A 111242-nucleotide genomic window follows, 5' to 3' on the forward strand; every position below is an offset into this window, starting at 1 on the left:
AGGGCGTCGTGGCGAACCTGATCGGCAAGCTCGAATTCTTCAACCCGATCGCCTCGGTGAAGGACCGTATCGGTGTGGCGATGATCGAGGGCCTCGAAGCGCAAGGCAAGATCACCCCCGGCAAGACGGTGCTGATCGAGCCGACCTCCGGCAATACCGGCATCGCGCTCGCCTTTGCCGCCGCCGCCAAGGGTTATCGGCTGATCCTCACCATGCCGGAAACGATGTCGGTCGAGCGCCGCAAGATGCTGGCGCTGCTCGGCGCCGAACTGGTGCTGACCGAGGGACCGAAGGGCATGAAGGGCGCCATCGCCAAGGCTGAGGAACTGGCGTCGTCGCTGCCCGATGCCGTCATCCCGCAACAGTTCGAAAATCCGGCCAATCCCGAGATCCACCGCAAGACGACGGCCGAGGAAATCTGGAACGATACCGACGGCACGGTCGACATCGTCGTCTCCGGCATCGGCACCGGCGGCACGATCACCGGCGTCGGCCAGGTGCTGAAGAGCCGCAAGCCCGAGATCAAGATCATCGCCGTCGAGCCGGCCGATTCACCGATCCTGTCGGGCGGCAATCCCGGCCCGCACAAAATCCAGGGCATCGGCGCCGGCTTCGCGCCGAAGATCCTCGATACCGGCATCTATGACGAGGTCGTCACCGTGACCAATGACGAAGCCTTCGAACAGGCGCGCCTCGTCGCAAGGCTCGAAGGCGTCCCGGTCGGAATCTCCTCAGGTGCGGCACTGACGGCGGCGATCAAGGTTGGCGTCCGTCCCGAGAACGCCGGCAAGAACATCGTCATCATCATCCCCTCCTTCGCCGAGCGTTATCTCTCGACGGCACTGTTCGAGGGGCTGGGGAGCTGAGGTAGGGTTTCGGCCAGGCTTTTCCGGTCACTCATCTTCGCAGGATATCGGGTCCGCTTCGGCGCTCCGTGAGCTGCTGATAAAGTCGGCCCACTCCTCTTTCGTCATGCTCGGGCTTGTCCCGAGCATCTGCAGCCAGTTGATATGCAGCAGATCCTCGGCACAAGGCCGAGGATGACGCCGAGTAAAGAACGAGGTTGTCAACGAACTGCCGGAGCGCCTTCGGCGCCGTCCATTACGTTGGCCCTCTGGGGGCGTCTGTGTTCCTATCGTAATGGCATCAAGACCACGGTGAGACGTCATGCAGGGGATCGAGTTATCACGCGGTTTCTATACCGATATCGTTCGGCCCTGGCTGAGCGAGGCTGCGCCGGAACTCCGCTATTCCGCAGCGCTGATCGGCTATGGCTCGGAGCTACTCGGTTTTGACGACGACGTTTCCAAGGACCACAACTGGGGGCCGCGCGTCCACATCTTCCTAAGCCGGGATGACTTCAACAATTGCGCACCGCGACTGGTCGATGAATTTTCCAAAGTCGCACCGGCTCACTATCTTGGCGAGCCGATCGGCTGGCGCAGCCGACCACATCCGCCGGCAAATGGCGCCGAGACAATCGGAGCGCTCGAACACGGGCTGGAGTTTCATACGCTCAAAGCACTGTTGGAAGGCCACTTCGCGGTTCGATCAGTGAAAAACCTCAACGCTCTTCAATGGCTGGGCTTTGCAGAGCAAAAGCTTCTCGCCTTTACATCAGGTGCGGTCTTTCATGATGACGATAGCCGCTTGAGCCAGGCCCGTGATCGCCTGGGGTATTTCCCAGATGATGTGTGGCTCTACAAGATTGCGTGTCAGTGGCGGCGCATCGCCGAAGAGCAGGCATTTGTCGGTCGCGCAGGACAAGTCGGAGACGACCTGGGTTCGCGGATCATCGCCGCGCGGCTGGTGCGGGACGTAATGAGAATGGGGTTTCTGCTCGAGCGACGGTACGCCCCCTATTCAAAGTGGCTCGGCAGCAGCTTTGCCAGGCTCCCCATCGCAGAGCCCCTCTCGCCTCACCTGCAGCGGGCCTTACTTTCGGGTGAATGGACGGAGCGAGAGGACGCACTCGCTTCGGCTTACCTGGAACTGGCGCACAGGCAAAATGCGATCGGCATCGCCCCCTTCGAGCCGATCGTGGGTCCATACCATGACCGGCCATTTACGACCATCAATGCTGGCGATGCGGTCGAGGCCACACATTCGGCGATCGCGGATGCGTGGATCAAACAGTTGCCGATTGTCGGCTCTTTGGATCAGGTCAGCGACCTTACGCCCCTGCTTGAGGACGCTAAGCTCTCTCAAAGAATGATGAACCAATTGAGCTGATCGCTCTGTTTCGCGTCTCTCACGCCGCAGCCGTCAGGCGTTCACCCGCGATGCGGTAGGAGATCGCTTCAGCGAGATGGATGCGGCCAACGGTCGGTTTGCCGTCGAGATCGGCGAGCGTGCGGGCGACCTTGAGGACGCGGTGGTAGCCGCGGGCGGAGAATTTCATTTTTTCGGCGGCGTCGCGCAACAGCTGCAGGCCGCTGGCGTCGGGCTCGGCCAGTTTCTCGATCATCGCGGTGGAGCAGCGGGCATTGGTGCCGATGCCTTTTGCCCCGGCCGCCTCGAAGCGCTGCTGCTGGATTTCGCGGGCGCGGGCGACGCGGCGGGCGACGTCGGCGCTGGCCTCGGCCGCCATCGGCCGGATCAGATCGGCGGCGGAGACGGCCGGTACGTCGATGCGGATATCGATGCGGTCCATCAGCGGGCCGGAGATGCGGGCCTGGTAATCGCTCATGCAGCGCGGGCCGCGGGCGCAGCTATGGCCGGGTTCGCCGGCCATGCCGCAGCGGCAAGGGTTCATCGCCGCGATCAGCTGGAATTTCGCCGGATAGGAAACGCGGTGATTGGCACGGGCAATGACGCATTCGCCGCCTTCGAGCGGCTGGCGCAGCGCATCCAGCGCCTGCGGCGTGAATTCGGGAAACTCGTCGAGAAACAGCACGCCGTGATGGGCAAGCGAGGCTTCGCCGGGACGGGCGCGCAGGCCGCCGCCGACGAGGGCTGCCATGGTGGCGGAATGATGCGGGGTGCGGAAGGGCCGGCGATCGGAAAGCTTGCCGCCGGAGAGCTGGCCGGCGATCGAATGGACCATCGAGACTTCCAGCAGCTCGGCGGCCGACAGCGGCGGCAGGATCGACGGCAGCCTGGCCGCCAGCATCGACTTGCCGGAACCGGGAGGGCCGACCATCAAGAGATTATGGCCGCCGGCGGCGGCCACCTCGAGCGCGCGCTTGGCGCTTTCCTGGCCCTTGATCTCGGCAAGATCCGGCAGGTTGGCGGCATTGGCGCGGATCGACGGCTCCGGCCGCGACAGCACCTGCGTGCCGCGGAAATGATTGGCAAGGGCAATCAGGCTGCGGGGTGCGAGGATGTCGACATCGGCGCCGGCCCAGGCGGCTTCGGCGCCACTTTCGGCCGGGCAGATCAGCCCCTTACCGAGCGCATTGGCGCCGATCGCGGCCGGCAGCGCGCCTGCAATGGCGGCGATCGTGCCATCGAGGTTGAGCTCGCCGACGACGACAAAATCCGACAGCGCATCGGCGGGAATGGCGCCGAGGGCAGCCATCAAAGCGAGTGCGATCGGCAGATCGAAATGCGAGCCTTCCTTCGGCAGATCGGCAGGCGCCAGATTGACGGTCACCCGCTTTCCCGGCAGCGCCAGGCCGGAGGCATGAAGGGCTGCCTGCACGCGCTCACGGCTTTCGGCCACCGCCTTGTCGGGCAGGCCGACGATCTGCATACCGATCTTGCCGGGAGCGACCATGACCTGGACCTCGACCGGCACACCTTCGATGCCCTGAAATGCCACCGTACTGACACGCGCAACCATATGCCCATCCCTTGCCCGCAAACTCTTATAGCGCCTGCAACCCTTCAGGGCCAGCGGTTGCAATCTGGCACGGAAGCAGGAATAAAACAAGAACAATCAAGGAACGCAGTCAGATGTACATTGTGCCCGGGGTTGTACCCGGTCATAGCAGGCGCGTGGGGTTACCAGGCGAGATCAGCCGCGCTTGCGCTCGATCGCGTCCCAGAGCAAGCTCGCAATATCGGCGCCGCCGAACTTCCTGACCTCGCGGATGCCTGTCGGCGAGGTGACGTTGATCTCGGTCATGTAATCGCCGATCACATCGATGCCGACGAGCAGGAAGCCGCGTTCTCTGAGCGCCGGGCCGATGCGGGCGCAGATTTCGCTTTCGCGCGGCGTCAGTTCGGTCGCCTCGGCGCGGCCGCCGACATGCATGTTGGAACGGCTGTCGTGTTCGGCCGGAACGCGGTTGATGGCGCCGGCAAATTCGCCATCGACCAGGATGATGCGTTTGTCGCCCTTGCGCACGTCGGGCAGGTATTGCTGGGCGATGAAGGGCTCGCGGAACAGCTGGCCGAACATTTCGAGCAGCGAGGAGAGGTTGCGGTCGTCGCGGGTCGAATGGAAGACGCCGGCGCCGCCATTGCCGTAGAGCGGCTTGAGGATGATGTCGCCCATCTCGTCGCGGAAGCGGCGGATCTCGGCGGGGTCCTTGGTGATCAGCGTCTTCGGCATCAGGTCGGCAAATTCGGTGACGAAGATCTTCTCCGGCGAATTGCGCACCCAGGCCGGATCGTTGACAACAAGCGTCTTCGGATGGATGCGCTCGAGCAGATGCGTCGAGGTGATATAGGCCATGTCGAAGGGCGGATCCTGGCGCAGCAGCACGACATCCATGGTCGAGAGGTCGACGCGCTCGGGCGTGCCAAGTTCGAAGTGATCACCCTTGACGTCGCGCAGCAGCATCGGCTCGACGCTGGCAAAGAGCTTGCCGTCGCGGAAGCTCAGGCGGTCGGGGGTGTAATGGAACAGCCGGTAGCCGCGGGCCTGGGCTTCCAGGCTCATGGCGAAGGTGGAATCACCTGCGATATTGATGCCTTCGACATGGTCCATCTGGACCGCTACATTGGTGATCTTGGCCATTTCCGTCCCTTCCTGACTGCCGGACAGATGTAGGTCGGCCAGGGCTCAAACGCAACGGCCAATCAAGGGCCTAGCACTCCTGACTAGAGCGCTTCAGCTTTTCACGGAAACGCAGAACCGCTCTAACTTTTTGTTTTACACAATTCCCGGCAAAAGCGCTTCGCGCTTTGCCTGGGAAAACCGCTTCGCACTTTTCCTGGAATTGCTCTAACGCGTCTCAAGGATCCGCATCAGCCGGCCGCGATAGCTGTCGAGAATGACGGCGAGCACGATGACGGCGCCGATGACGATCGGCTTGATGTTGTCGTCGGCGCCCAAGAGCTGCAATCCGGTCGACAGCACCTGCAGAATGCAGGCGCCGACCAGCGTGCCGACGATCGAGCCCTTGCCGCCCGAGAGGCTGGTGCCGCCGATGATGACGGCGGCGATGGCATTCAGCTCATAGCCGATGCCGGCAACCGGGCTGCCGACATTGAGACGGAGCAGATAGACCATGGCGGCGATGCCGGCGGTCAGCCCGGAGATGGTGAAGACCGCGATCTTGTATCGTTTCGGCTGATGCCCGGACAGCCGGACAGCCTCTTCATTGGTGCCGATCGCAAAGACGAAACGGCCGAAGACGGTGTAGCGCAGCACGAACCAGCCGATCAGGACGACGACGATCGCAATCAGGAAGATCGACGGAAAGATGCCCCAGAAGATCAGGTTGCCGAAATCGACGAAAGGCTGCGGCAGGCCTGTGATCGTCGAATTGTCGCTGACGACGCGGGCCAGGCCGCTGGCGACGTTCAGCATGCCGAGGGTGACGATGAAGGACGGAAGCTTCCATTTCTCGCAGATCCAGCCGTTGACCGCGCCAAGGATGGCGCCGGTGCCCATCGAGGCCAGACAGGCGAGAATGATCGCCTGCCATGGCGAAAACGCCGGATTGATCATGATCGTCGCACCGATGACGGTGCAAAGGGCAAGCAGCGAGCCGACGGAGAGATCGATGCCGCCGACGAGGATGACGAAGGTCATGCCCGCAGCCAGCACGGTGTTGATGGCGATCTGCACGAAGATCTTCAGAAAATTCTCCGGCGTCGCGAAATAGGGCGCCGTCGCCGAGAAAAACGCCAGGATCAGAATGAGGGCGATGGCGACGCCCGCTTCCTTCATCGAGATCCGGAGCAGCTTGTCCCAGACGCTCGTCTCTTTCGCCCCAGTTTTCGCCTCGGTCTGTTTTTCAATGTTGGCGGACACGGCTGTACTCCTTGTAGGCGAGCGAAAGGATCCTGCTTTCGTCAAATTGTTCCCGGGCTATTTCACCTGATATCTTGCCGTCGGAAAAGACGATGATGCGATGGCAGATGCCCATCAGCTCCGGCAGATCCGAAGAGACGACCAGGACACCTTTGCCTTCGGCCGCGAATTTCCACAGAAGCTCATAAATCTCGGCCTTGGCGCCGACGTCGATGCCGCGGGTCGGCTCATCGAAAATCAGCACTTTGGGGCCGCGGAACAGCCATTTGGCGATGACGACCTTCTGCTGATTGCCGCCGGAAAAGGTCCGGACGGCCTGATGGATGGACGGGGTCTTGATCCTGAGCTCGCGTACGAGGCGCTGCGCGTGATCATTCTCGGCCTTCCCGATGATCAGGCCGTTGCGGGAGATCTTGTCGAGAGCGGTGATGGTGGCGTTTTCGGCGCAGCTCATGTCGAGCATCAGGCCCTGCATCTTGCGGTCTTCGGTCGCCAGGCACAGCCCGGCGGCAACCGCATCCTTGGGCGAATTGATCTCGACCGGTTCTCCGTTCAGGCGGATCTCGCCTGATGCCTTGACATCGGCGCCGAACAGGGCGCGAACCGCCTCGGTGCGTCCGCTGCCGACGAGGCCGGCAATGCCGACAATCTCTCCCTTTGCCACGGAAAAGGACAGTTCCGGACTATGGCGCGTCACCTTGAGGCCGGAAACGCCGAGCGCCTCGCCTGAAACGGTGCTGTCGCCTTTAAAAATGCCGTGATCGGAAAGCTTGCGCCCGACCATCAGTTCGACGATCTCAGGGATGCCGAGTCCTGCGAGCGGCCGGGTGATCACGTGCTGGCCGTCGCGCAGCACCGTCACATCGTCGCCGACCTCGAAGATCTCCTCCAGCCGGTGCGAGATGTAGAGGGTGGTGACGCCACGCTGCTTCAGGCGCTTCAGAATTTCAAAGAGGCGATCGACTTCCTTGGAGGTCAGCGTCGCCGTCGGTTCGTCGAGAACGAGAAGCTTGCTTTCGTAGCAAAGCGCCTTGGCGATCTCGACCAGCTGCAGCTGCGCGACGCTGAGGCGGCTGGCGAGTGTCGTCGGGGCGACGTCGAGGCCGACCTCATCCAGCAGTTCCGCCGCTCTGGCGTTCATCGCCTTGTAGTTCACCAGGCCGTATCGGCGCGGCAGATGCTCGAACAGCAGGTTTTCAGCAACCGTCAGGTTGGACAGCGGGTGCAGCTCCTGGTGAATGACCCGGATGCCCGCCCTGAACGCCTCCAGCGGCGAGGACGGATGATAAGGCTTGCCGTCAAACAGGATATGGCCCTCATCCGGCCTGAAGACGCCGCCGAGCAGATTGATCAGGGTCGATTTTCCGGCGCCGTTCTCGCCAAGGAGAACGTGCCCCTTGCCACGGCCGATCCGCATGGAGACATCCTTGAGCGCCACGACGCCGGGGAAGCGCTTGCCGATCCCCTCCAGCCTCAGAATGTCGTCATCTGCTGTGTCTGACACGGCGACCTCATGCATGGTCTCTTCAATCCCCCGCGCAACACGCATCGGAGAGGCCCGAAACGAGCCTCACCCGGAGCGATCAACGCGTCAATCGATTGGTGGCGATGGCGTCGGCCGACAGCCGGCGCCACGTTTGCTTTGGAGCCGGCAATCCGACTATTTCAGATCGGCTGCCGTGACCAGCTTGACGTCGGTCTTGACCCAGCCGGTGAATTTTTCGCCGGCCAGTTCGCGCATGCCATAGTCGATGCCCATGACCGCCATCTGCGCGCCATACTGCTCGACTGTCGCAAGCATCTTGCCGTCCTTGATCAGCGGCTGCACCGGCGGGATGTTGTCGAAGCCGACAACCTTGATCTTGCCGGCCTGGCCGGCCGCGTCGAGAGCCTTGACGACGCCGAGAGCCATGGAGTCGTTGGCGGCCATCACACCTTGAATATCCTTATACTTCGTCAGGAAATTCGTCATGACGGTGTTGGCTTCTTCCGTCTCCCAATGGGCGGTCTTGCTGTCGAGAAGCTCGAGCTTGCCAGACTTGACGGAATCCACGAAGCCTTCCTTGCGCTCCTTGGCATTGTCGGCCTCGGGGTTGCCCTCGAGGATGACGACCTTGGCGCCGGGGCCCAGATCCTTGGCAAGCGCATCGCCTGCAAGCTTTGCCCCTTCCTTGTTGTCAGGCCCGAAGAAAGCCAGATCGATCCCGGCCTTCTTCTTGGCATCGGCATCGAGCGGCACATCGATGTTGATGACCTTGACGCCGGCCTTCACGGCCTTTGCCAGCGGCGTCGCCATCGCCTTGGAATCAGCGGGTGCTACGACGATGATATCGTATTTCTGGGTGACGAAGTTTTCGACGGCATCGACCTGCGAGGCGAAATCGCGCTCGTCCTTCATGCCGACGGCCTTGAAGTCGAACTTGTCCTTGTTCTCGGCCGCATATTTGTCGGCGCCGGCCTTCATCTGCTTGAAGAACTCATTGGACAAGGATTTCATGATCAGGCCGACCTTCGGCTTGTCGGCCGCGAAGGCAGGCGACACGCCGCAGGACAGCGCCAGCACCAATGTGCCGGCAAGCCCGAGCTTCAAGGCCGCACGGCGCGGCGCACTGATCATGACGGATTCACGCTTAGAATTGGACATTTTTTCCTCCCGAACGGCTCTGGGCTCAGCTCCATCTGAGTTGCCCGCGGCAATGAACCGTTTCCAACGACATCTGGGTAGCACGCCCTCCAAAATTGTCAAGCGGCCGAAAAGTCGACCGGGCGATATGCTGGATCGCTATATCGGACACGTATTGACATGCGCGCGATGAACCGTTTCCATAGAACGCCTTGCGGAACTTTGCATGCAAGTTCAGCCGTCGAAATCGCCACCTCTTTGACTAGGGAGCTGAAGACCATTAGTTGAAAGCCTCGATCCGGCCTCCCTGGGCGTTTTTCGAAGGCGAAGATGAAGGACCACTGTTTCTGTGATGTCAAAGGTCGGGATTAGGGACGTTGCCAAGCTTGCGGGAGTTTCAACCGGCACCGTTTCCAGGGTTTTGAACGATCATCCCTCGGTGACGAAGGAATTGCGGGCGCGCGTCGGAGGGATCATCAAAGACCTCGGCTATACGCCCGACCCGTCGGCCAGAAGCATGCGCAGCAAGGTCAGCCGGCTGATCGGCATCGTCATTCCGGATCTGACCAATCCGTTCTTTGCCGAGCTTGTCCAATCGGCGGAACAGGCCGCGGCCAATCACGGCTACAACATCATCGTCATGACGTCCTTCGATCATGCGGCCAAGGAGGCCGACCGCATCAGTCAGCTGACGAGCCGGAAGGTCGACGGCATCATGCTCGTTCCCAGCAATGATTTCCATCGGATCAAGCTGCCGAAGGGCGTGCCGATCGTCGTCGTCGACCGCCTGATGCCGGGATATTCCGGCATTGCCGCCGATCACCGCAACGGCGTTCGTCTTGGCGTCGAGCATCTTCTGAAGCTCGGCCATCGCCGCATCGGCTTCATCTCGGGGCCTGGGCACTCCGTCCCCGCCAATGATCGCCTCAGGGGCTATCTCGACGCAATGGAACAGGCGGGGGAACAGGCGGGGGAGCAAACGGATGGCGGCACGAAAACGGCCGGGCCACCACTAATTGCCGAGGCGGCTTTCGACTATGAGAGCGGCCGCTCGGCGGGAAATTACCTTCTGGCCCGCGCCCGCAACGAGCGGCCGACGGCGATCTTTGCAAGCTCGGACCAGCAGGCGATCGGCTGCATGCGGGCAGCCCACGATCTCGGTATCCCGGTCCCTGCCGCTCTTTCGATCGTCGGCTTCGACGGTATCCCGCTCGCCAGCATGACGACGCCGCGGCTGACGACGGTGAAGCAGCCGATCCAAGACATGGCCGCAGCCGCCGTCGCCGTTCTCTTGAACAAGCAGACTGCGCCCGAGCTCGACAATCCGATCCTGTTTGCCTGCGAGGTTTTAAAAGGCGAAACGACCGCCCCGCCCCAGCCGGATTAGCGTGTGACCTTGAAAATCGAAGTCGCTCATCAGGCGGCGATGCCCTGGTTGCCGCCATTGCGCAGCATGTTGCGCAGGCGGTAGGCGATCGCCAAGGGTTTCGGGAAGGGCTTGCGGAGGAAAGCGACCTTGCGGACGTAATTGTCGACCCGCCAGCTCGCCCAGGTGCCACCGGCGAAAAAGGCGACGTCGCCGGCGCTGAGTGTGCGCTCGGTGCCGTCCTCGGCAGTGATATGGACCTCGCCTTCGAGGATCATCACGGTCTCGTCCCAGCCGAAATACCAGCGGAATTCGCCCGCCGTGCAATCCCAGATCGCCGTCAGCGACGCCTCGTCATGGCCGCGCGAATGTTCGGCGGTGCGCGCCTGCGGATTGCCGCTGACGATCCAGTCCGGATTGATCGGCGAGGATTTCAGCGGCAGCAGGTCGCTTGCATGGGCGATGAAGGATTTCCCGGCCGGCTTCGCCACGGCATAAGGCACCGAGCGCGCGGCCATGGCGACCGCACTTGCAAGCATCAGCTTCCAGGCCATGAAACAATCCCCAATTGTTATCCCTGCCGAGGGGATAGCAGAGAGTCGTAAGAAGCTGGTTCACGCGGGGACTAAAATTTTAACGATCCCGAAGACCGATGGGTCGAAAGAGGTCAGAAAGCATCGATAAAATGCCGCGGCAGCCGGCCGGGCATGACCGCCACGATATCATAGCGCTGGGACAGGCGGGCCTGATCGGCCTGGCGCGCAAGCCAGAGATCGCTTGCCGCCCGTATCCGTTTCTGGGCGAAGACGGAGACGGCGTCGACGGCCGCAGCCTCGCCATGGCGGGCCTTGACCTCGACGAAGACGGCGAGATCGCCCTTGCGGGCAATGATATCGATCTCGCCGAGCCGGGTGCGGTGGCGCAGCGCCAGGATGCGGTAGCCCTTCAGCATGAGGAAGACGGCCGCGACATATTCCGACATGCGGCCGCGGCGCAACGCCTTCCTCCTGATGGCGGTGAGGTCGCTATCGGCCATCGGCGCCCTTCAATTCCAGCAGGCGCTGATAGAGCACCTTGCGCGGCAGGCCGGTGAGGCGGGCGGCTTCCGTCGCCGCCTTGGCCGTCGGCATTGATTTCGACAGATCCGCCAGCACGGCTTCGACATCGGCCTCATCAGCCTCGACAGGCTCCGGCGGACCGATGACGAGGACGATCTCGCCCTTGACGTTTTCCACCTGCTGATAATGGGCGGCGAGGTCGGCAAGCGTGCCGCGGCGGAACTCCTCGTAGGTCTTGGTCAGCTCGCGGCAGACGGAGGCCGGCCGCGTTGCTCCGAGCACATCGGCGGCGGCGAGAAGCGTCGCACCGATGCGATGCGGCGATTCAAAGAAGATCAGCGTCGCCGGGGCTGCGGCCAATTCACCGAGACGGTCGCGGCGGGCCTTGTCCTTGACCGGCAGGAAACCGGCGAAAAGAAAGGCATCGTTCGGCAGGCCGGAGCCGACCAGGGCTGCGAGCGGCGCCGAGGCGCCGGGAATGGGAATGACGCGGTAACCCGCCGCAATCGCCTGCTGCGCCAGCCGATAACCGGGATCGGAAACCAGCGGTGTGCCGGCATCGGACACCAACGCCACCGAACGGCCGGCTTCGAGCGCCTGCAGCAATCGCGGACCGGCCTCGTCGGCATTGTACTCGTGATACGAAAAGGGACGGTTCTGGATGCCGTAGCGGTCGAGCAGCACGCGGGTGACACGGGTATCCTCGCAGGCGAGCACATCGGCGCCGGCCAGCGTTTCCAGCGCGCGCAGCGTGATGTCGCCGAGATTGCCGATCGGGGTGGCGACGAGATAAAGCGCCGGCTCCAGCGGCCGGGCCGGCACCGTTGCATTGTGCAGGCGGAAGCTTCGCCGGGTGGCTGCTTCCGCTGTCGTTTCCTCATTCATGCCATTTGCTTTCGTCCCGCCGTCATCGAACTCTTATGGGCGAGCGGCAGCGCTTCGGCAAGGGTTCGGATTTCTGTGAGCATTGCTCCGGAAAACCTGAAATGCAGGCGCTTGGCCGTGCATGCCTCTTGCAAAGCAATGCTGAAGTCTGCCATTTTGCCGGTCCACTCCCCCGGTCTCAGGGCCGGGACAGCATTCTTCGGGTGCTCGATGCGCCCGGACAGTCACGGTCGAAAGCGGTAGCATCCCATGCGTATTACTATTGAGCGGTCAAACCTGTTGAAATCGCTGAACCACGTCCACCGCGTGGTCGAACGTCGCAACACGATCCCGATCCTGTCCAACGTATTGCTCAAGGCCGACGGCCAGAATCTCGACATGAAGGCGACCGACCTCGACCTCGAAATCACCGAGGCGACGCCTGCCAGCGTCGAGCAGCCCGGCGCCACCACCGTTCCGGCCCATCTTCTCTACGATATCGTCCGCAAACTTTCCGACGGCTCAGAAGTGCTGCTGGCCACCAGCACCGACGGCGGCTCGATGACCGTGCAGTCCGGCCGATCGAAATTCTCGCTGCAGTGCCTGCCGGAATCCGACTTCCCGGATCTGACCGCCGGCACCTTCACCCATAGCTTCAAGCTGAAGGCGACCGATCTGAAGATGCTGATCGACCGCACCCAGTTTGCGATCTCGACGGAAGAGACGCGTTATTATCTGAACGGCATCTTCTTCCACACGATCGAGAGCAAGGGCGAACTGAAGCTCAGGGCGGTCGCCACCGACGGCCACCGGCTGGCGCGCGCCGATGTCGACGCGCCCTCGGGCTCGGAAGGCATGCCCGGCATCATCATTCCGCGCAAGACGGTCGGCGAACTGCAGAAGCTGGTCGACAATCCCGATTCTGTCGTGACCGTCGAGGTCTCCGACGCCAAGATCCGCCTGACGATCGGCTCGATCGTCATGACCTCGAAACTGATCGACGGCACCTTCCCGGATTACCAGCGCGTCATCCCCACAGGCAACGACAAGGAAATGCGCGTCGACTGCACGAGCTTCGCCCAGGCCGTCGACCGTGTCTCCACAATTTCCTCGGAACGCGGCCGCGCCGTGAAGCTGGCGCTGTCCGAGGGGCAGCTGATGCTGACCGTCAACAATCCCGATTCCGGCAGTGCGACCGAGGAAGTCGCCGTCGGCTACGACACAGACGCGATGGAAATCGGCTTCAACGCCAAATATCTGCTCGACATCACCGCTCAGCTTTCCGGCGAGGAAGCGATCTTCCTGCTGGCCGATGCCGGCTCGCCGACGCTGATCCGCGACACGGCGGGCGACGACGCGCTCTACGTGCTGATGCCGATGCGCGTCTGACGGGAACGAAGCCTGCTTGCCTCCGTTTTTACCCTGTGAAGGCGGAGGATCCCTGATGAAGAAGACTGGAACGGTACGCATCGGCATATCCGGCTGGACCTATGCACCCTGGCGCGGCCAATTCTACCCGAAGGACCTGCCGCAGAAGCAGGAGCTTTCCTACGCCGCCCGGCACTTCCCATCGATCGAGATCAACGGCACATTCTACAGCCTGCAGCGTTCCGAAAGCTTCGGCCGCTGGCGCGATGAAACGCCCGACGATTTCGTCTTTGCGGTCAAGGGCCCGCGCTTCATCACCCATATGCTGCGGCTGCGCGATATCGAGACGGCGCTTGCCAATTTCCTTGCCTCCGGCCTGTTGCGGCTTGGCCCCAAGCTCGGGCCGATCCTCTGGCAATTTCCGCCGAACATGGCCTTCGACCCCGTTCTTTTCGAAAACTTCCTGGCGCTCTTGCCGCAGGACCGCGATGCGGCGACAGCACTTGCCAAGCGGCATGACGGGCATGTCAAGGGACGCGCCTGGCTTCGAAGCGATGGCGACCAGCCGATCCGTCATGCGTTCGAAATCCGCCACGACAGCTTCCGTTCTCCGGGCTTCATCGAGATGCTCCGGCGCCACAAGGTCGCCCTCGTCTGCGCCGATACCGTGGCGTGGCCGCTGTTGATGGATATCACCGCCGATTTCGTCTATTGCCGCCTGCATGGCTCCGAGCAGCTATATGTCAGCGGCTACGAGGATGAGGCCCTCGACCTCTGGGCGGAGCGGATCCGTTCCTGGGCAACCGGCGGAGAGCCGGAGAATGCGCCGCGGGTACTGGCGCCGCTCAAAGCGCCAGCCAAGGGCCGCGACGTCTATCTTTATTTCGACAATACCGACAAGAAACTGCGCGCCCCTGTCGATGCCGATCACTTAAGCGAAAGACTGGCCGATCTCATGCCGCGCTCCCGCCGGAAAGCCGCATGAACTGTTGATGCCGATGTCCTTGTTGCGAAAATCCTTGTCCCGGGAGCGACAAGCGGCATATTAAGTCATTCGATCAACATGCAGATGGGTGGAGAAGAATGCGCTTACGGGTCAAGGTAAAAGAACGGCTGGGCAAGAAGTTCGACGACGAGATTCGCTTCTTCCGGGGCATGATGCAGGGTCCGAAGACGGTCGGCTCGATCGTGCCGACCTCCTCGATCACCGCCAAGCGCATGGCAAGCGTCATCGACATCAATTCCGGGCTGCCGGTGCTCGAACTCGGACCGGGCACGGGCGCCATCACCAAGGCCATTCTCGGCCGCGGTGTCCGGCCGGAAAATCTGGTCGCGATCGAATATTCGACGGATTTCCATCAACATCTGCTGCGGACCTATCCCGGCGTGCACTTCATCAACGGCGACGCCTTCGATCTCCAGACCACGCTCGGCGATTACGGCGACCGGACGTTCGATTGCGTCATCTCCTGCATTCCGCTGCTGAACTTCCCGATGGCAATGCGGGTCTCGCTGCTCGAAAGCCTGCTCGACCGCCTGCCTCCCGGACGGCCGGTGGTGCAGATTTCCTACGGCGCGATCTCGCCGATCGCCGCCAACGCCGATCGTTACAGCATTCATCATTTTGATTTCGTCGTGCGCAATATTCCTCCGGCCCAACTCTGGATCTACCGGCGAGGATAAATGTTCGGACTTTATATCACCCACCCCCAGGTCAAAATCGACCCGCAGGTTCCCGTTCCCCAGTGGGGCCTCTCCGACATCGGCGCCGAGCGTGCCCGCAAGGCTGCATCGAGCGATTGGGCGAAACGGCTGACCCGCATCATCTCCAGCGACGAGACGAAAGCGATCGAAACGGCGGAAATCCTGGCCGAAGCTGCCGGCGTGACAATCGAGATCGTGCATGGCACGCATGAGAACGATCGCTCTGCCACGGGCTTCCTGCCGCCGGACAAGTTCGAAGAGGCCGCCAACTGGTTCTTTGCTCACCCACAGGAGAGCTTCAGGGGCTGGGAGCGCGCCGCCGATGCGCAGGCCCGCATCGTCGAGGCCGTCAACACCGTCCTTGCCACGCATGATGCGACAGCGCCGATCGCCTTTGTCGGCCATGGCGGCGTCGGCACGCTGCTCAAATGCCATCTGGCGGGCAGGCCGATCGGCCGCGACCGCGACCAGCCGGGCGGCGGCGGCAATCTCTATGCTTTCGGTCTTGCGGATCGCCGCTTATCATGCGACTGGACGCCCATCGAAGACTGGCGGGGGTGACTTCACATGGACGCACGCGAGCGGTTGATCGTCGGCCTGGATGTTCCAACGGTCGGCGAGGCGGAGAAACTGGTTTCCACGCTCGGCGACGACATCCTCTTCTATAAGATCGGCTATCAACTGGCCTTTGCCGGCGGCCTCGAATTTGCCCGCGATCTCTCTGCCAGCGGCAAGAAGATCTTTCTCGACATGAAACTGCTCGACATTGACAACACGGTTGCTTCAGGGGTCGAAAACATCGCCAAGATGGGCATGTCGATGCTGACGCTGCACGCCTATCCCAAGGCGATGAAGGCGGCGGTCGAAGCCGCGGCCGGCTCCGGCCTCTGCCTGCTCGGGGTCACCGTGCTGACCTCGATGGATGCCGACGACCTTGCCGAGGCCGGCTACAGCCAGGATCCGCACAGCCTGGTGCTGCGCCGCGCCGGACAGGCGCGCGCCGCCGGCATGGGCGGTATCGTCTGTTCGGCGGCGGAAGCGGCCGAGGTGCGCGAGATCGTCGGGCCTGATATGGCGATCGTCACCCCCGGCATTCGCCCGACCGGCAGCGACCACGGCGACCAGAAGCGGGTGATGACGCCTTTCGACGCGCTGAAGGCGGGGGCGACACATCTCGTCGTTGCCCGGCCGATCGTCAGAGCGCCCGATCCGAGAGATGCCGCCCGCGCGGTGCTCAACGAAATGGTGGGCGCGCTCTGGCCGGCCAACCGCTGAATTCAAAATGCAAAGGGAGAAGACCATGGCCAAGGGATATTGGATCGCCCGCGTCGACGTGCGCGATGCCGAGCGCTACAAGGATTACGTGGCGGCGGCCAAGCCGGCCTTCGAAAAATACGGCGCGAATTTTCTGGCGCGCGGCGGCGCTTTCACCGAACTGGAAGGCAAGGCGCGCGCCCGCAACGTCGTGATCGAATTCCCCTCGATGCGGCATGCGGTCGACTGCTATCATTCGCCGGAATACCAGATCGCCGCGAAAATCCGCCAGGAAGCGGCGGATGCGGAAATGGTCGTCGTCGAAGGCGTCTGAACGGTCCCGCATCCCCAGAAACTGACGGCGCGATGGGCCTTCCCGTCGCGTCGGGATTGGGCTAAGACGAGTGCCGAACAGCATCCCGCAAAGCCTTTCGAGGAGCCTGCCATGACCCTTGCCAACCTGCCGCCACTCGTCACCGTGTTCGGAGGGTCCGGCTTCGTCGGCAGGCACGTGGTTCGGGCGCTGGCCAAACGCGGCTACAACATCCGTGTCGCGGTGCGCCGTCCCGATCTCGCCGGCTTCCTGCAGCCGCTCGGCAATGTCGGCCAGATCTCCTTCGTGCAGGCGAACCTGCGCTATCGCAACTCGATCGACCGCGCCGTCGATGGTGCAAGCCATGTCGTCAACTGCGTCGGCATTCTGCATGAGACGGGCCGTAACACTTTCGACGCCGTACAGGAATTCGGCGCCCGCGCGGTGGCCGAAGCGGCGCGCAACGCCGGCGCGACGCTCACCCATATTTCAGCGATCGGCGCCGACGCCAAATCCGCTTCGGACTATGGCCGCACCAAGGGCCGCGCCGAAACCGCCATCCTCACCATCAAGTCCGATGCGGTGATCTTCCGTCCGTCGATCGTCTTCGGGCCGGAGGACAGCTTCTTCAACAAGTTTGCCGACATGGCCCGCATGTCGCCGATCCTGCCGCTTGTCGGCGGCGGCAAGACGAAATTCCAGCCCGTTTATGTCGAGGATATCGCCGAGGCCGTCGCCCGCGCCGTCGACGGCAAGGTCACCGGCGGCAAGGTCTATGAGCTTGGCGGCCCTGAGGTGCTGAGCTTCCGCGAATGTCTCGAGATGATGCTGAAGGTGACGTGCCGCAAGAACCCGCTGGTCTCCCTGCCCTTCGGCGTCGCTTCGCTGATCGGCAGCATCGCCTCGCTGGTCCCCTTCATCACGCCGCCGATCACGCCGGATCAGGTGCGCATGCTGAAGCGCGACAATATCGTCTCCGCAGAAGCCGAAGCGGAAGGCCGCACGCTGAAGGGCCTCGGCATCACGCCGACCATGCCGGCATCGGTGCTCGGCTCTTATCTCGTGCACTATCGCCCGCACGGCCAGTACACCGGCACCGGCAAGGCCGCCTGAACAATTTCGAGCTTGGAAACAACGCCGCTCGCGTAAAACGCGGACGGCGTTTTCGTTAGAGCATTTCCGTTTTTCTTCGAATTACGAAAATGCTCTATCTCTTTCTTTTCACGCAATTCCCGGCAAAGCGTTTCACGCTTTGCCTCGCAAAACCGCTGCACACTTTTGCTGGAATTGCTTTAGCCGTCTCAAGCAAAGCCGGCGCAAGTTTGAAATGTTGTTGTGCCGCTCGCATCAAGTGCAGTTGCATAAAAGACGCATCGGAAAATTTGTGGAATTAACGCCAAATTTAGCAGGAACATTTATTGCTATTTGCCATTCCACTGACTACCAAACCCGCGCGTCTTCCAACGGACTCAACGCTTGGGATCGCGTGCGGCAATCACTGTGAAAGGCATTTCTCGATGGGCAAGTCAATCGCGCTCCTTTTTGCGTGTGCGGCGCTAATTATCCTGGCAGGCTCTTTCGTTGCGCCAGGTTCTGTCGCGGCGGTCAAGGGTGACTGCTCGCCGGCCTACGGCGTCGATCCTTGCTCGACGGCTTCGATCAGCCATTGACGACAGGCCAGCCTTTTGCGCCGCCATTCTCATCAAAGACAAGCAGTCAATCCGAGCGCCTGAATCAGGGCGCTTCACAAGGAGTGTTCCGTTTTGGAGTGCTCAGTCTTGCCGGCTTTAAAAGCAGCAGCGACGCGTATTCTCTTAATATCACCCATCTGAAAGACCGGCGCCTCACCGGTCGTCGGGCTTCTGTTTTCGAAGCCCGACAGGGCATTTGCATTCGCGCCTGGGAGCTGCGCGAATGCAAATACGGTAGGGATGTCTCAGGCGATCAGGCCGGTCGCGGCCATGCCGAGCAGCAAGACGCCGAGAATGATGCGGTAGATGGCAAACAGCGTGAACCGGTTGCTTCTGATATAGGCGAGCAGCCATTTGACCGCGACGAAAGCGACGATCGTCGACACGACGAAGGCGATGCCGAGCGCAGTCCAATCCTCGTTTGCCGCGCCGCCATCCTTGAAGGTTTTCAGCAATTCATAGCCGCTTGCGGCATACATTGTGGGAATGCCGACGAGAAAGGCGAATTCGGTCGCCGCGGCGCGGTTGCCGGTGCCGGCGAGCATGGCGACGAAGATCGTGGCGCCGGAGCGCGACGTTCCCGGGAAGATGCCGGCAACGATCTGGGCGATACCGACCAGAATGGCGACGAGCCAGGTGATCTCCTTGTGGGGGGCCTTCCGTGCCGCAGCCCATTCGGCAAAGATCATCCAGATACCGCCGATGATCAGCGCCCAGGCGATCGGCGTCGCCGTCTCCGGCAATTCAAAACCGAGCTTCTTGACGACGAGCCCGAGGATTGCGGTGATGAGAAAGGCGACGATCAGCTTGGCTGCATAATCGCGGTTGGCCGGATCGCGCCAGCCGAGCACCAGATCCAGCAGACGACGCCAGTAGATGATGGTGACGGCGAGGATGGCGCCGGCCTGAATGACGATGTTGAACATATCAGACCGATGTCCGAGCCATTGCTCGGCAATGATCAGGTGGCCGGTGCTCGAGATCGGCAGAAATTCGGTGATCCCCTCTATGACACCGAGAATTGCAGCATTTATATAATCCATACATTGTCTCCGGTTTAAAGTGCGGCCGGGCCTGAGCGCTTGGGTCGATCAGGCTGCCGCTTCCATTCGTTCGTTAGACCGTGTTTCGCCATCGTCAGATGGGGTAAAATCCGATTCGCTTGTATTGGCGGGGCCAAGCTCCTATAGCTTCAACCAATGAGTCATGACTAGGGCGCTATAATCGAGCTGCCACACAGTCCTGTAACAGCAATCACAAAGCCCGAGTATCGATGCCCACGCTTTATCATCATCCCATGTCATCCGCATCTCGCTTCGTCCGGCTGATCCTGGCGGAATACGGCTATCAGGCGGATCTGATCGAGGAGCAGACATGGGAAAAGCGCCGGGATTTCCTGGCGCTCAATCCGGCCGGCACATTGCCGGTCTATGTCGACGACAGCATGCGGGCGCTCTGCGGCGCCACCGTCATTTCCGAATATCTGGACGAGACGCACGGCGTGTTGAAGCGCGACCGGCGGCTGCTCGCCGAAGACCCTTTCCAGCGGGCGGAAATCCGCCGGCTGAGCGAATGGTTCATGCAGAAGATGGAAAACGACGTGACCAAGCCGCTCGCCCGCGAGCGTGTCTACAAGTTGCAGATGACCGCCGATCAGGGCGGCGGAGCGCCGGATTCGAAGATCTTGCGCACGGCGCGCGCGAATATCCGCCAGCATATGCGTTATCTCACCTGGCTTGCCGGCTCACGGCAGTGGCTGGCGGGCGAGCGGATGAGCTATGCCGATCTTGCCGCCGCCGCCTCGATCTCGATCCTCGATTATCTCGGCGAGATCGAATGGGCGGATGCGCCGGTCGTCAAGGACTGGTACCAGCGGCTGAAGTCGCGGCCCTCCTTCCGGCCGATGCTGACCGAGCGGGTGCGCGGCCTGACGCCGGTTTCACACTATGCCGATCTGGATTTCTGACGAGGGCTCTCCATGCCCGAAGCCGATGACAAAGAGCGCCGCCGCCGCGACAATTTGACCGCGTTCGTGCGGGCAGAATCTGCCGCCAAGGGCTTCGATCTCTGTCGCATCACCCGTCCGGATGCGATCCCTGAAGCAAAAGAGCGTCTCGGCCAGTTCATCGATGCCGGGCGCCACGGGACGATGGACTGGATGGCGGAGACGCGCGAGCGGCGCGGCGATCCGCTCACACTCTGGAGCGAGGTGCGCTCCGTCGTCGTCTTCGGCCTGAATTACGCCCCGGAGGAAGATCCGCGCGGCATTCTCGACAAGCCTGATAAAGCCGCGATCTCGGTCTATGCCCGTAACCGCGATTACCACGACGTGATCAAGGGCCGGCTGAAGGAGATCGCCACGCGTTTTGCGGCGCGGGCGGGCGCCGATGTGAAGGTGTTCGTCGATACCGCGCCTGTGATGGAAAAGCCGCTGGCGGCGGCGGCCGGCCTGGGCTGGCAGGGCAAACACACCAATCTCGTCAGCCGCACCCACGGGTCATGGCTGTTTCTCGGCACGATGTTCACCACCGCCGACCTTGCCGTCGACACAGCCGAGAGCGATCATTGCGGCTCGTGCCGCGCCTGCCTCGACGCCTGCCCGACGGCCGCCTTTCCGGCGCCGTACCAGATCGATGCGCGGCGCTGCATCTCCTATCTCACCATCGAGCACAAGGGGCCGATCGATGCCGATCTGCGCGTGCTGATCGGCAACCGCATCTATGGCTGCGACGACTGTCTTGCCGCCTGCCCCTGGAACAAGTTCGCAAGCGCCGCTTCCGAGATGAAGCTTCAGGCGCGGGAAGAGCTGAAGGAACCGTCGATCGCCTTTCTGCTGACGCTTGACGATGCCGCCTTCCGCACCTTCTTCAGCGGCTCGCCGGTGAAACGAATCGGCCGCGACCGCTTTATCCGTAACGTGCTGATCGCCGCCGGCAATTCCGGCGAGACGGCGCTGATCGGGCAATGTCGCGCGCTCGCCGACGATGTCTCGCCTGTCGTCCGCGGCATGGCGGTATGGGCGCTTTCGCGGCTGATGGAGGCTGGCGAATTTTCAGCCTTTGCCGCACAAAGGACGGATGAGCGCGATGACGAGGTGCTGAACGAATGGCGGCTGGCAGGAGTGGGCTGATGCATGTGATGATCTTTGGCTGCGGTTATTCCGGCACGGCGATCGCCAAGGCCTTATCAGGAGACGGCGTGCGCGTTTCCGGCACCACGCGTTCGCAGGACAAGATGAAAGCGCTCGACCAGAACGGCATCGACGCTTTTCTTTTCGACGGTGAGACCATGGAAGAGGGGCTGCGCCGGGCTTTGGAAAGCGTCACCCATCTCGTGCAGTCGATCGCGCCTGGAAACGCCGATCCGCTGCTGCGGCTGCTCGGCGAAGACGGCGCAAGCCTGCTGCCGAGCCTCGAATGGATCGGTTATCTCTCCACCGTCGGCGTCTATGGCGATCATAAGGGCGCCTGGATCAATGAGGAGACGCCGTGCGTGCCGGTGTCCGGGCGCTCGAAGGAGCGGCTCGAGGCGGAAGCGGGCTGGCTGGCTATGGGTGAGACGTGTTCTGTGCCAGCGGCAGTGCTTCGCCTTTCCGGCATTTACGGGCCGGGACGCAATGCCTTCTGCAATCTGGAAAAGGGCACGGCGCGGCGCCTGATCAAGAAGGACCAGGTGTTCAACCGCATCCGCGTCGAGGACATCGGCGCGGCGACCCGCTTCCTGTCGGAGCGTGGCCTTGGCGGCATCTATAATGTCACCGACGACCGGCCCGGTCCGCCGCAGGACGTGATCGTCGAGGCAGCCCGGCTGATGGGCGTCGAACCGCCGCCGGAGCAGGCGTTTGAGACCGCCGAGCTGACGCCGATGGCGCGCTCTTTCTACGGTGAGAACAAACGGGTTTCGAATGCAAAACTCAAGGTGGCCGGCTTCGAATTCGCCTTCCCCGACTATCCGATGTCGCTTGCGCAATTGTGGCAGGACGGACGCTGGCGCGGTTAGATCTGGGCCGCGGCCTGTGACCAGGGTTATCACCCAAAATGAGTAGGAAATTCCTACTTTCCGCATTGAGCAGAACAATTCTCGCCGCATATTATGGTTAACAGCCTTTGAATTTGCTCAAATGTGGCAGCAAATATGGCGAAAGCAGAAAAAAAATTTCGTGATTTTTGTGATGGCCATGGAGTTTAAAACTTCATGGAAAAATCATTTGAATTTTAGCTGATTTCATTGCGTTTTTTCCACATCCCGCCATGCGTGGCCAATTCTCATAATTTATCAATGGCATCACAAATATTGCATGCTGTAATATTCCGTGATCGCACGCGGCACTTTTTCGCCACTTTTTAACAGATTTAAGCCCCGCCGCCTGCAAGGGCGTGAGTTCAATAGTTGAGGGATACTCTGTTTTGAAGAAAATACGTCGTTCTATTATCGCTGCCGCAACTATTGCAGCCTGCTCTTCCTTGCTTCCGGCGGAGAGTTTTGCTGGAAATGGATGTGGCGGTGCTTCATGGTACGCACTTCACTCCAAAACTGCTTCCGGGGAACGTATGAACCCTGCCGTCTTGACTGCCGCACATCGGTCGCTCGCCTTCGGCACCAAGGTCAAGGTCACCAACCGCAACAATGGCCGCACCGTCGTCGTTCGCATCAACGATCGCGGCCCGTTCATCCGCGGCCGGGTACTCGACCTGTCGCGGGCCGCCGCGCAGAATATCGGCATGGTGAGCTCCGGCACGGCGAAGGTTGCTATCAGGTGATCAGCTAAGCCCAGGGCTTACGACCGGCTGCGCCGTCAGCGGCGCTTGCTCTTGCCGTCAATCGCGGGTACCACGCGCTTGAGACTTGTGAACAATCCGCCCCGTGCCTGTCGCGGCTGACCGGATCCTTCGCAGGCACGGCAACAGGAGATTTGTGAATGCGTCTGGGCGGCCGCCTCGAAGGGGCGATTTCTGTGCTCGCGGACATCGACGCCCGCAAGCGGCCCGTCGCCGACGCGCTGAAGGACTGGGGCCTTGCGCATCGTTTTGCCGGCTCCGGCGATCGCGCCGCGATCGGCAACATCGTCTATGACGCCCTGCGCATGCGGCTCTCCCATGCCTGGCTGATGGATGACGACAGCGCTGCAGCCATCGCCCATGCCGTCATGTTCCGCCAATGGGGTTTCACCCCTGACAGCCTTGCCGCCGAACTGGCGGATGACAAGTTTGCGCCGGCGCCTCTTTCGGCCGAGGCCGTCTCGGCCTATGAAAGCCGCTCGCTTGACGATGCGCCGCCGCATATAAGCGGCGATATTCCCGAATGGGTCCAATCCTCCTTCGAACGGGCCTTCGGTGCCGGCTGGCTTGCCGAGGCACAGGCGCTCGCCGCCCGCCCGACGCTCGATCTGCGGGCCAACAGCCTCAAGGCGTCCCGTGACAAGGTCGTCAAGGCGCTCGAGAGAGCCGGCGCGCATGCAGCCAGGATCGCCCGCCACGGCATCCGGATTGACGCCGGCGAAGGCGCCTCGCGTCTTCCTAACGTGACAGCCGAGCTTTCGTTCCAGAAAGGCTGGTTCGAAGTTCAGGACGAGGGATCGCAGATCGTCGCCGATCTCGTGCTGGCGAGCGATGGCGAACAGGTTCTCGACTATTGCGCCGGCGGCGGCGGCAAGACGCTCGCCATGGCGGCGGCCATGCAGAACAAGGGACAGGTCCACGCCTACGACGCCGACCGCAAACGGCTGGCGCCGATCATCGAGCGGCTGAAGCGGGCGGGCACGCGCAATGTCCAGGTGCATGACGACGCCAAGGCGCTCTCCGGCCTTGCCGGACGCTGCGATAAGGTGCTGGTCGACGCGCCCTGCACCGGCACCGGCACATGGCGCCGCCGCCCCGATACGAAATGGCGGCTGACGGCCAAGAACCTCGACGAGCGCACCGCCCAGCAGCAGGACGCGCTGGCGCAGGCGAGCGGCTTCGTCAAACCAGGCGGCGAACTGATCTACGTCACCTGCTCGGTATTGCCTCAGGAGAACGAGGAACAGGTGCGCCGCTTCACGGCCGACAATCCCGATTTTCAGATCGTCAGCGCCCTGCCTGCCTGGGATCAGCTGTTCGGAAAAGACGGCCCGCGTCCGCATTCTTCCGACGGCCTGACGGTGACGCTGACGCCGGCCTCCACCGATACGGACGGCTTCTTCTTCTGCCGCATGCAGCGCAAGGGCTGACGCGGCCGGGAAATGGATGCCGCGGCGGAATGACGCTGCGCAGCACGGCGAAGCGGTCCGATTGCTGTCGATTTCACCTAAATGCCGTTCAAAAAGGACCGGTTAGCAGCGCCTGTCCATTCTTAAAATCATTCCAAACTAGAGTGTTTGACACCAGTTTGCTTTTGCGCGAAGAGACGGGGCCCGATTAGACGGAAAATCCGTCACAGGAGAGGATCATGAAGCTCAACACATTCCGCGCAGCCGTGCTGGCGATTGCCCCCGCCGCCCTGCTCGCCCTTCCCGCGCATGCCGAGACCGATGCTGCCGCCGTAGTGAAACACTATGCCGACGTGGCGCATGCGAAATACGAAGACTCGCTGACGACGGCCAAGACGCTCGACGCTGCTATCGACGCCTTCCTGAAGGCGCCTGATGACGCGACGCTGAAAGCCGCCAGGGAGGCCTGGATCAAGGCGCGTGTTCCCTACCAGCAGACGGAAGTCTATCGTTTCGGCAACCCGATCGTCGACGACTGGGAAGGCAAGGTCAATGCCTGGCCGCTCGATGAAGGCCTGATCGACTATGTCGACACCTCCTACGGTACCGAGAGCGACGAGAATTCGCTCTATGTGGCCAATGTCATCGCCAACAAGACGATCAAGATCGACGGCAAGGATGTCGACGCCTCGAAGCTGACGCCGGAATTCCTCTCGGGCACGCTCGCCGAGGCCGGTGGCATCGAAGCCAATGTCGCGACCGGCTATCACGCTATCGAATTCCTGCTCTGGGGCCAGGATCTGAACGGCACGGGACCCGGCGCCGGCGACCGCCCGGCCACCGATTACGATCTCAAGAATTGCACGCACGGCAATTGCGACCGCCGCGCCGAATATCTGAAGTCGGCCTCCGCCCTGCTCGTCTCCGACCTGCAGGAAATGACCGACAACTGGAAGCCGGACGGTGCGGCGACGAAGAACGTCGAAGCCGATCCGAAGGCCGGCCTGGTGGCGATCCTGACAGGCATGGGTTCGCTGTCCTACGGCGAGCTTGCCGGCGAGCGCATGAAGCTCGGCCTGCTGCTGCACGATCCGGAAGAAGAGCATGATTGCTTCTCCGACAATACCTACAACTCGCATCTCAACGACGCGATCGGCATCGCCGCCGCCTATACCGGCAACTACACCCGCGTCGACGGCACCAAGCTCAGCGGCCCGTCGCTGCACGATCTGGTCGCCGCCAAGGACAAGGCGCTCGATGCCGAGATGGAAGGCAAGCTCAACAAGACGCTCGATGCGATGAACGCCATGGCAAAGCGCGGCGAGACGGTCGAGAAGTACGACCAGATGATCGGCGAAGGCAACAAGGAAGGCAACGCCGTCGTCCAGGCCGCCATCGACGGGCTGATCGACCAGACGAAATCGGTGCAGCGCGTTATTGCCGCACTCGATCTCGGTACGGTTCAGCTTGAAGGTTCCGACAGCTTGGATAATCCTAACGCCGTCTTCAAATAAGCAAAAAGGCGGGCCGCCCCATCGGAGCGGCCCGGACCCTGAAATGCCATCTATTGCCTCCCTCATTCCTGTGCTCGTCACAGGAATCCAGTCACGGCGCGTCGGCGCCGTGAATGACTCGGTCAAAGGGGAGTCTTCCGCGCCCAAGGACTTGGGCGCACTGGATTCCTGTGACGAGCACAGGAATGAGGAAGCTGAGAGGCAAGCGCGCGCCGGCACCGTTGAGTTTGCCGCTTGGAATCATCGCCTCTTCTCAAAACTTCGCCTATCCCTCCGCATAGCCGCCGTCGCGGCCCTTACAGGAGCGCCCGCAGCCATCGCCGCCGGTTTCGATCTGCCGGTGAAACGCACCGACCTTTCCGCGGCCGATCTGCAACGCGTCGCCGACGTCACCCGGCCGACAGCGGATTTTTCCAAAGCCGAACAATACGAAGCGATGCAGGCGGGTGCGACCACCTCGATCGACCCTGTCACCGAAGACAGCTTCTCGCATATTTCGGCCAATATCCCCTTCGAGGAAGAGCAGAATTTCAAGCTCGGCAACGCGCTGTTCCGCAAGCTCTGGGTGTCCGCGCCCTCCTCGACGCAGGCTTCCGATGGTCTCGGGCCGCTGTTCAACGCCCGCTCCTGCATGAGTTGCCATGTCAATGACGGCCGCGGCAAACCGCCGGAAAGAGGCCCGAGCGCCACCTCGATGTTGCTGCGGCTTTCCCGCACGGCCACGAGGCCGGAGGAGGAAAAGGCGATTGCCGCAGCCGATGTCGTCAATTTTCCGGATCTGGTCTATGGCCACCAGCTGCAGGATCTTGCCGTTCCCGGCCTTGCCGCCGAGGGAAAGATGGCGATCAGCTACCAGGAAGAACCGGTGACGCTGAGCGACGGCGAGATCGTGTCGCTGCGCCGGCCGAGTTATGCGGTTGTCAATCCCGCCTATGGGCCGCTCGATCCCGCAACGACGATTTCGCCGCGCGTCGCCTCGGCGATGATCGGCCTCGGGCTGATCGAGGCCGTTCCCGAAGCCGATATCCTGGCTCATGCCGATCCGGACGATGCCGACGGCGACGGCATCTCGGGCAAGGCTGCGATCGTCCGCGATCATCTGAGCGGCAAGATTGCGCTCGGCCGGTTCGGCTGGAAAGCGCAGAACGCCACGGTGCGCGACCAGAGTGCCGATGCCTTCGCCAACGATATCGGCATTTCGACACCCGATCAGCCGAAGGCGCAGGGCGATTGCACCACGGCGGAAGAAAAGTGCCTTGCTATGCCGACCGGCGTGCAGAAACGGCTGGGCAAAGAAGAGGCGCCGGGTTCCATTCTCGACCTCGTCACCTTCTATTCCTCAAATCTCGCGGTCCCGGCGCGCCGCAAGGCGAGCTTTCCCGAGACGCTGCAGGGCAAGCGGATCTTCTACGAAAGCGGCTGCATTTCGTGCCATATGCCGAAGTTCGTCACCCGCCGGGATACATCAGACAAGGCGCAATCCTTCCAGCTGATCTGGCCCTATTCCGACGTCCTTCTGCACGATATGGGCGACGGCCTTGCCGACGGGCAGCAGGTCGGCCTTGCAAGCGGACGTGAATGGCGCACGCCGCCGCTATGGGGTATAGGACTGACCCGGACTGTCAGCGGACACAGCTTTTTCCTGCATGACGGCCGTGCGCGTGATCTCACCGAGGCGATCCTGTGGCATGGCGGCGAAGCTGAAAAGGCCCGCAACGCTTTTTCCTCCCTGTCGAAAGACGACAGGGCGGCCCTGATTACATTCCTGGAGTCACTTTGATGCGCCTACGGCACCCCCTGCTCTGCCTCATTCTGCTCGGCCTCGCCACGTCAGCGGCCGCCCAGACCGCCGCTCCTCCGGCAGGGTTGAACGAGGATGCCGTTCCCGCCGTCATGCAGCGCGCCGTCGACGAGGTGATCCGCCCCGGTTATCGCAACATGCAGCAATCGTCTGCCCGGCTGACGACGGCGATGAAGGATCTTTGCGCCGACGGCACGCAGCAGACGCTCGACAAAGCGAAATCCGCCTTCGACGATACGATCCGCTACTGGTCGATCATCGAGATCGTACAAACCGGACCCGTCATCCAGGACAATCTCTTCGAACACATCCTGTTTTATCCCGACCGCAAGGGTGTCGGCCTGAAGCAGGTGCAGGCGCTGATCGCCAAGGCCGACCCGAAAGATGCGACGGTCGATGCGATCGCCGGCAAGAGCGTCGCTTTGCAAGGCCTGACGGCGCTGGAATATGTGCTTTACGGCAACGGTTCCGACGATCTCGTCAAGCAGAAGGGCGGCTTCCGCTGCCTTTACGGCCAGGCGGTCGCCGGCAATATCCAGCGTGAGGCCGGCGAAGTCGTCGCTGCCTGGGAAAAACCCGATGGGGTGCAGGCAAGCTGGAAACATCCAGGCCCGCAAAGCAACGATTTCATGGACAACAAGGAAGCCGTGACTGCGCTCCTCGGCATTCTCGTCCACGGCGCCGAAAATGTCCGCGACCAGCGGCTGGAGCAATTCTACAAGGGTAAGGATACCGCGCCGCGTCCGCGTATGGCGATCTACTGGCGCTCCAAAAATACCTGGAAATCGATAGCCGCCAACATCGACGGCCTGCGCACGCTCTGGCAGAAGGCCGGCATGGCCGAGCTTCTGCCGCCGGACAAACAGCCGATCGCCGCTTCGATCGACGAGGATTTCAAATCGCTGCTCGACAGTGTGCCGAAGCTCAACCCCGACATCGAGGCCGCGACAAGCGATGCGGAGAAGGCCAAGCTCGATGCGCTGCTTGCCGAGAGCCGCGACCTGATCACCCGGATCAGCGACGAATATGGCGCAGCAATCGGCCTTTCGGCCGGCTTTTCCTTTTCGGATGGAGACTGAAACGATGATGCGAAGTGCCGCAATCGACCGACGCAGCTTCGTCAAGGCAGCCGGGATCGGTTTCCTTGCGGCCTTGACGCCGAGGTCGCTGATGGCCCTGGAGCAGGCCGATGCGGTCTATGCTTCGGGCATTCGTGCTGCCGACGGCTCCTATGCCGTCGCGACCGTGACGGAGCGCGGCGAGGTCATCGATCAGGTGGCGCTGCCGGCCCGGGCTCACGGCATGGCCTTCAGCGCCACCACCGGCAAGACCGTCGCCTTCGCCCGCCGGCCCGGCACCTATGCGATGATTTTCGATGGCCGGAATAGGGGCGAACCGATCATCATCAGCTCCAGGGAAGACCGGCATTTCTACGGCCACGGCGCCTTCTCTCCCGATGGTCGTCTGCTCTACGCCAGCGAGAACGATTTCGACGGCAATCGCGGCATGATCGGGCTCTACGACACCACCGACCGCTTCACCCGCATCGGCGAATTCGAAACCTACGGCATCGGTCCGCACGACATGACGGTTTCCGACGACGGCCGCCTTCTGATCGTCGCCAATGGCGGCATCGAGACGCATCCGGATTTCGGCCGCACCAAGCTCAATCTCGGGGCGATGCAGCCGTCGCTTGTTCTGATCGATGCGGCGACCGGGGCGCTGATCGAAAAACATGTGCTGCCGGCGCAATGGGCACAACTCTCCACCCGCCACGTCGATCTCGACGATCAGGGCCGCATCTGGTTCGCCTGCCAGTACGAAGGCCACCGTAACGACCTGCCGCCGCTTGTCGGCCATTTCGCCAAGGGCGAGGATCTGTCCTTCATCGACCTGCCGGAGGAGACGACGCACAGGCTTGCCAACTACGTCGGCGCAATCGCCGTCAACCGCAGCGAGGGCCTGGTCGGCGTGACGTCGCCGAAAGGCGGTGCCTCGGTGACCATCGACGCAAGGTCGGGCAAGGTGCTGGCTGAGACGAGCATTGCGGATGCCGCGGGCATCGCGCCGGCAAGAAGCGGCTTTGCTGTCTCCTCCTATGATGGCGATTTCCTGTCGACCCGCAGCGATGTCGCCTGGGATCAGCATATCGTGCGGATCTCTTAGAGCATGACGTCGTCCGAAAACCGCTCACACTTTTCGGCGTCATGTCTAGCGGGCGCGCGCGTAGGCCTTCTGCTCGGCACTGACGCTCGATGCGGCGGCCCTCGCCGCCTCATGCAGCCATTCGGGGCCTCTGGCCTGCAAGTCCCGCAGGATCACTGCCGCCGCCGCTGCATCGTCGGAATGGCAATTGGCGATCTCGAAGCCCATCAGCTCGAGCATCGTCGGCGAAAGCAGGACCTCCGGGTGCTTGTCGATCTCGATCTTGCGGCTGTTCGGCGAAAGTCTGCGCACGAGAATACGGCCGGAGACGCCATAATGGGGATCGGCGGAGCGCGCCCGTCCACCGGCGATTGCGCCCGTGTGGATCGCCAGGTCTTGCGGCCGGTGGCGAAGCGACCAGGCCGACGGCACCAGCGCCTTTGCCTCGCGCAGCACCGGCCCGCCCTGCCATTCGGCGTAAGCGACGAAACGCGGCCGGCCGAGACTGCCGGTGCCGCCGCTGCGCGGCTTCGGCACTGGGGCTCCCGAGCCGGGCGGCAGTGCATCTGCGAGCGCCTTGATATAGGCTGATGGGGCCGGCTTGCTGCCGGCAGGCAGCATTTCATATTTCTCCCAGAATTCCCGACGTTCGGAATTCGGCAGCATCAGCGCCTTGCGCAGCCATTTGTGATCGCGTTCGAGGATAACGGGCAGCGGATTTTCAAGGCCCCTGCGATAACCGGCAAGGATCAGTTCGCCGATCATCCGAATCGAGGGGCCGTCACCATTCCGCGCCAGGATGGCGCTTGCCGCAAGGCGAACGAGATCCAGCGCATAAGGCATCACTGCTGCGTCGTCGAAATCATTGACGCCCCAGACGAGCCGGCCCTCGGCATCGCGCCAGGTGCCGAAATTCTCCAGATGCGTATCGCCGATCGCCAGCACCTCCGGCGCGCGGCCGAGTTCCGGGCAGATATCGAGGATGATTTCGCACCAGCGCCAATAGGTGGCGCGCAGGAAAACAAAATCGTCGCTTCGCATCTTCTCGTGCTTCTCGCGGAGATCGCCCCTGACAAGATCGGCCCCGAGTTCGCCGGCCAGCCAGTCCTCGAAATTCTGCACCGATTGCGATATCGTTGTCATGCGCCGGCGCTCCCTCATTTCCAGACCTGACGCGGAGAATACCCGCTGGACGCGAAGCTGCAATCGTCTTCGCACCGGCTTGCACGGCGGCAGAAAGTCGAAAGGTGGCCTCGGCGACACGGTGCGAGCTTTCCGCCGCGGTCCGGACCGATTTCAGCAATGTGCAGCTTGTCGAATCCGGCCCGCCATGCCACTTTCGCCGCTGCAAGAGGGGCAGATATGAGCGAGACTGACAGGGGCGATTTCCGCGCGCGAATTCGCCGCAATTTTGCGCGGCAGGCGGCGATGGAGACGATCGGCGCGGAGCTGACGCGTGTCGAGCACGGTGTCGTCGAGATCGAGCTTCCCTTCGACGTCAAACTGACACAGCAGCACGGCATCCTGCATGCGGGCATCATTTCCGCCGCGCTCGATTCGGCCTGCGGTTTTGCCGCCTACAGCGTCATCGACCCCGAAGCCTCCATCCTGACGATCGAGTTCAAGGTCAATCTCATGTCGCCAGGGCGTGGCGATCGTTTCCTGTTTCGCGGGGAAATCACCAAACCCGGCTCTACCATCATCGTCGCCGACGGGCGAGGCTACGCGATCAGCGACGGGCCGGCCAAACTCATCGCCTCCATGACCGGAACGATGATGGTGATCCGCGGCAGGGAAGGAATTACGGGATGAAGTTCGAACTGAAATCGGTCGCGGGGAAATCCATCCTTTTCGTCATGGCGGCCGAGGCCGAATACGGTCCCTTCCTGCGGTCACGCATCGAACCTTTGATGACCGGCGTCGGCCCTGTGGAGGCAGCGGTTGCGCTGACCAAGACGCTGGCGCGGCTCGATGCCGCCGACGACCTGCCCGATCTCGTCGTTTCGCTCGGCTCGGCCGGCTCGGCGAAACTGGAGCAGACCGAAATCTATCAGGTGACCTCGGTTTCCTACCGCGATATGGACGCCTCGCCGCTCGGCTTCGAAAAGGGCAAGACACCTTTTCTCGACTTGCCGGCGGTGCTCGAGCTGCCGCTGCGCATTCCCGGCATTCCGGAAGCAAGCCTTTCCACCGGCGGCAACGTCATCTCAGGGGCGGCCTATAGCAATATCGACGCCGACATGGTCGACATGGAGACCTTTGCGGTGCTGCGCGCCTGCCAGGGCTACAAGCTGCCGCTGATCGGCCTTCGCGGCATTTCCGACGGCGCGGTCGAGCTGCAGCATATTTCCGGCTGGACCGAATATCTGCATATCGTCGACCGCAAGCTCTCCTACGGCGTCGACAGCCTGTTCACGGCACTGGAGGATGGGGTTTTCTGGTTCTGAACTCAGAAACGTTGCGCGTCTCAAAGGACGCGCGGGGGACAATCGGAACAATAAAAACCTGATGCCGCCGATTTCCCGGATTGCCAGGCGAAGCGCTTTTCATTAAAGCCTCGCCATGACCCAGACAGCACATCCCGACTCCGTTCTCATCGTCGATTTCGGCAGCCAGGTGACCCAGCTCATCGCACGGCGCGTGCGCGAGGCCGGCGTCTATTGCGAGATCGTTCCCTTCCAATCGGCCGAAGAGGGCTTCAAGCGCCTGCAGCCGAAAGCCGTGATCCTGTCCGGCAGCCCGGCTTCGACGGTGGACGAGGGATCGCCGCGAGCGCCACAGATTATCTTCGACAGCGGCCTGCCGGTCTTCGGCATCTGCTACGGCCAGCAGACGATGTGCATGCAGCTCGGCGGCAAGGTCGAAAGCGGCCATCACCGCGAATTCGGCCGCGCCTTCCTCGAGGTCGACAAGGATTGCCAGCTGTTCGAGGGCCTCTGGTCCTCCGGCTCGCGTCATCAGGTCTGGATGAGCCATGGCGACCGCGTCACGGCACTACCTGAAGGGTTCGAGGTGGTCGCCACCTCCTCCAACGCGCCCTACGCCTTCATCGCCGACGAGAAGCGCAAATATTACGGCGTGCAGTTCCATCCCGAGGTCGTGCATACGCCCGACGGCGCCAAGCTGATCGGCAACTTCATTCATAACATTGCCGGCATCAAGGGCGACTGGTCGATGTCGGCCTATCGCCAGAAGGCGGTCGACGAAATCCGCAAGCAGGTGGGCGACAAGCGCGTCATCTGCGCGCTTTCGGGCGGCGTCGACAGCTCTGTTGCAGCCCTCCTGATCCACGAGGCGGTCGGCGACCAGCTGACCTGCATCCTCGTCGACCACGGGCTGATGCGCAAGGACGAGGCGGCCAATGTCGTCGCCATGTTCCGCGAGCACTACAATCTGCATCTGTTGCACGTCGATGCCGCCGACCGTTTCATCGGCGAGCTCGAAGGCGTCAGTGACCCGGAAACCAAGCGCAAGATCATCGGCCGGCTCTTCATCGAGGCCTTCGAGGAAGAAGCCAAGAAGCTCGGCGGCGCCGATTTCCTCGGCCAGGGCACGCTCTATCCCGACGTCATCGAAAGCGTTTCCTTCACCGGCGGCCCGTCGGTGACGATCAAATCGCACCACAATGTCGGCGGCCTGCCGGAGCGCATGAAGATGCAGCTCGTGGAACCCTTGCGCGAGCTCTTCAAGGACGAGGTGCGCGCGCTCGGCCGCGAGCTCGGCCTGCCCGACAGCTTCATCGGCCGCCACCCCTTCCCAGGCCCCGGCCTTGCCATCCGCTGCCCCGGCGGCATCACCCGCGAAAAGCTGGAGATCCTGCGCGAGGCCGATGCGATCTATCTCGACGAAATCCGCAAGGCCGGCCTCTACGACGCCATCTGGCAGGCCTTCGCCGTGCTGCTGCCGGTCCAGACCGTCGGTGTCATGGGCGACGGGCGCACCTATGAATTCGTCTGCGCCCTGCGCGCCGTCACATCAGTCGACGGCATGACGGCGGACTTCTACCACTACGACATGGAATTCCTCGGCCGCGCCGCGACCCGCATTATCAACGAGGTGCGTGGCATCAACCGCGTGGTCTACGACGTGACGTCGAAGCCGCCGGGCACGATCGAGTGGGAGTGAAGGGGAGTCCTATCGCAGAGGACACTCGAGCGAATCCCATGCCATCGATAGCAGTCGATAGATTCTAGGCGACCCGCAGATCGGCCGCTTGCGGGCGTCTCCCCGCTCTTCCAACGCGCCCATACGCCGTCAGGCCCACCCCAAACCTTCGCGACTTTGTGGCCTTCAAATATTCGGTCGCGCGCTGCTCGAAGAAGTTGACGCGCGCGACCAGTTCTCGGCATCGATCACACGGTCATCGATCGATCACTGCTCCTTCTTGAACAAATCCTGGAAGATGAGCTGGCCCCAAGTGCGGCCGCGTGCGTGCACCAGCGCGCCACCCTCGGTGAGCTTTCCCAGTTTGACGGGTGCGAACCCGAGTTGTTTGGCCAAAGCCGCCACCGGAGCGATCGCGTCCTCGTCGTCGCTCGACAGAAAGACGACCCGGTGCCCGCCCTCGACGATCGGATCGGCAGCCAGGGTGGCGGCAATCAGGTGATTGAAACCCTTCACGAGCTTGGCGCCGGTGAACGCCTTCGCGACGAAGGCGGAGGACGGCAGGCCGTCCAGCTCTTCGGGAGGGAGGGGAAACGAGTTCGTCGCGTCGATGACTGTCTTGCCTTCCCAACTCGGCAGGGCGTTGGCAACCTCGCGATGCTCCCCGAACGGGACCGCCAAGATGATTGTGTCGGCCTCGAGTGCATCCCGCAGGGTCCAATCGCCCGAGCCTGCGGCGCCAACGCCTCGGGCGGCCGGCGGCTCGCGACGGTCACGTCGATGTTTTTACGGGCGAAGGCGTGGGCGAGGGCCTGGCCTATCTTACCGAATCCTACAATCGCGTAGCTCATAATGCTTCTCCAATCCGTGTTGGTTTTGATCCCCGGCCTTCAACGGCGCTGGGTTATCTGTTCTGTCGTGTGGCGACCTTCGCGAGATCTTCGAACCGCCAGCCCAAGCGATGCGCGTCATCGGTTCGAATTCCTGAATTGACGCGTAGATGTCCTGCCGTGAACGACTTCCGAGCGGCCGGACGGTCAGCCGCTTCCCGCGATCCGGCGCGAATTCAGATGGCCGAGAAGCCGCCGTCGACAGACAACTCCACCCCATTCACGAAGCTCGAATCGTCTGAAGCAAGAAACAGCGCGACCGCCGCAATTTCCTCAGGACGACCCATTTTTCCCCGCGGGATCAGAGATTCGAACATCCGCTTCGCCTCCTCGGTGAGAACTTGGTCCTGCATCGGTGTGGCGATCGGCCCCGGGCTCAGCACGTTCACCCGGATATTCCTGCCCTTGAGTTCGTTGAGCCAAGTGCGTGCGAATGAGCGCAACGCCGCCTTGCTCGCCGCATACACGCCGTAACCAGGAAAACCTTTCACCGAAGCAACTGACCCGGTCATGAAGATCGATCCGCCATCGTTGAACAGCGGCAGCGCCTTTTGAACCGTGAACAGCGTGCCGCGCGTATTCAGGCCGAAGGTCGCATCGAAATGCTGCTCGGTAATCTCGCCCAGTGGGACGGCTTCGCCCGTGCCGGCGCTCGCATACAGGACGTCAATCTTGCCCTTTTCCCGCTTGACTGTATCGAACAAGCGGTCGAGGTCTTCGAGATTGGACGCGTCGCCGCGCACGCCGGTCACGTTCCGGCCGATCAGCTTGACGGCCTCGTCCAGCGCCTCCTGTCTCCGGCCCGTGATGAAAACATAGGCGCCTTCTTCAACGAACCGCTTGGCGCTCGCCAGCGCCATGCCGCTCGATCCACCCGTGATGACTGCAACCTTACCCTCAAGCTTTCCCATGACTTCTCCTTCCAGGCTCCGCCTGTGATCGTTCGGGGACGTCCCCGAGACCCTCAAAATAGGTCCGCCGGAGTCAGGCGTTGAGTGCGGAAGTACGCACATCGGTGGTGCAAAATCGATCCGGCTGCACTGACGTCAGCCGCGACGATCGGTGTCCGCCGTTCGGAATTGGGCCGCTCTCGTCGGCATAGGCTATGATGACAGCCCGTGCTGCTGTACGGATGCGTTAGATACGGGCTTTGGAAGGCGCACCGCGCGGTGCCGGATTGCACCATGATCGACTGGCACCATGATCGACTGGGATGACATTCGCTACTTTCTTGCCGTCGCGCGCGGAGGCTCAGTGCGGGCTGCCGCCAAGCGCCTCGGGGTGAATCACTCGACCGTGCTGCGACGCATCGCGCAGCTCGAGGAACGCCTCGGGGCGCAGATGTTCGAAAAGCTGCCTTCGGGCTACCGCCTGACGGCTGCGGGCGAGGAGGTCCTCGAGCTCGCGAACCAGATGGAAGCGTCGTCGCATTTGTTGGAGACGCGCGTCTTCGGTCGCGACCAGCGCGCGCGCGGGCTTTTGCGGGTGACTCTTCCACCGTTCCTTGCCACACACCTGCTGATGCCGGATCTCGCCGACTTCGCGCGTCTGCATCCTGATATCGAGATGGAAATCTTGTCGACCGGCGAGGTGGCGAATCTGACCAACCGAGAGGCCGACGTGGCGATCCGCATTGTCGCCGACCGCAAGACCCTGCCGCTCAATCTTCACGGACTGAAGGGACCGGAGCTGTTCAGCGGCGTCTACATGTCTCGCGATCGACTAGCCGCGTGGCGTGCCGGCGCGCCTGATCCCATCCGGTGGATCGCCATAGACAATCATGGACTCCCGGTCTGGGCGCGCGAGGGAGAGGTTCACACCACGGGAGTTCCGTTCAGGACCCCGGACGCCGAGACGCAGATCGTTGCAGCACAGCAAGGGATCGGGATGACGAAACTGCCCTGCTTCGTCGGCGATGCCGACGCTCTATTGGTGAGGGTGCCGGGCACCGACCTGCCCATGCATGGGACGCTCTGGCTTCTCACACAGGGGGAGACACGCAAGACGAAGCGCGTGCGGCTCTTCACGGAGTTCGTATCCCGCAGGCTCGCGGCGTACGCTCCGCTTCTCGCGGGGCTGTCCATGTCGCGCGACTGACGGCCCGGCAGGTCGGCGAACCTGAACAGTCACGATCCACAGATGGTGGTCAACAATCGACGGCTCTGACGAAGGCCGGCAAAGCTTTCTGCGTCGGCCGGCCTGGAGTAGACAGCGGCCTGTCCGCTTCCCGTTATCAGAATGGACAGGCCGCCGTCAGAGGGCGCTATTTCAGCGGCAGAAACAGCTCCGCCACCGCCTCATGCTCCGCCACCTCCGGGAAGAAGCTCAGCCGCTGGCAATAGATCGGGAAATCGCGTACTTCCTCGCCGCTGGCTGGAAGCCAGTCGCGGTAGAGGTAGAGCGCGGCGGGCTCCAGATTGTCGGTGTTGCCGACGACGCGCAGCACTGCGCAGCGTCCGCCGGGGATCTCGCCGGCTTTGATCTCCTCGCCGTTCGCCGCAATCGGCTGGTCGTCCCGACACAAAGGTCGACGCTGTAATCGGCGGGCGAGACAGGACGCCGCTCGGAACGCCAGACATTGAAGGTCGGACTTGTCCGGGGGGCAGGCCAACGGCCGTGCGCCAGGCGATGAACCGTCGGATGGTGGCGCCGAGCGTCGCCGGGTCGCCCCGATGCTCCATGATCGCCACCGGCGTGGGGGGCACAGCGCGGATCGTCACGTCGTCGGTGGTGAAAGTTCTCTGCATGAGTTTGCTCCTGGCGTTGTCGAGAGGCCCGAAGGCCGCAAGCCACGGCTCCCAGTCGGGAGACTTCCGGAACGACGAAGGCGATTGCCCGAACCGTTGCCGAAAGGCGCGGGCGAAGGCATCCGGTGCGTTGTAACCGGCATCCATCGCAATCTCGGTGACGCTTTGGGCGTCCCTATAGGCCAGCCGGTGCGAAGCGCGCTTCAGACGGGCAAGCTTGACATAGCGATGCACGGACAATCCGAAGGTCGCCGTAAACTGCCGGTGGAAATGAAACTTCGAAAAGGCCGCGACACCGCTCACCGTTTCCAGGTCCAGATCAGCGTCAAGATGCCGGTCGATATAGTCCAGCACCCGCCCCATCCGGGCCTGATAGTTTTGAACTGCCGCCTTCATCGTCCCTCCTCCGTGGCGGCTCCATCTAGCCGCTGACGGCCATAAGGTGCTCGACCGATCTTGCGGTTTGGCATGGATCCGCGAAAACTTCCAACCACCGCCTGCAGGCAAGTCTTATTCAGGGCACGCAGCAAAAATGATCGCGACTTGTCGGACCTTGTCGATCATGGCCCGTCCTTGGGCCATGATCGCCACGAGGAGGAAACCGTGAGAGAGCTGATCTTGAAGATCTCCATATCGATCGACGGTTTCGTCAGTGACCTCGACGGCCGAAACAGATGGATGTTCGGCGCCGATCAGCAGGCAAAGGCCTGGGCCGTACAGTATATCTGGAACGCCAGCCTGCACATTATGGGCAGCCACAGTTTCCATGACATGGCCGCATGGTGGCCTGCTTCCACCGACCAGTTCGCACCGCCGATGAACCGGATTCCGAAGGCCGTCTTCTCACGACAGAGGCCCGATATCCTGAGGAAGGGGAACACGACTGCGGCGCTGATGAGGCGCGCGCCAAGGCGGGGACCACACAATCCGCAGAACCACAGGCCGGCGCAGAGAGCTGGGCGGGGGCCCATGTGGCGAGCGGCGACCTGGCGGAGGAAATCGCCAAGTTGAAAGCCCAGGAGGGCAAGCCGATCATCGCCCATGGCGGCGTGCGCTTTGCCCGCAGTCTCGTCGCCCTGGGGCTGGTCGACCAGTTCGCCCTCATCGTGGCCCCGGTGGCGCTGGGCAAAGGCCTGCCGCTGTTTTCCGAGCTCGCCGGGCCGATGCCGCTGAAACTGATAAGCTCGAAGGCCTTTCCGGGGGGCGCGGTGGCGCAGATCTATCGGCCGGCGTGAGAGGTCGCCGCACCAAGCCGCGGCACCCTCTGATACTGCTAATCCTAAGGCGCGCTGCTCCTTGCATGCATCTCACCCCGGAATGCCCGCCTCGAGCGGCGATGATCATGTCGAGCCCACACGATCAGCGGTTCCGCCGTCACCAGCCGGCTAGCCGGAGCATCTTGCGATCCTCGCATCGGACTGCTACTCGCATTTAAGTCTTAGAGGAGAATGCCTTTGTTTGCCGTCGCAACGATCCAGAACTCACCGGCTGTGGCGGTAGGGATAAAGGCGCTCGGCATCGTGACCGAGAGCTGATCCTCGTTCTACCGCTCGGCCTTCGCGCGCCCCATGCTGGCGCATGTCTAATGTCGAGAAGACTATGATCATCGAACTAATCACTCGTGACTTCGAAGCGCTGCTGAAAGGCATCGCGCCCCTCCATCTGCGCCTTGTCGAAGACAGCGCCCTTGCGCCTCCCGAGATATTGCAGATGTTGAGCCGGCTCGCGGCTGACATCGGCGCTGTATTTTCGCCGTCGGCCTGGATGATCGTCGAGGATGGCGAGATCGTCGGCCTCTGCTCCATCGTTCGAGTTCCACAAGATGGAAACATCCATATCGGCTATGGGGTCGCACCGTCCCGCCAGGGTCTTGGATACACCACGCGGACGATAGGGCAGTTGCTGGAGTGGGGGCGGAACGATCCTCGCGTGGCGCTGATCTCCGCGGAGACCGGGTTGGAGAACATCGCGTCACAGCGTGTCCTCGAGCGCAATGGTTTCACCCGCGCCGGCGAGCGGGTCGATGCCGAAGACGGCCCGTTGATATGCTGGGAAGCAGCGACGGCCTAAGTTGCCGGCCGGATAAACCCGCAGAGGAACGACCGGCCGCGGTCCAGTCACCTCGGCCGGCCGTTGTCATGCAAGGATGAGCGCGGCTTCAGCGGCCGTAGGTGACCTCGACGGAGGCCTTGTCGAGCGTATTTGCCCTGACATAGAAGCCCACCATGGCGGCCGGCGCCGTATCGGGAAGCGGGAGCTTGTCGACCGAGAGCGCATAGACGGTGAACTGGTAGTGATGCGGCTTGTCGCCGGCCGGCGGGCATGCGCCGCCATATCCTGAGGTACCGAAGTCCGTGTGACCTTCGACAGTGCCGGCGGGAAGCTTTTTGTCACCGCTGGCGCCGGTGGCGATCTTCGCGGTATCGGCGGGAATGTTGAACACCGACCAATGCCACCAGCCCGAGCCGGTCGGGGCATCCGGATCGTAAGCCATGACGGCGAAGCTCTTGGTTCCCTCGGGAGCGCCCGACCAGGTCAGTTCCGGCGAAATGTTCTTGCCCGAGCAGCCGAAGCTGTTGAAGACCTGCGCATCGGCCATCGTCTTGCCGGCGGCCAGATCCTTCGAGGTGAGCTTCATTTCGGCCTGGGCGGCCGTCGCGCCGAAGACCGAGACGGCGAGAAGTGCTGCAGTGATGAGACGCATTCTGTTTTCCTGCGGTTGATGATGCAGGAGAACTATCGTCAGCGCGGGAGCATATCTGCCCCGGTCTGCTCAACTTCTGTCCCGATCCGCTCAAAACGCTCGGAGCCGCCCCGCACATGGCGCGGATTGACGCCAAACCGCTCCTTGAAGCGCGCGGCAAATTGAGACGGTGAATCGTAGCCGACCTCAAGCGCAACCTGCGCCATCGGCAGTGTCGTCGTCTGGATGAGCCCCAGGGCGCAGTTCATCCGTGTATCGCTCAGGATCTCGCTGAAGCCGGTATTCTCGGCGGCCAGCTTGCGCCTCAAGGTCGCTTCACTCATGTTGAACGCGCGCGCCGCCTGCCCCAGCGTCCAATCAAAGGCGGTATCGCTTTCGATCATCCGCCGCAGCCGGTCCTCAAGCCGAGGGCTTTGGCATTGGCCGAGCACCGCGCCGCAAAGCGCGAACCAGGTGATCAGCTCCATCAAACGAGCCTTGGCAATGGCGCGGGGAAGCCGCGCCAGATTGCCAGGCTGACAGCAATAATCAAACAATGCCGCGGCTTCCTCCGGCAGCCCCGAAGTGCTTGCCGGGACAGGTCTCGACGGAACGGCGATCGATTCCATCCTGCTATAGGCATCCTCGAAAAGCTGTCGCGGAACAGGCAGCGCCAGAGTCTGATACTTCTGCGGCGCCTTGGGAATGTTCTCCATCGTCAGGGGGCGATAGTCGGGCAGCAAGCCAAAGGCGCCCGCTTCGAGGCGCAAAGCCTTGTCATCCGCCATGACGATCTTCGTTCCCGATTGCACCTGGATCAACAGGGGGCTGGTATTGACGAGACGATAAAAACAGGCGCGCCCGCCCTGGCGGATCAAGGCTCTGGTCGGAACGGGAAAGGCGTCGTCGAGCATATGTTCTCCGGCAATGGGATAGAGCGGCGACCGGCAGAGCATGAAGACGACCGCTGATCCGCGAGGCTCGGGAATACCAAAACCCGGTGCCATGGGCAATCTTCAGCCACAGGCTACTGACTCCGTCTCCCGCCTGTCGGACGGCTGCCCTCTGGCACCCGCGATAGCTCTTGAATAACAAGATCGGCGCGACTATCTTACTTTCGTCTTACCAAGGGAGGCAAGAGATGACGCGTGCTGAAAGCCTCATTACCACCGTCTCCACGAAGGGGCAGGTCATTCTTCCCAAGGCCGTGCGCCAACGGCGAGCATGGGAGGCTGGAACGCGCTTGATTGTCGAAGAGACCGCGGAAGGGGTGTTGCTGAAGCAGGCCCCTGCCTTTGCGCCGACAGAACCAGGCGATGTTTTCGGCATGCTTCCCTTCAGTGGCGAGCCCAAAACTCTGGATGATATGGAAGCCGGCCTGTTGGCCGAGGCCCGCCGCCGTCATGATCGCGATTGATACCAATCTCGTCGTCCGATATCTGACGGGCGATCATCCGGAACAATCTGTCCGCGCCCGTGAACTCATTGACGAGCAGGCCATTTTTGTTGCCGTGACCGTCGTGCTGGAAGCCGAATGGGTGCTGCGCAGCGTCTACGGCTACAGCAGTTCAGAGGTCGCGCGTGCCCTTCGCGCCTTCGGCGGGTTGTCCACGGTGACGATCGAGGACTCGGCAATCGTTGCTCTTGCTTTCGATCTCGCCGAGAACGGAATGGATTTTGCCGATGCTTTGCACCTTGCCAAAGCGGCCCATTGCGAAGCGTTCGTCACCTTTGACCGCAAATTCCTAAAAGCAGCCCGAGCGGTGGGCTTCGAGACCGTGCGGGAAGCCTGAGGGCGTGGAAACTACCGCCTATGGGAACGACTGATATAATCGACCAATGCGCGCAGCTTCAGCGGCTGTCTCTGGCGCCTGGGATAGTAGAGATAGAAGCCCGGGAAGGGCGGGCAAAAGTCCTCCAGCAGCGGCACGAGTTCGCCGCGTTCGATATAGGGCTGGAAGGTTTCCACCATGCCGAAGGTGATGCCGGCTCCGGCACAGGCCATGCGGATCATCATGCCCATGTCGTTGGTCGTCACGGCCGGGTCGACCGCAACATCGAAGTCACGGTCATTCTCGGTGAACTCCCAGCGATAGGGCGCCGTATCCGGGCGTGGCCGCCATCCGATGCAGGCGTGATCCTGCAGTTCGCGGGGATGGCGGGGATGGCCGCGGCGCTCGAGATAGCTGGGGGATGCTGCCGCGCATTGCCGCTGCTCTTCCGAGACCGATATCGCGATCATGTCCTGTTCGATCACTTCGCCGAGCCGCACGCCGGCGTCGAAGCCCGCCTCGACGATATCGAATTCGGCATCGGTGATGGTGATATCGAGTTTGATGTCAGGGCAGGCCTGCATGAAGCCGGCCAGCAACGTGCCGGACAGGAAGCTCTCGGCGATCGAGGACACGGTGATCCTGAGCCAGCCGCTTGGGCGCGCCTGCATTTCCCGGACCGTCTGCATCGCATCCTTGACCTGGCGGACCGATGGACGAACCGCCTCGAAGAACACTTCGCCGGCTTCGGTCAGGCTGACGCTACGTGTCGTGCGCTGGACCAGGGCGATGCCGACCCGATCCTCCAGGCGCTGCAGGGCCTGACTGACGGCGGAGCGGGTGACGCCGAGCCGCTCGCCGGCAAGCCGGAAGTTCCGCGCCTCCGCCACCGCAAGAAAGACTGAAATACCTTCGAGATCGTCGACCATTGGTTAGCGTTTCTAACCAAGGCATCTCGGATTGGCAACTTAATCGCCGGATATGGGCGCGCTATCTTTCAAGCCGAGGTCAAGCAAGCTTCGAAAGGAAGGGCGATGCGCAACATTTCCAACAGTCCTGTTCTGCATTTTTTCGCCGCAACCACCTTGGCCGGCACGGCGATCAGTTTGTCCACCGCCGATGCCGTGAACGGCCGAGACTCTCAGCAGCAACGAACAAGCGAGCACAGAATGCAGCAGCATCCCCATGTCGGTATGTGGGTGACGGATGACGGCCGCGTCCGCCACGAACTTCTGCCCAATGGCCGTTACGACGAGGCCCGCGGAAACCGGGAAAGCGCCTATCGAGGACGTTACGAAGTCACCGGCAGGCATATCGAATACTGGGACGACACCGGCTTTACGGCCGACGGCGATTTCGTCGACGACAATACCCTCCATCATGGCGGCATGGTGCTCCGGCGCAAATGACGTGCCGCCAGAAAGGCAACTTCACATAGGAGAAGGCCGCGTTGCCGGCCGGAAAGGAGGACGATCATGTCTTCCCCAACACCCATCTGGTTCATAACAGGCGCATCATCCGGCCTCGGCCGGGCACTCGCCAAAGCGGTTCTCGCCCGCGGCTGGCGCGCCGCCATGACGGCGCGCAGGCCCGAGGCCCTCAGGGATCTCGCAGCAGAGCATGGCAACCGGGCGCTTGCCCTCGCCCTCGATGTGACGGACAGCAACTCCGTCACTCGTGCGGTTGGTGACGCCGAAACGCATTTCGGCGCGATCGATGTCCTCGTCAACAATGCCGGCTATGGCTATCTCTCGGCGATCGAAGAGGGCGACGATGCCGAGATGCGCGCCCAGTTCGAGACCAATGTCTTCGGGTTGATCGATGTCACCAAGCAGGTTCTGCCGGGTATGCGCTCGCGCCGGAAAGGACATATCTTCAACGTCTCCTCGCTCGGCGGGCTCGTCGCCTTTGCCGCAACCGGCTACTACCACGCGACCAAGTTTGCCGTCGAAGGACTGTCGGAGTCGCTTTCGCATGAGGTCAAGCCGCTTGGCATCGATGTGACCATCCTCGAGCCCGGCGCGTTCCGCACGGATTGGGCCGGCCGGTCGATGGTCGAATCCGACACTGTTATCGCAGACTACGCCGAAACCGCAGGCAAGCGGCGCCAGGCTACCCGCTCGGTCTCCGGCAAGCAGCCGGGTGATCCCACGCGCGCCGCAGCGGCAATCCTATCGGCGTTCGAGGCGGACGAGCCGCCGCTGCGCCTGCTGCTCGGTGCCCCCGCCCTGAAGATCGCCCGCGAGCGGCTCGATGCGCTGCGCGCCAATTTCGACGCCTGGGCGGAGACGACGCTGAGCACCGACTTCCCAAGCTGAGTGCCACGAAAACCCCGGCCGCATCGCTAGGCGAGCGGCGTGCAAATGGAGCGTGAAATGTCTGATATCGACGGAAAAGTCATTGCCATCACCGGGGCCAGCAGCGGCATCGGCGAGGCTGCGGCCAAGGTGCTGGCTGCGGCCGGCGCGCATATCGTGATCGGCGCGCGCCGTACCGAGCGCCTGGAGGAACTCGCCGGCGAAATCACTACAAAGGGCGGGACGGTGCGCCTGCGCAGGCTTGACGTTACCGACCGGTTGGACGTGGAAGCCTTCGCCGGCTTTGCCAGGTCCGAACTCGGACGGCTGGATGTGATCGTCAACAATGCCGGCATCATGCCGCTCTCGCCGCTCGAAGCCCTCAAGGTCGATGAGTGGGACAGGATAGTCGACGTCAACATTAAGGGCGTTCTCTACGGCATCGCCGCAGCGCTGCCGATCATGAAGGCGCAGGGATCGGGGCAGATCATCAACCTGTCTTCGATCGGCGGTCACAGCGTCTCGCCGACGGCTGCCGTCTATTGCGCGACGAAATTCGCTGTGCGGGCGATCTCGGACGGATTGCGACAGGAGACCGATCGCATCCGGGTGACCGTCATCTCCCCCGGCACGACGACATCGGAACTGGCCGAGACGATCACCGATCCGACGGCGCGGGATGCGATGAAGGCTTTCAGGGCGATCACGATCAGCCCCGAGGCGATCGCCAATTCCATCCTCTACGCCATCAGCCAGCCTGACGACGTCGATGTCAGCGAGATCGTCATCCGGCCGACAGCCAGCCCCTATTGATCCGCTGAGATCGCTGCCAAAGCAATTCCAGCAAAAGTGCAGAGCGGTTTTGCCAGGCAAAGCGTGAAGCGATTTTGCCGGAAATTGCGAAAAACGAAAAGCCTCCGCCGCCTAAAAACCCAGCGACTGCTGGGCAGGCGGCGGCGGTGCAAGATTGACGCCTTCGAGCTCCAGCATGCGGGCCTTCGATGTCGAACCGCCGGGAGCGGAGAAGCCACCGATCTTGCCGCCGGCGGCCAGCACCCGGTGGCAGGGAATGATCAGAGCTACGGGATTCTTGGCCATCGCCTGGCCGACGTCGCGGGCGGCTTCCGGTCCGACGCCGAGCTCCTTGGCCAGCGCGCCGTAGGTGGTGGTGCGGCCCCAGCCGACACGGCGTGCCGCCGCATAAATATCCCTGAAGAAGGCATCCTGACCGGCAAGATCGAGTTCGACGCCGGAAAAATCCGTTTCCTCGCCCTGGAAATAGCGCTTCACGGCGGCGACCGTCTCCAGTACAGCAGGCGTCGGCGTGCTGGGTTCGGCATCCGGCAGGCGGCGCAACAGCAGCCGTTCGGTCGCCTCCGCTGATTTGGTCGGCAGCTGGAAGCGGGCGATGCCGGCGTCGCTCCAGGCGATACCGCAGAAGCCGCCTGAAGTTTCGAAGATGAGATAGTGGTGCTTAGTCTCAGCCATGACACAGCCTCCGCGTTTTCGAATACCACAAAATCGTACGGGGCGGCCGCTGTTTCAACCCGTTTCTTGCGCGCGCCGGGCTTTCAGCAGATATCGCGATGCGCCCCTGAAATGTCGGTCGAACGTACACTTGATCCGGACCTGGGGGACGATTCGGATGATTTGGCGCCGAACATATCAAGAGATTATGTTCTCTTTTTGTTCTTGATATTGCCTTCTTTCAGAGTATCCTGCGTCGCGTTTCGAAAACGACGAGGCGGGTCATGACGACCTGAAATTCTATGAACCAAATGCCCCTCGACTTCGGAGAAGCCAAACATGGACGTGGACGGCCAAGCAAACGTCATAGCACTGGACACGGGCTTTTCTTCGCCATTTGTCCTCCCGATGCCGTCGAGCAACAAGCCGCCTCGATTGCCGACGATTATCGTAAAGCCTTCTCACTCTCCGGCAAACCGCGCCTGACCACGCTGCATGTGACAATCACCTCTGTTGGAGAATATAAGCAATTGCCGGAGGACATCGTTTTCGCTGCGCGGCGGGCTGCCGCCACGGCCGAAAGCGCGCCGATCGCAATTGATTTCGACCACATCATGAGCTTCAGGCAGTCGGAGGCGCTGGTAGTTTACGGCGAAGGCGGGCTAAAAGCGCTGACGCGCCTGCATGTCCAACTCGGCATCAGCATGCACAATCTCGGATTGCCGCACAATATCAAGCGCAATTTCACGCCACACATGACGCTGCTTTACGACCCGAAGATCGTACCAACGGCAGCTCTCAACAAACCGGTTTCGTGGACGGCGTCCGAATTCCTGCTCATCGAGAGCCTGCTCGGAGAAACCGAACATCGGATTGTCGATCGCTGGCCGCTGCTCGGTTGAGACAGGCTGATGCCCCTAGCCGCGCTTGCGCTTGCGCAGCGTCTGCGCCTAAAGCTGGTTCAAGCGTTGCACACGGGGAGCGGAATCAGCATGGATGTTTCAGAGATCATCATCCCGGGAGATACGCCGGGAACGGAATGGCGGCTGCCGGTGCTGCGCTTTAAGGGCGGCGATCCGAAGGCGCCGAGGACCTATATCCAGGCGGCCCTGCATGCCGGCGAGCTGCCGGGAACGGTGCTGCTGCATTTCCTCTGCGAGCGACTGCGGCAGGCGGAAAGTGAAGGCGGGATCGCCGGCGATATCGCCATTGTGCCGCAAGCCAATCCTATCGGTGCGGCGCAATCCCATTTCGGCGAATTGCAGGGCCGTTTCGACCTGGGCTCACGCACCAACTTCAACCGGGATTTCCCGCTGATCTCCCTTGTCGATCGGGCGACACTGATCGAAGGCCTAGACGATTACCCGGCTACCGACAGATTGAAGCGACAGCTGCTGCATATGGCGCTGGGCGCCGATTTGGTGCTCGACCTGCATTGCGACGACGAATCCCTGCAATACGCCTATATCGACGAGGCCTTCTGGCCGGAGGCGGCCGATCTTGCCGCCGCGCTCGACATGGAGGCGGTGCTGCTTTCGGATGGCGAAAGCTCGGCCTTCGAGGAGGCTGTCGGTTTCGCATGGAAGTATCAGGTTCCGGGCGAACGCCAGTCCCGACTGCCCGGCAAACTGTCCGTCACCGTCGAGCTGCGCGGCAAGCGTGACGTCGATCCGGTGCTGGCGAAAAAGGATGCGGACGGGCTCTGGCGTTTCCTGGCAGCGCGGGGGATCGTCGGCGAGGAGAAGGTGCCGCTGGCCGCGTTTTCCGGCCCGGCCGTGCCGCTCGACAATGTCGAGATTGTTCGCGCCCCCGAAGGCGGCGCCGTGCTCTTCCACCGCAATATCGGTGAGAGAATTGCCGAAGGCGATCTGCTGGTGACGATCGTCACCCGGCCCGGGCAGCCGGGCGGCGGCATCGACGTGCATGCCCCGCAGGACGGGCTGATCCTGACCCGAACCTCCGACCGACTGGTGCGGCGGCGCGGCGACCTGATGAAGATCGCCTGCGACAGCCCCAGCAACGTCTCGCGCAAGGCCGGCGCACTGGAGAATTGAGCGGCCAGTTTGCTTGCGGATAAAACGCCGAGCGGCGTTTGCGCAGGCCTTCGTGCATGGTATCTCGCTGTCATCACAGGGAGATCGATCGGGCATGGCCGTCACCATCTATGGCATCAAGAATTGCGACACGATGAAGAAGGCCCGCAGCTGGCTGGAAGAACATAGCGTCGCCTATGAGTTTCACGATTACAAGGCGCTCGGCATCGACCGCGCCCATCTCGAGACCTGGATCGACCAGGCCGGCCTCGATACGGTGCTCAACCGCGCCGGCACCACTTTCCGCAAATTGCCCGATGCCGAGCGGGAGAACCTGACCCGGGAAAAAGCGATCGCCCTGATGCTCGACCAGCCGTCGATGATCAAGCGGCCGGTACTGGAGGCGAAGGGTAAGCTGCTGATTGGCTTCAAGCCGGAGATTTACGCCGGTACGTTCGGCGGCTGAGGGACAGGCGAGCTCACGAGGGGAAGAGATGTCCAAGACGACGCGCGCGACACAGCTTCTTTCGCAGGCAGGCATCACCTTTACGGCCCATGCCTATGACTACGACCCCAATGCCGAGCGCGTCGGGCTGCAGGCGGCCGAGGCGCTCGGCGAGGCGCCGCATCGGGTGCTGAAGACGCTGATGGCGGAGGTGGACGGCAAGCCGGTCTGCGTCGTCGTGCCGTCGGATCGCGAAGTCAGCATGAAGAAGCTTGCCAGCGCCTTTCACGGCAAATCGGCCAACATGATGAAGCCCGCCGATGCCGAGCGGCTGACGGGTTATCATGTCGGCGGCATCAGCCCGTTCGGCCAGAGGAAGACCGTGCCGACGGCGATCGAACAAGCCGCCCTTGCCGAACCGCTGGTCTATATCAATGGCGGGCAGCGCGGGCTGCAGGTGCGGCTCGATCCGAAGGATGCGTTGACGGTGCTGAAAGCTATTGCTTCGCCGCTGATTGCCTGATCGGAGCAGGATGCCGAAAACGGCAAGCGGTTTCGGCATTATGCCCCTACTATAAGAAGCGGTCGAGCAGGCCAGCGATCGCCTTCGCCTCGCCGTCGGCAAGCTTGCAGCCGATATGGGTCTCGATCGATCCGACATAGACGATCCACATGCGCTCGCGAAGCTTTCGGCCGGCATCGGTGACCACCACCCAGCGGCCGCGTCCATCTTCTGCGAAGACCTCGCGCCGGACCAGGCCCTCTTTTTCCAGCCGATCGATCAGCCGGGACAGATTATACTGCGTCAGCAAGGTCCGCTCCTCGATCTCGTAGGGGCGCAGCCTGCCGTCTTCGGAGCGCGCCAATTCCCACAGCACGTCGTACCAGGCAAGCGGCGGCAGGCCTGCCGCTTTCAGCTCAGCTTCGATCGCGCCGAGCAAGCGCTCGCGGGCGCGCATGATGCTCGTCCAGGCAGAGATGACAGCTTCGCTTGGTTTCAGTGTTTTTTCTGACATAGATGCAAATACATTTATCTTGAACGGCGCCGCAAGCGCCATTATATGCATTTGCAACTACCATCGCCAAGGAGACTGCTATGAGCAAGCTTACCCTCGTCAGCCATCACCTCTGCCCCTATGTGCAGCGCGCCGCGATCGCGCTGCACGAAAAGGGTGTGGCCTTCGAGCGCGTCAACATCGATCTTGCCGACAAGCCGGACTGGTTCCTGAAGATCTCGCCGCTCGGCAAGGTGCCGCTGCTCAGGATCGAGGAGGAGGATGGCAGCGAGGCCGTGCTGTTCGAAAGCAGCGTCATCTGCGAATATCTGGAGGAAACGCAGCCGGGTGTTGCCCTGCATCCCGAAGACGCGCTGATGCGTGCCCGCCATCGCGGCTGGATGGAATTCGGCTCGTCCGTGCTTTCCGATCTCTGGGGTTATGAAACGGCTGAGGAAGCGGTGCAGCTAGAGACCAAACGCAAGGCGCTCATCGCCAAATTCGCGACACTCGAAGGCGTGCTGACGGACGGGCCTTATTTCGCCGGCAGCGGTTTCAGCCTGGTCGACGCCGTCTTCGCGCCGGTCTTTCGTTATTTCGATCTCTTCGACACGCTCGGCGACAGCGGCATCTTTGAAGGGCTCGAGCGGGTGAAGCGCTGGCGCCAGGCACTGTCCGAACGGACAAGCGTCAAGGCCGCCGTCGGCGAAGACTACCCGCAACGGCTGATCGAATTCCTCGAAAAACATAACTCGATCCTGCTCAGGCTGCCTGTCGCCGCCTGAAGCGCGCGTCAGCGGCCGGCATCCATCCGGGCGCTGGCAATTCGGCGGCGATACACTTCATTTTCGCCGCAAACGGGTCTAAGTCTTCCAGCCTAACCGTGAATGACAGAAGGCAGGTTGAACCATGACTTTCATGCCCCAGAGCCAGAACACCGTTGATCCCGTCAAGCTGGAAAAGCTTGCGGAAGTCGCCGTCAAGGTCGGGCTGCAGCTGCAGAAGGGTCAGGATCTTGTAATTACGTCGCCCGTCGTGGCGCTGCCGCTGGTGCGCCTGATCACCAAGCACGCCTATCAGGCCGGCGCCGGGCTGGTGACGACCTTCTATTCCGACGAGGAAACGACGCTGGCGCGCTACCAGCATGGCAGCGACGAAAGTTTCGACCGCGCCTCCGGCTGGCTCTATGAGGGCATGGCCAAGGCCTATGCCAACGGGGCGGCCCGTCTTGCAATTGCCGGCGACAATCCGCTGCTGCTTGCCGAGCAGGATGCCGGCAAGGTCGGCCGCGCCAATCGCGCCAACTCCACCGCCTACAAGCCGGCGCTGGAAAAGATCTCGAATTTCGACATCAACTGGAACATCGTCTCCTATCCCAACCCATCCTGGGCCAAGGTGGTCTTCCCCGACGATCCGGAACCGATCGCGATTGCCAAGCTCGCCAAGGCGATCTTTGCCGCCTCGCGCGTCGATCTGGACGATCCCGTCGCCGCCTGGGCCGAGCACAATGCCAATCTTGCCAAGCGCTCCGCCTGGCTGAACGGCGAGCGTTTCGCCTCGCTGCATTTCAGGGGACCCGGCACCGATCTGACGGTCGGCCTTGCTGACGGGCATGAGTGGCACGGTGGCGCTTCCACCGCCAAGAACGGCATTACCTGCAATCCGAACATTCCGACCGAGGAAGTCTTCACCACGCCGCATGCGCTGCGCGTCGAAGGCCATGTGTCGAGCACCAAGCCGCTTTCGCACCAGGGCACGCTGATCGACAATATCCAGGTGCGCTTCGAGGGCGGACGCATCGTCGAGGCGAAGGCGTCGCGCGGCGAAGAGGTGTTGAACAAGGTGCTCGATACCGACGAGGGCGCGCGCCGGCTGGGCGAAGTGGCGCTGGTGCCGCATTCCTCACCGATTTCGGCGAGCGGCATCCTGTTCTACAACACGTTGTTCGACGAAAACGCCTCGTGCCACATCGCGCTCGGCCAGTGCTATTCCAAGTGCTTCCTTGACGGCGCGACGCTGAGCCAGGAGCAGATCAAGGCGCAGGGCGGCAATTCCAGCCTGATCCATATCGACTGGATGATCGGCTCCGACAAGGTCGATATCGACGGTATCAAGCCGGATGGCTCGCGGGTTCCGGTGATGCGGCAGGGCGAGTGGGCCTGACACCGTCCGTCTTCGGCATCATCGTGCGCTGACTGAGCCAGACACTGACCAGCACCATGGCGAAACCGGCAAGCTGCGCCGGCGTCAGGCTTTGGCCGAGCGCCAGCCAGCCGAGCAGGGTCGCGACGACGGGGCTCAAGAAGCCGAGTGATGCCGCGGCCGACGGTTCGATGCGAGACAGACCGCGGAACCACAGCAGATAGGTGAAGGCCGCGCCGATGAGGCCGAGCCAGGCAATGCCCAGGATATTGGCTGCCGTCGGCACGGGAAGTGCCGGCTCCAGCAGCAAGGCGACGGGGACCAGCAGGATGCCGCCTGCAGTCAATTGCCAAGACGTGAAGGTCAGGCTGGAGACCGGCGGTTGCCAATGGCGGGTCAGCACCGTGCCGAAGGCCATGGAGACGGCGCCGGCAAGACCGGCGGCGACGCCGACAGGATCGAGCACCGCATTCGGCGACAAGACCAGTAGCGCCACGCCTGATATCCCGATCAGGCCGGCGATGACGGCGAGAAAGCGGATCGGTTTGCCGAGGAAGAGGCGCGCGAGCGCAATGACGATCAGCGGCTGCACGGCGCCGACCGTGGCCGCCACGCCGCCCGGCAGGCGATAGGCCGAAACGAAGAGCATCGCCCAGAAGAACGAGAAGTTCAGCGCACCGAGAATGAAGGCGCGGCCCCACCAGACGCCCGTCGGCAGCTTCCGGACAATCAGCAAGAGGAGCAGGCCGGCCGGCAGCGCACGCAGCATGGCGACCGTGAGCGGATAGCCCTGCGGCAGGAAGGAGGTCGTGACGAAATAGGTACTGCCCCAGATGGCGGGAGCGATAGCGGTCGCCAATACATCGGCGAAATAGCGGGAATTTGTCTTCATATCAAGAATCTCTATTTCAAGATAAATTCAGCATAGCGCATTTTATCTTGACGTCAAGATATCTACTGCTATCGATGTGGGATGGCAGAAGAGAAGCAAGATCACGTCGACAGGATCCTGGCGCAATGGCGGCGCGAGCGGCCGGATCTCGACGTCGAACCGATGGGCATCCTCGGACGCCTGAAGCGCCTCGGCACCCATCTCGGTCGCGAAGTCGAAGCCGTGCTGGTGCAGCACGGGCTGTCCACCTCGGCCTTCGACGTGCTGGCCACACTTCGCCGCTCCGGCAACCCTTACCGGCTTTCGCCGGGCGAGTTGCTGGAGATGACCATGGTGAGCTCCGGCACCATGACAAATCGGATCGACCAGTTGGAGAAGGCCGGCTTCGTCGAACGCATCCTCAATCCGGGAGACCGACGCAGCGTGCTGATCGCGCTGACGGACAAGGGATTTGCGACCGTCGAAGAGGCGGTCGGCGCCCATGTCGCCAACCAGCAGCAGCTGACGCGCAATCTGACAGCCGAAGACAAGGCCGAGTTCGACCGGCTGCTCAAGAAATTCCTGTCGGATTTCGAATAGTAAGAGCCTTTCCTGGTCAGATTGCAGCATTCTGCCGGAGCAGGTTTTCGTCAGGGCAAAGGCGATTGGCGAAGGGCATACCCCTTGGTACGTCCGAGCCGATCGCCTTTGATCCTGGCTAGAGATGCCCGGCCCACCGGCCGCACCGCTTCGCCATGGCGAAGCGACAAGTGCGTCCGGCGATTCTAAAGTCTTGCAGATTTGCCTGGCAAATCTGCGGGAGGGTTGGCTGAAACGGGCCGGCTGATCGACCGGCCGGCTTGGCCGTAGAACTGGGCTACGACGCGCGCCGGCCGGTCGACCATCCGACTCCGTTTGAGCCAACAGAATGCTGCAATCTGACCAGGAAAGGCTCTAGACGGCGGCGAGCACCTTGCGGACGCGTTCCAGATGCGCCTTGCGCCTGGCTTCCGTCGCACGGTCCATGTCGTGCAGGCTCAGCATGCGGAAGACGAGCTTCTTCGAGCAGAAAGCGGCAATGCCGCGCTTCAGCAGGCGGCGAACCGGATTGCCCATATAAAAATGCACCAGCCACCAGGGCGAGCCGGTCGTCGTCAGCGCATAGAGCAGCCGGATATGGGTGAGCTGAGGCACGATGCGGCCGCCAGCGACATCATGGGTGAAGGCGACGCCGGGGGCGAAGACACGATCGAAGAAGCCCTTCAGGATGGCCGGAAAATTGAACCACCACTGCGGAAAGACGAGAATAAGTCCATCGGCCGCTTTCAACCGGCCAACGATATCGGCCACGGCCGAGGCATCGTAGGGCACATCGAAATAACCGCGACGCTCGGCCTTGGACAGGCGCGGATCGAAATCCTCGGCATAGAGATCCAGCAGATCGACGACATGGCCGGAAGCTTCCAGCGCCTCACGGGCTGCCTGCGCTACCGAGGCGGCAAAACTTTCCGGCAGCGGATGGGCAAGCACCAGCAGGATCCGCATCGTCAGAACAGGCTTCCCTGTTTCGTTGGGTCTGCGGGTTTTGTGTTGCGCTTCCTGGCGCCGACGGGCGGTGCGCCACCTTCCGTGGTCATGGCGCCGACGCGACCGTCGGCGAATTCGATGGCGATGCCCATGCCGGCGGAGAGTGCTGAAGCCTGCGAGACCGGCCTGTCATCCTCGTCGCGAATGACGGCGTAGCCGCGCTTCAGCACATTCTTGTAGGACAGCGACTGCAGCACGCGGTCCTGCGCGGACAGCTCGGCGCGGGCGCGGGTCAATTGGTGGCGGATCGCCGTATCGGCATGGCGCGAAAGATTGCCGAGCCGCTCGCGGCCGCGATCGGTCTGGGTCTTCAGCCGGCCGGGCAGCGAGGTCAGGATTGCTTCGGCGCGACCGATGCGAGACTTCGAACGATCAAGCAGGCGCTCGACGGTGCGTTCGGCCCGCGCCATGCGCTCGTTCAGAAGCTGGCGCCGCTCGGCGATGCGATTGGAGAGCACATCAGGGCGCAGATGCGCGGCGGCGCGCTCGAAGCCGCGGCGCTTGTTGATGGTGTTGAGTTCCAGCCCGCGGCCGAGGCCGGCGGCCGCCTCATCGAAACGGCGGCGCGGCAGGGCGAGAAGCTGATCGAGCGACGGCAAGGCCCGCATCAAAGCACGGACGGATTGGCGGCGCTGATCCATCTGCCGGTTCATGCAGCCCTGCAGCCGCGCGGCAAGAGCGGCGGCCTGCGCTTCGAGCTCCGCCTTGACCGGCACCGCCATTTCCGCAGCCCCGGTCGGCGTCGGCGCGCGGACATCGGCGGCATAATCGATCAGTGTCCAGTCGGTTTCGTGTCCGACGGCCGAGATCAGCGGTATCCGGCTTTCTGCCGCAGCACGCACGACGATTTCGTCGTTGAAGCTCCAGAGATCTTCCAGGCTACCGCCGCCGCGCGCGACGATCAGCACATCCGGGCGCGGGATGGCGCCTGAAGGTTCCAGTGCGTTGAAGCCGCGGATGGCGTTCGCCACTTCCTCACCGGATCCCTCGCCCTGAACCTTCACCGGCCAGACAAGGACATGCACGGGAAAACGATCGGAGATACGGTGAAGGATATCGCGGATGACGGCGCCGGTCGGCGAGGTGACGACGCCGATCACGCTGGGCATGAAGGGCAGCCGTTTCTTGCGGGCGGCATCGAACAGGCCCTCGGCGGAAAGCTTGCGCTTGCGCTCCTCGATCAGCGCCATCAGCGCGCCGGCGCCGGCCGGCTCCAGCGTCTCGATGACAATCTGATATTTGGAAGAGCCGGGAAAGGTGGTGACCTTGCCGGTGGCGATGACCTCCATGCCCTCTTCCGGACGGAACTTCAGCCGCGAGAAGGTGCCCTTCCAGATGACCGCGTCGATGCGGGCGCGATCGTCCTTCAGCGCGAAATAGGCATGGCCCGAGGAGTGCGGCCCACGATAGCCCGATATTTCGCCGCGCACGCGAACCTGGTCGAACGCGGTTTCGACGGTGCGCTTGATCGAGCCGGAAAGCTCCGAAACCGAATATTCGGCAAGGTTGGTCGGCGAATCGCTGTCGAAGACGTTGCTCATCCCTTCTTTCTAGCGCATCGGCAGCAAACGGGAAGCTCGGCATCGATGCAGAGGCCGTTTTCCCGGCTATTGAAATCAGCAACGGGCCGACGTCGTCGTCGCGCCATTTAGCTCGGCCGGCTTGGCGACCGACAGCGAAATCACTTAAATTCGTTTGGTTGCGGAACTGATAGTTACAATTCGCGTTTTACACGAAAGGGATTGCTAACCACCGCAATACAAAGGCTTTTCTGCCAAGATGGCCGGTAAACCTTTGTTAGTTGGCGCTTCCTATGCTTCCCCTCGTTATCTCTGGGAAGGTGCTGAAAATGATTATTCTCACAGCAGCAGCATTGGGCATCAGCGCCGGGCAAATGCGCTCGGCCGCCGTGATCGCGTTGGTCGCCGCGCTGATCGGAATGACATTCGCGGTGGCGGCAATCACCTCGCCCGGACCGGTGTCGATCCTGGCATTCGTCTATGCCGTCCTCGGCTATAATGCCGGCCTCATGCTCTTCGTTCTCGGGCTCTATGCCAATACGCGTCTTCACCGCGCGACGCGCGTTTCTCACTAAAGCATTTCCAACAGCCGACGACGTCAATTCGCCGCCGGCCGATAGCGAAAGAACTGAACGCCCGTGCCCGCCGTCTTCGGAAGCGGCTCCAGATAGGGCGGGATATTGCCCTTGCCGAGTTCGGCATAAAGGCCATCCGGCTTCAGCTTAGCGATCTCACGCGTCTGCAGGTCGCCGGCGCAGAACCCAAGCACCGTCACCCCAGCCCCCTTCAGGAAGGCTTCCGCCTCTTGCGGCTCGGCCAAGCCAATATGCAGCTCCGTCAGCATGCCGCCCTGATTGCGATGATAGGGGGCCGAGAGAACCCGGTTCTGCGTGAAGCGGAGGATCGGGACACCCATTTCCGACGGCGCGGAGACCAGCTCGGCCGGAAGCCCGGCGAGCGGCGCCAGTGCCTCTTCCGATGTGCAGGAAATCTTCTTTGCCGGCTCCGCCGCTTTCTTCTGCGCAGCATTCTCCATCTGCATTGAAATAAGTCCGCCGCCGACGACCCAGGCGGCCGGAACGCTTGCGAGCACGGTCACGATATAGATGAAGGCGGCGGCGACATTCTCGCTGTCGCCATTGGAGATCCGCTTGATATCGATGATCAGCAGGGCGAGCGGCAGGATGGAGATGAGGTTCGAAAAAGTGGAGCCGCGCACCTGGACCAGCGCGATGGCCCAGCTCGTCGTCAGCAGCAAGAGCAGGACCAGATGGATTTGCGCGCGGTCACGCTGAATGACGCGGAAGATGCAGACGGCAATACCGAACAGGCCGGCCGCATAGAAGCCGCCGATCGAGAAGGGGTCGGTGCGCCCGAGAATGAAAACCGACTGCGCTTCCGAAACATTCCTCAGCCAGAGCTCGACCAGCATCGGATCGAGACTGGCCAGCGGATCGCTCAGGCATTGTGGTGCGATGACGATCGCCGAACCGAAAACCCCGGCGCCGACGACGGCGAGCGCTGCAAAGCGCAAGAGGCGGGTCAGGCGGCTCGCAAAGACCGCCGAAAACAACAGCAACCCGCCGCCGATCGCCGCCAGGCTGTAATAGCCGAGCGAGAGATTGTCGCAGGTGACCGTCGAATAGAGCCGGGGCGGCACCGTAGCGAAGAAGAGGATGCTGATCGCAATCGCCAGCGCCAGTCCGAAGGCTTTCGCGGCAGCGGCGAAATTCTCACCTTCCCATGCCCAGAGCAAAGCGACGGTCAGGCAGACGGCGGCGACGAAGGGTGTCGTCTCGGCGCCGATGGCGACGGCGACGGCCGCCGCGATGCCGGCGACCGCATAGCTCCACCCGCGACGCTGCGGATCCAGCAGCATCGCTACCATCATTGCGACCAGCGCCAGCTGCGCATTGTGATGATCGATGGCGCCGGGCGCGAAACGGTTGCCGGTGTAGATGGCAAGGCCGGTCATGCCGAGGCTGATGTGCATACCGGCAACGCCGCCGATGCGCCGGCCGGCAACGGCCATGGCGAGCATGGTGGGCAGGATGAGCGAAACCGGCCAGACGCCGAGCGCCAGCGCTTCGGCCGTCTCGCGGGATGCAAACAGGCCGAAGAACCGGATCAGCGAGGCGATCGGCAGGTCGATCAGCCGTGACCAATGCATCAGCGTGCCGCCGGGGAGGCCGAGACGGTATTGCATCAGATCGAACCAGCCCTGCCCGGCGAGAAAATCGCGAACTTCGACGAGGCGCATTCCATCGTCATTGTCGGGACCGACGTAGTCGGTGGCACCGGAAAGCTTGGTGACGAGGATGACGGCAGCAAAAATGACGCTATAGGCGATGACAACCGGCCAGAGACGCGTCAGCAGGCCGCGTACCCCGCCGCCTGGCGCGTCGGTCAGGGATGATGCATGGGTGATCGGCTGCACAGCGTTCATCGTGGTTAGCGGTTCGTTTCCTGATGACGCAAGCTTAACCGTCGCCGATCAAGAAAGAGTAAAGCCGTTGCAACAGCCGCCGATTTTGCCTGCGTCATAGGGTCTTATTAACGGCGAGTGATTTAGGCTGAGCACGGCTTCTGTGTAACGAGTAAAGTCATGGCCCGATCGCGTACCGACAATCTGAACATTGCCGTCCTGCTTCCCTGTTATAACGAAGCCGCGACGATCGGCCCTGTCGTCCAGGGCTTCCGGGCGACGCTGCCGGATGCAGTGATCCACGTCTACGACAACAATTCCACCGACGGCACCGCGCTGCAGGCGATGCTTGCCGGCGCGCATGTCGTGCGCGAGCGGCGCCAGGGCAAGGGCCATGTCGTGCGCCGCATGTTCGCCGACATCGAGGCCGACATCTACATCATCGCCGACGGCGACGGGACCTATGCAGCTGAAGATGCCGAAGAACTGGTCCGCACGCTGCTGACGGAGCGCGCCGACATGGTTGTGGGTACAAGGCGAGGCGTGCATGACGATGCCGGCCGTCAGGGCCATGCGCTCGGCAACCGGCTATTCAACCTGCTCTATCGGACGATCTTCGGCCCTGATTTCACCGATATCTTTTCCGGCTACCGCGCTTTTTCGCGCCGCTTCGTCAAGAGCTTCCCGGCGGTATCCGGCGGCTTCGAGATCGAAACCGAAATGTCCGTGCATGCCTCCCGGCTGAAGCTGCCGGTCAGCGAGCTGGAACTCGACTACGGCCGCCGGCCGGAAGGTTCGCATTCCAAGCTTTCGACCTTCCGCGACGGGGCCAGGATCCTCTGGATGTTCGCGATGCTGATGAAGGAAACCCGGCCCTTCGCCTTCTTCAGCACGATCAGCGCCAGCTTCATGCTGGCGAGCCTCGGCTTCATGGCGCCGGTGCTGGCGGAATATTTCGAGACGGGCCTGGTCAGCCGGATGCCGACCTGGGTGCTGTCGATGGCGCTGATGATGATTTCCTTCATGCTGTTCACCGCCGGCGTTATCCTGGATTCGGTTGCACGCGCCCGCGCCGAACAGCTTCGTATCCATTATATGAGCCTGGAGACGCCGAGCGCGATGAAGGCGCTGAGCGACACAGGGCCGATATCGCGCGTCGGCCGCGGCAAGGCGGATGCGGCATGAGAAAACTCATCCGCTTCGCGATCGCCGGCGGCATCGGTTTCCTCGTCGATGCCGGCATCCTGTCGGCGCTTCTCAACCTGACGCCGCTCGGGCCATTTCTGGCGCGGCTCATCGCCATCGCCTTCGCGATGGCGGCGACCTGGGCTTTCAACCGGAGCTTCACCTTCGATCGCTCCGGCCGTTCGCTGGCCGCCGAAGGTTTCCGCTACGGCTCGGTCGGGGTGACGGCGGCGCTGGTCAATTACGGGCTCTATTCCGCGCTTCTGCTATCTCTGCCATCCCTTCAGCCGCTTGCGGCCATGGTGATCGCCAGCGTCGCCTCGATGGTCTTCAGCTTTTTCGGCTATTCGCGCTTCGTCTTCCGCGCCGAGTGATTGGAGCGCCGCACGTCCAAAAGGACGCGCAAAGGACGCTCTAACACTTTAAATTGGCGCATAATCCTTTCCGAAAATCGATCCCGAGTTTCGGGGTTATGCGCTAGACCGCCTCCCAGCCGTCCTTCTCGCTGGCCCGGTAGATCGCGTCGATCACCTTCTGGTTCAGCTTCGAATTTTCGAGCGTGACGATCTCTTCCTTGCCGTCCTTCACCGCCCGGGCGAAGGCCTCGACCTCACGCCTGTACTGGCGGCTGTCCTGGAAGCGGAAGATGCGCGATTCATTGTGGCTGCGATCGGCAAGCTCGATCTCCTCCGGCCCCCAGCGATTGGCGTTGAACGGCGACTTGACCTCGATATAGCCGTCGCTGCCGTGGAACACCATGACCTGGCGATTGGCCATCTGCGTCGAGATATAGAAGCTCAGCTCGAAATCGCCGAAATCGGCCTTGACGCTCGAATAGATATCCGTGCCGAAATCCGGATCGCGCTCGGTGATCGCCTGGATCCAGAGCGGCTCCTTGCCGGTGGAAAAACGGGTGCTCATGACGGGGTAAACCCCGATATCGGGAAGGCCGCCGCCGCCGAGCTCGGGAATGTTGCGCATGTTGGCGGCGTCGCGGTTGAAATAGGTGAAGGCGCCCTGCACATGCCGGAGCGCACCGATCGCCCCCTCGTCGATCAGTGCGCGCACCTTCTGCCAAACCGGGGAATAGGTGATCATATAGGCTTCGGTGACCACCACGCGGTTACGGTCGCGGGCGGCAATCACCTCGTCGATATCGCCTGATTTCAAGGCGAGCGGTTTTTCGCAGAGCACGTGCTTGCCGGCATCGGCTGCCTTGATCGACCATTCGATATGCTGGGCGGTCGGCAGCGGGATATAGACGGCATCGATGACGTCGGAGGCCAGCATCTCCTCGTAGGAACCGAAGGCATGCGGCACCGAGAAACGGTCGGCCATCTCCCTTGCGCGGGTGAGATCACGGCTGGCAATCGCCGTGACAACGCAATTTTCCGCATCCTGGATCGCGGGAACGACATTGTCGCGGCCGATCTTCGCCGTTGAAATGATACCGAAACGCAGCATGATCCAAGCCTCCCCAAACTGATGTCCGCGAACCATATTCAGGCCGCCGCTGCGGCGCAATGGCGCCACCCGAAATCACGGAAGTTTGGTTTCCCTCACGCGCCGATCGCGCTAAGTCTACATGAGGGCGGCGTTCTGCCGTATCCGCGATTTCAATCAATTTACGATTTTGGAGAGCGTCATGGAAATGCGCCGGCTCGGAAAAACAGGTCTTCCGATCGCGCCGATCGTCATCGGCGGCAATGTCTTCGGCTGGACGGCCGACGAGAAAACATCCTTCGCCATTCTCGACGCCTTCTTCGATGCCGGCCTGAACACGATCGATACGGCGGATGTCTATTCGGCATGGGTTCCCGGCAACAAGGGCGGCGATTCCGAGGAGATCATCGGGCGCTGGCTGAAACAGGCCAGAGTTTCCCGCGACAAGGCCGTCATCGTCACCAAGGTCGGCTCGGACATGGGACAGGGAAAGACGCTGAAGGCGAGCTATATCCTGAAGGCGGTCGAGGATTCGCTGCGCCGGCTGCAGACCGATTATATCGACCTCTATCTCTCGCATTGGCCGGATGCCGATACGCCGCACGAGGAAACGCTTTGCGCCTATGCCAAGCTGAAGCAGCAGGGCAAGATTCGCGCCATCGGCTGCTCGAACTATGATGCTGACCTCCTCCAGGCCACGTTCGACGCCGCCGAAAAGGCCGGTCTGCCGCGTTACGACGTGCTGCAGCCGGAATATAATCTCTATGCGCGTGCAAGCTTCGAAGGGCCTCTCGCCGAGCTCTGCGTTACCCAGGATATCGGCGTCATCACCTATTTCAGCCTCGCCGCCGGCTTCCTCACCGGCAAATACCGCAGCAAGACCGATACTGAAGGCCGCGCACGTGAGGGCCGGGTTTCACAATATCTCGACGACAAGGGCCTGCGCATTCTGGCCGCGCTCGACAAGGTCTCGGCCGAAACCGGCGCCAAGCCCGCGGAAATTTCGCTCGCCTGGCTTCTGCGCAAGAAGGGCGTCACGGCGCCGATCGCCAGCGCCACCAGCCTTTCGCAGCTTGAAAGCTTGGTGAAATCGGCGACACTGGCGCTTTCCGATGAGGCGGTGGCGCTGCTCGACGAAGCCGGCGCCTGAAAAGGAACACCCATGACCGTGACGATCCGCGATGCCCGCCCCGAGGACGAAGCGCGCTGGCGCGAACTCTGGGCGGCCTATCTCGCCTTTTACGAGGTCACGGTCGATGCCGATATCACCGATTCCACATGGCGCCGGGTCTTCGATCCGGCCTCGGCGATTTCAATGCGCATCGCCGAAGTCGACGGCCGGGTGATGGGTTTTGCGCTCTATCTGACCCATGAGGGTACGTGGATCCGCAGCAGGGACTGCTATCTCGAAGACCTGTTCGTCGATGCCGATGCGCGCGGCAAGGGCGTCGGGCGGGCACTGATCGATGATCTCATCGCCATCTGCAAAGCCAAAGGCTGGTCGCGGCTCTATTGGCATACGAGCGAAGAAAACAAGACCGCCCGGGCGCTCTACGACAGCATGTCGAAAGCGACGGCCACATCCGCTACCGCATCAGTTTCTGAGCGGGGGAAAGCCTTCATAGAAAGCGGCGTGATCGCCTTCCCAATTGGCCATGCCCGGTTTGGTCAAGATGCCGCGTGGCCTGACATAACTCTGGATCACCCGCTTCGGCCGTTCGTGCCACTGGATATTGAAAGCCCAGAGCTTCGGGAAGAAGCAGAGCGAGGCGTAAGGCAGGTGGTCGTGAATCCACCAGGCGAGCCGCTGCCAGTCGCTTTCATCGCTGAAATGGTCGAGCATCCATGGCACGGCAATGCAGACCGCGGCGCCCATGCAGCCGTCAAAATCCCTCATATCCCAGATGTGATGCGCTGATGTGGCGGCATTGGTCGAGCAGTTCAGATTGTTCTCGTTGCCGAACCTGTTCACCCCAGGCGAACGATAGCCGGAACGGATATGCAGGCGCCCGAACGTCGCCTGCAGCGGCTCCAGCAACTCCTTGCAGAGTCTCCTGCCCGCCTCGACCGCCAGATCGGGATCTTCGGGGATATTGGGGATGCGGTAGAAATCGGCGATCTCGGAATGCAGGAAATCACGGAGGAAGAAATTCTGCGACAACCTTACGCGGCCAAGATCCTCCAGCCCCTTCATCGAATTCGGCTTTCGCATGACTTTATCTTCCTCCTTTATCGATGGCCGGAATCATCACCCGGCGCAGATTTCCCGTCCACCCGAAATCGATCGGGAACAATTAGCGCGATCCTCGCTTCTTAGTGTGTCGCCGCATTCGCGGCCTTTCCCAGAACAAGGATCGAGAAAATGGCCAAGGAAAAGACGTTGGAAGATCTATTCCACGACACACTCAAGGACATCTACTTTGCCGAACGGCAGATCTTACGCGCGCTGCCGAAGATGGCGCGCGCCGCCCAGTCCTCCGAACTCAAGGCGGGCTTCGAAAAGCACCGCGAGGAAACCGAAGCTCAGGTCGAGCGCCTGCAGCAGGTTTTCGAACTGATCGGCAAACGTGCCCAGGGCAAGACCTGCGAGGCAATCCAGGGCATTCTGGCCGAGGGCGAGGAAATCATGGAAGAATTCAAGGGCACGTCAGCCCTCGATGCCGGTCTGATCTCGGCTGCCCAGGCGGTCGAACACTACGAAATCGCCCGCTACGGCACGCTGAAGACCTGGGCCGCGACACTCGGCCTCAAGGATGCCGTCCGCCTGCTCGACCAGACGCTGCAGGAAGAAACGGCGACCGACAAGACATTGTCCCAGCTGGCCACGACAGCGGCAAACCAGAAGGCCAAGGCTGCCTGACGGAGAACGGGCGGCGGTTTCAGTCCTGGCGGCCGCCCGTATCCTTTTCGACATATCTGAAAAAATCGATGAAGGCGCGCAGCGCCGGCCGCATCTGGCGCCGGGTGGGATAATAGAGAAACGGCCCGGAATAGGGCGCGCACCAATCTTCCAGCACCCGCACCAGCCTGCCGGCCGCGAGTTCGGCATGCACCCGCATATCGAAGAGATAGGCAAGGCCGGCGCCGTTCAGCGCTGCCAGCAGAGCCAGCCTGTCTTCGCTGACGATCAGCGGCCCGTCGACTGCAACGACCAGTTCCTGGCCGTCCTTTTCGAATTCCCAGCGATAGATCGAGCCATTGGTGAAACGCCGCTTGATGCAACGGTGATGGACAAGATCACGGGGGTGCTGCGGTTTCGGATAGCGCTCGAAATATTCGGGCGACGCGGCGATCACCGTCGTCAGATTGGGCGAGAACCTGACCGCGATCATATCGGCCTCCAGGCTCTCCTCCAGCCTTAGGCCGGCGTCGAATCCTTCCCTAACGATATCGGTGAAGCCGTCCTCATTGGCGATCTCCAAGGTGATATCGGGATAAAGGTTGAGAAAGTCGCCGAGGCGCGGGGCAAGCAGCAGGTCGGAGGCAAAGCGCGGCGCAGTGATGCGCAGATTGCCGGCGGGCTTGCCGCGGGTATCGCGGACCGCCTCCAGGGCAATATCGATCTCTTCGAGTGCCGGCCGCAGTCTTTCGAGAAGCAGGCGCCCCTCCTCGGTCGGCGCGACGCTACGGGTGGTGCGGGCCAGAAGCCTGACACCCAGGCTGTCCTCCAGGCTCGAGATCGCATGGCTGATGGCCGAGGGCGCGACGAGGAGTTCCTTCGCCGCAGCCCGGAAGCTGCGATGCTCCGAGACGGCGGCGAGAACGGCGAGTTGCGAGAGCTGTGTTCTGTTCATTGATCGAAATGATAGAACAGCCTGTTAGAAACTGCATGTATTTTCTGATCGATGCGCCCGGAATATGGTCTGCCTCGTACCGCAACCGATCAAGCGGTTCACAATCAGCTCAAAAGGAGCGCATCATGAAAACCCGGAAACTCGGAAACGATTTGACCGTCTCTGCCGTCGGGCTCGGCTGCATGGGCATGAGCTTTGCCTATGGCGCCAGCGACGAGGCGGAATCGATCCGGACGCTGCATCGCGCCGTCGATCTCGGCGTCACCTTCTTCGATACCGCCGAAGTCTATGGCCCCTTCACCAACGAGGTTCTTCTCGGCAAAGCGCTGAAGCCGGTCCGCGACCGCGTGGTGATCGCCACCAAATTCGGCTTCAAGATCGATGCCAGCAAGCCGGGCGCCGCCGCCATCGCCGGCGTCGACAGCCGGCCAGAGCATGTGCGTGATGTCGCCGAGGCCTCGCTGAAGCGCCTCGGCATCGAGACCATCGACCTCCTCTACCAGCACCGGGTCGATCCGAATGTGCCGATCGAAGAGACGGTCGGCGTCATGGCGGAACTGGTCAGGGAAGGCAAGGTCCGTGCCCTCGGACTTTCGGAAGCCGGCAGCGCCACCATTCGCCGCGCCCATGCGGTCCATCCGATCGCGGCGCTGCAGAGCGAATATTCCCTCTGGACGCGCGATCCCGAAGAGGAGGTGCTTGCCACCTGCCGCGAACTCGGCATCGGCTTCGTGCCCTACAGCCCGCTCGGCCGGGGTTTCCTGACCGGGGCGATCCGCAAGCCGGAGGATCTTGCCGCCGATGATTTCCGCCGGCAGGTGCCGCGTTTCCAGGCGGAGAACTTCGACGCCAATGCCGCCCTCGTCGCGACGCTCGAGCGGCTTGCCGCCGAGAAGGGCGTGACGGCCGCGCAGCTGGCGCTGGCCTGGGTGTTGAGCCAGGGCGAGAACATCGTGCCGATCCCCGGCGCCCGCAAGCTTCATCATCTCGAACAGAACGCCGCGGCTGCCGATATCGCGCTGAGCCCGGCGGAACTCGGAAGGCTTGAAGAGATCATTCCGGTCGGGCAGGTTGCCGGCAAACGTTACTCGGATGCCTCGCTTGCGATGACGAACCTTTGAGACACGAAAAAGCCCGGCCTGATGCAACCGGCCGGGCTTGCCTTCGCATCCGGCGAAACTATCTATCGCCATCTCGGAGAACGGGATGACAATATGTCGGACAGGCAGGCAGTCGAACAGACGGTTCATCTCTATGTCGAAGGCATGGCCTTCGGCAATGAGGCGGCCTTGAAAAAGGCCTTTCACCCGAAAAGCTCTATCATCGGCCATTACGAGAATGCGGTGGAATGGCTGACGCGGGACGAGTTCATCGCCGCGATCCTGCAGGAGGAGCCGGCGCCGCCCGGCACGCAGCCCTACATGGACATTCAGAGTGTCGATGTTGAGGGCGATGCGGCAAGCGTCAAGGTCACCGACGACTTTGCCGGCATGCGCTTTACCGATTATCTCTCGCTGCTGAAGATCGACGGCCGCTGGACGATCGTCAGCAAACTCTACCATCTGCATCTGTAAAAAGACCGGCCGCTTTTTCGCGACCGGTCCATTGTCTTGTCGAAGGCGGGGGAGCTCAGCTTCTGAGGACGCCGCCGGTGAATTTTGTGACGCTGGCGACGATCTTCTGCGTCAGCGCCTCGAAATCCTCATCCGTCAGCGTGCGCTCGACCGGCTGGATCTGCACCTCGATCGCCACCGACTTTTTGCCCTGGCCGACCGATGCGCCCTCGAAGATGTCGAAGACATTGACGCCGGTCACCAGCTTGCGGTCGGCGCCGGTTGCCGCCTTGACGATGGCGCCTGATTCAACCGTCTTGTCGACGACGAAGGCGAAGTCACGTCGCACCATTTGGAAGGGCGACAGCTCGAGCGCCGGCTTGGTGCGCGTCGCCTTGCGCTTGGCATCCGGCATGGCGTCGACATAGACCTCGAAGCCGCAGAGCGCGCCGGAGACATCGAGCGCTTCCAGCGTCAGCGGATGGAATTCGCCGAAATAGCCGAGCACGACCTTCGGCCCCATCTTGATCGTGCCGGAGCGGCCGGGATGATACCATTCCGGTCCGCCCTGCTCGATCTGGATATTGCCCATCGGCAGGCCGCAGGCTTCGATGACGGCGAGCGCATCGGCCTTGGCGTCGAAGACGTCGACCGGCTTGCCGCCGCCCTTGGCGGGATTCGACCAGGCGCGACCGGCGCCCGCAAGCGAGGCCGTACCGCGGCGGATGCCGCCGGCGACGCGACGCTGACCCTCCGGCCTGTCGTTCTCATAGGTGCCCGAGACCTCGAAGATGGCGACGTCGGCATAACCCTTGTCGGCGTTGCGCTGGGCTGCGGTCAACAGGCCCGGCAGCAGCGAGGGGCGCATATCCGACATTTCGGCGGCGATCGGGTTGGCAAGCTTGAGGGCCGGCGAACCGCCGCCGAACAGCTTTGCATGATCTTCCGGAATGAAGGACCAGGTGACGGCTTCGAGCATGCCGCGCGAAGCAAGCGCCCGCTTGGCGAGGCGGGTGCGGATCTGCAGCGTCGTCAGGATCTTGCCGTTGACGGCAGCGTGGCTTTCGAGCGGCGCCGGCTTGATATTGTCGACGCCGTGGATGCGCATGACCTCCTCGACGAGATCGGCCTTGCCGTCGACATCGGGACGCCAGGAGGGAACGGCGACCAAAACACGCTCGCCGGAACCGGAGACCGTGAAGCCGAGGCGCGTCAGAATCGTATCGCTTTCCTCATTCGAGACGTCGAGGCCCGTCAGGCGCTTGACCTCGGAATAGGGGAAATCGACGATCTTCGGGTCGTACCCCTTGTAGCCGACGACCTCAGCCCTGGCAGCCGTGCCGCCGCAAAGCTCCAGCACCAGTTCCGTCGTACGTTCGAGGCCGGGAACCATATAGTCCGGATCGACGCCGCGCTCGAAGCGGTAGCGGGCATCGGTGATGATGCCGAGGCTGCGGCCTGATTTGGCGATGTTCATCGGGTCCCAGAGGGCGGATTCGATCAGCACGTCGACGGTGTTCTCGTCGCAGCCGGAGTGTTCGCCGCCCATGATGCCGCCGATCGATTCGATGCCGTCTTCATCGGAGATGACGACGTTGTTCGGCGAGAGCTTGTATTCGCGCTGGTCGAGCGCCAGCACCGTCTCGCCTTCGGCGGCGCGGCGCACTGTCAGATTGCCCTTGATCTTGGCCGCGTCGAAGACGTGAATCGGCCGGCCCTGATCGAAGGTCATGTAATTGGTGACATCGACCAGCGCATTGATCGGGCGCAGGCCGATGGCGATCAGCCGCTGCTGCATCCAGCGCGGGCTGGGGCCGTTCCTGACGCCGCGCACGAGGCGCAGCGCAAAGCCCGGGCAGAGTTTTTGATCGTCGAGATCGAGCGTCAGCTTCACCGGAGTCTCGCCTTCGACCGCGAAGGACGGTGCCGGCCGCGTCTTCAACGTGCCGAGGCCGGAAGCGGCGAGATCGCGGGCGATGCCGTGGATCGAGGTGCAATCCGGCCGGTTGGGCGTCAGGTTGATCTCGATGACCGGGTCATCGAGGTGAGCGTAGGTCGCGTAGCTCGTGCCGACAGGCGCATCATCCGGCAGGTCGATGATGCCGTCGTGACTGTCGGAAATCTGCAGCTCCTTTTCAGAGCACATCATGCCCCGGCTTTCGACGCCGCGGATATTGCCGATGGCAAGCGTCACGTCGATGCCGGGAACATAGGTTCCGGGCGCCGCGAAGGCGCCGACGAGGCCGGCCCGCGCATTCGGGGCGCCGCAGACGACCTGGACCGGCGCACCGGCACCGGTATCGACCATCAGCACCTTCAGGCGATCGGCCTGGGGATGCTTTTCCGCCGAGACCACTCTGGCGATGACGAAGGGCTTGAACGCCGCCTTGTCGTCGACATCCTCGACCTCCAGCCCGATCTGGGTGAGGCGCGTGCAGATTTCATCGAGGCCGGCATCCGTTTCCAGATGCTCTTTCAGCCAGGAGAGCGTGAATTTCATCGTCCCAATTCTCCGTTCAAACGCTGAGGCCGCCGAACAGCGTCGGCATGTCGAGCGGGCGGAAGCCGTAATGCGTCATCCAGCGGACGTCGGCGTTGAAGAAGTCGCGCAGGTCGGGCATGCCGTATTTCAGCATGGCGATGCGGTCGAGCCCCATGCCCCAGGCAAAACCCTGATATTCGTCCGGATCGAGGCCGCCGTAGCGCAGCACGTTCGGATGAACCATGCCGCAGCCGAGGATCTCCATCCAGTCGGTGCCTTCGCCGAACTTGACGATCGGGCCGGAGCGGTCGCACTGGATATCGACCTCGAACGAGGGCTCGGTGAAGGGGAAGAAGGACGGACGGAACCGCATCGTCACGCTGTCGACTTCGAAGAAGGTCTTGCAGAATTCCTCGAGCACCCAGCGGATGTTGGCGACATTGGCCTTCTTGTCGATGACCAGGCCCTCGACCTGATGGAACATCGGCGAATGCGTGGCGTCGCTGTCCTGGCGGTAGGTCTTGCCGGGAATGATGATGCGGATCGGCGGTTTCTGCGTCTCCATGGTGCGGATCTGCACCGGCGAGGTATGGGTGCGCAGCACCTTGCGCTCGCCATTCTCATCCGGATTGAAGAAGAAGGTGTCGTGCATCTCGCGGGCAGGATGGCCTTCCGGGAAATTCAGCGCGGTGAAATTGTAATAATCCGTCTCGACGTCGGGACCTTCGGCGATCGAGAAGCCCATGTCGGCAAAGATCGCGGTGATCTCATCGACGATCTGGCTGATCGGATGGATGCGGCCGCGCTCGGCCGGCGACGAGCGCACCGGCAGGCTGACATCGACGGTCTCGGCCTTCAGGCGAGCGTTGACCGCCGCCATTTTCAGCACCGACTTGCGTTCAGCGATGGCGTCCGTCACCTCGTTCTTCAGGGCGTTGATTGCCGCGCCGCGGGTCTGGCGTTCCTCTGGCGTCATGGCGCCCAGCGTCTTCAGGAGTTCGGAGACCGAGCCCTTCTTGCCGAGCGCGGAAACGCGCACAGCTTCGAGCGCGGGCTCATCACCAGCGGCGGCAATTTCGGCAAGCAAAGGCGATTTAAGCTGGTCGATATCTGACATTGTCTTCTTTCCGTCCAGATAAGGCGGCGTTCGAAAGGCAGGCTGGAGAGGCCGGCGCAAGGAGTACAGAGAAAGAAAAACCCGCGCTAGCCCAAACCAGCGCGGGTTTCCCAAATCATAAATTCAAAGCTTGGGAAGCGCTGGTTACTTGACCGCGCCTTCAAACTCGTTCGCCGTGCCGGCTTCCTTGAGGTACTCAAGAGCCTTCTTGGCAGCATTGACCAGCGCGCCGAATGCTTCCGGCTCGTGGATCGCCATGTCGGAAAGAACCTTGCGGTCGACTTCGATGCCAGCCTTGTTCAGGCCGTCGATGAAGCGGCCGTAGGTCAGGCCGAATTCGCGGACAGCAGCGTTGATACGCTGGATCCAGAGCGCACGGAAGTTGCGCTTGTTGACCTTGCGGTCGCGGTAGGCGTACTGCTTCGAACGATCGACGGCAGCCTTGGCGGTACGGATGGTGTTCTTGCGGCGGCCGTAAAAGCCCTTGGCGGCCTTCAGAACCTTCTTATGCTTGGCATGGGCAGCGACGCCCCTTTTTACACGTGCCATATCATGATCTCCTTAAATCTAGCGTTCGCGGACGAGTCTCAGAGACCGTTCGGCAGGTAATTCTTGATAACCTTGCGGCCATCCGGTTCTGCGAGAACCATGGTGCCACGTGCATCGCGAATGAACTTGTTGGTACGCTTGATCATGCCATGGCGCTTGCCGGCAGCGGCAGCCTTGACCTTGCCGGTCGCGGTGATCTTGAACCGCTTCTTGGCAGAGGACTTCGTCTTCATCTTGGGCATTTTGCTACTCCTTCTGTCCTCCCTGCGCGCTTTATCAAAAAAGCCCTCTCGCGAAGTCCGGTTCTCCGGCCGTCGCAACAAGGTGCGGGAGCGTTTGTTGTTGATCTGCGGCTTCGGCGACGAACCGTTCCGCAAGCATTCGAAACTGCCACGGCATGCCCTGCCGGTCAGTTCGGACGCGCGCTTATAACCGCAGCGTCCTGAAAGTGCAACGGGGCGGCGGAGGAATCTTCGCCGTCCGAAAATACAAGGCGGGAAACACATGAGCCCAAAGCACAAAAGCCGCCCTTGCGGACGGCCTTGGGGCGAAAAAGTGCCTGGCGCTTACTTCGGCGCCAGCACCATCATCATCTGGCGGCCTTCGAGCTTGGGTTCGGCTTCGACCTTGGCGAACTCGGTCGTATCGGCCTTGACCTGCTGCAGAAGCTTCATGCCGAGTTCCTGGTGGGCCATTTCACGGCCGCGGAACTTCAGCGTCACCTTGACCTTGTCGCCTTCGTCGAAGAAGCGACCCATCGCCTTCATCTTCACCTCATAATCATGGGTGTCGATGTTCGGGCGCATCTTGATTTCTTTGACTTCGACGATCTTCTGCTTCTTGCGCGCTTCGGCGGCCTTCTTCTGGTTGGCATATTTCAGCTTGCCCAGATCGAGGATCTTGCACACAGGCGGTTCGACATTGGGGGAAATTTCGACGAGATCGAGGCCGGCTTCTTCCGCCATTCTCAAGGCCTGGTCGGTAGGCACGATGCCCATATTCTCGCCGTCAGCCCCGATCAGCTGAACTTTGGGAATGCGGATTTCACGGTTCGAGCGCGGTCCGTCCTTCACGGGCGCGTCGGTTTTAAAAGGTCTGCGAATGGTCGTATTCTCCTCGCGTTGTTTTCGGAACGTTGCAGCCTCGCGCTCCCAATCAGGGTGCACAAACGTGTCGCGTCATCGCTGCAACGGAGTCAATATCATCCTTTAACGGAAAAATCACCCGCTGTCAGCCTGCCAAGAATCTGTTTTATAGGCCAAAATAATAGGAGTTTCGCCGATGTTCGAACAGATGCCCAATGCCCAGCCGCAGTTCCTGACGGTCGGCGAAGGCGAGGCGGCGCGTGAGATCGCCATCCTCGTCCGCCCGGCGCAGGCCGGCAACGACGCACCGGCGCTCGTCTGGTTATCCGGCTATCGCTCCGACATGAGCGGCACCAAGGCCGTGGAACTCGATGGGCTGGCGGCGGAACTTGGGCTCGCCTGCATCCGCCTCGACTATTCCGGCCACGGGCTTTCCGGCGGCAGCTTCGGCGACGGCACCATCTCGCGCTGGCTGGAGGAGGCGCTGGCCGTCATCCGCCATGTCGCGCCCGACCGGGTGATCCTCGTCGGCTCCTCGATGGGCGGCTGGATCGCGCTCAGGCTGGCGCAGGAACTTGCGCGGCAGGGCGGCCCGAAGCTAGAAGGGCCAAAGCTCGCAGGAATGGTGCTCATCGCACCCGCACCGGATTTTACCTCCGAGTTGATCGAGCCGAACCTCAAGGCCAAGGAGCGCAAATCGCTTGCCGAGCGCGGCTATTTCGAAGAGCGTTCGCAATATAGCCCTGAACCCAACATCTATACCCGGGCGCTGATCGAGGATGGCCGGCAAAACCGGGTGCTCGACGGCATCATCGAAACGGGCTGCCCCGTGCATATCCTCCAGGGCATGAAAGACGCCGACGTGCCGCATGCGCATGCGATGAAACTCGTCGAGCATCTTCCCGCCGACGACGTGGTGCTGACCTTCATCCGCGACGGCGACCACCGCCTTTCCCGCCCCGGCGATATCGCGCTTCTCATCAGCGCCGTCAAAGGCATCATCCGTTCATCGACAGATATAACGATGCCCGCCTGAAGAGTACCGACCCAGAATACGTCCCCAGGCTTGTTGCATTTTAACCATGTCGGCGAGTCGCAAGGTCCTACCAAGAAGTAACGATTGACTCTTCTCGACCCTCTCCATTAACACTTTGTTAATAAATAAGGGGCGATGCGAGGAAAGAGCGGGCGTGCGGATCAAGGGTATTTTTGTGGCCATGATGGCCATGTTTGCGATGGCGACGGCCGCCATACCGGCCCCCAGCAGAAATGCTTCCATGGTGACAGGCAATGCCACCTCACAGCCGATCGGCCACTATGATTTCTGTCAGATCCACCGCAGTGAGTGCGGTGCAAACCGCAATTCCGGCCCGGTTGTCATGACCGCCGCAAAGTGGTCGATGGTGCGTGCGGTCAACGCCACGGTCAACCGCACGATCACGCCGATGACCGACAAGGAAATCTACGGCAAGGACGAGGTCTGGGCCTATCCGACCACCGCCGGCGACTGCGAGGATTTCGCGCTGTTGAAGCGCCGCATGCTGATCCAGCGCGGCTTTTCGGCTGCCGATCTGCTGATGACCGTCGTGCGCAAGCCGGATGGCGAAGGCCATGCCGTGCTGACGCTGCGCACCGCCGAGGGCGATTTCGTGCTCGACAACCTCGCCTCCGAGGTCAAGCCGTGGTTCGGCACGCCCTACTCCTTCGTCAAGCGCCAGTCGAGCTACAATTCCGGCCGCTGGGTCACCATCGAGAACGGCCGCGACGTTCTGGTCGGCGCGCTGCGGTAAGGGTTACGACGGGGAATGTGGGAAAAGGCCGGCGATTTGCCGGCCTTTTCGTTTGGGAGTTGGCGTCACCTCTCCTCCCTTCAAGCGACGAGGGGAGCGAATGCACTGAGCGCAGGCGAAGGGCAAGAATGCCGGCACACCCATCTCATCCTGAGGTGCCCCGAAGGGGCGTCGAAGGACGGGGCTAACCACCGGCCTCGGCAAGTGCGGAAACCTCTGCGGCATTCGGCCAGCCGCCCTCGTCCTTCGAGGACCTTTGCCGGGTGCCTCAGGATGAGGGCTGATCGTAGTGTGTGGGTCTGAGATGAGGCTTCGGTGTGCCGCGCCGTCTCCCGGCCCTTCGCTTTGGGCTCAGGGCGTTCGTCGCTGCAATCGATTCGCTGGATCGATTGCTCGGCTTCGCCGACCGCTCCTCACCCATTCCCAATCAATATCCCGGCGCCGAGCACCAGACCGCCGCCCAACACCACCTGGAAGGCGGCGCGCAGGAACGGGGTTTCCATGTAGCGGTTCTGGATGAAGGCGATGGCCCAGAGTTCGAAGAAGACGATGACGGCGGCGGTGATCGTTGCCGTCCAGAAATGCGGGATCAGATAGGGCAGCGCGTGGCCGAGACCGCCGAGCGCCGTCATGATGCCGCAGGCAAGGCCGCGCTTGACCGGCGAACCCCGGCCGGAGATCTTGCCGTCGTCATGGGCGGCTTCGGTGAAGCCCATCGAGATGCCGGCGCCGACGGAGGCCGACAGGCCGACGAGGAAGGTCTGCCAGGTATCCTGCGTGGCGAAGGCGGCGGCGAAGATCGGCGCCAGCGTCGAGACCGAGCCGTCCATCAGCCCGGCAAGGCCCGGCTGCACATAGGTCAGCACGAATTGCCGATGCACCGCCTCGTTCTCGTCGCGCTTGACATCCTCGGGCGTGTGTTTGTCGCCCAGCATGCGGGCGATGTCCTCATGCCCCTGTTCGGCAAGGGCGAGATCGCCGAGAAGTTCGCGCGTCGAGGCGTCCGAGGTGCGTTTTGCCGCCTCGACATAGAAACGGTAGGCCTGCTCCTCCATGGCTTCGGTCTCCTGCCGCATCGCGTCCAGCGACAGGTTTGCCCGGAGCCAGTCGGGCTTGCGCTCGTAAAAGCCTTGCACATGCTCGCGCCGGATCAGCGGAATGCGCTCGCCGAAACGCTGGCGATGGATTTCGAGCAGCGACTTGCGATGCGTGTCCTCGACCTCGGCCATATCCTCAAAGACTTTGGCAGAGGCCGGAAATTCGCGGCGCAGCCTGTCGGCATAGGCGAGATAGATGCGGGCATCGTCCTCCTCGGAGGCGATCGCCAAAGCGAGGATCTCCTGCTCGGACAGCGACTCAAACGATCGTTTCGAGGATCTGAAAAACCGCGCCAGCATGATCTTCTCCAAATTTTAGAATTATTCTAAATCTAAAGACGCAGGCGTTGGCGGTCAAGGGCATCGGGGCGATTCAAAGTGCTACAGCGTCCTTTGCGCGTCTCGAAAAGACGCGCGGCGCTGCAGGCGGCTGACAGATTGCCGCAAGCGGCCACGGACGACTTTGGCTCGTGGCGATAAACACCTATATGAGGGCTGCCGCATCACGCGGCGCCGGGGTTTTGGAATGGACAATGACATTCAGGGCCGCCCTGCCCATGTCGCGGCGATCCGCGAAAGGGCGGAGGCCGAAATGCGGGACATGGGCGTCGACGCGGCCTTCATCGACAGGCTGGTCGAGACCTTTTACGCCCGTGTGCTGGCGCATCCCGATCTCGGCCCGGTGTTCGACGCCAGGCTTTCCGGCCGCTGGCCGGAGCATATGGCGAAGATGAAAAGCTTCTGGTCGGCGGTCGCCTTCCGCAGCGGCGCCTATGGCGGCAAGCCGGTGCAGGCGCATACCGGTGTCCAGAAGTTGACGCCGGATCTCTTTCCCAAATGGCTGTCGCTGTTTGCCGCAACGCTCGACGATGTCGCTCCCTCGCCGGAGGCCAAGGCCTGGTTCATGGCGACGGCGGAACGGATCGCCAGGAGCCTGACGCTGTCGCTGTTCTACAATCCGGCGCTCGACGATCCGATGAAAAAGACGAGCTGATCTTTTATTGCCTTGCAGAAAATGTGGCGCCGGCGCTTGCGGCGACGACCAAGGCCGTTCCGGCCATCTGCAGAAGCGTCATCGGCTGGGCCAGGATGACGAAACCCGCGAGTGCGGCGATCGCCGGCTCGAGGCTCATGAGAATACCGAAGGAGGTTGTCGGCATCCGCCGCAAGGCGATCAGCTCCAGGGTGTAGGGCAGCAGCGGCACCAGAATGGCAAGGCCCGCCATTTCAATCAGGCCGTAGGCATCGAGCGCCGGCACGGCACCGGCAAAGCCGAAGGGTGTCGCGACCAGTGCGGCAACCATCAGCGACATGGAAAGCCCTTCCAGCCCCTTGAAGCTCGCACCGATCTTTTTCGTCAGGACGATATAGATCGCCCAACCGGTTCCCGCGCCGAGCGCAAAGACAATACCCTCGATATTGCCGACCCAGCCTTCGCCGTCATGCGCAAGAGCCAGAACGCCAAGCCCGGCAAGCAAGGGCCAGATCAGACGCCGGCCGAGGCCGTAGCCGATGGTCGCCACGGACAGCGGACCGAGAAAATCGATCGCCACGGCGAGACCGAGCGGAATGCGCTCGATCGCCGCGAAGAAACTCATGGTCATCAGCGCCGTCGTCGTGCCGAGAACCAGAGCGCTCGTCCATTGCGCCCTGGTGTAGCTGACGATGCGCGGCCGCACGAAGATGGCGAGAATGGTGGCCGCAAAGGCAAGCCGCAGCCAGGAGGCGCCGGCCGGTCCATATGTGGCGATGGCCGAGGAGGACAATGCCGCGCCGAACTGGATCGACGACATGGACATGAGGCACATCAGCGCGCCGGCCGCCACGCCGCCCGAAGACGACGCCATACCTGGCTGCGCGATCACGGCTGCACCATCCGTCCCGGTCTCGATAGTCTTGATGTCCATGTGGCCCCCGATCCTGGCGCGGTTCTAAGCCGAAGAGGGCGGAGAACCAAATTCAAACTTTTCATGCCGGGATCAAGAGCGCTGATGCTGGGAAATGCCAGGGATCGGCCGGCGGCAGGGGATCGAGTTCACGCCTTGGCCAGGCGATCGCCGATGCAATATCAGAGACGGCCGGCAAGGATGACCTCTTCGGCATCTTCGAAGCTCATCTCGAAGACCTTCCTGCCGATGTCGAAGCTGAAGCCATTGCGGGCAAAAGCCGAAAGCTCCTTGGCCTTCCGCTTGTCGTCAAGTTCGACCCGGCGGAAAGGGCCGAAGGCGCGCTTGCGGGCGAATATCGCTGCAGCATAGAGATCGTCAGCCTCGCCGAGCGCCGCCTCGACCTTGTCGCTGGAGACGCCCTTGGCTGTCAGCTTCTGGGCGATAGCACGCTTCGATTTGCCGCCGCGCACGGCAGAACGCGCGCTGATCTCGGCATAGGCGCTATCGTCGAGCACCTTGTTGTCATAGGCAAATTTGACGGCGAAATCGGCAACGGCCTTGAGTTGTGCCACGCTGATATCTTCGAATTTCTCCTTCGCCTTGCGGGTAATCGCGTCAAAGAGCTGCTTTTCCGTCATCATCCGCCGCTCGAGCCGATAGATGGCGGAGTTGCGCGCCCAGCTCAGCATGCGGGGCGTCGGAATGTCGGATGGAACGATCTCGTCGGTTATCGGCAGCAATCAGGCTTCCAGCCCCTTGAGGACATTGGCGACATTGAGCCCGATTTCCGGTACCCCGTAGCCGCCTTCCATGCAGGCCAGCACCGGCAAGCCGGCGGAAGCGATCATCGTGCCCATGCGGGTGAAGTCTTCCGATTTCAGCTGGAAGAAGGAAATCGGATCGCGCTCGAAGGTATCGACGCCAAGCGCCACGACGATTGCCTCGGCGCCGAAGTCTTTGATCCGGGCGAGCGCATCGGCAAGCGCCGACGACCAGACGTCCCAGGGCGTATGGGGCGGCATCGGATAGTTGCGGTTGGCGCCGGCGCCCTCTCCTTCGCCCTCCTCGTCGGCATGGCCGAGGAAATAGGGAAAGGCGTGCATGGGATCGCCATGCAGCGAGGCGGTGAAGACATCGCCTCTGTGATAGAAGAGATCCTGCGTCCCGTTGCCGTGATGGAAGTCGACATCGAGCACGGCGACCTTGGCCGCACCGCGGTCGAGCAACCGCTGTGCGGCGACACCCGAATTGTTGATGAAGCAGTAGCCGCCGAAGAGATCGATGCCGGCATGGTGGCCGGGCGGGCGGCAGAGCGAAAAGGCGAAACGATTGCCCGCAGCCAGCCAGTCGGCACCCGTCACCGCGCAGCGCATCGAGGCGATCGCCGCCGCGTAGGAGCCCTTGGTGATCGAGGTATCGGCGGCATTGGCATAATGGCCGATCGCGCCGACGATATTGTCGGGCAGGCGCTGGCTGGTGCGGCGGACCGGGAAGGAATTGGCGATCGCCTCACCGGTGAAGCCGGCGGCCACCCAGCGATCCCAGACGGTGGCGAGAAAATCCAGATAGGCGGGATCATGCACCTTTCGCGCCGTTTCCAGCCCGTGCGCATCGGGCGCCACCACGTCGGCAAAACCCGCCTCCTTGACCGCCGCCAGGATCCATTCGGCCCGGAACGGCGCCTCGAAGGGCGTCACCAGTTGGCCGGCGTGGAGCTCTGTTTTGGCATCGCGCAGCTTGTGATCTTCGGAATAGATGACGCGCATTTCAGATTCGTCCTCGATTGAAGGTCAGACTTACATGGATCTGCCGCGACAAAAAAGCCGGTGCGGCGCCCTTGATCGCCAAGCAGGATGACTGCACCTTCGCGATGTTTTGAGACCGAAGGAAATTTCCGCATGAAAGTGCTGATGGTCGATGTCGACGGCGTGCTCATTCATGGTCGGCCAGTGGACGGCCTGCCGCTCTTCACGTTTCTGGAACGCGATCTTGGACTTAACCTCGGACTGCTGCAGCGGGAGTTCTTCCAGACGCACTGGGGCGAAATCATCGTCGGCCGCGAGGCGTTGGAGCCGAGGCTCACCCAGGTGCTGGCAAAAATCGCCCCTCATCTCAGCGCTGCGACGCTGATCGATTACTGGTTCGAGAACGATTCCCGCCTCGACCCCAATCTCTTGGAAGAGCTCGCCGCCCTCAGGCAAAGCGGTGTCACCCTCTTTTTGGCGACCAACCAGGAGCATCGGCGGGCGCGCTATCTGATGGATCAGGTCGGCCTTGGCGCGCATTTCGACGACATCCTCTATTCCGCAGCACTCGGGCACCGCAAACCTTCGCCGGATTTTTTCCGGCTGGCAACCGAGCGGGCCGGCGTGCTGCCCGGCGAAATCGGCTTCATCGACGATATGGCGGAAAATGTCGAAGCGGCGCGGCAGTTCGGCTGGAATGCCGCGCGTTGGACGGCGGGCGCCACACTTGGCAGCGCGCTGCCTTTTTTCGCCAGACTGGCATGAGCGAGGCCGGGGCAATCAGCCGAGCCGCTTGTAGAACAGGGTGGTATCGCAGAAGCCGCCTTGCGGCCACAGCGCATAATCCGGGATGATACCGACACGCTGCCAGCCCAGGCGCGGATAGATCGCTTCGGCATCGCTGCCGGTTGCCGTGTCGAGCACCAGCAGGGTCTTGCCGCATCTCATCGCCTCGCGTTCGGCCGCCTCCATCAGCAGCCGGGCGAGGCCGCGCCCGCGGGCAGAGCGATGCACCAGCAGTTTCTTCAGATCGCCGCGATGCGGCTGGTTCGGCATCTGCGCGGCACCTACCTGCACCGTGCCGACGATCCGGCCCTCCAGTTCGGCGACCAGCAGCAGGTTGCCACCTGTCGCAATGGCATCGGCGACTTCAAGCCAATATCGCTCGGCATCTTCCGGCCCATAGGGCTGCATGAAGCCGACGGAGGCGCCGCCCGCGACGCAATCGGCCAGCACCTCTGCAAGAGCCGGAATGGCGGCGCGCGCCTCTTCGGCGGAAAGGGTGTGAATGTCCGGCATGTTGTTCTCCTGAAATGAAGCTGTCATCGGCCGCCGCGATCGAGCACGACGCAATAGCGCGCCGGCGCGTTGCCGGGATTGTGGAAGACATGGCCCTCGCCGACCGGCATGAAGAGGCAATCGCCCGGGCGCAGCCGGTAAACGGTCTCGCCCACCGTCATCTCCAGCTCGCCGTCGAACAGCCAGATATGCTGCGTCATGCCGTGGGAGGCTGCATGCGGGGGGAAGCTGACGCGGGCGCCGGCGGGGAATTCGACCTCGACGATATCGACATCGGAGGTGGTGCCGGGCGCCGAGACCGAGCGCCTGAGATAACCGGTTTCCGGATCGCGCCAGACCTGCTGCTCCTGCCGACGGGCAAGCGGCGAGGCCTGCTCTGTCTCCTCCGCGAAGAAGGCCGACAGCGACAGGCCGAGGGCTGCGCAGATCCTTGCCAGCAGCGAGGCGGTCGGGCTCGCCTCCGCCCGCTCGATGCGCGAGATCATCGCCCGGCTGACGCCGGAGGCTACGGCAAGATCATCCAGCGTCAGCCCTTTTTGGAGCCGCAGCGTGCGGATGCGAATGCCGATCGCCTGTTCGAGCTGCTGTTCCATCTGTCATTCTTGATTCCACTATAAGAGAAATACATTATCCGATGATGGAATCAACCACCTTTTGAGTTGACGGACCAGCCTTGCTTTCGCCGCCGTGGCGTCGATATATGACAGCGCAAATCGAGGATGGGAGACAATGATGGATGCCAGCACGCAGAGCACGGAACAGACGGGAAGCTTCACCGCTGCCGCCTGGGACAGGATCGCTCCCATCATGGCTGAAATCGAGGCTTTGCCGCTGCTGCAGCGCCTTTCGGACGGCACGCTGCCGCCCGAGGTTTTCCGGCACTATATCCTGCAGGACGCGCTCTACCTGAAGCATTATGCGCGATGCCTCGCCATCGTCGCGGCCAAGGCGCCCGACAATGCGCAAGTGCTGCGCTTCCTCGGTTCGGCGCAGAAGGCGATCACCGTCGAGCAGGGCCTGCATGCCGGCTTCCTCACCCAGTTCGGCATCACCTCGGCGGATGTCAACGCAGCCGAGCCTTCGCCTGCCGGCTTTGCCTATACGAACTTCCTGCTCGCCACCGCCTATCACAGCTCCTATGCGGTGGCGCTATCGGCCATCCTCCCCTGCTTCTGGATCTACTGGCACGTCGGCGAAGCGATCAAGAACCGGCCTGCTATCGAGGGCAATGCCTTCCAGGCCTGGATCAACACCTACGGCGATCCGCAATTTGCCGCCGGCGCCCGCGAAGTGATCACGCTGACCGACATCGCCGCCCGCGCCGCCTCGCCGACGGAGCGCGCCGAGATGATGAATGTTTTCGTGCGCGCCTCCCAATATGAATGGATGTTCTGGGATTCGGCCTGGCGGCTGGAGACGTGGCCGGTCTGATACGGGCCGACCGGCCCGCAAAATAGCGTAAACAGCGGGATAATTACCGCTTTGCGGCAGGGGGCGGCGCTGCTATATGGCGCGCATGAGCACCAATTCCACCACTCCGCTGTCCCATATCCGCAACTTTTCGATCGTGGCCCATATCGACCACGGCAAATCGACGCTGGCCGACCGGCTGATCCAGACGACGGGCGGCCTTGCCGAGCGCGAAATGTCCGAGCAGGTGCTCGACAATATGGATATCGAGCGCGAGCGCGGCATCACCATCAAGGCCCAGACCGTGCGCCTGCATTACCAGGCGAACAACGGCGAGAAATACATTCTCAACCTGATCGACACGCCCGGCCACGTCGACTTCGCCTATGAAGTCTCCCGGTCGCTGTCGGCCTGCGAAGGCTCGCTGCTCGTCGTCGACGCCTCGCAGGGCGTGGAAGCGCAGACGCTCGCCAACGTCTATCAGGCGATCGACAACAACCACGAGATCGTCACCGTCCTCAACAAAATCGACCTGCCGGCCGCCGAACCCGACCGCATCAAGGAACAGATCGAGGAAGTGATCGGCATCGACGCCTCCGAAGCTGTTCTGATTTCGGCCAAGACCGGACTCGGCATTCCCGATGTGCTGGAAGCGATCGTCCACAAGCTGCCGGCGCCGAAGAGCCCCGGCGGCGACAAGGCGCCGCTGAAGGCGCTGCTGGTCGACAGCTGGTACGACACCTATCTCGGCGTCATGGTTCTGGTGCGCGTCATCGACGGCGTGCTGACCAAGGGCCAGACGATCCGCATGATGGGCACGGATGCGAAATACCAGGTGGAGCGCGTCGGCGTGCTGACGCCGAAGATGGTCAATGTCGACAGCCTCGGCCCCGGCGAGATCGGCTTCATCACCGCCTCGATCAAGGAAGTGGCCGATACCCGCGTCGGCGACACGATCACCGAGGACAAGCGGCCGACGGCCCAGGCGCTGCCGGGCTTCAAGCCGGCGCAGCCGGTGGTGTTCTGCGGCCTCTTCCCGGTCGATGCCGCCGATTTCGAAGATCTGCGCGCCGCCATGGGCAAGCTTCGCCTCAACGACGCCTCCTTCTCCTTCGAAATGGAATCATCAGCCGCCCTCGGCTTCGGCTTCCGCTGTGGCTTCCTCGGCCTGCTGCATCTCGAAATCATCCAGGAACGGCTGGAGCGCGAGTTCGATCTCGACCTCATCGCCACCGCACCCTCGGTCGTCTACAAGATGTACATGACCGACGGCACGGAGCGCGAGCTGCACAATCCGGCCGACATGCCCGATGTCGTCAAGATCTCCGAAATCCACGAGCCGTGGATTCGCGCGACGATCCTGACGCCCGACGATTATCTCGGCGGCATCCTGAAGCTCTGCCAGGACCGGCGCGGCATCCAGATCGAACTCACCTATGTCGGCACGCGCGCGATGCTGACCTACGACCTGCCGCTCAACGAAGTCGTGTTCGATTTCTACGACCGGCTGAAGTCGATCTCGAAGGGCTATGCCTCTTTCGACTACACGCTCACCGACCACCGCGAGGGCAACCTCGTGAAGATGTCGATCCTCGTCAATGGCGAGCCGGTCGACGCGTTGTCGATGATGGTGCACCGGACGGCCGCCGAAAAGCGCGGCCGCGACATGTGCGAAAAGCTCAAGGAGCTGATCCCGAAGCATATGTTCAAGATCCCGATCCAGGCGGCGATCGGCGGCAACGTCATCGCCCGCGAGACGATCTCGGCGCTGCGCAAGGACGTGACCGCGAAATGCTACGGCGGCGACGCCACCCGCAAGCGCAAGCTGCTCGACAAGCAGAAGGCCGGCAAGAAGCGCATGCGCCAGTTCGGCAAGGTCGAGATTCCGCAGGAAGCGTTTATTGCGGCGCTGAAGATGGGCGACGAGTAAGGTTCCGCGGAGCTTTTTTTGAGGAGGAGGCATAAGCGCCTCCTCTTTTTTTTGCGCAATTTGGTACAAAACAAGATCAAAAATATGGTTAACGAATCATTGCCAAGAAGATTCGGATTCCATATAATTGGCCAATGTCGAAGAAACGCTTAAGCTTAGATGGTTAACGGACGCACATCGGAGACGGACCTGATCAATCCAGCAATTGCATTAATTGCCAGGTATGGCGACGAAGAGAATGGTCTGGAAATTGCTGTGTTGGCTAAGAAGCTCCGAGAGATCATTCGACCAACAGCTGCTGATTTAATGCCTCTCAAAGGCAGAAGTGATGACAGACTGAGTCAAGTGATACGCAATCTAGTCAGCCATAGAGCATTGGAAAAAAGAGGGCTTGCCACCTACCGCAAAGGGGAAGCTCTCACTAGGGGAAGCTACGTGCTCACCGACCTTGGAAAAGCATCTGTAAAAGAGTCGTGGGCGCGCAGGCTGAGGTGAAGGAAAGAATGATATGAGTGCAATTTTCAGAAGAGACCTAGCCGGCCACACCAATGAGCACCGTCGCGGTCGGCAGTAACAAAAAGGGCCACAAGACATCCCGAGTACCAGTCGGCATGAAATGTGACCCGTGGTGTCAGCGGACAAGCCCGAATCCGTTGGACGGATGAACTGGGAATGCCGATCTCTGAACCTTTGACCAATTCAGAATCGCATTTCCCGGTCTCCGTTTCAAGAGGGCAACGTATTGAAACGAAAGGATCGTTCACTGAAGGATAACGAGAGGCCGAGCTATGTGCTCACCTTCGATGATGTAATCGAAATTTGGCTCCGTAGGTAGAATGGTGAATTTCAAAACGGGATAACCGCGAGCTATGACGTCAATCCCGGTCGAGCGGCATGTCGCTTTCAAGATTACAAGTACTATACTAGCGCAGGTGCGCTGGCATTTGCTGCGGAGATTCCGCGATGAAAGATGAAAGCCGAGCAACTGGAAAGCCTGGATCGGCTGCTGGCGTAAATACCCATTCCAAGCTCGAAGAGAGCGGCAAAGCCCAGCCTCTCGATCAAAAAACAAGTGATGATGAAACGCTGCCTCGCGAAGAACGCGAAAGGCTTTGGCGAATTGAAAACGCCGAGGCGATCGCAGAGCAAAATGAGTATGTCGCGAAGCATGGTTTGCCATTTGCGAAATACAGGCAGGTTTGATTCATCCCCTGCCCATATATTCCTTCACCAGCCCCTGATAGGCGTCCATCTCCGGCAGCGCGGCGTAGCTATGCACCGCACCGGTCTCGGCGAAGGACAGCTTCTCGCTCGTCCATGTTTCGATGAAGGGGGTGAACCAGCTGGGATCATCCAGCATGGTTGCGCGCAGATTGACGAACCAGTCCATGCCTTCCGGCCGGGTGAACATCCAGCTCATGCAATGCGGGCAGAAATAATGCTTGGTGACGCCGTGCAGGCCGCCGATGACCGGCTCACCTTTGGTGACCTCGAAGCCTTCGCTGGGGATCGCGGCACTCAGCGAATAAGCACTCGCGGTCATCCTCTGGCACCCCGTGCAATGGCAGGCCATGGTCAGCAGCGGCGCAGCGCTGATCTTCAGCCGCACCCGGCCGCAACGGCAGCCACCTTGCATGGGTAAGTTCAGCTCGCTCATGATTTTCCTCCCGTTTTGCCTTCTCATCTAGCGGAATGATCGCCACTGTCGAGGTGGCGGGATAGCGCCGCGCTTATCGGATGCGGGCCGGATTGCCGACCACGGTTGCGCCGGCCGGCACGTCCTTCGTCACCACCGCGCCGGCGCCGACGATGGCGCCCTGCCCGATCGTGACACCGCCGCGGATGATGGCGCTGCCGCCAACCCAGACGTCGTTGCCGATAACGACCGGCCGGGCGGTCTCGATGCCCTGGCTGCGAAGGGCTGCATCCTTGTGATGCTCGGCGCAATAGATCTGCACGCCGGGGCCGAACATGCTGCGGTCGCCGATGGTCACCCGGCCGGAATCGAGAATGGTGCAACCGGCATTGAAATAGACGCGGTCGCCGAGAACGATATTAATGCCGTAGGAGCAGTGAAACGGCGCCTCAATGAAGACATTGGCCGCCGCCTGGGCAAAGAGCGCCCTCAGAGCCGGCGCCATCGCGCCGCGCTCGTCCGGCGGCAGCGTGTTGTGCGCATGGACGGCCCGGCGCGCCTGCCGGCGCAAGAGGTCGAGCTCGTCATCGAGGCAGCAATACCATTCGCCCGCGGCCATCTTCTCGCGTTCGCTTGCCGGCATCGCTTGGCCTCTCACGCCGAGGCCTGCGACAGTATCACGATCTCTTGCCGTTCGATCAGGCTGACCCATGCCCGCGCGATGGCAAGACCGGCGGCATTGGCAGCATCGCCATGCCTGGCCGCCAGCTCGGCGTGGTTTTCCAGCCAGCCGGGGGCGATGCGCGTGATCGTTTCGGGGAAATCGGTCTTCCACTCCTCGACGACACCTGTGTCGGCCTCGAAATGAAACTGGGTGCCGTAGACGGCGCGGCCGATGCGGAAGGCCTGGTTCTCGGCCACGGGGCTCGTGGCGAGACGGACGGCGCCCTCCGGCAGGGTAAAGGTATCGGCATGCCATTCGAAGATGGTGAATTCGCCGCCGAGCGCCGACAGCAGCGGATCTATCCTGCCCTCGGTGGTGACGCCGATCCTGTGCCAGCCGAACTCGCGGGCGGCGCCCAGCAGATTGTCGGCGCCATAGGCGCGGGCAAGGATCTGGCTGCCGAGGCAGATGCCGAGCACGGCCTTGCCGGCATCGCCGAAACGGCGCGCAAGCCGGGCGAGATCCGGCAGGTAGGGATGCGCCTCGTCATCCAGCGCGCTCTGCTCGCCGCCGAGGACGACGAGCGCGTCATGGTCCGACATATTTTGCGGCAGGATGCCGTCTTGCCACACGCGAAACCACTCGATCTCAGCTCCCGCCTCGTCGAGCGCCCTGGCAAGCGCGCCGAGACCGGTATTGCGCATATTTTCGACGACGGCGACTCGCATAGGCTTTTCCCGACTGATGACGACAGGAGGAGACCATGCCGGACCGCGGCGCGCAAGACGCTTGTGCGGGGCCGATTGCGTGGGTCTGCAACAGGGCTTAAACCAGTCAGAACGAAAGGAAATCGCCATGACCGAAAAAGCCCGCGTCACGATCCTCTACTGCACCCAGTGCAACTGGCTGCTGCGCGCTGCCTGGATGGCGCAGGAGCTGCTGCACACCTTTTCCGACAGTCTCGGCGAAGTGGCGCTGATCCCCGGCACCGGCGGCAATTTCGAGATCCGCGTCAACGGCGATCTCATCTGGGAGCGCAAACGCGACGGAGGCTTTCCCGGGCCGAAGGAGCTGAAACAAAAGGTTCGCGATATCGTCGAGCCCGGCCGCGATCTCGGCCATGTCGACCGCGCCTCGCTCGAAAGCTGACCGCAGCGGTCTCAGCGATAGGGCGAGCGGCAGACCCTGTAGACGCCTTCATAGGTGAGGAAGTGATCCGTCCTCGGATTGTAGGAGCGGTATTCGTTGGTGCACCAGGCGATATGCTTGTTCGGATCCTGCGGCTGCACGCGGCGCACCGGCGGCGGATCATAGGTCAGCTGCGGCCGTCCGGCCGCCCCTGGCTGATAATAGGTCGGCCCCGTCGCACCGCGCGGCCGGTAGTTCGGCTGGATATAGGCGGGGCGATGCCATTGCTGTGGCCCGAAACCGAAGCAGCCGCGAAAATCGCAAAGCCTCGATCCGGTGTTGAGCGGCCCGACCCCCGGCTTGCCCAGCTTCAGCGAATCGGCAGCCGCCATGGCGGGCGCGAGACCGGCCAAAAGACCGGCGAGCAGAAGGGCGCGAGAGACGGGCATGACGCATTCCTTTCGATATTTCCTCTATATAGGGCGTGCCGACCGGAGCGCTATGCCTGGCCTTCGGCCGCTCCCGCGCAGGCGACCGGCTGCTTTTTCGTCAACTGTCAGAAAAACTTCAAAAACCCAGTTGACAGTCAGAAGCCGCCCCCTTACATCGCTCTCCGTCGCCCAGATGGCGGAATTGGTAGACGCGCCAGCTTCAGGTGCTGGTACCCGAAAGGGTGTGGAGGTTCGAGTCCTCTTCTGGGCACCATTCCCGTTTCAGGCCGTCCTAGACGGTCCGGAAACAACCCAAAGAAGCCCGGTTTACCGGGTTTTTTTATTGCCCGATGTCGAAATGACATTCCACTCCATCCAGACGCTTTGTTGATAGCATCGAAGCGGTCCGTCGATGCCGGCATCAAAATGCCACAGCGCCTCAAGCGAACGGGGTCGCCGCCCTTTTCACGCGGCCATATGGGGAGTCGCCGTCCTGCTGTCGGGAATCACGGTTAGAACCCCCAGACCGGCTTCTCTGGCGGCGCTGAGGAGCAATTCCCGGAGTTCGTCCATTCCGATCTGGCCGATGATGGCATCGGCGCAAGCCTTGACCGCGACGACATATTCTTCTCCGTCTTCAAACGGCCAGTCCACCATCAGCACTTCGGCGGCGTCGCGGAGCGTCCTGACGATCCTGCGCTTGTGCCGGCCGCCGAGAAAGAGAACAAGAGGCGCAAAATCCGCCGATGTGTTCCATTGCATGGCACTTTCTCCCCAAAGGTTGGAATATTAGTAACAATGCAAGAAGCATGCCGTCAACCGGCGGGGCGCCTTCCAGAGGTTTCGATCTACTTTCCGGAATCACCGTCAGAGGGCTCACACACGCCGGCTTTGGCTTCACGGCCAGGACATACTATAAGGGGTGAAAAGGCTTCAACTGATTCGAGACTTGATTTTCTCAAGCCTTGGCGGAAATCGTTGACGCCATCTCTTCTACCCACCGAGATCAAGGTGGTTCGTGAAGAGGCCTGGCGATGGGTGTCAGAGCTTTGCACATGTGTGAAACACGCTAAGAGCAACTCCAGAGCCAAGTCTCGATGGCATCATCCACTGCAAATTCAACCCGATTGATGGACTCCGTTTCATCTTATAGCGATCACATCCTATTTAACTGTGACGACGGAACGAGCGTCTCCACTTCGAGCCTGCTTGATTTCAGCGAGCGGTCAGCCTTTCAGGAGACGCGCCGGCGGCTGGTCTTTTGCATGTGTGAGAACGAGCCGGGCGGATTGCTGGGTTATCTCAGCCTGCTCAGGGTCGATGCTGTTCCGCTGATGCTGGGCACGGGTTTGCCGGTGGCGCAGTTTCAGAATCTGATGACGGCCTATCGCCCTGGTTTTGCATGGCTTCCGGAAAAGCGGGTGGGCGAATTCGGCGAGGGCCGTGTGCTGCTCTCCCATATGGGATACAGCCTTGTCGCCGCCGAAAGCGATGAAGCCTATCCGATCGACGATTCGCTTGCACTTCTGCTGAGCACCTCGGGGAGCACCGGAACGCCGAAGTTCGTACGTCTTTCGCACGACAATATCATCGCCAATGCCGAGGCGATCGGGACGTATCTGAGCCTGACCTCCGACGAGCGGCCGATCACGACGCTGCCGCCGAGTTATTCCTATGGGCTATCAATCATCCATAGCCATATCCTGGCGGAAGCCACGATTGCGCTGACCAACAAGACCTTCTTCGACCGGGGCTTTTGGGATTTTCTGAAGTCTTCGAAGGCCACCAGTTTCGGCGGCGTTCCCTATCATTACGAGATGCTGAAGAAGCTGCGCTTTGCCTCCATGGATCTGCCGACTCTGCGGAGCCTGACGCAGGCTGGCGCGCGGATGGAGCCAGAGCTGACGCGGGAGTTTGCCGAGCTTTGCCGGAGCAAGGGCATTCGCTATTTCAGCATGTATGGGCAGACCGAAGCGACCGCGCGGATGTCCTATCTCTCCCCCGACAAGACGATCGAGAAGGCCGGCAGTATCGGCCAGCCGATTCCCGGTGGCGCCTTCTGGCTGGAAGACGAGCACAGGCGAGAGATACACGGCGATGATGCGGCCGGCGAACTCGTCTATCGCGGCGGCAATGTCTCTCTTGGATACGCCGAAGGCTATCAGGATCTCGCGCTTGGCGACGAGCGCGGCGGCGTGCTGCGGACGGGGGATATCGCCAGGCGCGATGCCGATGGCGATTATTATATCGTCGGCCGGCTGAAGCGTTTTCTCAAGATGTTCGGCCATCGCATCAACCTGCAGGATGTCGAGGCGCAATTGCTGGCGGCGGGCCACAGCGTCATCTGCGCCGGGCAAGACGACCGGCTGGAGGTCTATGTCCCTCAAGGCTCGGGCGAGGCCGGCAAGCTCATCAAGACCAAACTCGTTTCGGATTTGAAAATCAGCCCGAAGGCGATCAATGTCTACGCCATCGCCGAGCTACCGCGGAATGATTCCGGCAAAATCCAATACAATCAGCTGAAACTCCTTGCAGGGGATGCCCTCGCATGACCGCATTTGATACCTCTCCCTGGCTCGACCGCGAGCCCTATTCGATGAACGCCGCGGAAAAATCCAGCGCGCTGACGCAGGCGATGCGCGATCTGACCCGGTGGCACCGCGATCATTGCGTGGAATATAGCCGCATTCTCGACCTCGTCACCGATGGCCAAGCGCCGGTGGACGGTCTGGAAGACGTTCCCTTCATTCCGGTCCGGCTGTTCAAGGAGCTGGATCTGATGAGCATCGAGAAGGACCGGGTGTTCAAGACGATGACCTCGTCGGGTACCAGCGGCCAGCAGGTGTCGCGCATCTATCTCGACAAGGAAACGGCAGCACTTCAGAGCAAGATCCTCGCCCGGCTGATGGGCGACGTGCTGGGCAAGAAGCGGCTGCCGATGCTGGTGATCGATTCGCCGAGCGTGCTGCGCAACCGCAACGCCTTCTCGGCGCGAGGTGCCGGCATTCTCGGTTTTTCTTTCTTCGGGCAGGATGTCACCTACGCGCTCGACGACGAGATGAAGCTCGATATCCCTGCCATCGAGGCCTGCCTCGAACGGCATCCGGACCAGCCGATCTTCCTGTTCGGCTTCACCTTCATGATCTGGCAGCATTTCTACGCGCCGCTCAAGGCGATGGGCAAACGCCTGCCGATCGACAACGGCATTCTGCTGCATGGCGGCGGCTGGAAGAAGCTGCAAGACCAGGCTGTTGGCAACCCCGAATTCCGGGCGGCGATGGCCGAATGCGCCGGTATTAACCGCGTCGTAAATTATTACGGCATGGTCGAACAGACCGGCTCTATCTTCATGGAATGCGAAGAGGGCCATCTCCATGCGCCGATCTATGCCGATGTCATTATTCGCGATCCCACGAATTTCCGGGCGCTCGAAGCCGGAAAGACCGGGCTGATCGAGGTCATGTCGCTCATCCCGCGCAGCTATCCGGGACATGCGCTTCTGACCGAGGATATCGGCCGGATCGAAGGCGAAGACGATTGCCCCTGCGGGCGGCATGGCAAATATTTCTCGGTGGCCGGACGCGTCTCCAAGGCCGAAGTCAGAGGCTGCAGCGATACCTATGAAGCAAATTCCTGAACTGCCCGTCACACTTAGCGTCGGCGGCCCGCTGAACACGCTGGAATGCAGGCCACTGCCGCCTTACTCCGCGCAGGCGGTGGAGTTTCTGACGGCGCTTTCGAAGGCGCTGCTGGCACTGCCGGCCGCACGCCAGTATCCTGACATCGCCGCCTTCGGCTATTGGTGCCGGTCCGCGAACCTCGCCAAGTTGTCGCGCGACTTCGGCACGGAATATCCGCGCCTCGGCCGCGGCCTCGTGCTGCACATTGCGCCCGCCAACGTGCCGGTCAATTTCGCCTTTTCCTTCGCTTTCGGGCTGCTGGCCGGCAATGGCAACATCGTGCGCATTCCGGAACGGGACTTTCCGCAAGTCGAGGTCATCTGCGACGAGATCGCCAGGCTTTTCGCCCTGCCTGCACATAGCCGGCTGGCGGCGATGAACCGGCTCGTGAAATATCCGCGCGACGACGAGATCACCGGTGCGCTTTCGGTTCACTGCCAGGCGCGGATGCTGTGGGGCGGCGATGCGACCGTCGCGCATTTGCGCAAACTGCCCGCCCATCCCCGCAGCGTCGACATCGCCTTTGCCGACCGCTATTCCTTTTGCCTGATGCAGGCCGAAGCGGTGCTTGGCGCCGATGAGCAAGCGATCGTGGAGCTCGCCAGAGGTTTCTTCAACGACGTGTTTCTTCTCGACCAGAATGCTTGCTCCTCTCCGCATCTGGTGATGTGGCAGGGCAATGAGGAACAGGCGAAGCGAGCACAGGACCGCTTCTGGCCGGAGATGGCAGCGCATCTCGAGCAGCGTTATGAGATCGCGCCGATCCATGCCGTCGACAAATTCGTCAATCTTTGCCGGACGGCGAATACGCTGCCGCAGGCAAGTGGCAGCACGCGGCACGACAATCTGATCTATCGCGTCAGCCTGAATGCGTTGCCCGCCGATATCGAACGGCACCGCGGCCAGTATGGTTTCTTCTACGAATACGCGACGGAGAATCTTAGCTGTCTCGCCGAGATCGTCGGCGAACGGTATCAGACACTGACCTGCTTCGGCATCGACCGTGATTCGCTGGTGCAGTTCATCATCGACGAGGGACTGACGGGTATCGACCGCGTCGTGCCGGTCGGCAAGGCGCTCGACATGGGCGCCATCTGGGACGGCTACAATCTCGTGCAGGAGCTTTCGCGGATCGTCAGTACAGCCTAGCGCAAGGACGGCGCGGCATTGTCGGTGTTCATGTTCAGATGCAGATGCTGCGATTTGGACGTTTTGAGATACGAGTGAGGACATCAGACAATGAGCAACCGCGAGAAATACCAGACCGCTTTCACCGAGACCTTCATGCTTGACGCCAAGGACCTGACGAACCTGCGCTACCAGGAAGCCGCGGCCTGGGACAGCGTCGGCCACATGGCGCTGATGGCCGCGCTCGAAGAGGCGTTCGGTATCGAAATGGACATCGACGACATCATCGAATTCTCTAGTTTCGAAAGAGGGCAAGAGATTCTCGCCAAATACGATGTGAGCATCGAGCAGGCCGCATGAGCGACGCAACGAACGCCATGGCTTTCGATATCAATGGCATCATCAGCCATCAGAGAAATCGATATCCCGTTTTGCTGATCGATCGCGTCACCGCGGTCGATCCCGGCAAGAGCGCCTCCGCGGTGAAGTGCTTTACCTATAATGAATGGTTTTTCCCCGGCCATTTCGACGACGAGCCGAATGTGCCGGGTTTCATTCAGATCGAATCATTGACGCAGACCTTCATCATGACCTTCCTCTGCATAGAGGAATATAAGGGCATGAAGACCAATTTCGTCTCGCTCAACAATGTGAAGTTCAAGCGCAAGGTCGTTCCGGGCGACGTGCTGAAGATCGACGCCGTGCTCAACTCGTTCAAGCGCGGCATCGCCATCGGCTCAGTCCAGAGCAGCGTCAACGGCGAAGCCGCCTGCAGCGGCGATTTCATCGTGGCCGTTCCCGCCATCCTGGACCGCTTCAAGCCGAAAACCTCTTGAGATAGACGAGAGCCATGAGAGTTGCCGACTACATAATGCAGCGTCTCGCTGAGACCGGGATCGGACATGTCTTCCTGGTCACCGGACGCGGCGCGCTGTTCCTGACCGATGCTCTGGCAAAACATACCGAGCTGAAGGCGATATCCGTCCATCATGAACAGTCGGCTTCCTTCGCGGCCGCAGCCTATGCCCACCAGACCGGCGGGTTCGGCGCGTGCCTCGTCTCCACCGGCTGCGCCTCGACCAACACGATAACAGGCGTGCTGTCGGCCTGGCAGGACGGCATTCCCTGCATCTTCATCTCCGGCCAGAACACGCTGAAGGAAACCAGTCGCTATACCGGCATTCCACTGCGCACCTATGGCCAGCAGGAAGCCGATATCATCTCGATCGTGCAGCCGATCACCAAATATGCCAGGATGATCACGGCAGCCGAAGAGATCGTCGAAGCCATGGACATGGCGCTGACGCTCGCGAATTCCGGCCGCAAAGGTCCCGTCTGGATCGACGTGCCGCTCGATCTGCAGAGCGCCCAGATTGATCCCGAAACGATCGCGCGGCCGGAAGCGGCGCCGGTGCTGCCGACGGCAGGACAGGAAGATATTGCCAGCGTCATCGAAGCGCTGTCGGCGGCAAAACGTCCGGTCGTGCTGATCGGCAGCGGCCTGCGCTCCAGCGGCGCCGAGGCGGCCTTCCGGCAGTTCGTCGAGCGCTGGAACATTCCGGTGACCTTCGCCGCCTCCGCTCCCGACGTCTATGGCAGCGCCAATCCCTTGTCGATCGGTTCGGTCGGTTCAATGGGATGTTCGCGCGCCGGCAATTTCGCGCTGCAGAATGCCGATCTGTTGCTGGTTCTCGGCTGCCGCCTGACATCGCTGACGACAGGGCCGGATTTCTGCAAATTCGCCCGGGCGGCGAAAACCATTATCGTCGATATCGACAAGGTCGAGCACAGCAAGGAAATGGTCAGGATCGACCAGTTCATCCATGCCGAACTCGCCGACTTCCTCGAACGGATCAATGCGGCCGACAGCAAGCCGGCAGCGGCCGAGTGGATGGCCAAGTGCCAGCACTGGAAGGTGATCTTCTCCGGTGTCGAGCCTGCCTTCCGCCATGCGGAGAAGGTCGATCTCTACGAATTGGCCGAGTGCCTGACCGAGCTGATGCCGCCGTCGTCGACGCTGGTGACCGATTCGGGATTGAATGAGGTCATCCTACCGACAAACATCAGGTTCTCCGACGGCATGACCGCGGTGCATCCAGCCATGCAAGGCGCAATGGGCTTTGCCCTGCCTGCATCGATCGGCGCCTATCATGCCAAACCGCAGCCGGTTATCGCCGTCATCGGCGACGGCTCGATCATGATGAACCTGCAGGAGCTGGAGACGATCCGCTACCACAACCTGCCGATCAAGATCATCGTCATCAACAACAACGTCTATTCCATCATCCGCAGGCGACAGCAGGAGCTGTTCAGAAAGCGCGTCATCGGCACCGACCCCGCCAATGGCGTCAGTGCGCCCGATTTCTCGAAGGTCGCAGACTGCTTCGGTCTGGATTATATCAGGATCGAGAGCCCGGACCAGTTGCGCAGCGGCGTCGCCGATCTCTTAAGCCGCGAGCGGCCGGTGCTGTGCGAAATCATGGGCCGCGAGGATCAGGAATATATCGAGCTGGGGCAGACACGCAGCGAGATCGACCGGCGTTTCGTGCGCCGTCCGCTGGAGGATCAGGCCCCGTTCCTCGACCGCGATCTTTTCCGTTCGGAAATGATCATCGAGCCCATCGACCAATAGGCAAGCACATCATGGCAACTGTTACACTCCGCAACGGCCGGCTGATCGGTGACTACCTCGCGCCTTATATCATCGCCGAGCTGAACACGAGCCACTTCGGCGACGTCACCACGGCAAGATCGATGATCGACCAGGCGAAAGAGGCCGGCTGCGATTGCGTGAAATTTCAGTCGTGGAGCACCGAGTCCCTTTATTCCGCCGGGTATTATCGGGAGAACGCGATCGCCAAGCGGATCGTCGACAAGTTCTCGCTTGCCGATACGAAGCTCGAAGAGCTTGCGGCCTATTGCCGGAAAGTCGGCATCGATTTCGCCTCGACGCCCTATTCCCGCAACGAGGCCGAGTTCCTGGTCAAGGTCTGCAAAGTTCCCTTCATCAAGATCGCCTCGATGGAGCTGAACAACCTGCCGTATCTTCGCTATCTTGGCGATCTCGGCGCGCCGCTCGTGCTCTCGACCGGCATGGGCACGCTGGAGGAGATCATCAGCGCCGTCGACGCCATCGAGCAGACCGGCAACCGGCAGATCATCATCCTGCATTGCACCTCCGTCTATCCGGCGCCGCCTGCAACCATCCGCCTTCAGAACATCGCCGGCCTGCGCAGCGAATTCCCGGCCTATCCGATCGGCTATTCCGACCACAGTATCGGCATCGAGATCCCCGCCGCATCGATCGCGCTCGGCGCCTGCGTCATCGAAAAGCACTTCACCCTCGACAGCTCGCGCATCGGCATGGACAATCAGATGGCGACCGAACCCGATGAGATGAAGGCGATGATTGCGGCCTGCCACAAGGTGCATGCGGCGCTTGGCGGCACGGGACGGATCCTCGACCCCTCCGAGCGGGACCAGATCCCAAAGATGCGCCGCAGCGTCATCTCGGCCCGCACCTTGAAGGCGGGCAGCAGCATCGAAGCGGACGATCTAGACGCGAAGCGGCCGGGAACGGGCATTGCGCCGACCGAGATCGATACCGTCATCGGCAAGCGGCTGAAAGTCGACATCGACGCCGACGAGATAATCCTGCCGGAACACTTCGAGTGACGGGGAACGCCGAGCCGATGAACCCGATACAGCAATATATCCACGACATCGTCCACGATAAGGCTTCGGCGATCATCGATCTCGTCGATGAGAACGGCGCGCCGATCGGAAAACTGGTTCCGTTGACCGTCAGGCATCTCGACGACGACGTCATCCTCGGCAAGCTGACCGATTGGCGCAACGCCAATATGAGTTTTTTCCTGACGCATTTTACCGCGACGATCGAGCGGACGCGAAGCTGGCTTGCCAATGTCGTCTTCAAGAACCCGACGCAGTTGATGTTCCTGATCTATGCGTCCGACCAGTTGATCGGCCATTTCGGCTTCAAGGACCTGACGGATGATGACGTGCTACTCGACAATGCCATGCGCGGCGAGCGCGGCGGACATCCGAAACTGCTTCAGGTCGCCGGCCGGGCGCTGATCGACTGGCTGTTCGAAAAGACCGATGTCGAGACGATCTACGGCTATGTGCTGACGACGAATGCCTCGGCGATCATGCTCAACCGGGCAATGGGCTTCGGCCTCTGGGAAAAATACCCCCTCAACAAATCGGTCAAGAACGGCGAAGCGCGTTGGGACATGGGGAAAAAGGGCGAAGGCAGCAATGATAATTCATACTGCTATCGCGTAGAGGTCGTGAGAAGCGGCGCCTGATACGGTGGGCGAAGGGACATGCCTCAATTTCCTCTTCTCCCCTCGGGGAGAAGGGATTTGGGGCAGCCATCGGCGCGCACCAGACCGCACTCTTGCAAAAATCCGCACACCGCTTCCGGCGCTGCAAGCCTCGCACAAGAACGAAATCGGATACCGGGACAAGGATGAACATACGGCCGTTCCGCCTGTCGAGAGCCCGGACGGCTCTGAGGGTGGTCGGGAAACTTGACTAGACACTCTGGAGTTCGCTTGGGATGAAAGTCGTAATTCTCGCCGGTGGCCTTGGCTCGCGCCTTGCCGAGGAAACCAGTATCCGCCCCAAGCCTCTGGTCGAAATCGGCGGCATGCCGATCCTCTGGCACATCATGAACATCTATGCCCATCACGGGCTCGATGATTTCATCATCTGCGCCGGCTACAAGGGCTATATGATCAAGGAATATTTCGTAAACCTTGTTCTCCACCATAGCGACATCACCGTCGACCTCGGCGCCAACAGCATCAACTATCACGGCGGCAAACGACCGAACTGGCGCGTGACCGTGGTCGATACCGGCATTCATTCGATGACCGGCGGCCGCATCGGCCGCGTTCGCGACCATCTGACACCCGGCGAACCCTTCTGCATGACCTATGGCGACGGCGTCGGCGATATCGACATTGCCGCCGAAGTCGCCTTCCATCGCAGCCATGGCCTGAAGGCGACGATGTGCGCGGTCACTCCGCCCGGCCGTTACGGCGCCACGAATATCGAGGGACAATACATCACCTCGTTCATCGAAAAGCCGAGGGGCGACGGCCAGCGCATCAATGGCGGCTTCTTCGTGCTCGACCCGTCGGTGGTCGATCTCATCCCGGGCGACGACACGATCTGGGAAGGTGGGCCGCTGGAGTGGCTCGCCGCCAACAACCAGCTCGCCGCCTTCAAGCATGACGGCTTCTGGCAGCCGATGGATACGCTTCGCGAGCGCAACCACCTGGAAGAACTCTGGAATTCCGGAAAGGCGCCGTGGAAACTATGGGCCTGACGGACTTCTGGAACGGGCGGCGGGTTTTCCTGACCGGACATACCGGCTTCAAGGGATCGTGGCTTTCCCTGTGGCTGGAGCGGCTCGGCGCTGAGGTTTCCGCGGTGTCGCTGGTGCCCGAGACCGAACCATCGCTCTACCGCAAGCTCGCTCCCTGGGACGATCGCGGCCATCACATCGTCGATATCCGCGACGCCGAGGCGCTTCTCAATCTCTCCAGGCGTTTCGAGCCGGAGATCGTCATCCATATGGCGGCGCAGGCGCTGGTGCGGCGCTCCTACGAGAACCCGGCCGAGACCTTTTCGACCAACGTCATGGGAACGGCAAATGTTCTCGACGCAGTCAGACAGACGCCCTCGGTCAAGACCGTGCTGGTCATCACCTCGGACAAGGTCTACGCCAACAACGGCAGCGGCATACCCTTCGTCGAGACCGATACGCTCGGCGGCAAAGATCCCTACAGCAATTCCAAGGCCTGCACCGAACTCGTGTGCCAGAGTTACCGTGACAGCTTCTTCAAACGCCGCGATCTCAAGCTCGCCACGGTCCGCGCCGGCAATGTCATCGGCGGCGGCGACTGGTCGAAGGACCGGCTGATCCCGGATTTCATCCGCGCCTTCGAAGGCGGAGAGCCGATCATGCTGCGCTATCCCGCGGCGATCCGCCCCTGGCAGCATGTGCTGGAGCCGCTTGGCGGTTATCTCAGCTTCGCAGAAGTGCTGACGCAGCAACGCGGCAGGGATCTGCCGGATGCGCTGAATTTCGGTCCGCATCCCGAAAGCTTCGCCACCGTTTCCGAACTCGCCGAGGCGCTCGGACGGGCGCATCGCGTCGAAGACGTGTGGCGGCTTGCGCCGGGCGAACATCTACCCGAAGCGCCGGCGCTGACGCTGAGCTCAGCCTTGGCGCTAGACACCATCGGCTGGCGCCCGCGCCTCAGCCTGCAACAGACCATCGACTGGACTGCCGCCTGGTACAAGGCCAACCGTGAGGGCGAAGACATGCGCGCCTTCTCGCTCGGCCAGATCGCGGCATATGAGGAAGCAGTATCATGACAGCGCACAATTGCCGGTTTTGCGATGCCCCGCTGAAGCATCGCTTCGTCGACCTCGGCTCGACGCCGCTCGCCAACGCATATCTGACGGAAGAGCAGCTCAAGCAGGCGGAGCCATCCTATCCGCTGCGCGCCTTCGTCTGCTCGCAGTGCTGGCTGGTGCAGGCCGATGCCTTCGTTCCGCCGGAAGACATCTTCAGCCACTATGCCTATTTCTCCTCCTACAGCGACAGCTGGGTGGAGCATGCCCGCCAGTTCACCATCATGGTGCGTCAGCGTTTCGGCCTCGACTCCACATCACAGGTGATCGAGGTGGCGAGCAATGACGGCTATCTGCTGAAGCATTTCGTCGAGGCGGGCGTGCCGGTGCTCGGCATAGAGCCGGCCGAAAACGTCGCCGAGGTCGCGCGCGGCATCGGCGTGCCGACAGAGGCGCGTTTCTTCGGCAAGGCGACGGCTGAGGATCTCGTTTCGCGCGGCCACGCAGCAGACATCGTCATCGGCAACAACGTGCTTGCCCACGTGCCCGATATTAACGACTTCGTCGGCGGGCTTTCGGCGGTGCTGAAGCCGGACGGAGTCGTCAGCGTTGAATTTCCGCATCTGCTGCGACTGATGGAAAGCATCCAGTTCGACACGGTCTATCACGAGCACTTCTACTATCTCTCGCTGCTCGCCGTCGAAAAGGTTTTCGCCGCTCACGGCTTGAAGGTGTTCGATGTCGAGGAACTGCCGACCCATGGCGGCAGCCTGCGTATCCTCGCCTGCCGCACGGCCTCGACCGCCCACGCCACCGGTGCGGGCCTTGCCAAGGTGCGGGCGGACGAAAAGGCGGCCAGCTTCGACAGGACTGACACCTACGAGGCCTTCCAGAGCCGCGTCGCGCCGATCAAGGACGGGTTGCTTTCCTTCCTCAACGAGGCCAAGCGGAACGGCAAGAGCGTCGCGGCCTATGGCGCCGCCGCCAAGGGCAATACGCTTTTGAACTTCTGCGGCGTCGGCACCGACCTCATCGACTATGTGGTTGATCGCAACCCGCACAAGCAAGGCCACTATCTGCCGGGCAGCAAACTGCCGATTTACGCGCCTGAGAAGATGGAAGAAACCAAGCCCGATTACGTGCTGATCCTGCCCTGGAATATCAAGAACGAAGTGGTATCAGGTAACAGGAAGGTTGGCAGCTGGGGCGGCCGCTTTGCCGTCGCCGTGCCTGAATTGACGGTGATCGGATGAGGTTTGCGCCGACCGCGGTTGCGGGAGCCTTCATCGTCGACGTCGAGGAACGCGCAGACGACCGCGGCATGTTTGCGCGAACCTTCTGCGCCGAAAGCTTCGCCGCGCATGGGCTCGCCTCGGTCTATCCGCAATGCAACGTCTCGCAGAACCACAAACGCGGGACTTTGCGCGGCATGCATTATCAGGCTGATCCGAAGCCGGAGGCAAAGCTCGTTCGTGCCGTGCGCGGGCGGGTATTCGACGTGGCGCTCGACCTGCGCCCGCCCTCCGACACGTATCTCAAGTGGGCCGCGGTCGAGCTCGACTGCGAAAGGCGAAACGCCTTCTACATTCCGGCAGGCTGCGCCCACGGCTTCCTCACCCTCGAGGACGATTGCGAACTCTTCTACCAGATGTCGGATGTCTATGTCGCCGAACTCGCACGGGGCGTTCGGCACGACGACCCGCTATTCGGCATCGCCTGGCCATTCGCGCCTGTCATCATCAGCGAGCGCGACGCCGCGCTCGAAAGCTATAGCCGGGGGACACACACTTGAGTGGCATCAAACTCAGCATCTGCATTCCGACCTATAATCGCGAACCTTTCCTGCGCCACTGCCTGACCTATTGCGAAAACGACTACAAGTTCGATTTCCCCTTCGAGATCGTCATCTGCGACAACGCGTCGACGGACGGCACGCAGCACGTGGTCGAGGAATTCATCGGCCGCGGCCTTCCGATCCGCTACTTCCGCCGTGATGAGAATGCCGGCGGCGGACCGAACTTCGCCAGCGCCTTTCGCCTCGGCAAGGGCGAATATCTGATCTATCTTGCTGACGACGACATACTGATCCCTGATGCGGTGGCCGAAACCGTTGCCTACCTCGACAGGAATCCCGATGTGACCGCCGCCCAGGCGCCATGGTTCCTCTACGACGAGATCGGCAAGACCGACCTCGGGCAGTTCTTCAATCTCGAACAGGATGTGAAGTTTCCGCAGGGCAGCTTCACCGAGGTCTTCAAGTTCATCTACGAACGCCACATCTTTCCGGAGATCGCGATCTACCGCGCCGACGCACTGCGCTCGGCCTGGGTCCCCCGGGAATTCTGCTTCTACCCTTTCTCGTTCCTCGCGCATTTTCTCGACCAGGGCGCCGTCAGCTTTCTCAAACGACCGTTCTACCGCTCGGTTTCCAACACGGTGATCGTCCGCGACCGGCCGCAGGCAGGCACTGACGAGGTGATGACGAGCTGGGACCGCTATCGCGCCGGACTGGAATATTTCCTTTATACCGGCGCCAAGCGCGGCGCGATTGCGCTGACCATGGAGACGCGCGCCAAGTATGAGGAGATGTGCAAGATCTTCACGCTCAATCGCATGGCCGTCGCCTTCCGCTTTTGGGCTTTGCGCAAGAACTTTCTCAAAGCATACGAGCTCTATATCAGGATCGTCTGGGGCGGCATTCTCGATCATCCCGAGATCCGGCCCTTCCGCGACCGCCTGCCACTGATGGTGGCGATCCAGACGCTCGTCGGCGAGGTAAACGGCGCCATCGGCGTCAAGACGCTGCTGCTCGCCGGCTTCACCGAGATTGCGGCGCTCGAGGGGCTAATGCGCGAACTCGGGCTGAAGCCGGGCGTGAAAGTGACGGCCGAAATCGGCGCCGATCCGATCGAGACCACGGCGGTCTTCGTTGCCGACGGCAGCGACCGCGAATATTTCGTCTCGCTCGGCTACCTGCCCGGCATCGTCCTGCATGAACACGACCTTGCCCGGCACATCATCATGTGAGCCCAAATCATGTGAGCCTCGGGCGAGTTTCTCGCGCTAGGTTTGACCGATCTCCATTTCACTCAGAAGAAGCAGCGGCATGAGCAACAGGATCTTCTACACCAAGCCATCCATCACCCAGCTCGAAACGGATTATGCGGCGGATGCCGCCGCCACCGGCTGGGGCGCGCGCTGCTACGATTATCTCAACCGCTTCGAGCGCGACTTCAAGACCTATCTCGGCAGCGGCTTTGCGATCGCCACCTCGAGCTGCACCGGCGCCATGCATATGGGGCTTGCAGCGCTCGGCGTCGGCGCCGGCGACGAAGTGATCCTTGCCGATACGAACTGGGTCGCAACCGTCTCGCCAATCGTCCATCTGGGTGCTACGCCCGTTTTCGTCGACGTGCTTGCCGATACGTGGTGCATCGACCCTCAAGAGGTCGAACGCCATATCACGCCGAAGACCAAGGCGATCATCGCCACGCATCTCTATGGCAATCTCTGCGACATGGATGCGCTGCTGGAGATCGGCAAGCGGACCGGAATTCCGGTGATCGAAGACGCCGCCGAAGCGGTCGGTTCCGTCTGGCACGGCTGTCGGGCCGGCTCGATGGGCGCCTTCGGCACCTTCTCCTTCCACGGCACCAAAACGCTGACGACAGGCGAAGGCGGCATGTTCGTCACCAATGACGCCGCCCTTTACGAAAAGGTGCTGACGCTCAGCAACCATGGCCGGGCCCGCGGCCAGACGAAGCAGTTCTGGCCGGATGCGATCGGCTTCAAATACAAGATGTCCAACATCCAGGCGGCGATCGGCTGCGCCCAGCTCGAGCGTATCGAAGAACTCGTCAACCGCAAGCGCGAAATCCTGACCTCTTATATGGTTCGGCTTTCGGCCCTGCCCGGCATCACCATGAACCCGGAATATACCGGCACGGTCAACGGTGCCTGGATGCCGACCGCCGTCTTCCATCCCTCGACCGGCATTGCCCGCGAGATGCTGCAGCAGGCGTTCGACGCCGCCAATACCGACGCACGCGTCTTCTTCTATCCGCTCTCCAGCCTCTCGATGTTCGAGGACCGGCCAGAGAACGTCAACGCCTGGAGCATTCCGGAGCGGGCGATCAACCTGCCGAGTTATCACGACATGAGCGAGGCCGATATCGACCGGGTGGCGGCGACGCTGATCAATCTTGCATCGACGCGGATCTACCACAACAGTAAGGCATTGCAGCAGTCGGCGTGAGCTTGGTCCCTCACCGCACCGGCTGATAATGGCCGCGCAGCGGCACCTTGTCATCCATCGAGATGAAGCCGTCGCGTTCGCAGACATACATCAGTGTCGGCATGCCGCCGGAGCGGAAGATCTCGTCGTAACGGCGGCGGATCTGGACGGTTTCCGTGCGGCAGTTGTACGATTCCTCCTCCTTCTTGTCCGGCTGCGCCTTGACGCCGGGAAGGCCCTTGTAGGGATAGAGGGGTTGAACGCCGGAATCGACGGATTTCGTCCAGTCGACGGCAAAAGCGGATGCCGGGGCGAGGCTCGAGACGGCGACGAGCGATATCAGAAGCATCATCAATAGCCGCATGGGAACTCTCCTGCCGGCAATAGGCCGCTCTTCCGATGTAGGAAAACCGACGACCATCATCAAGCGGCGGCAGCAGGAGACGTCCTGAAATAACTTCTGATGACGGGGTGGCCGAAGAGGCCGGCGAGGATCGCAAAACCCGCGCCGACGACGAAACCGGCAAGAAGACCGCCGATAATGCCGGCCACCAGCAGGATTTTCTTGCCCGGGCCATCGGCCTTGACAGGCGGCTCGGCCGGCGAGATGACGCGAATGTTGCTCTGGTTGAGGTTCTGCTCCTCGCTCGTCTGGCTGGAGCGCTTCAGAACCGTCTCGTAGATATCGCGCGCCGCCGTCGCCTTGCGCTGCAATTCGTTCAATTCCACCTGCTTGTCCGAGGTGCTCGCCTGCAGCGCCTTCTGCACGGCCAGCTCCTTGGCGATGCTGTCTTCGGCTGATTTGGCCTGCTCGTATTCGCCCCTTGCCGACGTGGCGAGACGCTGCAATTCGCCTCTGATTTCGCCCGATATGCTCTGCAGCGAGGAGCGGGCCGCCTGCAGGCGCGGATGACGCGTGCCCATCTGGCTTTCGAGGCTGCCGACGGCGGCAGCCTGGGTGGCATATTGCTGACGCAGGCTGACGAGCGGCGAGGTGACACCGCCTTCGGTCTGGTTGCCGGCGACGATGTCCTCGACGCGGAGATTGGCGACGGCATCGGCGCGTGCCTTTGCCTGGATGGTCTTTTCCTGCGCCGTCACCAGCAGCGTGTTCAGCGAGACGAGCCGCTGATCGGAGATCAAATTGCCCTCGGTCGCGGCCATGTCGTTGTCGGCGCGGAAGGTTTCGACGGCCTGCTCGGCCTCCAGTACCTTCCGGCGCAGATCGTCGAGGCGTCCGTCGAGTGTCGAGGAGGTATTTTCGTAGATGCCGTTCGAGGCGCTGTTTTCCTCCTCGGTGAAGGAGGTGACGACCTGGTTGGCAAGCCTTGCGGATTTTTCCGGATCATTCGTCGTCGCGGCAAGCGAGACGACATAGGTGCTGGCCTCGCGGGTGATGACAAGCGCCTTCTGCAGGGTACCGATCACGGCGGCGCCATCGGTGCGACCGCCGGTGAATTCGGGATCCTGGTCAAGCTTCATGGCCTGGACGACGCGGCGCAGCACATTGCCCGAGGTCAGGATCTGCACCTGGCTGTCGATCAGCGTCGAGATCATTTCCGGCGAGGGTCCCGAAGACTGGGCACCCGCATCGGCAAGGCCGATCTGGCGCGGATCGAAATAGAGGCTGCTGACGGCGGTGAATTTCTGTCCGATGGACGGCGCCACCGCCCCGCCGGCAACGGCGCCGAGAAGCGCCAGACCCAGCACGGTCAGCCGTCGGCTCCAGATCGCGGCGACGCTGGAGCGGAGGTCGAGAAGCGGTGCGGCGGGCGCGGGCGTTGCGTTCGACGGCGCGTCCGCGACGGGCTGTTTCAGAGGTGGAGGCGCCGGACGCTCGGATTGCCGGGTTTGCGCAACTCCTGCCGGCGGCGGCACAAAGGCAGGAGGGACGGGTTCAGGCATCGGTGGGACGAAATCGTCCGGACGGACGACAGGACTGCGCATGCGCACGCCTTCCGGCGCAGTCTGAGACGGCTCAAAACTGCGCCAGCCGGGAAGCCGGCTTACCCTGTTCCTGTCATACTGGTTCATACGCCCACTCGTGTCCCGCCCAGCGTGAAAGACTGAAGCCGAGGTGCCGAGACTTTAGAAATTCTTAGCTAACGGACCGTTAAAATAATCCGCAGCGACGCCAATGTTGCGATTTGGCGCGATTGCGAGGGGTAGCGATGAGGGCGAGACGACATCTGACAGCGCTGCTGCTTGCCGCCGCTCTCTTCCCCTCGCCGGCTCTTGCGACTGAGGCGCCCTGTTACCGCGGCGTCAATCTTTCCGGCGGCGAATATGGCGAGCGCGACGGCACCTACGGCACCAACTATACCTATCCCAGCGAAGAGACGATCCGCTATTTCGCCGAAAAGGGCCTGACGATCATCCGGTTGCCGTTCCGCTGGGAGCGGCTGCAGCCGGCGCTCGGCGGGCGGCTCGACGAGGACGAACTCAAGCGGGTCAAGGATACCGTCGACCTGATCCGAAAGCACGGCATGGCCGTGCTGCTCGACCCGCATAATTTCGGCTATTACGACAAGGTGCAGGTCGGCACGGCGCCGGCGACGAATGCCGCCTTCGGTGATTTCTGGGCAAGGCTCGCGGTCGAATTCGCCAATCAGGACGGCGTTCTCTTCGGCCTGATGAACGAGCCTTACGACATCAAGGCGACGGACTGGCTCACCGCCGCCAATGCGGCGATCCGCAGCATCCGCGCCGTCGGCGCTCGCAATCTCATTCTGGTGCCGGGTACGTCGTGGAGCGGCGCTCACAGCTGGGAGAAGGACGTGATCGGCGGCGCCAACGGCACGGTCATGCTCGGCGTGCGCGATCCGCTCGATTTCTACGCCTATGAGGTCCACCAGTATCTCGACATCGATTCCTCCGGAACCCACCCGACCTGCGAAGGTGCTGATGCCGCGGTCGAAGCGATCGCCGGCGTCACCGCCTGGCTGACGCGCAACCACAAGCGCGGCTTTCTCGGCGAATTCGGCGCCTCCGCCGACAAGGCTTGCATGAGCGGGCTGACCGAGATCTACGCGACCATGTCCGGGAACAGCGACGCCTGGCTCGGCTGGTCTTATTGGGCGGCGGGCGAATGGTGGCCGGCGGACGAGCCGTTCAACGTCCAGCCGCGCAAAGGCCCTGAGCGGCCGCAGATGCGGCTTCTGGCCGAGGCGGCAAAGGCCGATGCCGGCACGTGTTCCGCCGTCAAGCCGGTGGGGAAATGAGAATGGCGGTCAGCGACCACAAAGCTGCGACCTTTACTGTGGCCGGCAACCGGCTCGATGCCACAGGCGCGGCGTCGCGCGTCGATTACCCGGTGCTCTGGCTCGGCCTGCTTTCGGTGCTCTATAACGGCATTCTTGCCTTCATCAACCACAACATCATGCCGCTGTCGATGACGCATGTCGCCGCCAGCGAAGGCCTGATCATGGCGAGCGCCATCCTCTACATCCTGCACAAGGGGATCTACGAGACCGACCTGCCGGCCTTCCTGTTCCTGCTGTTCACGCTCGTCGTGACCATCTATGTCAGCGTGCTGAACCGCATGCTGTTCATCGACCATTTCCGCAACATCCTGATCATCTTCTGCTTCACCGGCCTCGGCGGCTGGAGCAACGAGAAAACCATGAAGCTCGCCTTTCGCTGGGCAAGCCTTGTCGTCATGATCTTCCTGATCTTCGAGATCGTCAGCGTGCCGTTCTATGTCAGCATCGTCCATCCGTCCGATTATTTCGCCAATACGCGCGGGCTGCTGCCGCTGAGCTACAACACGACGGGCCTGTTCCAGAATGCGCTCGGCTTTCCCGAGCGCTTCTCCTTCGGCATCATCGACCATCGTTCCTCCTCGATCTTCCTCGAACAGGTGTCGCTTGCCAATTTCTGCGGCGTGATCGCGGTCTATCTGATCTCGATGTGGGAAAGGCTCGGCCGCTGGGACCGGCTGCTGATGATCGGCACGGCCGTGCTGATCCTGGTGACCAACGACACCCGCACGATGCTGATCTTCTGTTTTGCCTGCATCGTCGGTTATTTCGTTTTTCCGAAGATCCCGAGGAATTTCAATCTGGCGCTGATGCCGCTGATCGTCGCTGCGGGTTTTCTCGTCTACACCTTGAAACCCAATGCGACGGGCGACAACTTCACCGGCCGCATCAACCTGACGATGAAGAAGATCATGGAACTCGATCCGCTCGCCATCCTCGGGCTCTCGGTCGACCGGGTCGCGGAATTTGCCGATAGCGGCTATGTCTACCTGATCTACGCGGCAACGATCTTCGGCGTCATCGCACTGTGGCTGTTCGTCTGCCTCTTTCCCGCCGGGCGCACGGCGGCGCAGCGGCGCTGCGCTCATTCACTTTCTCTTTTCATTTTTCTGAATATGATGATCGGGGGAACCGCCGTTTTCTCGATGAAGATCGCCGGTCTCCTTTGGTTCGTCGTCGGATATATGCGCTTCCACGACAGCCCGCGCATCCGGCAGGGTGGTCCGGCAGATGTAGAGAGTTGACCGCAGCGGCATGGTTGAGACCGAGGAGCAAGACACCGGATGCTGGTCCAGCTTCAATATCTGCGCGCCGTCGCGGCGCTGATGGTCGTCTATTTCCACGCGATATTGCAGCTTGCCAAGGTCAATCCGGCGGTCGACGCCACCGCCTTCGTCTATGGTGAAACCGGCGTCGACATCTTCTTCGTGCTCAGCGGTTTCGTGATGTGGCTGACGACGAGCGGACGGGCGATGAGCCCGGTCGATTTCGCCCGCCGGCGCATCAGGAGGATCGTGCCGCTCTATTGGCTGGCAACGCTGTTTTCGGCCATTGTGGCGCTGGTGGCCCCGTCACTGCTGAAATCGACGGTGTTCGACCTGCCGCATCTCATCGCCTCGCTGTTCTTCCTGCCATGGGCCAATCCCGCCGATCCCGGCACGATCACGCCGGTGGTCGTTCCGGGCTGGACGCTGAATTACGAGATGTTCTTCTACTTCGTGTTCGCGCTGCTGCTGCCGCTTTCGGAAGTCCGCCGCATCCCGGCGATGTTTGCCGTCTTCGCCGTCATCCTGATCGCCTGCCGGCTGCTGCCGGAAACGACGGCCAGCCGGTTCTACGGCGAACCGATCATATTGGAGTTTCTCGCCGGCGTCGTGCTTGGCTGGCTCTACGGGCAGAAGCTGCTGCTGCCGAGCCGCTGGGCCTGGGCGGCGCTCGCCCTGGGTTTTGCGTTTCTTTTCATCAACGAGGCGCTGATGCGGCCGGAAAGCCGGTTCTACGCCTGGGGGATCCCGGCGATCTTCATCGTCTACGGCGCTGTTTCCATCGATTTTTCCAGGCTGCCGGTGGTGGGATGGCTGAACTATCTCGGCGACTGCTCCTACAGCATCTATATCACCCACGCCTTCACGCTGGCTTTCCTCAGGGTCGTCGCCGACCGCCTGCCGATCGGCATGCTGCAGCAGCCGGTGCTCTTCGTGATTCTGTCGCTGGTGCTCTCGTCGATCGGCGGCGCCACTATCCATGAGATCACCACGCCCCGCCGGAAAACGGCCGTGGCGAGCCGCCCGCCGGCCTAAGTTCGGCACAGAAGGCGAGAATACGCATCCAAGCGGCGCTGACGGTACAGTTTTTTGCGCAACTTCTCCTAAGCTTCAGACTTGGCAATGACAGAACTTGCAGAAACGTGATGGTTTCTCTTGCAATTTGTCGCATGAATGAAAGCGCGCCGGCCTATTCGCGGCCCGGGCTTTGATCTAAGCACGGCGGCGGCCTTGCAGAGGGAAGAGGGAGAGACATGAAAAGCTATGTATTGACGGTATCCTGCAAATCGACGCGCGGCATCGTGGCGGCGATTTCGAGCTATCTGGCCGAGAAGGGCTGCAACATCATCGACTCCAGCCAGTTCGACGATCTCGATACCGGCAAGTTCTTCATGCGCGTCAGCTTCATTTCCGAAGAGGGTCTTTCCGGCACCGAGATCGGCGCCGATTTCGTCCCCGTCGCCGCACCCTTCGAAATGGAGTACGAATTCCACGACAGCGAGAAGCGCATGAAGGTGCTGCTGATGGTGTCGCGCTTCGGCCATTGTCTCAACGACCTGCTCTACCGCTGGAAGATCGGCGCCCTGCCGATCGACATCGTCGGCGTCGTCTCCAACCATTTCGATTATCAGAAGGTCGTGGTCAATCACGACATCCCCTTCCACCATATCCCGGTCACCAAGGCCAACAAGGTCCAGGCCGAGGCCCGGATCATGGAGGTGGCCGAGCAGACCGGCACCGAACTGATCGTGCTCGCCCGCTACATGCAGATCCTGTCGGACGAGATGTGCAGCAAGATGTCGGGCAAGATCATCAACATCCACCATTCCTTCCTGCCGAGCTTCAAGGGCGCCAACCCTTACAAGCAGGCCTATGGCCGCGGTGTCAAACTGATCGGCGCGACGGCGCATTACGTCACCGCCGATCTCGACGAAGGTCCGATCATCGAGCAGGACACGGCGCGCATCACCCATGCGCAGTCGCCCGACGACTACGTCTCGATCGGCCGCGATGTCGAAAGCCAGGTGCTGGCCCGCGCCATCCACGCCCATATCCACCACCGCACCTTCATCAACGGCAACCGCACCGTCGTCTTCCCGGCCAGCCCCGGCAGCTACGCCTCCGAACGCATGGGTTGAGCGCCGGCAAGCCCCACATCTCTTTTGCTGGCAAACGACAATCTCCCGTTGCCTGCCAGCGGCAAGTATTTGATTATCGTGTGAGGTAATCGAATCATGCTGCGGGAGGGGTGCCATGACCGACGAGGTGCTTGTTGATCGCATGGCGCTGCCGCGTCCCGACGTCACCGTCGTGGACGCGGAAGAGATCCTGCTTGCTCATTACAGCCTCTCCGGCACTCTTGTCGAACTCGGCAGCCAGCAGGACCGAAACTATCGCGTCGATAGTAATAGGGGCCGCTATGTCCTGAAGATCTGCCATGCTGCCTACGAGACCCGCGAACTCGAAGCGCAGAATGCGGCGATCCATCACCTCAAAAGCAAGCCGGATGCGCCACGCGTTCCCAATGTGATCGCCACGAATGACGGGCGCGAGATCGTCGTCCTGACCGTGCGCGGGCAAGGCTACCAGGTCCGACTGCTGGAATATCTGGAAGGCCAGGGGCTGACGGAACTGAGATATGTGGCGCCGGCTTCGGTCGCCGCACTCGGCGCGCTCTGCGCAAGGCTGGCGCAGGCGCTTGCCGATTTCAACCATCCGGGCCTCGACCGCAGCCTGCAATGGGATCTCAGGCGCGCCGGGCCGGTCGCGGTGCAGCTGCTTTCCGCCATCACCGACAGCGCCGCGCGCGACCGGATCGCCAAGACCATGGTGATGGCCGTTCGCCGCATTCAGCCCTTGGCGCCGTCGCTTCGGCTACAGGCGGTGCATCACGACGTCACCGGCGACAATGTCGTCGGCCGCCGCAATGCCCATGGCCACACCATCCCCGACGGGGTGATCGATTTCGGCGACATCATCCGCGGCTGGCTGATCGGCGACCTCGCCGTCACCTGTGCTTCGCTGCTGCATCAGGCAGAGGGCGACCCTTTTCATATCCTGCCGGCCGTTACCGCCTATCAGGCGATCTATCCGCTGACCGACGAGGAGCTGAAGGCGCTCTGGCCATTGGTCGTCGCCCGCGCGGTCATTCTTGTTGCCAGCGGCGAGCAGCAGATTTCGGTCGATCCGGATAATGACTATGTCCGCGGCAATCTCGACCGCGAATGGGCGATCTTCGATACGGCGATGTCCGTGCCCTTCGAGCTCATGGAAGCCGCGATCCTCAAGGCAGCCGGCGCCGATGTTGCCGTCCCGGAAGCATCGGCATGGCTGCCGTTGCTGCCTGACATCGACCCCGCCGGGATCGCCTATGTCGATCTTGGGGTGCGGAGCCCGCATTTTTCCGCCGGCAACTGGCTGAATGCCGACATGGACTGGCGGCTGCTTGCCCGGGCGGCAACCGAAAACGGCACGGCAGCGACGCGCTACGGCGAATACCGGCTTTCCCGCGCGAGCCTGGGAAACGCGAAGGAACTGGCGACCTGCGCCCTGCATATCGATATCTGCCTTGCCGCAGGCAGCGCAGTCGCCGCACCCTTTGCCGGCCGGATCGGCTGGAAGGACCAGCATCTGACGCTCGCCGGCGACAGCGTGACCCTGCACCTCGACGGGCTCGACCTCTCGGTCGAGGATGAAGCCGAGATTGCCGCCGGCGACCCGCTCGGCACTGTTGTCGGAGAGGCTTCGTCACTCGGCGGTCTGCGCGTCCAGCTTTGCAGCGTCGCCGGGCTCGAGCCGCCGCTCTTTGCCACACCCCGCGAGGCAGCGGCCTGGTCGGTGCTTTGCCCTTCTCCCTCGCTGCTTCTCGGCCCGGAAGCGGATGCGCCGCGGGCCGATAGCACCGAGCTGCTCGCCAGGCGACAGACGCATCTCGCCGGAGCGCAGAAGAACTATTACGGAGCGCCGCCGCAGATCGAGCGCGGCTGGCGGGAGCATTTGTTCGACGTCGAGGGCCGCGCCTATCTCGATATGGTCAACAACGTCTCCATTCTCGGCCATGGCCATCCCAAGCTCGCAGCGGCGATCGGCGCCCAATGGCTGCGGCTCAACACCAATTCACGCTTCCACTATGCCGCGATCACGGAATTTTCCGAACGCCTCGCCGCACTGGCCCCGGATGGGCTCGACACGGTCTTCCTGGTCAACAGCGGATCGGAGGCAAACGATCTGGCGCTTCGGCTGGCGCAGGCCCGTAGCGGCGCGCGCAATATGCTCTGCCTGCTCGAAGCCTATCATGGCTGGTCGGCGGCAAGCGATGCCGTCTCCACCTCGATCGCCGACAATCCGCATGCGCTGACAACCCGGCCGGACTGGGTGCATACCGTCGTGTCGCCGAACACCTACCGCGGCGACTTCCGTGGTCCCGATACGGCAGCGGATTATCTCGGCATGGCGACGCCGGTGCTGGAGGCGATCGACGCCAGCGGCGACGGCCTTGCGGGCTTCATCTGCGAATCCGTCTACGGCAATGCCGGCGGCATTCCGCTGCCGGACGGCTATCTCAGGGAAATCTACGCGCAGGTGCGCGACCGCGGCGGCCTCTGCATCGCCGATGAGGTACAGGTCGGCTATTCCAGGCTCGGACATTATTTCTGGGGCTTCGAACAGCAAGGGGTCGTGCCCGATATCATCACCATCGCCAAGGGCATGGGCAACGGCCATCCGCTCGGCGCCGTCATCACCACGCGGGAGATCGCCCAGTCGCTGGAGAAGCAGGGCTCGTTCTTTTCCTCCACCGGCGGCAGCCCGGTCAGTTGCATCGCCGGCATGACGGTACTCGACATCATCGCCGAGGAAAAGCTGCAGGAAAATGCCCGGACGGTCGGCGATCATCTGAAGGCGCGGCTTGCGGCGCTGATCGACCGCCATCCGATCGCCGGCGCCGTGCACGGCATGGGGCTCTATCTCGGCCTCGAATTCGTCCGCGACAGAACGACGCTGGAACCGGCGACGGCGGAGACGGCTGCGATCTGCGACCGGC

113 protein-coding genes, 1 tRNA gene and 4 pseudogenes (2 of these 118 cut by a window edge) are annotated in these 111242 nt (G+C 62.0%); 75 read left to right on the forward strand and 43 right to left on the reverse strand.

The annotated features are described in order from the left end of the window. Together cysK and CO667_RS03335 are read left to right on the forward strand one after the other, a co-directional pair. Nucleotides 1-866 carry the 3' portion of a cysteine synthase A gene (cysK, locus tag CO667_RS03330; protein WP_097617054.1) on the forward strand. The gene continues 97 nt to the left of window position 1, outside the view, so 866 of the gene's 963 nt are visible here — the last part of the coding sequence; its start codon lies off the left edge, out of view; its stop codon occupies nt 864-866. Between the two features lie 301 nt (nt 867-1167). Continuing rightward, a complete protein-coding gene (locus tag CO667_RS03335) occupies nt 1168-2232 on the forward strand; it encodes a DUF4037 domain-containing protein (RefSeq protein ID WP_097617055.1) in 1065 nt (354 codons plus the stop codon). 19 nt (nt 2233-2251) lie between these two features. On the opposite strand, the gene CO667_RS03340 is transcribed toward CO667_RS03335, so the two are convergent. From CO667_RS03340 to CO667_RS03360, 5 genes are all read right to left on the reverse strand, one after another. Then, nucleotides 2252-3784, reverse strand: coding sequence for a YifB family Mg chelatase-like AAA ATPase (locus CO667_RS03340; protein WP_097617056.1), 1533 nt, complete (start codon nt 3782-3784; stop codon nt 2252-2254). A 174-nt stretch (nt 3785-3958) separates the two neighbouring features. Next, on the reverse strand, nt 3959-4906 hold the full coding sequence (gene gshB, locus CO667_RS03345) for a glutathione synthase (RefSeq protein WP_097617057.1): 948 nt from the start codon (nt 4904-4906) through the stop codon (nt 3959-3961). Nucleotides 4907-5113: 207 nt separating this feature from the next. Then, on the reverse strand, nt 5114-6148 hold the full coding sequence (locus tag CO667_RS03350) for an ABC transporter permease (protein ID WP_097617058.1): 1035 nt from the start codon (nt 6146-6148) through the stop codon (nt 5114-5116). Next, a complete protein-coding gene (locus CO667_RS03355) occupies nt 6132-7667 on the reverse strand; it encodes a sugar ABC transporter ATP-binding protein (RefSeq protein ID WP_097617059.1) in 1536 nt (511 codons plus the stop codon). The genes CO667_RS03350 and CO667_RS03355 overlap by 17 nt, the downstream gene beginning before the upstream one ends. 141 nt (nt 7668-7808) lie before the next feature. Beyond that, nucleotides 7809-8792: a sugar ABC transporter substrate-binding protein gene (locus tag CO667_RS03360; RefSeq protein WP_097617060.1), complete on the reverse strand. Its 984-nt coding sequence runs from the start codon at nt 8790-8792 to the stop codon at nt 7809-7811. 331 nt (nt 8793-9123) lie between these two features. On the opposite strand from CO667_RS03360, the gene CO667_RS03365 reads away from it, so the two are divergent. Continuing rightward, nucleotides 9124-10158, forward strand: a complete 1035-nt coding sequence (locus CO667_RS03365) for a LacI family DNA-binding transcriptional regulator (RefSeq protein ID WP_097617061.1) — start codon at nt 9124-9126, stop codon at nt 10156-10158. Between the two features lie 29 nt (nt 10159-10187). Here CO667_RS03365 and CO667_RS03370 read toward each other — a convergent pair whose 3' ends face one another. From CO667_RS03370 to rsmI, 3 genes are all read right to left on the reverse strand, one after another. Further along, a complete protein-coding gene (locus tag CO667_RS03370; RefSeq protein WP_097617062.1) occupies nt 10188-10691 on the reverse strand; it encodes a cupin domain-containing protein in 504 nt (167 codons plus the stop codon). A 113-nt stretch (nt 10692-10804) separates the two neighbouring features. Then, a complete protein-coding gene (locus tag CO667_RS03375; RefSeq protein WP_097617063.1) occupies nt 10805-11173 on the reverse strand; it encodes a YraN family protein in 369 nt (122 codons plus the stop codon). Beyond that, complete coding sequence (gene rsmI, locus CO667_RS03380) at nt 11163-12080, reverse strand: 16S rRNA (cytidine(1402)-2'-O)-methyltransferase (protein ID WP_097617064.1); 918 nt, start codon at nt 12078-12080, stop codon at nt 11163-11165. Before rsmI ends, CO667_RS03375 begins: the two co-directional genes overlap by 11 nt. Before the next feature lie 249 nt (nt 12081-12329). Between rsmI and dnaN the strand changes: the two genes are divergently transcribed. From dnaN to CO667_RS03420, 7 genes are all read left to right on the forward strand, one after another. Next, complete coding sequence (gene dnaN, locus CO667_RS03390; RefSeq protein WP_097617066.1) at nt 12330-13448, forward strand: DNA polymerase III subunit beta; 1119 nt, start codon at nt 12330-12332, stop codon at nt 13446-13448. 52 nt (nt 13449-13500) lie between these two features. Beyond that, a complete protein-coding gene (locus CO667_RS03395) occupies nt 13501-14412 on the forward strand; it encodes a DUF72 domain-containing protein (protein WP_179874057.1) in 912 nt (303 codons plus the stop codon). Nucleotides 14413-14510: 98 nt separating this feature from the next. Beyond that, a complete protein-coding gene (gene pmtA, locus CO667_RS03400; RefSeq protein WP_097617068.1) occupies nt 14511-15110 on the forward strand; it encodes a phospholipid N-methyltransferase PmtA in 600 nt (199 codons plus the stop codon). Further along, nucleotides 15111-15692, forward strand: coding sequence for a histidine phosphatase family protein (locus tag CO667_RS03405; RefSeq protein ID WP_097617069.1), 582 nt, complete (start codon nt 15111-15113; stop codon nt 15690-15692). It begins immediately after the preceding gene. Nucleotides 15693-15698: 6 nt separating this feature from the next. Then, entirely contained in the window at nt 15699-16406 is a 708-nt protein-coding gene (pyrF, locus tag CO667_RS03410; RefSeq protein WP_097617070.1) for an orotidine-5'-phosphate decarboxylase, read from the forward strand. A 25-nt stretch (nt 16407-16431) separates the two neighbouring features. Next, nucleotides 16432-16719, forward strand: coding sequence for a DUF1330 domain-containing protein (locus CO667_RS03415; protein WP_097617071.1), 288 nt, complete (start codon nt 16432-16434; stop codon nt 16717-16719). Nucleotides 16720-16830: 111 nt separating this feature from the next. Further along, nucleotides 16831-17811, forward strand: coding sequence for a complex I NDUFA9 subunit family protein (locus tag CO667_RS03420; protein WP_097617072.1), 981 nt, complete (start codon nt 16831-16833; stop codon nt 17809-17811). Between the two features lie 823 nt (nt 17812-18634). Here CO667_RS03420 and CO667_RS03430 read toward each other — a convergent pair. Next, nucleotides 18635-19432 carry an undecaprenyl-diphosphate phosphatase gene (locus CO667_RS03430; protein WP_097617073.1) on the reverse strand — a complete coding sequence of 266 codons (798 nt, stop codon included), beginning with the start codon at nt 19430-19432 and terminating at the stop codon, nt 18635-18637. A gap of 230 nt (nt 19433-19662) precedes the next feature. On the opposite strand from CO667_RS03430, the gene CO667_RS03435 reads away from it, so the two are divergent. From CO667_RS03435 to CO667_RS03475, 9 genes are all read left to right on the forward strand, one after another. After that, nucleotides 19663-20355, forward strand: coding sequence for a glutathione S-transferase family protein (locus CO667_RS03435; protein ID WP_003570914.1), 693 nt, complete (start codon nt 19663-19665; stop codon nt 20353-20355). 12 nt (nt 20356-20367) lie between these two features. Next, nucleotides 20368-21519, forward strand: coding sequence for a tRNA epoxyqueuosine(34) reductase QueG (gene queG / locus CO667_RS03440; protein ID WP_097617074.1), 1152 nt, complete (start codon nt 20368-20370; stop codon nt 21517-21519). Further along, a complete protein-coding gene (locus tag CO667_RS03445) occupies nt 21519-22388 on the forward strand; it encodes an SDR family oxidoreductase (protein WP_097617075.1) in 870 nt (289 codons plus the stop codon). Before queG ends, CO667_RS03445 begins: the two co-directional genes overlap by 1 nt. A 407-nt stretch (nt 22389-22795) precedes the next feature. After that, on the forward strand, nt 22796-23149 hold the full coding sequence (locus tag CO667_RS36330; protein ID WP_097617076.1) for a septal ring lytic transglycosylase RlpA family protein: 354 nt from the start codon (nt 22796-22798) through the stop codon (nt 23147-23149). 158 nt (nt 23150-23307) lie between these two features. After that, complete coding sequence (locus tag CO667_RS03455) at nt 23308-24597, forward strand: RsmB/NOP family class I SAM-dependent RNA methyltransferase (RefSeq protein ID WP_097617077.1); 1290 nt, start codon at nt 23308-23310, stop codon at nt 24595-24597. 218 nt (nt 24598-24815) lie between these two features. Further along, entirely contained in the window at nt 24816-26090 is a 1275-nt protein-coding gene (locus tag CO667_RS03460; protein ID WP_097617078.1) for an imelysin family protein, read from the forward strand. A gap of 43 nt (nt 26091-26133) precedes the next feature. Further along, nucleotides 26134-27870 (forward strand): di-heme oxidoredictase family protein, encoded by a 1737-nt coding sequence (locus CO667_RS03465; RefSeq protein ID WP_245433056.1) that lies wholly within the window; start codon nt 26134-26136, stop codon nt 27868-27870. After that, nucleotides 27870-28970 (forward strand): imelysin family protein, encoded by a 1101-nt coding sequence (locus CO667_RS03470; protein ID WP_097617079.1) that lies wholly within the window; start codon nt 27870-27872, stop codon nt 28968-28970. Before CO667_RS03465 ends, CO667_RS03470 begins: the two co-directional genes overlap by 1 nt. Before the next feature lie 4 nt (nt 28971-28974). Beyond that, nucleotides 28975-30057, forward strand: coding sequence for a DUF1513 domain-containing protein (locus CO667_RS03475; RefSeq protein ID WP_097617080.1), 1083 nt, complete (start codon nt 28975-28977; stop codon nt 30055-30057). 45 nt (nt 30058-30102) lie between these two features. Here CO667_RS03475 and CO667_RS03480 read toward each other — a convergent pair whose 3' ends face one another. Then, nucleotides 30103-31179, reverse strand: a complete 1077-nt coding sequence (locus tag CO667_RS03480; protein WP_097617081.1) for a DUF2252 family protein — start codon at nt 31177-31179, stop codon at nt 30103-30105. A 219-nt stretch (nt 31180-31398) separates the two neighbouring features. Here CO667_RS03480 and CO667_RS03485 point away from each other — a divergent pair, with 219 nt between their 5' ends. The 3 genes from CO667_RS03485 to guaA all read left to right on the forward strand — a co-directional run bounded on the left by CO667_RS03485 (nt 31399) and on the right by guaA (nt 34161). Then, nucleotides 31399-31848 (forward strand): PaaI family thioesterase, encoded by a 450-nt coding sequence (locus CO667_RS03485; protein ID WP_003544704.1) that lies wholly within the window; start codon nt 31399-31401, stop codon nt 31846-31848. Then, the gene (locus CO667_RS03490; protein WP_097617082.1) at nt 31845-32483 is read left to right on the forward strand and encodes a 5'-methylthioadenosine/S-adenosylhomocysteine nucleosidase; all 639 of its coding nucleotides are present in this window, start codon (nt 31845-31847) and stop codon (nt 32481-32483) included. Before CO667_RS03485 ends, CO667_RS03490 begins: the two co-directional genes overlap by 4 nt. A 115-nt stretch (nt 32484-32598) precedes the next feature. Further along, on the forward strand, nt 32599-34161 hold the full coding sequence (gene guaA / locus CO667_RS03495) for a glutamine-hydrolyzing GMP synthase (RefSeq protein WP_097617083.1): 1563 nt from the start codon (nt 32599-32601) through the stop codon (nt 34159-34161). A 246-nt stretch (nt 34162-34407) separates the two neighbouring features. On the opposite strand, the pseudogene CO667_RS03500 reads toward guaA, so the two are convergent. Beyond that, a pseudogene (locus tag CO667_RS03500) lies at nt 34408-34991 on the reverse strand (NAD(P)-binding domain-containing protein). 215 nt (nt 34992-35206) lie between these two features. Then, entirely contained in the window at nt 35207-35941 is a 735-nt protein-coding gene (locus CO667_RS03505; protein WP_097617084.1) for an SDR family oxidoreductase, read from the reverse strand. 289 nt (nt 35942-36230) lie between these two features. Between CO667_RS03505 and CO667_RS03510 the strand changes: the two genes are divergently transcribed. Next, nucleotides 36231-37127, forward strand: coding sequence for a LysR family transcriptional regulator (locus CO667_RS03510; protein ID WP_097617085.1), 897 nt, complete (start codon nt 36231-36233; stop codon nt 37125-37127). A 166-nt stretch (nt 37128-37293) separates the two neighbouring features. On the opposite strand, the pseudogene CO667_RS03515 reads toward CO667_RS03510, so the two are convergent. Continuing rightward, nucleotides 37294-38173: pseudogene (locus tag CO667_RS03515) on the reverse strand (AraC family transcriptional regulator). A gap of 72 nt (nt 38174-38245) precedes the next feature. Here CO667_RS03515 and CO667_RS03520 point away from each other — a divergent pair. From CO667_RS03520 to CO667_RS03525, 3 genes are all read left to right on the forward strand, one after another. Next, a complete protein-coding gene (locus CO667_RS03520; RefSeq protein WP_280953202.1) occupies nt 38246-38788 on the forward strand; it encodes a dihydrofolate reductase family protein in 543 nt (180 codons plus the stop codon). Further along, on the forward strand, nt 38749-39012 hold the full coding sequence (locus CO667_RS36220) for a dihydrofolate reductase family protein (protein WP_280953203.1): 264 nt from the start codon (nt 38749-38751) through the stop codon (nt 39010-39012). The genes CO667_RS03520 and CO667_RS36220 overlap by 40 nt, the downstream gene beginning before the upstream one ends. A gap of 343 nt (nt 39013-39355) precedes the next feature. After that, a complete protein-coding gene (locus CO667_RS03525) occupies nt 39356-39847 on the forward strand; it encodes a GNAT family protein (RefSeq protein ID WP_097617086.1) in 492 nt (163 codons plus the stop codon). A gap of 88 nt (nt 39848-39935) precedes the next feature. Here the strand turns inward: CO667_RS03525 and CO667_RS03530 are convergent, their stop codons facing one another. Next, nucleotides 39936-40481 (reverse strand): YbhB/YbcL family Raf kinase inhibitor-like protein, encoded by a 546-nt coding sequence (locus CO667_RS03530; RefSeq protein WP_097617087.1) that lies wholly within the window; start codon nt 40479-40481, stop codon nt 39936-39938. Between the two features lie 38 nt (nt 40482-40519). Continuing rightward, the gene (locus tag CO667_RS03535; protein ID WP_097617300.1) at nt 40520-41374 is read right to left on the reverse strand and encodes a helix-turn-helix domain-containing protein; all 855 of its coding nucleotides are present in this window, start codon (nt 41372-41374) and stop codon (nt 40520-40522) included. A gap of 227 nt (nt 41375-41601) precedes the next feature. Between CO667_RS03535 and CO667_RS03540 the strand changes: the two genes are divergently transcribed. Both CO667_RS03540 and CO667_RS03545 read left to right on the forward strand, forming a co-directional pair. Continuing rightward, nucleotides 41602-41877, forward strand: coding sequence for an AbrB/MazE/SpoVT family DNA-binding domain-containing protein (locus tag CO667_RS03540; RefSeq protein ID WP_097617088.1), 276 nt, complete (start codon nt 41602-41604; stop codon nt 41875-41877). Next, on the forward strand, nt 41864-42253 hold the full coding sequence (locus CO667_RS03545) for a type II toxin-antitoxin system VapC family toxin (protein ID WP_097617089.1): 390 nt from the start codon (nt 41864-41866) through the stop codon (nt 42251-42253). The genes CO667_RS03540 and CO667_RS03545 overlap by 14 nt, the downstream gene beginning before the upstream one ends. Before the next feature lie 11 nt (nt 42254-42264). On the opposite strand, the gene CO667_RS03550 is transcribed toward CO667_RS03545, so the two are convergent. Next, on the reverse strand, nt 42265-43161 hold the full coding sequence (locus CO667_RS03550) for a LysR family transcriptional regulator (protein WP_097617090.1): 897 nt from the start codon (nt 43159-43161) through the stop codon (nt 42265-42267). A gap of 105 nt (nt 43162-43266) precedes the next feature. On the opposite strand from CO667_RS03550, the gene CO667_RS03555 reads away from it, so the two are divergent. The 3 genes from CO667_RS03555 to CO667_RS03565 all read left to right on the forward strand — a co-directional run bounded on the left by CO667_RS03555 (nt 43267) and on the right by CO667_RS03565 (nt 45342). After that, nucleotides 43267-43641 (forward strand): Atu4866 domain-containing protein, encoded by a 375-nt coding sequence (locus CO667_RS03555; protein ID WP_097617091.1) that lies wholly within the window; start codon nt 43267-43269, stop codon nt 43639-43641. Nucleotides 43642-43707: 66 nt separating this feature from the next. Further along, nucleotides 43708-44550, forward strand: coding sequence for an oxidoreductase (locus CO667_RS03560; RefSeq protein ID WP_097617092.1), 843 nt, complete (start codon nt 43708-43710; stop codon nt 44548-44550). A 57-nt stretch (nt 44551-44607) separates the two neighbouring features. After that, nucleotides 44608-45342, forward strand: a complete 735-nt coding sequence (locus tag CO667_RS03565; protein ID WP_097617093.1) for an SDR family oxidoreductase — start codon at nt 44608-44610, stop codon at nt 45340-45342. A gap of 111 nt (nt 45343-45453) precedes the next feature. Here CO667_RS03565 and CO667_RS03570 read toward each other — a convergent pair whose 3' ends face one another. After that, nucleotides 45454-46017 (reverse strand): methylated-DNA--[protein]-cysteine S-methyltransferase, encoded by a 564-nt coding sequence (locus tag CO667_RS03570; RefSeq protein WP_097617094.1) that lies wholly within the window; start codon nt 46015-46017, stop codon nt 45454-45456. A 281-nt stretch (nt 46018-46298) separates the two neighbouring features. Between CO667_RS03570 and CO667_RS03575 the strand changes: the two genes are divergently transcribed. The 4 genes from CO667_RS03575 to ybaK all read left to right on the forward strand — a co-directional run bounded on the left by CO667_RS03575 (nt 46299) and on the right by ybaK (nt 48997). Then, a complete protein-coding gene (locus tag CO667_RS03575) occupies nt 46299-46898 on the forward strand; it encodes a 2'-5' RNA ligase family protein (RefSeq protein WP_097617095.1) in 600 nt (199 codons plus the stop codon). A gap of 90 nt (nt 46899-46988) precedes the next feature. Next, nucleotides 46989-48050 carry a succinylglutamate desuccinylase/aspartoacylase family protein gene (locus tag CO667_RS03580; protein WP_097617096.1) on the forward strand — a complete coding sequence of 354 codons (1062 nt, stop codon included), beginning with the start codon at nt 46989-46991 and terminating at the stop codon, nt 48048-48050. Between the two features lie 94 nt (nt 48051-48144). Further along, nucleotides 48145-48495, forward strand: coding sequence for an ArsC family reductase (locus tag CO667_RS03585; protein ID WP_097617097.1), 351 nt, complete (start codon nt 48145-48147; stop codon nt 48493-48495). 28 nt (nt 48496-48523) lie between these two features. Then, nucleotides 48524-48997: a Cys-tRNA(Pro) deacylase gene (ybaK, locus tag CO667_RS03590; protein WP_097617098.1), complete on the forward strand. Its 474-nt coding sequence runs from the start codon at nt 48524-48526 to the stop codon at nt 48995-48997. 49 nt (nt 48998-49046) lie between these two features. Here ybaK and CO667_RS03595 read toward each other — a convergent pair whose 3' ends face one another. After that, entirely contained in the window at nt 49047-49490 is a 444-nt protein-coding gene (locus tag CO667_RS03595; protein WP_097617301.1) for a helix-turn-helix domain-containing protein, read from the reverse strand. Nucleotides 49491-49570: 80 nt separating this feature from the next. On the opposite strand from CO667_RS03595, the gene CO667_RS03600 reads away from it, so the two are divergent. Together CO667_RS03600 and CO667_RS03605 are read left to right on the forward strand one after the other, a co-directional pair. Then, nucleotides 49571-50254, forward strand: coding sequence for a glutathione S-transferase family protein (locus tag CO667_RS03600; protein ID WP_097617099.1), 684 nt, complete (start codon nt 49571-49573; stop codon nt 50252-50254). A gap of 124 nt (nt 50255-50378) precedes the next feature. Continuing rightward, complete coding sequence (locus CO667_RS03605) at nt 50379-51632, forward strand: aminopeptidase (protein ID WP_097617100.1); 1254 nt, start codon at nt 50379-50381, stop codon at nt 51630-51632. Here CO667_RS03605 and CO667_RS03610 read toward each other — a convergent pair. Then, nucleotides 51580-52503 (reverse strand): EamA family transporter, encoded by a 924-nt coding sequence (locus CO667_RS03610; protein WP_097617101.1) that lies wholly within the window; start codon nt 52501-52503, stop codon nt 51580-51582. The genes CO667_RS03605 and CO667_RS03610 overlap by 53 nt on opposite strands. A gap of 81 nt (nt 52504-52584) precedes the next feature. Here CO667_RS03610 and CO667_RS03615 point away from each other — a divergent pair, with 81 nt between their 5' ends. After that, nucleotides 52585-53082 (forward strand): MarR family transcriptional regulator, encoded by a 498-nt coding sequence (locus tag CO667_RS03615; RefSeq protein ID WP_097617102.1) that lies wholly within the window; start codon nt 52585-52587, stop codon nt 53080-53082. 354 nt (nt 53083-53436) lie between these two features. Here the strand turns inward: CO667_RS03615 and CO667_RS03625 are convergent, their stop codons facing one another. Both CO667_RS03625 and xseA read right to left on the reverse strand, forming a co-directional pair. Next, nucleotides 53437-54027: an NAD(P)H-dependent oxidoreductase gene (locus CO667_RS03625; RefSeq protein WP_097617103.1), complete on the reverse strand. Its 591-nt coding sequence runs from the start codon at nt 54025-54027 to the stop codon at nt 53437-53439. Nucleotides 54028-54029: 2 nt separating this feature from the next. Further along, on the reverse strand, nt 54030-55610 hold the full coding sequence (gene xseA, locus CO667_RS03630) for an exodeoxyribonuclease VII large subunit (RefSeq protein WP_097617104.1): 1581 nt from the start codon (nt 55608-55610) through the stop codon (nt 54030-54032). Between the two features lie 308 nt (nt 55611-55918). On the opposite strand from xseA, the gene CO667_RS03635 reads away from it, so the two are divergent. Continuing rightward, a complete protein-coding gene (locus CO667_RS03635; protein ID WP_097617105.1) occupies nt 55919-56164 on the forward strand; it encodes a hypothetical protein in 246 nt (81 codons plus the stop codon). A 23-nt stretch (nt 56165-56187) separates the two neighbouring features. Here CO667_RS03635 and CO667_RS03640 read toward each other — a convergent pair whose 3' ends face one another. After that, nucleotides 56188-58035: a hypothetical protein gene (locus CO667_RS03640; RefSeq protein ID WP_097617106.1), complete on the reverse strand. Its 1848-nt coding sequence runs from the start codon at nt 58033-58035 to the stop codon at nt 56188-56190. Between the two features lie 159 nt (nt 58036-58194). Between CO667_RS03640 and CO667_RS03645 the strand changes: the two genes are divergently transcribed. Beyond that, the gene (locus tag CO667_RS03645) at nt 58195-59199 is read left to right on the forward strand and encodes a glycosyltransferase (RefSeq protein ID WP_097617107.1); all 1005 of its coding nucleotides are present in this window, start codon (nt 58195-58197) and stop codon (nt 59197-59199) included. Continuing rightward, entirely contained in the window at nt 59196-59573 is a 378-nt protein-coding gene (locus CO667_RS03650; RefSeq protein WP_097617108.1) for a GtrA family protein, read from the forward strand. Before CO667_RS03645 ends, CO667_RS03650 begins: the two co-directional genes overlap by 4 nt. Before the next feature lie 103 nt (nt 59574-59676). On the opposite strand, the gene CO667_RS03655 is transcribed toward CO667_RS03650, so the two are convergent. After that, nucleotides 59677-60663, reverse strand: a complete 987-nt coding sequence (locus tag CO667_RS03655) for a Gfo/Idh/MocA family oxidoreductase (RefSeq protein WP_097617302.1) — start codon at nt 60661-60663, stop codon at nt 59677-59679. 181 nt (nt 60664-60844) lie between these two features. Between CO667_RS03655 and CO667_RS03660 the strand changes: the two genes are divergently transcribed. Continuing rightward, nucleotides 60845-61792, forward strand: coding sequence for an aldo/keto reductase (locus CO667_RS03660; protein ID WP_097617109.1), 948 nt, complete (start codon nt 60845-60847; stop codon nt 61790-61792). Nucleotides 61793-61804: 12 nt separating this feature from the next. Further along, nucleotides 61805-62247 (forward strand): annotated as a pseudogene (locus CO667_RS03665) (GNAT family N-acetyltransferase). Here CO667_RS03665 and CO667_RS03670 read toward each other — a convergent pair. Further along, nucleotides 62237-62891, reverse strand: a pseudogene (locus tag CO667_RS03670) (hypothetical protein). The pseudogenes CO667_RS03665 and CO667_RS03670 overlap by 11 nt on opposite strands. Before the next feature lie 113 nt (nt 62892-63004). Between CO667_RS03670 and CO667_RS03675 the strand changes: the two are divergent. Beyond that, nucleotides 63005-63502 carry a ferritin-like domain-containing protein gene (locus CO667_RS03675; RefSeq protein WP_097617111.1) on the forward strand — a complete coding sequence of 166 codons (498 nt, stop codon included), beginning with the start codon at nt 63005-63007 and terminating at the stop codon, nt 63500-63502. A 19-nt stretch (nt 63503-63521) separates the two neighbouring features. On the opposite strand, the gene CO667_RS03680 is transcribed toward CO667_RS03675, so the two are convergent. Beyond that, nucleotides 63522-64436: a LysR family transcriptional regulator gene (locus CO667_RS03680; RefSeq protein ID WP_097617112.1), complete on the reverse strand. Its 915-nt coding sequence runs from the start codon at nt 64434-64436 to the stop codon at nt 63522-63524. 125 nt (nt 64437-64561) lie between these two features. Here CO667_RS03680 and CO667_RS03685 point away from each other — a divergent pair, with 125 nt between their 5' ends. Both CO667_RS03685 and CO667_RS03690 read left to right on the forward strand, forming a co-directional pair. Next, the gene (locus tag CO667_RS03685; protein WP_097617113.1) at nt 64562-65557 is read left to right on the forward strand and encodes an aldo/keto reductase; all 996 of its coding nucleotides are present in this window, start codon (nt 64562-64564) and stop codon (nt 65555-65557) included. Between the two features lie 93 nt (nt 65558-65650). Next, nucleotides 65651-66010 carry a nuclear transport factor 2 family protein gene (locus CO667_RS03690; RefSeq protein WP_097617303.1) on the forward strand — a complete coding sequence of 120 codons (360 nt, stop codon included), beginning with the start codon at nt 65651-65653 and terminating at the stop codon, nt 66008-66010. Between the two features lie 55 nt (nt 66011-66065). On the opposite strand, the gene pheT is transcribed toward CO667_RS03690, so the two are convergent. The 5 genes from pheT to infC form a co-directional block, all read right to left on the reverse strand. Beyond that, the gene (pheT, locus tag CO667_RS03695; RefSeq protein ID WP_097617114.1) at nt 66066-68489 is read right to left on the reverse strand and encodes a phenylalanine--tRNA ligase subunit beta; all 2424 of its coding nucleotides are present in this window, start codon (nt 68487-68489) and stop codon (nt 66066-66068) included. 16 nt (nt 68490-68505) lie between these two features. Then, nucleotides 68506-69588: a phenylalanine--tRNA ligase subunit alpha gene (gene pheS, locus CO667_RS03700; RefSeq protein WP_097617115.1), complete on the reverse strand. Its 1083-nt coding sequence runs from the start codon at nt 69586-69588 to the stop codon at nt 68506-68508. Between the two features lie 144 nt (nt 69589-69732). After that, nucleotides 69733-70137, reverse strand: coding sequence for a 50S ribosomal protein L20 (gene rplT, locus CO667_RS03705; protein WP_010067047.1), 405 nt, complete (start codon nt 70135-70137; stop codon nt 69733-69735). A 38-nt stretch (nt 70138-70175) separates the two neighbouring features. Continuing rightward, nucleotides 70176-70379 (reverse strand): 50S ribosomal protein L35, encoded by a 204-nt coding sequence (rpmI, locus tag CO667_RS03710; RefSeq protein ID WP_003570998.1) that lies wholly within the window; start codon nt 70377-70379, stop codon nt 70176-70178. A 324-nt stretch (nt 70380-70703) separates the two neighbouring features. After that, nucleotides 70704-71240, reverse strand: a complete 537-nt coding sequence (gene infC / locus CO667_RS03715) for a translation initiation factor IF-3 (RefSeq protein WP_097617304.1) — start codon at nt 71238-71240, stop codon at nt 70704-70706. A 178-nt stretch (nt 71241-71418) separates the two neighbouring features. Here infC and CO667_RS03720 point away from each other — a divergent pair, with 178 nt between their 5' ends. After that, a complete protein-coding gene (locus CO667_RS03720) occupies nt 71419-72258 on the forward strand; it encodes an alpha/beta hydrolase (protein WP_097617116.1) in 840 nt (279 codons plus the stop codon). 154 nt (nt 72259-72412) lie between these two features. Then, nucleotides 72413-73012, forward strand: coding sequence for a transglutaminase-like cysteine peptidase (locus CO667_RS03725; protein ID WP_097617117.1), 600 nt, complete (start codon nt 72413-72415; stop codon nt 73010-73012). A gap of 413 nt (nt 73013-73425) precedes the next feature. Here the strand turns inward: CO667_RS03725 and mbfA are convergent, their stop codons facing one another. Continuing rightward, nucleotides 73426-74409: an iron exporter MbfA gene (gene mbfA, locus CO667_RS03730; protein WP_097617118.1), complete on the reverse strand. Its 984-nt coding sequence runs from the start codon at nt 74407-74409 to the stop codon at nt 73426-73428. Between the two features lie 226 nt (nt 74410-74635). Here mbfA and CO667_RS03735 point away from each other — a divergent pair, with 226 nt between their 5' ends. After that, the gene (locus CO667_RS03735; protein ID WP_097617119.1) at nt 74636-75103 is read left to right on the forward strand and encodes a truncated hemoglobin; all 468 of its coding nucleotides are present in this window, start codon (nt 74636-74638) and stop codon (nt 75101-75103) included. 4 nt (nt 75104-75107) lie between these two features. Here the strand turns inward: CO667_RS03735 and CO667_RS03740 are convergent, their stop codons facing one another. The 3 genes from CO667_RS03740 to CO667_RS03750 all read right to left on the reverse strand — a co-directional run bounded on the left by CO667_RS03740 (nt 75108) and on the right by CO667_RS03750 (nt 77764). Next, entirely contained in the window at nt 75108-76016 is a 909-nt protein-coding gene (locus CO667_RS03740; protein WP_179874048.1) for an EamA family transporter, read from the reverse strand. A gap of 161 nt (nt 76017-76177) precedes the next feature. Next, complete coding sequence (gene recX, locus CO667_RS03745) at nt 76178-76729, reverse strand: recombination regulator RecX (RefSeq protein WP_097617306.1); 552 nt, start codon at nt 76727-76729, stop codon at nt 76178-76180. 9 nt (nt 76730-76738) lie between these two features. Next, the gene (locus CO667_RS03750) at nt 76739-77764 is read right to left on the reverse strand and encodes a histone deacetylase family protein (RefSeq protein WP_097617120.1); all 1026 of its coding nucleotides are present in this window, start codon (nt 77762-77764) and stop codon (nt 76739-76741) included. A 132-nt stretch (nt 77765-77896) separates the two neighbouring features. Here CO667_RS03750 and CO667_RS03755 point away from each other — a divergent pair, with 132 nt between their 5' ends. Then, the gene (locus CO667_RS03755; RefSeq protein ID WP_097617121.1) at nt 77897-78508 is read left to right on the forward strand and encodes an HAD-IA family hydrolase; all 612 of its coding nucleotides are present in this window, start codon (nt 77897-77899) and stop codon (nt 78506-78508) included. A gap of 15 nt (nt 78509-78523) precedes the next feature. Here the strand turns inward: CO667_RS03755 and CO667_RS03760 are convergent, their stop codons facing one another. Together CO667_RS03760 and CO667_RS03765 are read right to left on the reverse strand one after the other, a co-directional pair. Next, a complete protein-coding gene (locus tag CO667_RS03760; protein WP_097617122.1) occupies nt 78524-79042 on the reverse strand; it encodes a GNAT family N-acetyltransferase in 519 nt (172 codons plus the stop codon). 23 nt (nt 79043-79065) lie between these two features. Further along, nucleotides 79066-79635 (reverse strand): XRE family transcriptional regulator, encoded by a 570-nt coding sequence (locus CO667_RS03765; RefSeq protein WP_097617123.1) that lies wholly within the window; start codon nt 79633-79635, stop codon nt 79066-79068. Between the two features lie 139 nt (nt 79636-79774). Here CO667_RS03765 and tenA point away from each other — a divergent pair, with 139 nt between their 5' ends. The 4 genes from tenA (at nt 79775) to CO667_RS03780 (ending at nt 83585) form a co-directional block, all read left to right on the forward strand. Continuing rightward, a complete protein-coding gene (tenA, locus tag CO667_RS03770; RefSeq protein ID WP_097617124.1) occupies nt 79775-80473 on the forward strand; it encodes a thiaminase II in 699 nt (232 codons plus the stop codon). 76 nt (nt 80474-80549) lie between these two features. Further along, a complete protein-coding gene (gene lepA, locus CO667_RS03775; protein ID WP_097617125.1) occupies nt 80550-82382 on the forward strand; it encodes a translation elongation factor 4 in 1833 nt (610 codons plus the stop codon). Between the two features lie 159 nt (nt 82383-82541). Then, a complete protein-coding gene (locus CO667_RS34660; protein ID WP_143540691.1) occupies nt 82542-82877 on the forward strand; it encodes a hypothetical protein in 336 nt (111 codons plus the stop codon). A gap of 468 nt (nt 82878-83345) precedes the next feature. Beyond that, on the forward strand, nt 83346-83585 hold the full coding sequence (locus tag CO667_RS03780; protein WP_097617126.1) for a type II toxin-antitoxin system CcdA family antitoxin: 240 nt from the start codon (nt 83346-83348) through the stop codon (nt 83583-83585). Between the two features lies 1 nt (nt 83586). Here CO667_RS03780 and CO667_RS03785 read toward each other — a convergent pair whose 3' ends face one another. From CO667_RS03785 to CO667_RS03795, 3 genes are all read right to left on the reverse strand, one after another. Further along, nucleotides 83587-84039 carry a GFA family protein gene (locus tag CO667_RS03785; RefSeq protein ID WP_097617127.1) on the reverse strand — a complete coding sequence of 151 codons (453 nt, stop codon included), beginning with the start codon at nt 84037-84039 and terminating at the stop codon, nt 83587-83589. A 73-nt stretch (nt 84040-84112) separates the two neighbouring features. Then, nucleotides 84113-84661 (reverse strand): sugar O-acetyltransferase, encoded by a 549-nt coding sequence (locus CO667_RS03790; protein ID WP_097617128.1) that lies wholly within the window; start codon nt 84659-84661, stop codon nt 84113-84115. An 11-nt stretch (nt 84662-84672) separates the two neighbouring features. Further along, nucleotides 84673-85410, reverse strand: coding sequence for a type 1 glutamine amidotransferase (locus CO667_RS03795; protein ID WP_097617129.1), 738 nt, complete (start codon nt 85408-85410; stop codon nt 84673-84675). Nucleotides 85411-85537: 127 nt separating this feature from the next. Between CO667_RS03795 and CO667_RS03800 the strand changes: the two genes are divergently transcribed. Then, nucleotides 85538-85831, forward strand: coding sequence for a SelT/SelW/SelH family protein (locus CO667_RS03800; RefSeq protein ID WP_097617130.1), 294 nt, complete (start codon nt 85538-85540; stop codon nt 85829-85831). 11 nt (nt 85832-85842) lie between these two features. On the opposite strand, the gene CO667_RS03805 is transcribed toward CO667_RS03800, so the two are convergent. Then, nucleotides 85843-86259 carry a BA14K family protein gene (locus CO667_RS03805; protein WP_097617131.1) on the reverse strand — a complete coding sequence of 139 codons (417 nt, stop codon included), beginning with the start codon at nt 86257-86259 and terminating at the stop codon, nt 85843-85845. Nucleotides 86260-86428: 169 nt separating this feature from the next. On the opposite strand from CO667_RS03805, the gene CO667_RS03810 reads away from it, so the two are divergent. Continuing rightward, a tRNA-Leu gene (locus CO667_RS03810) sits at nt 86429-86515 on the forward strand. Between the two features lie 191 nt (nt 86516-86706). Here the strand turns inward: CO667_RS03810 and CO667_RS03815 are convergent. Beyond that, nucleotides 86707-87003: a DUF982 domain-containing protein gene (locus tag CO667_RS03815; protein ID WP_097617132.1), complete on the reverse strand. Its 297-nt coding sequence runs from the start codon at nt 87001-87003 to the stop codon at nt 86707-86709. A gap of 503 nt (nt 87004-87506) precedes the next feature. Here CO667_RS03815 and CO667_RS03820 point away from each other — a divergent pair. The 14 genes from CO667_RS03820 to CO667_RS03885 all read left to right on the forward strand — a co-directional run bounded on the left by CO667_RS03820 (nt 87507) and on the right by CO667_RS03885 (nt 101697). Next, complete coding sequence (locus tag CO667_RS03820; RefSeq protein ID WP_179874049.1) at nt 87507-88793, forward strand: AMP-binding protein; 1287 nt, start codon at nt 87507-87509, stop codon at nt 88791-88793. Further along, nucleotides 88790-89878: an acyl-protein synthetase gene (locus CO667_RS03825; protein WP_097617134.1), complete on the forward strand. Its 1089-nt coding sequence runs from the start codon at nt 88790-88792 to the stop codon at nt 89876-89878. Before CO667_RS03820 ends, CO667_RS03825 begins: the two co-directional genes overlap by 4 nt. Then, nucleotides 89862-91070 carry an acyl-CoA reductase gene (locus tag CO667_RS03830; RefSeq protein WP_179874050.1) on the forward strand — a complete coding sequence of 403 codons (1209 nt, stop codon included), beginning with the start codon at nt 89862-89864 and terminating at the stop codon, nt 91068-91070. Before CO667_RS03825 ends, CO667_RS03830 begins: the two co-directional genes overlap by 17 nt. A 90-nt stretch (nt 91071-91160) precedes the next feature. After that, nucleotides 91161-91409, forward strand: coding sequence for an acyl carrier protein (locus CO667_RS03835; protein WP_097617135.1), 249 nt, complete (start codon nt 91161-91163; stop codon nt 91407-91409). After that, nucleotides 91406-91885 (forward strand): 3-hydroxyacyl-ACP dehydratase FabZ, encoded by a 480-nt coding sequence (gene fabZ, locus CO667_RS03840; RefSeq protein WP_097617136.1) that lies wholly within the window; start codon nt 91406-91408, stop codon nt 91883-91885. The genes CO667_RS03835 and fabZ overlap by 4 nt, the downstream gene beginning before the upstream one ends. 14 nt (nt 91886-91899) lie before the next feature. After that, complete coding sequence (locus tag CO667_RS03845; protein WP_097617137.1) at nt 91900-93681, forward strand: thiamine pyrophosphate-binding protein; 1782 nt, start codon at nt 91900-91902, stop codon at nt 93679-93681. Nucleotides 93682-93692: 11 nt separating this feature from the next. Further along, a complete protein-coding gene (locus CO667_RS03850; RefSeq protein ID WP_097617138.1) occupies nt 93693-94724 on the forward strand; it encodes an N-acetylneuraminate synthase family protein in 1032 nt (343 codons plus the stop codon). Then, a complete protein-coding gene (locus CO667_RS03855; protein ID WP_097617139.1) occupies nt 94721-95380 on the forward strand; it encodes a GNAT family N-acetyltransferase in 660 nt (219 codons plus the stop codon). The genes CO667_RS03850 and CO667_RS03855 overlap by 4 nt, the downstream gene beginning before the upstream one ends. Nucleotides 95381-95634: 254 nt before the next feature. Then, on the forward strand, nt 95635-96408 hold the full coding sequence (gene rfbF / locus CO667_RS03860) for a glucose-1-phosphate cytidylyltransferase (protein ID WP_097617140.1): 774 nt from the start codon (nt 95635-95637) through the stop codon (nt 96406-96408). Next, nucleotides 96399-97463 carry a CDP-glucose 4,6-dehydratase gene (gene rfbG, locus CO667_RS03865; protein WP_097617141.1) on the forward strand — a complete coding sequence of 355 codons (1065 nt, stop codon included), beginning with the start codon at nt 96399-96401 and terminating at the stop codon, nt 97461-97463. Before rfbF ends, rfbG begins: the two co-directional genes overlap by 10 nt. After that, the gene (locus CO667_RS03870; RefSeq protein ID WP_097617142.1) at nt 97460-98695 is read left to right on the forward strand and encodes a class I SAM-dependent methyltransferase; all 1236 of its coding nucleotides are present in this window, start codon (nt 97460-97462) and stop codon (nt 98693-98695) included. Before rfbG ends, CO667_RS03870 begins: the two co-directional genes overlap by 4 nt. Next, entirely contained in the window at nt 98692-99234 is a 543-nt protein-coding gene (gene rfbC, locus CO667_RS03875; RefSeq protein WP_097617143.1) for a dTDP-4-dehydrorhamnose 3,5-epimerase, read from the forward strand. The genes CO667_RS03870 and rfbC overlap by 4 nt, the downstream gene beginning before the upstream one ends. Further along, nucleotides 99231-100469 (forward strand): glycosyltransferase family 2 protein, encoded by a 1239-nt coding sequence (locus CO667_RS03880; protein ID WP_097617144.1) that lies wholly within the window; start codon nt 99231-99233, stop codon nt 100467-100469. Before rfbC ends, CO667_RS03880 begins: the two co-directional genes overlap by 4 nt. Nucleotides 100470-100548: 79 nt before the next feature. Beyond that, nucleotides 100549-101697, forward strand: a complete 1149-nt coding sequence (locus CO667_RS03885; RefSeq protein WP_097617145.1) for a DegT/DnrJ/EryC1/StrS family aminotransferase — start codon at nt 100549-100551, stop codon at nt 101695-101697. A 10-nt stretch (nt 101698-101707) separates the two neighbouring features. On the opposite strand, the gene CO667_RS03890 is transcribed toward CO667_RS03885, so the two are convergent. Both CO667_RS03890 and CO667_RS03895 read right to left on the reverse strand, forming a co-directional pair. Beyond that, nucleotides 101708-102040: a hypothetical protein gene (locus tag CO667_RS03890; RefSeq protein WP_097617146.1), complete on the reverse strand. Its 333-nt coding sequence runs from the start codon at nt 102038-102040 to the stop codon at nt 101708-101710. Between the two features lie 59 nt (nt 102041-102099). After that, on the reverse strand, nt 102100-103710 hold the full coding sequence (locus CO667_RS03895) for a GumC family protein (RefSeq protein WP_097617147.1): 1611 nt from the start codon (nt 103708-103710) through the stop codon (nt 102100-102102). A gap of 137 nt (nt 103711-103847) precedes the next feature. Here CO667_RS03895 and CO667_RS03900 point away from each other — a divergent pair, with 137 nt between their 5' ends. The 5 genes from CO667_RS03900 to CO667_RS03920 all read left to right on the forward strand — a co-directional run. Further along, entirely contained in the window at nt 103848-104897 is a 1050-nt protein-coding gene (locus tag CO667_RS03900) for a glycoside hydrolase family 5 protein (protein WP_097617148.1), read from the forward strand. A 2-nt stretch (nt 104898-104899) separates the two neighbouring features. Further along, nucleotides 104900-106180, forward strand: coding sequence for a hypothetical protein (locus CO667_RS03905; protein WP_097617149.1), 1281 nt, complete (start codon nt 104900-104902; stop codon nt 106178-106180). 39 nt (nt 106181-106219) lie between these two features. After that, nucleotides 106220-107236 (forward strand): acyltransferase, encoded by a 1017-nt coding sequence (locus CO667_RS03910; protein WP_097617150.1) that lies wholly within the window; start codon nt 106220-106222, stop codon nt 107234-107236. Between the two features lie 218 nt (nt 107237-107454). Next, entirely contained in the window at nt 107455-108339 is an 885-nt protein-coding gene (purU, locus tag CO667_RS03915) for a formyltetrahydrofolate deformylase (protein ID WP_097617151.1), read from the forward strand. A gap of 115 nt (nt 108340-108454) precedes the next feature. Next, nucleotides 108455-111242, forward strand: partial view of an aminotransferase gene (locus tag CO667_RS03920; RefSeq protein WP_097617152.1) — the 5' portion only. 140 nt of this gene lie beyond the right edge of the window; 2788 of the gene's 2928 nt are visible here — the first part of the coding sequence; it begins with the start codon at nt 108455-108457; its stop codon lies off the right edge, out of view.

It is taken from the genome of Rhizobium sp. L43, assembly GCF_002531725.1.
Lineage (GTDB): Bacteria > Pseudomonadota > Alphaproteobacteria > Rhizobiales > Rhizobiaceae > Rhizobium.

Excerpts from the sequence above, each read along its gene's own strand:
- CO667_RS03335 (WP_097617055.1), top strand. The coding sequence starts at position 1,168 with ATGCAGGGGATCGAGTTATCACGCGGTTTCTATACCGATATCGTTCGG.
- CO667_RS03340 (WP_097617056.1), bottom strand. The coding sequence starts at position 3,784 with ATGGTTGCGCGTGTCAGTACGGTGGCATTTCAGGGCATCGAAGGTGTG.
- gshB (WP_097617057.1), bottom strand. The coding sequence starts at position 4,906 with ATGGCCAAGATCACCAATGTAGCGGTCCAGATGGACCATGTCGAAGGC.
- CO667_RS03355 (WP_097617059.1), bottom strand. The coding sequence starts at position 7,667 with ATGCATGAGGTCGCCGTGTCAGACACAGCAGATGACGACATTCTGAGG.
- CO667_RS03360 (WP_097617060.1), bottom strand. The coding sequence starts at position 8,792 with ATGTCCAATTCTAAGCGTGAATCCGTCATGATCAGTGCGCCGCGCCGT.
- CO667_RS03365 (WP_097617061.1), top strand. The coding sequence starts at position 9,124 with ATGTCAAAGGTCGGGATTAGGGACGTTGCCAAGCTTGCGGGAGTTTCA.
- CO667_RS03370 (WP_097617062.1), bottom strand. The coding sequence starts at position 10,691 with ATGGCCTGGAAGCTGATGCTTGCAAGTGCGGTCGCCATGGCCGCGCGC.
- CO667_RS03375 (WP_097617063.1), bottom strand. The coding sequence starts at position 11,173 with ATGGCCGATAGCGACCTCACCGCCATCAGGAGGAAGGCGTTGCGCCGC.
- rsmI (WP_097617064.1), bottom strand. The coding sequence starts at position 12,080 with ATGAATGAGGAAACGACAGCGGAAGCAGCCACCCGGCGAAGCTTCCGC.
- dnaN (WP_097617066.1), top strand. The coding sequence starts at position 12,330 with ATGCGTATTACTATTGAGCGGTCAAACCTGTTGAAATCGCTGAACCAC.
- pmtA (WP_097617068.1), top strand. The coding sequence starts at position 14,511 with ATGCGCTTACGGGTCAAGGTAAAAGAACGGCTGGGCAAGAAGTTCGAC.
- CO667_RS03405 (WP_097617069.1), top strand. The coding sequence starts at position 15,111 with ATGTTCGGACTTTATATCACCCACCCCCAGGTCAAAATCGACCCGCAG.
- pyrF (WP_097617070.1), top strand. The coding sequence starts at position 15,699 with ATGGACGCACGCGAGCGGTTGATCGTCGGCCTGGATGTTCCAACGGTC.
- CO667_RS03415 (WP_097617071.1), top strand. The coding sequence starts at position 16,432 with ATGGCCAAGGGATATTGGATCGCCCGCGTCGACGTGCGCGATGCCGAG.
- CO667_RS03420 (WP_097617072.1), top strand. The coding sequence starts at position 16,831 with ATGACCCTTGCCAACCTGCCGCCACTCGTCACCGTGTTCGGAGGGTCC.
- CO667_RS03430 (WP_097617073.1), bottom strand. The coding sequence starts at position 19,432 with ATGGATTATATAAATGCTGCAATTCTCGGTGTCATAGAGGGGATCACC.
- CO667_RS03435 (WP_003570914.1), top strand. The coding sequence starts at position 19,663 with ATGCCCACGCTTTATCATCATCCCATGTCATCCGCATCTCGCTTCGTC.
- queG (WP_097617074.1), top strand. The coding sequence starts at position 20,368 with ATGCCCGAAGCCGATGACAAAGAGCGCCGCCGCCGCGACAATTTGACC.
- CO667_RS03445 (WP_097617075.1), top strand. The coding sequence starts at position 21,519 with ATGCATGTGATGATCTTTGGCTGCGGTTATTCCGGCACGGCGATCGCC.
- CO667_RS03455 (WP_097617077.1), top strand. The coding sequence starts at position 23,308 with ATGCGTCTGGGCGGCCGCCTCGAAGGGGCGATTTCTGTGCTCGCGGAC.
- CO667_RS03460 (WP_097617078.1), top strand. The coding sequence starts at position 24,816 with ATGAAGCTCAACACATTCCGCGCAGCCGTGCTGGCGATTGCCCCCGCC.
- CO667_RS03465 (WP_245433056.1), top strand. The coding sequence starts at position 26,134 with ATGCCATCTATTGCCTCCCTCATTCCTGTGCTCGTCACAGGAATCCAG.
- CO667_RS03470 (WP_097617079.1), top strand. The coding sequence starts at position 27,870 with ATGCGCCTACGGCACCCCCTGCTCTGCCTCATTCTGCTCGGCCTCGCC.
- CO667_RS03475 (WP_097617080.1), top strand. The coding sequence starts at position 28,975 with ATGATGCGAAGTGCCGCAATCGACCGACGCAGCTTCGTCAAGGCAGCC.
- CO667_RS03480 (WP_097617081.1), bottom strand. The coding sequence starts at position 31,179 with ATGACAACGATATCGCAATCGGTGCAGAATTTCGAGGACTGGCTGGCC.
- CO667_RS03485 (WP_003544704.1), top strand. The coding sequence starts at position 31,399 with ATGAGCGAGACTGACAGGGGCGATTTCCGCGCGCGAATTCGCCGCAAT.
- CO667_RS03490 (WP_097617082.1), top strand. The coding sequence starts at position 31,845 with ATGAAGTTCGAACTGAAATCGGTCGCGGGGAAATCCATCCTTTTCGTC.
- guaA (WP_097617083.1), top strand. The coding sequence starts at position 32,599 with ATGACCCAGACAGCACATCCCGACTCCGTTCTCATCGTCGATTTCGGC.
- CO667_RS03505 (WP_097617084.1), bottom strand. The coding sequence starts at position 35,941 with ATGGGAAAGCTTGAGGGTAAGGTTGCAGTCATCACGGGTGGATCGAGC.
- CO667_RS03510 (WP_097617085.1), top strand. The coding sequence starts at position 36,231 with ATGATCGACTGGGATGACATTCGCTACTTTCTTGCCGTCGCGCGCGGA.
- CO667_RS03520 (WP_280953202.1), top strand. The coding sequence starts at position 38,246 with ATGGATCCGCGAAAACTTCCAACCACCGCCTGCAGGCAAGTCTTATTC.
- CO667_RS03525 (WP_097617086.1), top strand. The coding sequence starts at position 39,356 with ATGTCTAATGTCGAGAAGACTATGATCATCGAACTAATCACTCGTGAC.
- CO667_RS03530 (WP_097617087.1), bottom strand. The coding sequence starts at position 40,481 with ATGCGTCTCATCACTGCAGCACTTCTCGCCGTCTCGGTCTTCGGCGCG.
- CO667_RS03535 (WP_097617300.1), bottom strand. The coding sequence starts at position 41,374 with ATGCTCGACGACGCCTTTCCCGTTCCGACCAGAGCCTTGATCCGCCAG.
- CO667_RS03540 (WP_097617088.1), top strand. The coding sequence starts at position 41,602 with ATGACGCGTGCTGAAAGCCTCATTACCACCGTCTCCACGAAGGGGCAG.
- CO667_RS03545 (WP_097617089.1), top strand. The coding sequence starts at position 41,864 with ATGATCGCGATTGATACCAATCTCGTCGTCCGATATCTGACGGGCGAT.
- CO667_RS03550 (WP_097617090.1), bottom strand. The coding sequence starts at position 43,161 with ATGGTCGACGATCTCGAAGGTATTTCAGTCTTTCTTGCGGTGGCGGAG.
- CO667_RS03555 (WP_097617091.1), top strand. The coding sequence starts at position 43,267 with ATGCGCAACATTTCCAACAGTCCTGTTCTGCATTTTTTCGCCGCAACC.
- CO667_RS03560 (WP_097617092.1), top strand. The coding sequence starts at position 43,708 with ATGTCTTCCCCAACACCCATCTGGTTCATAACAGGCGCATCATCCGGC.
- CO667_RS03565 (WP_097617093.1), top strand. The coding sequence starts at position 44,608 with ATGTCTGATATCGACGGAAAAGTCATTGCCATCACCGGGGCCAGCAGC.
- CO667_RS03570 (WP_097617094.1), bottom strand. The coding sequence starts at position 46,017 with ATGGCTGAGACTAAGCACCACTATCTCATCTTCGAAACTTCAGGCGGC.
- CO667_RS03575 (WP_097617095.1), top strand. The coding sequence starts at position 46,299 with ATGAACCAAATGCCCCTCGACTTCGGAGAAGCCAAACATGGACGTGGA.
- CO667_RS03580 (WP_097617096.1), top strand. The coding sequence starts at position 46,989 with ATGGATGTTTCAGAGATCATCATCCCGGGAGATACGCCGGGAACGGAA.
- CO667_RS03585 (WP_097617097.1), top strand. The coding sequence starts at position 48,145 with ATGGCCGTCACCATCTATGGCATCAAGAATTGCGACACGATGAAGAAG.
- ybaK (WP_097617098.1), top strand. The coding sequence starts at position 48,524 with ATGTCCAAGACGACGCGCGCGACACAGCTTCTTTCGCAGGCAGGCATC.
- CO667_RS03595 (WP_097617301.1), bottom strand. The coding sequence starts at position 49,490 with ATGTCAGAAAAAACACTGAAACCAAGCGAAGCTGTCATCTCTGCCTGG.
- CO667_RS03600 (WP_097617099.1), top strand. The coding sequence starts at position 49,571 with ATGAGCAAGCTTACCCTCGTCAGCCATCACCTCTGCCCCTATGTGCAG.
- CO667_RS03605 (WP_097617100.1), top strand. The coding sequence starts at position 50,379 with ATGACTTTCATGCCCCAGAGCCAGAACACCGTTGATCCCGTCAAGCTG.
- CO667_RS03610 (WP_097617101.1), bottom strand. The coding sequence starts at position 52,503 with ATGAAGACAAATTCCCGCTATTTCGCCGATGTATTGGCGACCGCTATC.
- CO667_RS03615 (WP_097617102.1), top strand. The coding sequence starts at position 52,585 with ATGGCAGAAGAGAAGCAAGATCACGTCGACAGGATCCTGGCGCAATGG.
- CO667_RS03625 (WP_097617103.1), bottom strand. The coding sequence starts at position 54,027 with ATGCGGATCCTGCTGGTGCTTGCCCATCCGCTGCCGGAAAGTTTTGCC.
- xseA (WP_097617104.1), bottom strand. The coding sequence starts at position 55,610 with ATGAGCAACGTCTTCGACAGCGATTCGCCGACCAACCTTGCCGAATAT.
- CO667_RS03635 (WP_097617105.1), top strand. The coding sequence starts at position 55,919 with ATGATTATTCTCACAGCAGCAGCATTGGGCATCAGCGCCGGGCAAATG.
- CO667_RS03640 (WP_097617106.1), bottom strand. The coding sequence starts at position 58,035 with ATGAACGCTGTGCAGCCGATCACCCATGCATCATCCCTGACCGACGCG.
- CO667_RS03645 (WP_097617107.1), top strand. The coding sequence starts at position 58,195 with ATGGCCCGATCGCGTACCGACAATCTGAACATTGCCGTCCTGCTTCCC.
- CO667_RS03650 (WP_097617108.1), top strand. The coding sequence starts at position 59,196 with ATGAGAAAACTCATCCGCTTCGCGATCGCCGGCGGCATCGGTTTCCTC.
- CO667_RS03655 (WP_097617302.1), bottom strand. The coding sequence starts at position 60,663 with ATGCTGCGTTTCGGTATCATTTCAACGGCGAAGATCGGCCGCGACAAT.
- CO667_RS03660 (WP_097617109.1), top strand. The coding sequence starts at position 60,845 with ATGGAAATGCGCCGGCTCGGAAAAACAGGTCTTCCGATCGCGCCGATC.
- CO667_RS03675 (WP_097617111.1), top strand. The coding sequence starts at position 63,005 with ATGGCCAAGGAAAAGACGTTGGAAGATCTATTCCACGACACACTCAAG.
- CO667_RS03680 (WP_097617112.1), bottom strand. The coding sequence starts at position 64,436 with ATGAACAGAACACAGCTCTCGCAACTCGCCGTTCTCGCCGCCGTCTCG.
- CO667_RS03685 (WP_097617113.1), top strand. The coding sequence starts at position 64,562 with ATGAAAACCCGGAAACTCGGAAACGATTTGACCGTCTCTGCCGTCGGG.
- CO667_RS03690 (WP_097617303.1), top strand. The coding sequence starts at position 65,651 with ATGTCGGACAGGCAGGCAGTCGAACAGACGGTTCATCTCTATGTCGAA.
- pheT (WP_097617114.1), bottom strand. The coding sequence starts at position 68,489 with ATGAAATTCACGCTCTCCTGGCTGAAAGAGCATCTGGAAACGGATGCC.
- pheS (WP_097617115.1), bottom strand. The coding sequence starts at position 69,588 with ATGTCAGATATCGACCAGCTTAAATCGCCTTTGCTTGCCGAAATTGCC.
- rplT (WP_010067047.1), bottom strand. The coding sequence starts at position 70,137 with ATGGCACGTGTAAAAAGGGGCGTCGCTGCCCATGCCAAGCATAAGAAG.
- rpmI (WP_003570998.1), bottom strand. The coding sequence starts at position 70,379 with ATGCCCAAGATGAAGACGAAGTCCTCTGCCAAGAAGCGGTTCAAGATC.
- CO667_RS03720 (WP_097617116.1), top strand. The coding sequence starts at position 71,419 with ATGTTCGAACAGATGCCCAATGCCCAGCCGCAGTTCCTGACGGTCGGC.
- mbfA (WP_097617118.1), bottom strand. The coding sequence starts at position 74,409 with ATGCTGGCGCGGTTTTTCAGATCCTCGAAACGATCGTTTGAGTCGCTG.
- CO667_RS03735 (WP_097617119.1), top strand. The coding sequence starts at position 74,636 with ATGGACAATGACATTCAGGGCCGCCCTGCCCATGTCGCGGCGATCCGC.
- CO667_RS03740 (WP_179874048.1), bottom strand. The coding sequence starts at position 76,016 with ATGGACATCAAGACTATCGAGACCGGGACGGATGGTGCAGCCGTGATC.
- CO667_RS03750 (WP_097617120.1), bottom strand. The coding sequence starts at position 77,764 with ATGCGCGTCATCTATTCCGAAGATCACAAGCTGCGCGATGCCAAAACA.
- CO667_RS03755 (WP_097617121.1), top strand. The coding sequence starts at position 77,897 with ATGAAAGTGCTGATGGTCGATGTCGACGGCGTGCTCATTCATGGTCGG.
- CO667_RS03760 (WP_097617122.1), bottom strand. The coding sequence starts at position 79,042 with ATGCCGGACATTCACACCCTTTCCGCCGAAGAGGCGCGCGCCGCCATT.
- CO667_RS03765 (WP_097617123.1), bottom strand. The coding sequence starts at position 79,635 with ATGGAACAGCAGCTCGAACAGGCGATCGGCATTCGCATCCGCACGCTG.
- tenA (WP_097617124.1), top strand. The coding sequence starts at position 79,775 with ATGGATGCCAGCACGCAGAGCACGGAACAGACGGGAAGCTTCACCGCT.
- lepA (WP_097617125.1), top strand. The coding sequence starts at position 80,550 with ATGGCGCGCATGAGCACCAATTCCACCACTCCGCTGTCCCATATCCGC.
- CO667_RS34660 (WP_143540691.1), top strand. The coding sequence starts at position 82,542 with ATGGTTAACGGACGCACATCGGAGACGGACCTGATCAATCCAGCAATT.
- CO667_RS03780 (WP_097617126.1), top strand. The coding sequence starts at position 83,346 with ATGAAAGATGAAAGCCGAGCAACTGGAAAGCCTGGATCGGCTGCTGGC.
- CO667_RS03785 (WP_097617127.1), bottom strand. The coding sequence starts at position 84,039 with ATGAGCGAGCTGAACTTACCCATGCAAGGTGGCTGCCGTTGCGGCCGG.
- CO667_RS03790 (WP_097617128.1), bottom strand. The coding sequence starts at position 84,661 with ATGCCGGCAAGCGAACGCGAGAAGATGGCCGCGGGCGAATGGTATTGC.
- CO667_RS03795 (WP_097617129.1), bottom strand. The coding sequence starts at position 85,410 with ATGCGAGTCGCCGTCGTCGAAAATATGCGCAATACCGGTCTCGGCGCG.
- CO667_RS03800 (WP_097617130.1), top strand. The coding sequence starts at position 85,538 with ATGACCGAAAAAGCCCGCGTCACGATCCTCTACTGCACCCAGTGCAAC.
- CO667_RS03805 (WP_097617131.1), bottom strand. The coding sequence starts at position 86,259 with ATGCCCGTCTCTCGCGCCCTTCTGCTCGCCGGTCTTTTGGCCGGTCTC.
- CO667_RS03815 (WP_097617132.1), bottom strand. The coding sequence starts at position 87,003 with ATGCAATGGAACACATCGGCGGATTTTGCGCCTCTTGTTCTCTTTCTC.
- CO667_RS03820 (WP_179874049.1), top strand. The coding sequence starts at position 87,507 with ATGTGTGAGAACGAGCCGGGCGGATTGCTGGGTTATCTCAGCCTGCTC.
- CO667_RS03825 (WP_097617134.1), top strand. The coding sequence starts at position 88,790 with ATGACCGCATTTGATACCTCTCCCTGGCTCGACCGCGAGCCCTATTCG.
- CO667_RS03830 (WP_179874050.1), top strand. The coding sequence starts at position 89,862 with ATGAAGCAAATTCCTGAACTGCCCGTCACACTTAGCGTCGGCGGCCCG.
- CO667_RS03835 (WP_097617135.1), top strand. The coding sequence starts at position 91,161 with ATGAGCAACCGCGAGAAATACCAGACCGCTTTCACCGAGACCTTCATG.
- fabZ (WP_097617136.1), top strand. The coding sequence starts at position 91,406 with ATGAGCGACGCAACGAACGCCATGGCTTTCGATATCAATGGCATCATC.
- CO667_RS03845 (WP_097617137.1), top strand. The coding sequence starts at position 91,900 with ATGAGAGTTGCCGACTACATAATGCAGCGTCTCGCTGAGACCGGGATC.
- CO667_RS03850 (WP_097617138.1), top strand. The coding sequence starts at position 93,693 with ATGGCAACTGTTACACTCCGCAACGGCCGGCTGATCGGTGACTACCTC.
- rfbF (WP_097617140.1), top strand. The coding sequence starts at position 95,635 with ATGAAAGTCGTAATTCTCGCCGGTGGCCTTGGCTCGCGCCTTGCCGAG.
- rfbG (WP_097617141.1), top strand. The coding sequence starts at position 96,399 with ATGGGCCTGACGGACTTCTGGAACGGGCGGCGGGTTTTCCTGACCGGA.
- CO667_RS03870 (WP_097617142.1), top strand. The coding sequence starts at position 97,460 with ATGACAGCGCACAATTGCCGGTTTTGCGATGCCCCGCTGAAGCATCGC.
- rfbC (WP_097617143.1), top strand. The coding sequence starts at position 98,692 with ATGAGGTTTGCGCCGACCGCGGTTGCGGGAGCCTTCATCGTCGACGTC.
- CO667_RS03885 (WP_097617145.1), top strand. The coding sequence starts at position 100,549 with ATGAGCAACAGGATCTTCTACACCAAGCCATCCATCACCCAGCTCGAA.
- CO667_RS03890 (WP_097617146.1), bottom strand. The coding sequence starts at position 102,040 with ATGCGGCTATTGATGATGCTTCTGATATCGCTCGTCGCCGTCTCGAGC.
- CO667_RS03895 (WP_097617147.1), bottom strand. The coding sequence starts at position 103,710 with ATGAACCAGTATGACAGGAACAGGGTAAGCCGGCTTCCCGGCTGGCGC.
- CO667_RS03900 (WP_097617148.1), top strand. The coding sequence starts at position 103,848 with ATGAGGGCGAGACGACATCTGACAGCGCTGCTGCTTGCCGCCGCTCTC.
- CO667_RS03905 (WP_097617149.1), top strand. The coding sequence starts at position 104,900 with ATGGCGGTCAGCGACCACAAAGCTGCGACCTTTACTGTGGCCGGCAAC.
- CO667_RS03910 (WP_097617150.1), top strand. The coding sequence starts at position 106,220 with ATGCTGGTCCAGCTTCAATATCTGCGCGCCGTCGCGGCGCTGATGGTC.
- purU (WP_097617151.1), top strand. The coding sequence starts at position 107,455 with ATGAAAAGCTATGTATTGACGGTATCCTGCAAATCGACGCGCGGCATC.